Below are 108,150 nucleotides of genomic sequence, written 5' to 3' on the forward strand. Positions count from 1 at the left end.
GGTGCCGAGTATGCTACACAGATCCAAGGGCGCATCCCTAAACGGTAAGATAGTTCCCACTGACGACCGAGGTAACAGAATACTCCGATTAAGAAGTGGAATACTACTAACTGGTAAGGGCCACCGTTGTATAACCACTCATCAACAGAAGCTGCTTCCCAGATGGGGTAGAAGTGTAATCCAATTGCGTTAGAAGACGGGACAACTGCACCAGAGATGATGTTGTTTCCGTATAAGAGTGAACCTGCAACCGGTTCGCGGATTCCGTCGATGTCTACTGGAGGTGCAGCGACGAAGGCGATTAAGAAACAGGTGGTCGCGGTAAGCAGGGTGGGGATCATTAGTACACCGAACCAGCCGACATATAGACGGTTGTTGGTGCTTGTGATCCACTGGCAAAACTGCTCCCATGCTGACGCATTGCTGCGTTGTTGTAGGGTGGTGGTCATTGCTTTATGATTCCTATTACGTTTTCAAGGTTCGTTATGAATATGTACTTATCTTAGTCAGTTTCTATAGTTTTGTAAAGCTTTCTAACAATGTGTCTTCTTATGTAAATGATAAGCTTAACTTATGTATGTTTTTTGACCGTTTGACCATTGGTACAATTGAGCAGCCGAAATAAACACGGGTTACAGTGTCAAGGACTTTCAAAAGTCCTAATGGAGCAATTACAATGAGTTATAGAATTGATCGCCAAGCTTATGCCGAAACTTATGGGCCAACAGTAGGGGATAAAGTTCGTCTTGCTGATACAGAGCTTTTTATTGAAGTAGAACAAGACTTTACCACCTATGGGGATGAGGTGAAATTTGGCGGAGGTAAAGTTATTCGGGATGGAATGGGACAATCACCGATTTCTCGTAACGATGGGGCGGTAGATTTGGTGATTACAAATGCTCTCATTTTAGATTGGTGGGGCATTGTCAAAGCCGATGTGGGGATAAAAGACGGTAAAATTTTTAAAATCGGAAAAGCGGGTAATCCTTATATACAAGATAGAATCGATATTATTATTGGCCCTGCAACCGAAGTAGTCGCGGGTGAAGGAATGATTTTAACCGCAGGGGGGATCGATACTCATATTCATTTTATTTGCCCCCAACAAATTGAAACTGCGATCGCATCTGGTGTTACTACTATGATAGGGGGTGGAACAGGCCCCGCAACTGGAACCAATGCAACGACTTGTACCCCTGGCGAATGGAATATTTACAGAATGTTACAATCGGCTGATGCGTTCCCTGTGAATCTGGGTTTTTTGGGCAAAGGTAACAGCAGTCAAAGCGATGGACTAATTGAACAGATCAAAGCGGGGGCGATGGGTTTAAAATTACATGAAGATTGGGGAACGACACCTGCAACCATTGATACTTGTTTAAAGGTTGCCGATAAATATGATGTTCAAGTAGCAATACATACAGATACTTTGAATGAAGCGGGTTTTGTCGAAGCAACGATCGCAGCATTTAAAAATCGTGTCATTCATACCTATCATACCGAAGGTGCAGGCGGGGGTCACGCACCCGATATTATTCGAGTTTGTGGAGAAAGTAACGTTTTACCCTCTTCTACTAACCCAACACGTCCTTATACTTTAAATACCTTAGAAGAACACTTAGATATGTTGATGGTTTGCCATCATTTAGATCGCAGTATTCCTGAAGATGTGGCGTTTGCTGAATCTCGTATCCGTCGAGAAACGATCGCAGCCGAAGATATTCTACATGATTTAGGGGCTTTTAGTATGATTTCTTCAGACTCGCAGGCAATGGGAAGAGTTGGAGAAGTGATTATTCGTAGTTGGCAAACCGCGCATAAAATGAAAGTACAACGGGGTTCTTTAAACGGAGAAACTGGCGATAATGATAATCTACGAGCAAAACGTTACATTGCTAAATATACGATTAACCCTGCAATTACTCATGGAATTTCTGAGTATGTGGGTTCCATTGAAACAGGAAAATTAGCCGATTTATGTTTATGGCGGCCTGCTTTTTTTGGTGTTAAACCAGAATTAGTCATAAAAGGAGGTATGATTGCATGGTCACAAATGGGTGATGCTAATGCAAGTATTCCCACACCACAACCTGTTTATATGCGTCCGATGTTTGGTAGTTTTGGGGGTGCAATTGGTGCAACTTCTTTGACTTTTCTTTCTAAAGTTGCTCTTAAAGCTGATATTCCTGACAAATTAAATTTACAGAAAAAAGCCGTAGCCGTTTCTAATACTCGTAATATTAATAAAGCCAGTATGAAATTAAATAACGCTTTACCGAATATTGAAGTTAATCCTGAAACCTACGAAGTAAAAGCAGACGGAGAGTTATTAACCTGCGAACCTGCCACTATTTTACCGATGGCGCAACGATATTTCTTATTTTAATTTTAAGATTATTGTAGGGGTTTGGTTATTAATCCCTCGTTAAATCTTAGGATTATTGTAGGGGTTTGGTTGCCAAACCCTTTTATTTGTGGTAATCGTATTATTCAATCAAAAATTACCATTGCTATTATCGAGGTTTTCTTTCTAAAATTATGATAAATCTATTAGATTTGGAGACCAAAACCCTACAGAAAAATTATTATTAATTTCTTATATTAAACAAAAATATATTATGAGAAAAATCAAACTATCTTTAATAAATTTAATTATTATAAATTTTATAATTTTATTAATTAGTAGTATAATTAGACACAGACTATTTCAATCAAATGCACTCGATTTAGGGTGGTTTGATCAGGGCGTGTATTTAATAAGTCAAGGCAAAAATCCGATTATTTCTTTTGTGGATTATCATATTTTAGGTGATCATGCCGCTTTTATATTATATCCGATCGCTTTACTCTATAAAATTTATAATAGTGTTTATTGGTTATTAGCAATTCAAGCGTTAGCCCTTTCGCTAGGAGCTTTCCCTATTTATCAGCTTTCTTTACAAGCGGATTTAAAGCACAAAATAGCGATTACTTTATCAACGGCTTATTTACTCTATCCACTCATTTTCAATGTTAATCTTTTTGACTTTCATCCTGATGTAATTGCGGTTCCTGCTTTATTATGGGCAGTTTTAGCCGCTCGCTCTAATTCTATTATTGGCTTTCTTGTGGCAATTGTAATCGTTTTAAGTTGTAAAGCGATTTTTTCTTTAACGGTAGCTGCGATGGGAATATGGTTATTACTCTTTGAAAAAAAACGTTTATACGGCAGCATCGCTATTATTTTGGGTATCGCTTGGTTTATTTTATCCACTCAAGTCATTATTCCAATATTAACGGGAAATGATGCGGCTATAGAAATGGCAGATAGCCGTTATAGTTATTTAGGGAACTCAGTCGGCGAAATCATAAAAAATATTTTTCTCAAACCTAATTTAATTTTAGGCAAACTTTTTAGTTTAGCCAACTTAGAATATATTATTTTTCTATTTATTCCTGTAATTTGGGGACTTTCGCCGCGCTATTTATCACCTTTGATTGCAGCTATTCCAACTCTAGCATTAAATTTAATTACAGATTATTTACCGCAAAAAAACCTAACCAATCAATATTCTTTAACCATTATTCCCTTTTTATTTATAGCAGTAATCGCCACTGAAGCCGCAGGTAAAGGATGGTTAAAAAGACCCAAATATATAATACTTTGGTCACTGGTGGCATTTATCGCACTCGCAAAATATGGTTATTTTGGTTCAATTTATTTAAAAACATTAGATACTTGGCAAGCAACCCAAAAAGCAGTATCTTTAGTCAATACGTCTGGAGGTGTATTAACCAATTCTGCGATCGCACCTCACCTCACCCATCGCCCACTTGTTAAACTAGCCATACAAGGATCAGAAACATTAGACTTAAAACAGTTCGATCACATCTTACTGAATAAACGTCATCCAGGTTGGTCAAGTTCACCCGAACTCATTCAACAGTTTATCACTCGTCTTGAACAAATCCCAGAATTTAAACTAACTTATCAACAAGATGAGGTTTTTCTATACCAAAAATCCCTCAATATAACAAGAAAAAAATTCTAAAGAGTCTGTTAAGATTGATACTAAATAACGAGCCTTTATAAAACTAAAGATCAGCCATGACCCAAAACGGATATACTAAATCGATCGTTGTTGCTCCTTCTATTCTATCTGCTGATTTCAGTCGCTTGGGTGAAGAAATCCAAGCGGTAGATAAAGCTGGTGCAGACTGGATACACGTAGATGTAATGGATGGCCGCTTTGTTCCCAATATTACCATCGGCCCACTGATTGTAGAAGCTATTCGCCCTTATACCCAAAAACCATTAGATGTTCATTTAATGATTGTCGAACCCGAAAAGTACGTCGCTGATTTTGCGAAAGCGGGTGCTGATATTATTTCTGTACACGCGGAACATAATGCCTCACCCCATCTTCATCGTACTTTAGGTCAGATTCGTGAACTCGGAAAGCAAGCAGGTGTCGTTCTTAATCCTTCTACTCCCTTAGAATTGATCGAATATGTTTTGCCTATATGTGATCTCGTTCTCATTATGAGCGTTAACCCCGGTTTTGGTGGACAAAGTTTTATTCCTGAAATGGTTACCAAAATTCAAAAATTACGCCAAATGTGCGACGAAAGAGGTTTAGATCCTTGGATCGAAGTTGATGGAGGTTTAAAACCTGCTAATACTTGGCAAGTCACGGAAGCTGGTGCTAACGCCATTGTAGCGGGTTCTGCGGTCTTTAATGCCCCAGATTATGCGGCAGCAATTGAAGGTGTTCGCAATAGTAAACGTCCCCAATTAGTTACAGTGTAACTCTAAGAAATAGGGAATAGGCATCATCTGTAACCGATTTTCCCTATTTTAACAAAGGCGTTTATTATAGTAGAAATTCAATTCAACAGTAACAATGAAAAAAGATTTATTAACGCTTTTAGGATGTTCTAGCTCGATCGCACTAACTCTCTTGACGGTTCCTTCCGCTTATGCTAATAATGTACCCGTCCAAGAATACGTTTTTACTTCGGCAAATGAAGGTACGGAAATTCTTGCAGTAGAACACCCAACCGAAAATTTAATCGCTGATCAAGCTGATTTTGCTAATTGTAGTTGTCAGGATATTAATATGAGTGATGCCGAGGGAGAAAGAGCGATCGCTCTTTATGGCTGTGATTGTGCGGCTCATCGTTTACTTGTGCAAAATCTAAACAAAAATCAGAATCTGTAAAGATTATATTATATAAACTTTTAGATAATGCAGTTTGCATTATTTTTTTATATATTAAGCAAATTTGTAACATATGCTACAGTTTTATGTGTTATATATATTAGTGAGGGTAAAAAATATAAAACCATCATTCAGCAATCGGAGCATAAGATAATGAATACTGAACAACAAGCACGCGCACTATTACAACGTCATCACCAGATGATCAAAAACCGTCAACAGTCTATGTTAGAAAGAACAGCCGAAGAAATTGGCGTGGATGTTGATAGTAAATATCGCGGTACAATCCAAGGACAAACTCAATCTGATTTTAGTAAATCCTACGATCGCAGCAATGCTTCTTTAAGCTAGATCAATGGTTGTCAATGTGAATAATTTGTTAAAACTATCCATTAACCAGACATCAACAAGGGTATTCTTTTAATCTAGAAGCGTACCCATATTTTTTTGATTAAAAATTTTCAGTGAACCTTCTTAACCTTACAGGTGAACTAGCCGCATTAGGGGCAGCTTTTTTATGGGCTGCCTCTTCTATTGTGTATTCCCTACTCGGTCAGAAAATATCCCCTTTACAGTTAAATTGTCTTAAAGGTAGTATTGCGATCGTACTTATTATTTTTACCTTATTACTCACTCATCAAGAGTTTCCCGAATTCGCACTGATTCCAGCCATATTCCTCGGATTTAGTGGTGTAATCGGGATAGGATTAGGCGATACGGCTTATTTTGCTGCATTAAATCAATTAGGGGCAAGACGAACCCTTTTAGTCGAAACCTTAGCCCCTCCCATTTCGGCACTCATTGCTTTAGTGGCATTCCAAGAAACCTTAAAACCTTTAGCATGGTATGGTATTTTACTAACTTTAATCGGTGTTGCTTGGGTCATTACAGAACGCACACCTAGTATAACCGTCAGTTTAGCAAATCCAACACGAGGCATTATTTGGGGATTATTAGCGGCATTATCCCAAGCAGTCGGCGGAGTTTTGTCGCGTTTTGCCTTACTAGAGTCAGATATTACGCCACTTTGGAGTACACTTATTCGGATTAGTGCAGGAACCATGACCGCCTTAATCTTATTATTACTGAGTTCGAGAAAATCTGAGAATCATAAAATAATTTGGTCAAGACGACTGGCGGGAATTATTACATTAACTTCTTTTGGTAGTACTTATTTAGGAATTTTCTTGCAACAAACCTCATTAGAATTAATTCCTGTTGGTATTGCTCAGACGCTTTCGGGTACAAGTCCATTATTTGTTTTACCATTAGCTGCGGCAATGGGTGAAAAAATTAGCCTGAGAGCGATTTTGGGTGTATTGATAGCAATGGGAGGAATTAGCTTATTATTTCAGTAACACTCTAGCACCTGAAAACCGCTCTCAGATTAACCTAATCCCAACTACCATAAGTGGCATTAGGAAGTAAGAAGAAAGATTTATCGATTTGCTCTAACATTTGCCCTGCATTGATGGTGTTTTGTTTAATTTGAGGAAAATCTTCAATATTATCGCCCACATATAGCAAGATTTGATGAGGTTGCTGCCAAATGTTTTGAACGATGCTTTCTTTTTCTTTCCAGCAGTTTTCTGCTGTACCTTGTTCGACTAAACGACGACGGAGATCCTTACTGTTATGGGTTTCAGTAGATTGATCCTTTTCAGTTTTACCAAGAATACAAACTTTCTCAGGGGAAGCGTTTAAACCTAGTTTTTCTAGATTAGTACGAGTGATTTCAGCTTGTTGAGCAGTGCGATTTGTAATTGCAGCGATTTTGACACCACGAGATAAAGCTAAATTCCATAAAATATCTGCACCTGGAACTAATTCTGCTTCGGCATTTTCTACCCAAGTATCCCATAATTGTCGGTCAAAACCGGTTCGTAATAGCTCTTGAGCTATCTTATCATAACCACTATTATCAAGAATTGTCTCATCAATATCGACGACAATTACACATTTAGCTCTATTGTTGCTATTGCAATTTTGTTCTTTTATTAGTTCTTCCAAGCGTGCTGCTGCTCTTTCAAATACTGAGCGAGTAATGGTACGATACTCAAGAGAATTGTGTCTCCATCGATAGTCTGGAGAAAGTTTTAAAGCTGTCATGTCAATAGTGACACCTATGGGACAGTGATCGGACGGATGCTCGGATTCTGCTTCTTTGTATACTAATTGGAAAAACGATCGCTCTGAAACAGCCCTTGTCACACCTTTGTCTAATACAATATGATCGATATAATCTTTATAACGATTACAACTAGATAGCCGACCTTCTGTTATAGTTTCCAAATCTGCACCGATATCTGGCTCACTGTCATCAATTTCTTGCCAGAATTCGTCTCCTGGTATATTTAAACGACGATTTAAATCACCTGCAATAGCAAAACGTTCACCCTTTTTGACTCTTTCATCAATCCATTTTTCAAGAATTGGCAATTGGGTAGCGAGTTCTTTGCAACTACTATTATTAGACGGAGGATTTGAAAGAGAATCACTAAAACAACCTGATTTTAAATGAACTGCTAGTAAGTGAAGCGGTTGGGAATTACTTTTAACTATAATATACGCACCTCGCCGTAATCCTAAATTACTAAGATCTAAAGCTTCTAAATCTTTTTCCTTTTCAAAAACGATATCTTTACGGATGGCAAAACCAGCTAATTGAGTTGTTAAAGTATTATTTGGATTTTCTCGACATTTTCTCGGCTGAGATGAAGAAGGGCGCGAGGCGAGAACAATATTCCATTTAGAAGCTGGAAAAACACGATGAGCGGCGGCTTCATTTTCTACTTCTTGAAGGGTGATAATATCTACTTTTTTTTCATCAAGAAGACGATTAGCATAGCTTTGTAATAATTGATAATCAGCATTTTGTCGCGGACGGCAACCTTCTCCATTCTTTTCGGCAAGATGTTCTAAATTCCATGTTGCGATCGTGAGTTGTTTTAATTCTGTATTTGATTGACTTCTAGCGACAGACGTAGTAACTAAAGATAAGCCTATTAATGTACTTGTAATAATATTTCTCATTTATTTTTATTGATAAATTTAGATTAATTAACAACCTTCTAAAACTTGTATTTGTTTAGAATTAGTGATGTCTATTTCAAATAAATTTGATTTTATCGATTTTGGATTAACATCATTAATTATTATTGTTTTTCCCTTGATTGTAAGTGGGGTAGTCCCATTTTTTACTTGACCAAGTATTTTAGGCTCAAGCTTAAGATAATATGTGTTTCCCTGCTCATCATTTACATTTAACTGTAAAGTTTCAGCATTAATTTTAACAAAACTATCAACTTTTCCTACTATTCCTCCTTTGACTTGAGGAATTGGACATTGACAACCAAAAAGCTTGACAGGATTTTGAGTCAAATTCTTACATTGAACAATCTCCTCTGCTTTATTAGCAATTTTTCTAAACTCAGTCCAATTAGGTTCTTTTCCATCTCCATAGTTAGCTTCTTTTTTAAGCTCTAATGGTGCATTTTTCATAACATTAATAATCTGTTGCTGAATTTCAGGAGCTAAATCAGGAGAAAGATAGACACCCGAACCTGGAATATCAGAACTTTTGTGAATGATTTTGAATTTAGTTTCATCGACAAAAGAAGCTGCTCTTGCACTAACATCCACATTACCTTTAATAACTAAATTATCAAGCTCACGATCACGATAATCTTTAGTTATATTAAGCGTTTTCCCATAAAGTTGATAAATCGGCATATAAAAACTAGAAGCTGAACCAATACACCCCAAAGCAATTTTATGAGAAGAATTTAGCTCTTTTATAGAATTAATAGAACTATTTTTTTTAGTATATAAAGCTGCTTGATAATATTCAGGTTTATCAGGAAACATTCGAGCAACCCAAGTATAACCATTATCACTCGCTGCAATTGAGTTCATCGGTGAAAGAGTAAATACAACATCCCAATCTTTACTAGCTATTTTGTTTCTAGCATATTCATAACATCGATTAACTGATTCAATTTTTACATCTTTTACTGTGCTTTCTAATTGATTGCTTAAATATTCTTTAAACTTTTCATAGTATTTAGCATCTGTTAATATACCAATTGTTAAAGGAGTTTTATTTAAATCTTTGTAGCACTTTCCTAATGGATTTGTTAAAGTATAATGTCGAGTGTAGTTGGCATCTTCACAAGTTAAAAATTTTCCTTTGTTTGTTGTTAAAGCGATTCCTGCTATACATATGACTCCAATAATGCCTATTGGAATAATAAATACCTTTCTTTGATTTAATAATTTAATTAATCTACTCTTATTTAAAGGAGTAGGTTGATTATTAATTCTCTTCTGATCTACAAAATTTTTTAATTGAATTCGTAAGTTTTTTTGCTTATGACTTGCAAAAGTTGTTGTGTCGATAAAGTTGTATAATTCTGGAAAAAATAGCCATTCATGTCTTATATGGGAAAATAAAGCTTCTAATTCTTCATGCTCTAATCCATAAACATCAGTACAATCAAGTTTTTCATGCTTTTGATTTAATTGTTTACTAGCATTTTCGATTGTTATTAAATCTTTTTCACGTAAATCTTTTAATTTAATCATTATAATACCTCAATTTGCCAATAATCATTTTCTCTTAGTGGTTCCAGAAAAGAAGACGGTTGATTTTTTGAACCAAATACCAACAATGAGCGCATCGCTCTAGAACAAGCAATGTAAAAAAGCTGTCTTTGTTGTTTAAGTAATTCTTTCTGTTCATCTCTATGACTATTATTTATGTAATTTGGCAGTAGTCCTTCTGTTAAACCAACCACAACAACAAAAGGAAATTCTAGACCTTTTACTGATTCTAAACTTAATACTCTAATACAACTATTACTTGAATTATGATTTAGCTTGTCTTGATATTCAGATGCAAGACCGTAAAAACTTAGCTGTCTAGCTAAAAATTCTCCATATTGACGCTCAGGTGATAAAATAACTCCTGTATAAATAGGTAACTTAAATTTTTTTGAGCTTTGTTTGAAAAATACTTTAATTAATTTTGCTTGATTTAATAGATCATCTGTTAAAATAATTTTAGGTTTTTCACCTCTTAAATTAGAAAAACTAGCAGTTTCTACACTTGATATAATGCTAGGATACGCTTTTCCTATTTGTTCAGTATTACGAAAGCTTCTATTTAAAGTTCTTATTTCTCCTTTATACTCATTCTCATCTTGTAGAAAGTCCCACGCAAAAGGAAGCTTTTTTAAACTTTGCTCAGTATCTGCCGTTAAATAAAATTTATTTTTTGAAATAGCTAATTTCATTAAAATTTCTATTGCAACTGGCGAAAGATCCTGTGCTTCATCAATCACAATAGCATTAAAAACAGAAGTATTCTTTTTATTAATAATTTCTAAAGCTTTTTGTCTGATATGCTCAGTTGTAATATAACCCGATTTTCTTAAAATCTTTTTCCATTGTACATAAATTTCCCAAATCTGTTCCATAATCTGCTTTTCTGGTTTATATCCAAGACCAAAACGAGAAATTTGTAAATATTCATCACAGCTTTCTATTCCTCTAGATTCAATCACAATTAATATTTCATCAAGCAAATAATTCAAGCCAAGATTAATAATCTGATTTTTAATAGATGGTATAATAGTAATCTCATGAATGACTGATTTCAAGCAGAATAAACATATTTCTTCTGTTGCTAATTTATATCGTTCTCCATAAGATCGTCTATAAATTTCAGAAGCTAATTCATCAACTGTTTTTAAAGTTACTCCTTTAGCTTGTAAATCATCTCCAATTAAAGCTTTCAAAGGCTTGATATAATATTCAATTAAAGAGGGATTAATTGTTGTAAATAGTATCTTTTTATAGCCATCTTTAAGTAACTTTTTAGTTTGATAATAAGCTAAAATAGATTTTCCTGTTCCTGGCCCACCCTTTATTAAAAGTGGATAGTCATTCTTTTGATTTAGTATTTTCTCTTGTTCTTCACTAAGTTTAAGATAGAAATTTTTAATTTCTCCTTGAAGATATTTTCTTATATCATCTGATTCTTCTAAAACATATTCAGCTTTTTTATCAATTAGGTCTAATTCTTCTTCAATAGACTTTTCACGGGAAGGTAAACAGTCAATAATTATTTCTATCCATTTTGGTTCTATTGGTAGCTCAAGTAAATCATCTTCTTGATCAATAGATAATAATCGCTCATGATATTCTTTAGGTATTTCCCAATGTTCTAGCTGCTCTGACGTTAAGAAACTACTCTGAGTGGGTAAACTTTCGTCTTCATCGATCTTAATAACACATAAACTTTCTTCCTCAGCTATTGACATCAAGTTTTCTGACTTATATGTATCCTTATCTCTTTCAACAATCTTGAGCAGTTTAACCCATTGATTATCATACTTATAAAATAGGCGATAGCGGTGCGTGACATAGATACGCCATAGATCAATCCCTTTAATTTTTACGCTATGACCATTAGTAGGTTTTGGATTATTTTTTAATTTTTCAATGACATCAGGTAATTTGTCTCTTATTTTGTTGGGTAAAGTTAAACTACTGTTAAGAAAACTGTCTGTAATAGAAATAGACCAAGACGACATAAAGTTTATTGAGCAAATTTTGTTCTATATACAGAGTTCCCATTATTGTCTTATTTCTAACATTGGCTAGTTATACTAAATCCGTATAAATCGGACTCTTTTAATTAAGCGTAGGGGTTTGGTCTCCAAACCCTCTATTTTACTGGATTTGGTATTACAGTAAAGCTTGAATAGTTAGATATTCCAATCAATAATCACAGTACAATAACAAATTATTGAGCTTGTTCATAAGCGGCAACAATGCGCTGTACAAGGGGATGACGTACAACATCAGCTTGTGTGAAATAACAAAAAGAAAGCCCTTCAACTGATTTTAAAATACGTTGAGCAACGACTAAACCTGATTCTTGTTGGGGGGGTAAGTCCGTTTGTGTCACATCACCTGTAACCACCATTCGTGAACCATTACCCAAACGAGTGAGAACCATTTTTAATTGAGCCGGTGTGGTGTTTTGGGCTTCATCAACGATAATAAAAGAATTGCTCAGGGTACGTCCGCGCATATAAGCCAGTGGTGCGACTTCTATTTTACCGCGTTCCATCAAGTCTGGTATCTTAGCCGCGTCGATAAATTCATATAAAGCATCGTACAAGGGACGCAGAAAAGGATTAACTTTTTGCTGCAAGTCTCCTGGTAAAAAGCCGAGTTTTTCCCCTGCTTCTACCGCCGGACGAGTGAGGATAATGCGTTCTACTTGGTCACTTAATAAAGCTTGTACGGCTAAAACGGCGGCTAAAAAGGTTTTTCCTGTTCCTGCCGGCCCAATACAAAAGGTGATATCGTGGGTCTGAATGGCTTTGATATATTGTCGTTGACGAAAGGTTTTAGCGCGAATGACTTCGCCTCGTCGTGTTCTGGCGAGTACATTTTGCTGTAAGTCTTTGTATTCTTCTGATTTTCCCGTATCTATGGCATGAATGGCGGTTAAAATGTCGGGTTCTGAGATAGTTTTGGCTTCTTCCCAATATGGCGATAGGGAACGTACAATCTTTGTCGCACGTTCCACCGCTTTTTCTTGGCCATAAAGGATCAGTTCTTGTCCCCGCAATACTAGATTAGCTCCAGTTTGACGGGAGATATATTTTAGGTTTTCTTCTTTGTTGCCAGCTAATGCGATCGCACTATCATGACTGTTCAATAGAATGGTTTGAGAGGCTTCTGTCATCACTATTCTTCATATAAAGCCTAAAAAAAGCGATCGGCCAAACCATTTTATTTTCCTTGCGCTGCGACTTCAACCACTTTAGCAAATGCTTGAGGGTCTAAAACAGCGAGTTGGGCTAACATTTTCCGGTTTAGCTGAATATCGACTTTTTTCATTTGTCCGATTAATTGACTATAGCTCATCCCTTGTTGGCGAGATGCTGCATTAATACGGGTGATCCACAAACGGCGAAAATCTCTTTTACGTTTGCGTCGATCCCGATATGAGTTCCGCAGGGCTTTCATTACCTGTTGATTTGCTGTGCGGAATAGTTTAGAATGTGAACCTCTAAACCCTTTGGCTAGTTTGAGAATTTTTTTGCGACGTTTGCGAGCGACGTTACCGCGTTTTACTCTGGTCATGATTTTTGATTATTGTTTTTTTAGGGCGTAATTATTTATAAATAAGGCAGCATGAGACGTACTTCGTCTTCATCTTCTGGACTCACTAAGGCGATGTTTGACAAACGACGACGTTTGACTTCAGATGATTTGTGCTGTAATAAGTGGTTTTTGAAGGCTTTACGACGAAATATCTTTCCACTTCCTGTGGCTCGAAATCTTTTCGCGGCCGCCCTACGGGTTTTTAGCTTGGGCATAGATTCTTTACTAAAATAAAGACACAATCGCTTATTATATCATCAAACGTTTAATCAGCACAAGATATGTGTTGTAGTAAAGTGCGGGGCAATAGGCGATCGCTATAACTTTTTCGTTGTCTTCTCTTTGATTCCAGACTACTATAGACGAGGGCTCGCTCTTTTATCTCTAACTGTAGGATATCGGAGTACGAAAGATGTGGCTCAATTTAACTCACGGATGATTTACAAAGGAGACAATTCTCTATGAAACTAAAAATCGTAACTATTTTCGCCTCTTTTCTGGTTTTACTCAATCTTGTTGTCTGTGGCACTGCTCAAGCCCAAATTGCTCAGGTTTCGCCCGATAAACCTGACTTTACAACACTAACACCCGAAGAAAAAACCGATTTCTTTAGTAAAATTAAAAATCTCTTTAAGCCTTCACCAGATGATATTGCTGACAAAATGAAAATGAAGGAAAAATTTAAGCCTTCACCTGATGATATTGCTGAAAAAGTTAAAAACAGCATGAAAATGAAAGAAAAATTCAAACCCGCTCTTGATGATGCGGCTGAAGCAGTCGACGGAGCTAAAGCGAAGTTATCTCCAGATGATATCGCTGAAAAAATCAAAAACAGCATGAAAATGAAAGAAAAATTTAAGCCCTCTGCTGATGATATCGCTGAAAAAATCAAAGCTAAAGCCGCCGCCGCCGAAACAGCAGAATAATTTTTAACTCAACATTCTTTAAGGGTTTAATTACCCAATCATTTGTAGGGGCTTGGTCTCCAAATCCCTACAATTATTTAAAGAGTCAAATTAAACAAAAAAGTTAGCAGAAGTAGCCATATTGTCCAAAACATTGAACGGCTCATAACTAGCTAAAAGTGGGTCAGAACTCTGAGACATTAAATTAGTCGTACCAGCAACAATTGTACTACTATCATTGTCCTCAATATTCCATAAAGCCACATCCTGCCCCCCTAACGTTCCATTGGTTGGATTAATCAGTCGTAAAAAAGCGAATTCTGTCGGTTCAGCAAGTAGATCATCAATTGGAGATATCGAAACCGTTTTACTCTTTTCATCAGCAGCAAAAGTGACATTTGTCAAGCTAGAATCGGTAAAATCTTGACCAGCGATCGCGGTTCCATTAGAAATGTAAAATTGTACAGTAGAAGAATTAGCTAATGTTCCTGAACGACTAATTGTAACGGTTGTCGTATTGCCGCCTTCTGTACTGGTAAAGGAAGGTTTAGAGAACTGAATCGTTGTAGCCGCTACATCATCATTTTGAATTGTACCCTGTCCGATGGCATCAGCAAGAGTGGCATTTGTTGGAGAGGTGAGATTAACAACGAAGGTTTCATCAGGTTCTACAGTGGTATCACCAATAATGGGAACTGTCAAAGTTTTACTGGTTTGTCCTGGAGTAAAGGTCAAAGTACCAGATTTATTCGTTTGACACTCCAACCGATAAATCGGTTGGATTCTTGCTTCAACGAGTCTTCGGAAAGCCTGATATTGCTATCAAACCCCGACAGAACCTCTCCACAAGCATTTTGAATCACGGGCTGTCCGACCGCGATTAAACCACGATTTCTAATTACTTGGCTTGCTGCTGTGTCTCGATTAGTTGTATACCCACAAGAACAGGAATGGATTCGCTCATTCAAGCTTTTTTTACCTATATGAGTATTACAATTTGGACAAATTTGAGACGTATAATCTTTGTTAACTTTCAAGAAAAATACGTCTCGTTTCCAACACACATAAGACAAGATTTCAAAGAATTGACCAAAACCAGCATCTAAAGTATGTTTACCAAATAATCCTTTAGCCCAAGCTTTGAAATTAATATCTTCAACAAATATCATTCCAGCCGTGTCACAAAGACGATGTGCCAGCTTGTAGTGCCAGTCTTTTCGAGACGAGTGAATTTTTTGATGAAGTTTTGCTATTTTGCTTTGGAGCTTTAACCAATTGTTAGACCCTTTCTTTTTGTTTTTTAATCGTCTTTGTAGCAATTTAAGCTGACCAGATAAACGATTAAAAAACCGAGGTCTTTTGATTAATTCTCCATCGCTTGTAGCTAAGTAGAAATCTAACCCGATATCGACACCTAGCGGATGTCCATGTATTGGAACATTGGGAACATCGATAGCTAATTGATAGACCAATAAGACAAAGTAACCTGATGCTCTTTTTACGACTCTTATTTGTTTGAGCAAGAAGCCTTCAGGGGTTGGTCTAGACCGTCTAATTTTAACCTTTCCTATTTTGGGAAGATTGACCCAGTTATCCCCTACCCATTCATTTTTAACTGATGGATAGACAAAGCTTCTCATGCACTTTTTGAAGCGCGGAAATCCAAAGCTTCTTTCCCACATATTGACAAATGCTGCTTCTAACTGTCTTAGGGTTTGTTGCAACACTTGAGAATGTGGAAAGTTTAGTCCTGGATAAATCTTTTTAGCTTCTGTTAAAGACTTGCACTGAGAATTATAGGTTGGTCTAGGAGTCTCAGGACTTATAATGTATTCAGAGTGTATTGAGCAACAGTTAATCGGTGACTTACGACTATTAACCCAATCTTTTCTTTCTCGTAGCGCATAGTTATAAACTCTTCTGCACGCCTCAAGATATGTCTCAATTGTTTCTATTTGAGACTGATTGGGTTTTAATTTAAAGTCATGTGTCACTGTTATCATACCTCCTATTTTAACATATTTAATAAATAAGCTCACATTTATTAAGGCGATTCATCCACACGATTAAAATCGTGGGCTCATCGAAGCCACGTATCTGTAAGCTGATTACCTAAAGCGGTCGAAGGATTCGGAAATAGATTAGTATTAATTAAGCTTTTTCCTGCGCCATTTTTGACAAAACGGTCAAAGGTACTTGGAAAACCTGTATTCAATCCCCAATTTCCTGAACCATTATTGTAATTAAAGAAACTAAAAAAGCCTAAACCATGGCCAATTTCATGTAATACCACGCTGACAAAATCATATTTATTTCCAGGCGTATTAGCATCAGTCCCAAAATACCAGTTGTTAAAACTGCTACTAAAATTGGCTTCAATTTCTGGCGTACTAGGATCTAAATCAGTTCCAGCTAAAGAATTAGCTAATGCTGATGAATACCATGTTTTAGTCTGGGGAGCATTAGTAAAATTTCTCCAAAAGTCAGTCGGCCCCGCACTACCTAGTATCCCGGCTCCTAGAGGAGTAAAATTAGCAGTAAGGTTAATCTGTACTGGAGAATCAATTAAGCTTTCCCAAATATCTACAGCATATTGAAAGGCTGCTTGTGCTGCTGGCGTAAAACCATTGTAATTAACGTTAATAACTGTATTAGAAGTTTGGGGATTAGGAATACCAACTGCTAGATTGTGTAGATTTTGGGGTGCAGTTATACGAAATGGGTTAGGTCTGGGATCAGCTATTAAAAAGGCTTGTTGATAATTTCTGACTTTTAATGCTTGATTGACCTGAATTGTTTCGCTATTTTGATCTAAATTAGTCTGATTTGATAATGATACATCATTATCGCTAGAAAATTGAGTGATTTCTATTTCGATTTTTTCCTGATTAATTGATTTTTCTTGGCTTATTTGAAATACAGAAATAGTCTCTTTTTCTGGTTTATTTTCTAAAGTTTCACTCCCTTTACTCTTTAATCGAGATGCGGTCAATGATTCTTGTTCTTCACTTAAAGGCTCATTAAAACTAGATGAAAATAGATTTATTTTACTATTCGACATGAATAATGACCTCTTTTTTTTCTAGAGTTAAATAATTTGTTTTAGTTTTTCCAGAACTTTTCTTTTAACTGAATAATAACAGTTTTACTGGAGATAAACTGAACTAAGTAGGTAGTCAAAAACATAATTGTAGGCTGCACCGATGCCCACCAATACCTTAAGCCAAGAGTTATGCGGTCTTTTCATAGTAATGTCTAAGCACTTAATTTTAGTATTGGATAACCAATTAATTTTAAAATTATGATACTCTTTGATTTTAAAATATAAGAAAAATTTAATAATTTTTAAATATTTATTTATTGTTAGTAAATATGGAAATTTATTAAATATTTTTAAGTTTTTTTCATATTTAAGTTGTCAATATTTAATACCACATTCACCATGAAGTAGAGACGCTTTACAAGAGAAGCGTTTCTACTCAGGGAGATTGCATTCATTAAACAAAAAAGTTAGCGGAAGTAGCTATATTATCCAAAACATTTAACGGCTCATAACTGGCTAAAAGTGGCTCAGAACTTTGAGAGATGAGATTAGTCGTACCAGCAATATTTGTACTACTATCATTATCCCGAATATTCCATAAAGCAACATTCTGTGATCCTAACCTTCCGTTAGTCGGATATTTTAGCTGTAAGAAAGCGAATTCTGTCGGCTCGGCAAGTGTATCATTAATCGGAGAGAGAGAAATAGTTTTATTCTTTTCACCTGCATTAAAAGTCACAGTTGTCAAGCTAGTCGGGGTAAAATCTTGACCAGCGATCGCGGTTCCATTAGAAATATAATATTGTACAGTAGAAGGATCGGCTAATCTTCCTAAACGAGTTATTGTAACGGTTGTCGGACTACCCCCTTCTGTACTGGTAAAAGAAGGTCTAGAGAACTGAATCGTTGTATCATTATTGAAAATCGTGCCTTGTCCGGTTGCATCAGCAATAGTGGCATTTGTTGGAGAGGTAAGATTAACAAAGAAGGTTTCACTAGGTTCTACAGTTTTATCACCAATGATGGGAACGCTCACAGTTTTGCTGGTTTGTCCTGGGGTAAAGGTTAGAGTTCCGGATGTATTCGTGTAATCACTCCCGGCGAGCGCTGTACCATTAGCAGTTCCATACATCACTGTAATGTTAGAATTTGAAGCACCAGAAAGGGTCACGGTAAAAGTAGCATTTTTTGTCTCGATATTACCTTCGGTGATTCTGATATCGTTGATGCTGATGGAGGGTGTATTTATGATGGGTTGAGTTTGAATCCCTAATTGCCAACCACCGGCAATAATACCATCATCGCCTATTGTATCATCGACTACATACAATCTCCAAGTTCCATTAGGATTTGTATTATTGAATACTTCTAAATTTGCACTATATGGGCCAGCCGGTGCAGGAGCAGCAAAAGTATCTCCAGTTACAAAATCAGTAGGTTTATAGATTCCTGTACTAATTTGACCTAAGTCTGATAAGCTTGCTGCTGCTGTCTGGTTAAAAGTGAGGTTAACGCCGTTTATATCTCCTTCTCCTCCCGCGTCAGACATTAAGAGGGTTTTTTGTCCATTAGGTCCGACTAATAAAATATCGACATCATCTGGGAAACTATGACTCATATTTCTTAGAGTCACAGTAACTTTAGTAATGAGTCCTGTTAAACCTGACACATTAATACTAGAGGGATAAAGACTAGCGGCACCAACATCATTAATCGTAATTGAACTAAAATTACTAAAAATTGAGGGATCGTCATCAAGAATGGTATAAGTAGCCGTTGTCTGAGTTCCGAGTGTTGCGCCACCTGTTGGGGTTCCGAGTTGAATGTTAATGGTTTCATTAAACTCAACTAGGCTATCTTGAACAATGGGGATAGAAACCGTTTTAGAAGTTTCCCCATTAGCGAAACTAACTGTAATCGGGAAATTATTCGTATAATCAGTTCCTGGAGTGGCTGTACCTGCTGGGTTGCGTAATTGTACTGGAACGGTAATAGCACCAACGCTTCCACCGACTCGGTTAATCGTAATGGGTTGAACTAGAGTACCATTTTCGTTGACGCTGAATGTTGTAGAACTAAATTGTAAAGTACCTGAAGAAGTGGACAAAGCTAAAATAGTATTATCGCCACCAGGCAGATCGACCCGCTTAAAGTTTAGTCTAGTGTTAGTGAGGTTATCCTCTTCATTATCTCTATCATTAATGGTCACATCACCCGTTTTCAAAACATTGACGAATTCTGTCTGAGTTATTCTTGAAGAGAGAGTTAGATTTTCTAAAGAGTCGCTTACTTTACTCTCAAATCGACGGGATGCGGTCAATGATTCTTGTTTTTCACTTAAAGGCGCATTTAAACTATATGAAAAATAATTCTCTTGACTATTCGACATGAGTAATGACCTCTTTTTTTTATACTGTAAAATAATTTGTTTGATTTTGTGCAGAACTAAAATATGTCTGGCTTTAAGTAATTTAATTCAATCTAGTCAACTGAAATTTACTCACAGTTTAATTTTGTCTAAATTGAATAAGTTTTAGGATTCAAAAATAAAGATAAGCTTAAATTATGATACTATGATGGTTTGATTTTTGGCAAGAAAATTTATGAGACTTGTTAAATTTTAAATAGGCGATAATTGTGAGCAGCTATTTAAAGTGAGTATAAGATTTAACATTCTTATTAATAAATTTCAAATATTTTAAAGGTATAATTACCTTAATCTGACTCATTTTCTACTTTTTTGGCTATCTAGTAATTTTTTATTTATTTTCATGTTGTAAATTTGTTATTCAGCTTCTAATAAGCGAAAAACAGAGCGTCAAAAGAGTTAATATCATTTTTCAATCATTCATGCAAGAGATAAAAAGGTAGAGACGCGATATGGCACGTCTCTACACTTACAATTTTTTAAAGAGTCAAATTAAACAAAAAAGTTAGCCGAAGTAGCCATATTATCCCAAATATTTAACGGCTCATAACTCGCTAAAAGTGGGTCAGAACTTTGAGACATTAGACTAGCCGTACCTGCAACATTTGTACTACTATCATTGTCCAGAATATACCATAAAGCGACATCCTGCGCCCCTAACGTTCCACCCGTCAGACTTTTTAGCTGTAAGAAAGCTAATTCTTTTGGCTCGGCAAGTGTATCATTAATCGGAGAGAGGGAGACTGTTTTACTACTTTCGTTAGCATTAAAAGTGATTGTTGTCAAGCCAGAATTGGTAAAATCTTGACCAGCGATCGCACTTCCATTGGTCAGATAAAATTGTACAGTAGAAGAATTGGTTAATGCTCCTAAGCGAGTAATTGTAACTGTTGTTGGATTGCCGCCTTCTGTACCAGTATAGGAAAATTTAGAGAACTGAATCGTTGTATCATTATTGACGATCGTACCTTGTCCAGTTGCATCAGCAAGAGTGGCATTTGTTGGAGAAGTTAGATTAACCAAGAAGGTTTCATCAGGTTCTACAGTGGTATCACCAATAATGGGAACGGTAAAAGTTTGACTGGTTTGTCCTGGAATAAAAGTCAGAGTACCAGATGTATTCGTGTAATCACTTCCTGCGAGCGCTGTGCCATTGGCGGTTCCATAGTTAACAGTAACATTGGAATCTGTAGCACCAGAAAGCGTCACGGTAAAGGTAGCATTTTTTGTCCCGCTATTGCCTTCAATGATGCTGATGTCGTTGATACTGATAGCAGGTGTAGGTATTGTCGGTTGAGTCTGAATTGCTAATTGCCAGCCACCGGCGATCGATCCTGTATCCAGATTTGCATCATCGACAACATACAATTTCCAAATTCCATTAGCACCAGTGTTATTAAATACTCCTAAATTAGCATCATATGGGCCAGCCGGAGCAGGAGTCGCAAAAGTATCGCCAGAACCTATATCAGTCGGTTTATAGGTTTTTGAGGTAATTTGTCCTAAGTCTGGTAAGCTTGCTGCTGCTGTCTGGCTGAAGGTGAGGTTAACGCCGTTTAGATCACTACTTCCCCCCACATCAGACATTAAAATGGTTTTTTGTCCATTAGGTCCAACTAATAAAATATCGACATCATCTGGGTAAGTATGACTTATGTTGTTTAAGGTAACAGTGACTTTAGTAATGAGTCCTGTTAAACCTGAAACATTAATTTCGGAGGGATAGGGACTAGCGGCACTACTATCATTAATCGTGATCGAATTAGAATTACTAAAGATGGGAGTATCATCATCGATAATGAAATAAGTAGCCGTTGTCTGAGTTCCTAGTGTTGCGCCACCCGTTGGTGTTCCGAGTTTAATTCTAATGCTTTCATTCAGTTCTATTAGGCTGTCTTGTAAGATGGGGAGCGAAACCGTCTTAGAAGTTTCTCCATTGGCGAAGTTAACTGTAATGGGTAAAGTATTCGTATAATCAGTCCCCGGAGTGGCTGTACCTGCTGGGTTGTCTAATTGTACTGGGACACTAACGGCACCAACGCTTCCACCGACTCGGTTAATCGTAATGGATTTAATGATCGTACCATTTTCGTTGACGCTGAATGTCGCCGAACTAAATTCTAAAACACCAGAAGAATTAGCTAGAGCTAGGATAACATTACCTAATCCTGGCATATCGACCCGTTTAAAGTTTAGTCCAGTGTTGGTGACGTTATCATCTTCATTATCTCCATCATTGATGGTCACACCACCCGCTTTTAGGGCATAGACGAATTCTGATTGGGTTAATCTTCGTCCGAGGGTTTGAACGGCTAACTGCTGTGCTAGGACGGCAATTCCCGCAATGTGAGGGGATGCTTGACTTGTACCTGCGTATTCTACTGTTCCCGTTCCAGTTGCACCCGCCCCAGTAATCATCGCTCCTGGTGCAAAGATATCTGTTTGTGTGCTACTTCTTTGTGAGAAGCTAGTAATACGATCGGCACCAGTTGTATAGTCAGTTGCGCCGCTACCCCAGTAATAATCCCCGCCATTGTTTCCATCCCATACAGCCCCAACAGATAGGGAGTTAGGATCGGCTGCCGGATAAGAAACACCCTGAGCGCTACCATTTTCATAGAAGCTATTACCTGAAGCCGATACCACGATAACGCCTAGTGCGGCTAGTGCGGCTAGTTCGTCAGAGAGTCCATATAGTGTTTTCGCCGTGTTGTAGTTACCACTATCACCAAGGGACATATTGATACTAGCGATATTGTAAGTTGCGGCGTTGGCTACGACCCATTGTAAAGCTTGCTCAATATAGGAAAAATATCCAGATCCTGAATCTTCAAACACTTTGAGGGCAATAATATTAGCATTGGGAGCCATTCCTTTATAAGTTCCATCTTGGGAAGCGGCAATGCTAGTGACGTTTGAACCATGCCCATCAAAGTCTTGCGCGTTAGAGTCTCCATCAGCGAAATCGTATTGATAGACAATGCGATCGCTTATTCCATCATTATTCGTATCTGGACCAAAAAAGGGATGATTGCGGTTAATCCCAGTATCAAGAACCACTGTCGCAAAGCCATTACCATTGATTCCAGCAAAACGTGTATCAGCACGAAACTGATCGATTCTAATTAGTGGACCTGATTGATTAGTTTGTGGTTTCACCGTTCCATTGTTGATTTTAGGAATTTTGTCTAAGAAAATAGGAGCTTGAGAATTGGTTGTGGTCAGTAGGGGAAGTAACTGATTAATTAAGGCTTGTAGCGGTTTCCCTGAAGGGTCAGTTTTTCCTAAGTATTGGCTTCCTAAAGTATTGAGCAGATTGATATTGTTACTCAAGAGTGCATTTGTTACCGTTCCAAGTTCACTACCCTTAGAAGGAGTCGCGTCAGCCCCAGTAACAGCAATAGTGGATGTGTTGCTACTTCCTTCTAAATCATTTTTATTATCCAAAACCTCCGCTACTGGCTTCGTTTTTAATATTTGGTGAATCGGTGGCAATTCGCTATTTTTTGTGCTGAGTTGAAATACAGAAATAACCTCTTTTTCTTGTTGTTTTTCTAAAGAGTCATTCACTTTACACTCTAACCTTGATACGGTCAATGATTCTTGTCCTTCACTTAAAGGATCATTAAAACTATATGAAAAAAGATTCTCTTGACTATTCGACATGATTAATGACCTCTTTTTTTAGATTAAATTTCCTGTGGTTTCACAGTAAAATAAGTTGTTTGAATTTGTGCAAAACTTTACTTTAAATTAGTTAAAGCAATTTATAGCGGTCTAAAAATTAGGGTTAGGTTATATAGGAACAATCGAATTTCTTATCTCTAGTCAAATCAAATTTAGTAACAGTTAAAATTTGGCTCTACTGAACTAAATTAAGTCTTGATAAATTATTTAACTCTAGAATTATGATACTATTTAGTCTTCAGCTTGACCACAAATTTAATAATTATTATATATTTAATAGTTAAAACTTAATTTTTGCGATAAATATTAGATTTTTGTTCTAGAATATTTTGATTTTATAAGCTAATTTAATAAAATATTTAACATTACATTAAGAAATTTTAAATATTTCAAAGGACTGATACTAAATCCCTGTGAATCGTATATTTGTATCATATTCTACTTTTTTCGCAATATAGTAAATATGTATTGCTCAAACTTCCCTTTATTTCTATCTTATTTGGGACTGACATGAAAAGTTGAAAAAACTATCCTAAAAGTAAAGAGAGTTAGAAGAAAGGAAATCAAAAAATGTTAAACACCAACAACAAGAAAACCACTGCCGTACTCAGCTTATTACTGGGAACCCTAACCATTACTCCACTCTTATCTATAGCGCCCATCGTAGTCAAGAGCGCACAAGCACAACAATACAATCAATATGCACAAGCCGTTCTTCCTGTAGGAACTACTATTCCAGTGAGATACGAAAAAGAAAAAAGAATTCTCATGGCTAAAAATGAAACCATCCCTTTAACTCTTGAAGTAGCCCAAGATATTAGAGATCGTACAGGAAAAGTGGTGATCCCGACTGGCAGTAAAATCGCGGGAGAATTGCAACCATACGGACAAGGCGCTCGTTTTGTAGCGAAAAAGCTAACTTTTAAGCATGGCAATGATGTCTGGTTAAATGCCACATCTAATGTTGTCACTCGTACTGAAACCATCAAAAAAGGTGCAAACCCAACAGAAATTTTAGGGGGAACTGTAGCGGGTGCGGGTGCTGCTGCCATTATCTCAGGATTAACAGGCGATCGCAATATCAACGCACTAGAAGTCCTTAGTGGTGCAGCCATTGGGACGATTGCGGGTTGGGCTTTGCCTACAACCGGTGTCATCGGTGGCGGTTCTAAAGAAGTTCTAGCGATCGCACCTCGTCGAGATCTCACCCTAACACTGCGATCAAATTTGTATGTTGATAAATATGATTATCGATGATAACTAAAAAGGGTGTAGGGTCTCACCCTATACCCAAAAATCGGTTTTGACGGTAAATTAGAGAGTAATCAGCTTTTTGAGGTTTTAATGATGCCCCTTCCCGAAATTCCCCTCATTACCGAAAAACTCTTAGCCGCAAAAAAAGCAAAAGGTTTGAGTTTTGTTGACTTAGAACAAATTGTCGGACGAGATGAAGTCTGGTTAGCGGCTGTATTTTACCGTCAAGCGAGTGCTAGTGAAGAAGAAGCTAATAAAATTGTGACTGCATTGGGTTTAGATGCTTCTGTTATTAAAGAATTAATGAGTTATCCTGCTAAAGGTTTGGGTGACGTTGTTCCCACTGATCCGCTTATTTATCGTTTCTATGAAATTATGCAGGTTTATGGAATGCCTATTAAAGAAATCATACACGAGAAGTTTGGCGATGGGATTATGAGTGCGATCGATTTCACACTCGATATTGAAAAAGAAGAAGATCCTAAAGGCGATCGTGTTAAGGTCATTATGAATGGCAAGTTTTTACCCTATAAGAAGTGGTAAAGCAACTAATTTATATCAAGTATCTTCTCACTCATGCTGAATACGATAAGGATAATTGGAAAAATGACCCTTACTTTTAATTCAGAAAAATATCAAGAATTACTTCAGCAATATCAACCAAAACTCATTAAAACAGAAGAAGAAAACGAAAAAGCTCTCGCTTTGGTCGAAGAATTGATGCACCGTGTTAACCGTAGTTCTGAAGAGAATGCGCTATATGAACTGTTGATCACTTTAATAGAAAAATTTGAACAAAATTATTATTTACCAACAAAAAACACAAATTCTCATTCAATGCTATTATTTCTCATGGAAGAACAAGACATTAATCCAATAGATTTAATTAATGTTCTAGGCTCCTTAGAAATAGTTAATAAAATTCTTAATCTTCAGCAAGAAATGACTCGCACTCAAGCAAAAGCATTAGGAAAATTTTTTAACGTTGATCTACCGTGTGTTCACTTAAACACTGGTTTGACGCGAAGATCGCCAGATCCACCAGCCAGCCCCACACATTGTACAATTTCCGACAACCGTCATCGCGGCTTGAACAGTCACTAACCAAGATAAACTAAGATCATTATCGAAAAAATGCCAAGTACAAGCACACATGGCACTCACTAAAGCGGGTAACATCCCATAAGACAGTATACGCCAAGACCGATCGCCTGTCACTTCCCCATAAGTCCAGATGAACCACATTGCAGCCATCCATTCAATGACACTCGACACGTGTACCATCCAAGTTGGAATTGATAGAGCATTCATCGTTTTTCAATCCATTCTATGACTTGTTTACCCAAACTTACCTCATTTAAACGATCGATTTCTCTAACGCCCGTTGGACTGGTAACATTGACTTCAGTCAGATAACCCCCAATGACATCTAAACCGACAAAATATAAACCATCTTGTTTTAATTTTGGGGCAACAATTTGACAGATTTCTCGTTCTCGATCGGTAATTTCGACTTTTGCCACTCGTCCCCCAACTGCCATATTACCGCGAAATTCTTTTCCAGTTGGTATTCGGTTTACGGCTCCAATTGGCTCACCATTTAGTACTATAATGCGTTTGTCGCCCTCTTTAGCTGCTGTTAAATAGGACTGTACCATAACAGGTTCTTGTCCCCATTTCGTGCTAATTTCCACTAAAGAATTAAAATTGCGATCGCTTGGATCTAAAAATAATATTCCTTCTCCCGCTTTTCCTCCTAATGGTTTCATGACGGCGGCTTGTTGTTCATCGAGAAACTGGCGGATAATAGATTTATCTTGCGTAACAATGGTTTTTGGCATCACCTCCGTAAATTGCAAGGTGTACATTTTTTCATTTGCTTCTCTTAAACCGCTAGGAGAGTTTAGCACCAAGGTAGAAGACGGATCGATTAAATCTAAAATATAAGTCGCATAAAGATAAGAAATGTTTACGGGTGGATCTTTTCGCATCCAAACCACATCAAAATCATCAAGACACTGTAGAACACTTTCACCCACAGAATACCAATTTGGAACAGAAGTCCAGCGATCGCCTTCTAAAATAACTGGGGTTAAGTGAACTGGTTTTAGGGTTGCCCAAGCTTTCCCATCAATAACGCTGAGGTGTTGTATTTCGGTGATCCAGATTTCGTGTCCTTTGGCTTGGGACGCTTCCATTAAGGCTACACTTGTATCATGTCCTGGATCTAACTTGGCGATCGGATCGATTATATATGCTAATTTCATTTTTTAATATCTGTTTAGGATAAAAGCGGATCTAATTCACCTTGTCGATCTAAAGCATACAGGTCATCACAACCACCAATATGTTGATCATCAATAAAAATTTGGGGAACGCTTTTTCGTCCATTGGCTCTTTTTGCCATTTTAGCGCGGGCGGACTCATCTCCATCGATCGCATATTCTGTAAACTCAACCCCTTTTTTATTCAATAATGCTTTTGCTCGAATACAAAAAGGACAAGCACTCCAAGTATAGATCTCAACGTTCGCTGTCATTCTCTTTCCCAATGGTATGTTAAGTTATATTTACAATTCTAAACGAGATGGATATCTATAAGCAGCAAAACCGTTCTTTATTCCCTTTGATTCGTCTTTCTCAAGGACAGCTTAACCTATTAGAAACTTGTCCGGTTCAATTTCAGCGTATTTATTTTGAACAACTCAACACACCATCGAGTCCCTCTCAACAAGAAAAACAGACTTGGGGAAGTCAGTTTCATTTACTGATGCAACAACGAGAATTAGGACTACCGATCGATGAATTACTGAGTGATGATGATCAATTAAACCATTCTTTGTCGGCCTTGTTGCAAGTTGCCCCCGAACTTCAACAAAATAACCCTGATACTTGGCGTTCGGCTGAACATTGTCGTACACTCGAATTTCAAGGTTATTTATTTACGGTGATCTACGATCTAATTATTGCTAATTCAACTCAAGCTCATATTTTGGACTGGAAAACTTATCTACAACCAGAAAAACCAGCAAAACTAGCGAATAATTGGCAAACACGTTTATATTTGTATGTTCTTGCTGAAACTTCCAATTATTTACCCGAACAAATTTCGATGACTTACTGGTTTGTCAAATTGCCAACACAACCCCAAAAGATTATATTTAATTACGATCGTCATCAACACGAACAAACTCGACAAGATTTAATCCGTCTATTAACTCAACTTGATGAATGGATAAAAAACTATCTCGAAAAAAATATATCTTTTCCCCATCGAGAAGACTGTCTAGAAAAATGTCCTTATGCTGAAATACTCTTGGATACACAAGATGAGTCGAAAAATGATAATAATAGAGTTTTTTCAATTGATGAGATCGCAGAAATTAACCCGTTTCTATAAACTAGATTAAAACCTATGCGGCCGATAATGACATTAATGATCTTTCGACTGAGCTAGAATCTCAAAAGAACGCAACTAGCTTTTATATTTATGAAGAATTAGTAAAATGCGAAAATTGCAAAAAAATATTCAAAATTTTAATGACAAGTTGGGACAAGTCGGATGAGCATCAAATTTCTTGTCCAGTCTGTAACCATTTTCTCTACTCAACTAAACGTCATGTGATGAGTGTTTACATCGTGAAGAATTTATTACTACAATAATCGCTTTCTTCAGCTTTGGCACAAAAATTCCCCCCGAACACAGTTCGCTTCTTTCAAAGACGATCAAATAACTAAACAAACAGACGGCTTAATTTTACCTTATGCGTGAAAATCCTAAGAATTTTTGTTCAAATCACACCGTTTTTTTTTAAAATCGGTAGAATTATGGTAGTAGGTTTATCAGACTTAAAAACTGCTAAAACAATAGTTTACCAAGGAAGAGAACTAATAACTTTGAACACTGACACCATCATGATCGAACCAACTGCCAACATCCTCGATGAAGTACAACTTCCTCGTGAGGAACGTGTGATCCAGCTAAAAAATCTCATAGAAACCCTTCGTATTGCGGAGGAAATTGCCAGTAAAGGTTATTTAATTAGTAGTTCGGAACTAGCTGATCTAATGGATATTAATGCTAGTGCTGTTACCAGTCGCGGTGATCATTGGTCTTGGCGAAACTGGGTTGTCTCACGAGTTAGAAGAGAAGGAAATCAAATTCTGTGGCAACTAGAACGCATCGATTAATTAACCATAATGATGAAAGTTAAACAAGGGTTAAATAAAGTCATAAAAAAGACAAGTTAAAGTAACATCTTTCTAAAATTTGTCTAGCAAAAATTGTGACTAACCCTTAAACTTTCATTCAAGAATACACTCGGCCACGCCAAGCAGTCGGCCGTTGTAAAGCCGATAAAATGATTCTCAGAACGGCTAAAGGATCGGCTACTGGTGATAACCAAAAGAACAAAGAACTTACTTGCTTCGTTTTATCTTGAGCGTAAGATGGAGCGATCGCAAACAATAAACCCACTCGAATGAGTACTAAAAATAAATTTAAGCCTAAAGCGATCGTCAGTGTGGGAAAATGATCCCCCCGTAACCAATACCACCCTAAAGCTAAAGATAAAATAAGCGGTAAACCTTGAGTGAAGATCAATAAATAAAGATCACCCCATAACTGAGTCACAGAAGACGCATCTTTGAGATCGAGCGATCGGCCCCATTCTTTCCAAGTTTCTTGTAATCCCTCATACATTCGCACCCGTAACACTTTCGCCCCATCCAAAAAGCCCACCTTGTAGCCCAAACGCGCCGCATAACGAGCTAAAGTCACATCATCACAAAATGACTGTGCTGCACATTCATAACCTCCTAAAGCTTGTAGAACCGATCGACGAACCAAAAAACATTGACCATTTGCCATGACTCGTTCAGGAGAATGATCCTTTACACCCGCCGAGTCAAAACGATAGAGTAACGTCATCAGTAAAGCAGGTTGTAACCACCATTCCCCAGGATACTTGAGAATAAACTGGGGAGACAGGGATAATAAATCATAGCCTTCTTCTGTTGCGGTTTTGACGAGACTAGCCACCAAACCGGGTTGAGGTTGGGTATCAGCATCAATACCTAAGATCCACTCACTTTGAGCAGAACTCATTAAAAAACCATTATGCAACGCCCAGGGACGACCCACCCAATTAGAAGGTAAAGGATCATCGGTTTTTAGGCGAAAACGGGGATCAATGGCGGCTCTATTTTTAACTTTTTCTCTTGTACCATCTGTAGAGTGACTATCAACGACTAAAATTTCTCGCACTTCATAACTTTGTTGACTTAAAAGTGCTAAACACGGAGCGATCCGTTCCACTTCATTTAAAGTCGGTACAATTATACTAACTTTTCCTAATAAATCTCCTGTTGCTTTTATTGGAAGTAGAGGAGGGCGACGAAAAGGCCCTTTTAATAAACGAGACAACAAAATTAGAACAGCAGGAATTTGAACAAGTAACAATCCCAAACAAAATACAGCAACAAAAGTCATAAAATTTATTGATAGTAGGGGTTTGAGCGACAAACCCTTACTCTAATTGTTAATTTCTAGATTTTTCTTTGGGTTGGTTCACCTGTATTTCTACAGTGCGCCAAACCCTTTTTTTTTGAACCCGTTTTCGACTTTTTATTTAGTGCCGACAGGAACAGTGACAGGAGATAAAGCGGGTACTGGATCTGAAGATTCAGTGCCTAAAGCGAGTCTGTAGAGAACTAATATCGGAATGACTCCCGTTAGTAGTCCTAAGAAAATGGGAATATAGATCTGAGCCGCTAAACTCATCACCATCGCAAAGGCAAAATTTCCTAAATACATCACTAAAGGTAAACCGAGTTCAGTATTGGGTAATTTCATCGGTTTGAAACCCCAAAGCAATGTCGCTACCGTCATAAAAACGCATCCAGTACCAAACCATCCAGCAAAGTTTTGATAGGGCATTCCAAAAAAGGCTCCTGGTTGTTCCCAAACCCAAAACGGTAAGGTAGTTTGACTCATCGCCGGATCTAAGACAAAATCCCATGATGTCAGTAAAATCGCACCGATGACGATCGCAGTAGCTTTTTTAACCCATTCGGATACTTGCCAATTTGCTAAACCTGAGCGTGCAATGAGATAGGCACTAAAACCCAAATAAAACCAAGATAAAGGAATTGTAAAAGGAACCAGGCCAGCAATTTTGTAGCCTAAACCATCGAGGTAGCGATAATGACCAAAGGGAAAACCCGTACTGGTTCCCAATAATTCACTACCTAAAGATAGACCGATCGAAGGGAGCATAAAAGATAACATATGCCAAATTCCCAGAGTACGAAAGGCATACAGAGCAACGGCAGCCATCCCTAAGACCATGTATACAACACCTCCACCTACCATAGACCATCTAAAGGCGGATTTGCCAATTTCAGGCAGACTGGCGATAAAGTCAGGGTTTGGTAACACTAGCAGCAAACCGGCTAAACCAAACGCCATTGAGAGAATATGACCAATCAGTAAGCTTTTTTCTACAGTGAGTAGTTTATTCATTAATCTCTGATGATTCAAAACGCTAATTAGTTTATAGTTTACAAAGCTTTATTAAGAAAGATAAACCTAAGCCAGTTTTTTTCCGTAATTTTTTGACACAAAACCAGTAAGACAAATCCGACTTGTGATCAACCAACTGGTTTTAGGGACTCGAAAATAGTTAAGATAGTGGCAGTAAGGAAACTAAACTGCAACTCATGAGTGCAACTTCAGAACCGACTATTAAACTTTCGATTCGTCCGATCCAGTATCGGGACTTAGAAGTCATTGAAACTCTAGTCATCGAAAATAAGCAAGAAAACCCGAATTATTTATCAGTCGTTTTTAAAAATCAGTTGCAGCAGGTGCGTCGCTGGTTTGGCATCCTAAAAATTTTAAGTCTTTTCCCAAATCCTTTACGTCATCAATTTTGGGCTTATGTCGCCGAAGCGATAGACACTGATACAAATGAATCATCCGTACAGGGATTAATTCAAGTCTCACCCTTTAATAGTAGTCGCAGTACTTGGCGAGTTGAACAAGTCTTAGTGCATCCCCAACAGTCTTTGAGTGATCCCCAAGGTGTCGGATCTCAATTGTTACGTCATTGTTTTGAAAGCATCTGGGAAGCGAGAACTTGGATGATTGAAGTGAATATCCATCAAAAAGCGACCTTAGCTTTGTATCGACAACATGGATTTCAACCTCTCGCAGAAATGACGTATTGGTCATTATCGCCGCAATTATTAGAAGAATTAGCCCAAGGTGAACCAGATTTACCGAATTTATTACCCGTTAGTAATGCAGACGCTCAATTACTCTATCAATTAGATTGCGTCTCCATGCCACCTTTGTTACGTCAAGTTTACGATCGACATCTCCAAGATTTTAAATTAGGTCTACTCAATTCTTTTGGGCGAAAAGTACAAAGTTTGTATGGACATACGGAGATTACCAGAGGCTATGTTTTTGAACCGCAACGCAAAGCAGCGATCGGTCATTTTGAATTAACCTTGTGTAAAGATGGCTCACGTCCCCATCAAGCTAGATTAACCGTTCATCCGGCTTATACATGGCTGTATCCCAAGCTACTGGGCCAAATGGCGCAAATTACCCGAAAAATTTCCCCACAAGCCTTAGAATTAATCTCAGCAGATTATCAGCACGAACGACAAGAATATTTAGAACAACTCAAAGCCGAACGAGTCGAACACACTCTATTAATGTCGCGTTCTGTCTGGCACAAACTTAGAGAAACCAAACTCGAAAAACTACAATTTACCGAAGTTTTACAGAATTTACAAGCCGTCCCCAGAACCCCCATTCCGAGTCGAATGTCTGTGTTAAAGTGGCCGTTTAATCCAGCACAGAAAACACCGACTTTAGAACAACCGACAGAAACTAACTCACCTTCTGATGCTCTGAAAAATCAAAACAATAATTCATCAGATACCTCGGAAAACGGTCATCATGCCTGATAAGGCTCAAAGAAGTTTATTGTTATCAGAGCTTCGACAGCTAGGTATTAAACATAATCAGGATCAGATTCTTAAAATTGCAAAAAAACTTGATGGTACAATTATTTTTTTAGAAACTGGAACTTCTCTATCAGGATTACAACATATTTTAGAAAATCATGGATCTGATTTTCTGCGTCGAAGGATTCTAAGAGAGCAAATTCCTGATTTAATCATAGATGCTGTTGTTATCGGAAAAGCGATCGGCATTCAAGGAACTGGCAGAACAATTTATGAAATTATGTTTAATGGAGAATTTTAATATGTCTCAGTTACAGTAGCAAGTAATGGTTATATAGTTGGAGCAAATCCTACTCCTAAACGATTAATTAGTCTATTAACCTAGAGGAAATATTTATGTTAAAAAAAATTAAATTAATGCCCGATTATCAATGTTTTCCTCTTTGGGATATGGAAGAACCCGATAATATTGATCCTAAAGATTTACCGTTAAAAAAAGCTCTTATTGATGATTTGTATAAATGGGCGGAGTCATTTGATGCTGTTTTAAATTGGACTGATCCCACTTTATCAGGATTTAAAAATGAGCAAGATGCGGAAGCTTTTGAAACAGAAGGGATTCGTCTTTGGTTACTTTTGAGAGAACAATTAAAACCGAATTATGCAGTTTATTATAAAAGTTATAAACTGCACAAACTGATTAGTGATCCTAGTCAATTACAAGAAGCTTTGAGGATTTAATTTACTTCTCAATAATTGATTAAATTATAATGACTCTTAAAGCTCATATAGCGAACAAGAATACTAAGTATGATTAATGAATCAAAAAATAGATGATCAGTAAGACAATTATGACCACTATTAGAGTGTTGGGATATAATACCGTCAAAAACAAACTCATTCAATACAGAGCAAATCTTCCATTTTTTTAGGAGTTTATCCAAAATGTCAGAAGAAGAAATCAGAAATCTTGTTGCCTCAAATGCTAAGGCGATCGCAGCACTTACACAACTAGCTAACGAAATACTGCCTAGAGTTGATGAAATGCAAAGACAAATTGAGTCTATGCAGCGACAACATTTAGACGCATTAAGACGAACAAATGACCACAGTGCTGATATTCGTGAGTTAACCATTGAAAACCAACGGATTCTAAGATATTTAGAAAAAATCGTTAACCGTTCCGAATCGAATTAAGAATAGATTTTTGGTGGCCAGATACACGCCACCTTTTTTTTAACAACAAAAATTAACAAAATATATCAAATTGTCTCTAAATTGCTTAAAGTTACTTCCATTTGTCCCAATTATCGTTAAAAATAGAAGTATCAGGAAATGCAGTAGGATTACCACTTTCATCGAGAATGCGACGTAATTCTAATAATTTTTTCTCCTTAATAATTGGTTCAGAGTAAACTAATTGATAGGGTAAAATATTCTCTTTTTTAGCAAAAACAGCCGTTATTCCTGCTGCGGCCCCTGCTGACCATTCAAAGGAATGTACCCGATATGCGGCGGATGCAATATGACTGACTGCAATACTTTTTCCTGCTACTAATAAATTATCAATTTTTTGGGGAATAATCGCTCTTAAAGGAATTTGGAACGGATACGCATTACCAGCGCCTTGTCGTTCCCCTGCGCGTTCGGTGTTGCCTGGGGCTTCTGGGGGTGATAGGGTCATACAAGGATGAAAATCGATCGCATAATGTCCAATACCAATAGAATCAGGATAAATCGTTGATCGTTTGCGTTTTTGGACTTGTTCGGGTGATACAGTTCCTTCTAATACCTTAAACCCTTCTAAACCCGATAGAGTCGCCATTAACCGCCGATATTCATCTGGTGAAAGATTATTCTGATAAAACGCATCTTTATAATTTTGTCGTGAAATATCGATTTCTGAAATCATAAAGCCATCTTCGTAGGTAAAAGATGGTCGTCCGATAATACGTCGCCCTTCACGCATATAGGGATATTTCGATAAACCGTGAACAGTTCCCATCGGTGAGTCTAAACCAGTTAAATAACGATAGTTGGGTTCAGGTTTTTTCACCCCGTAACCTAGTTGAGAGTCAGTTGTCCCCGTCACTAACCAATAAAAGTACCCTATAGCGTGTTCTTCGCCTTTACGGAGTGTATCAGTTCTGAGACCTCCCATCCATCCACCGGGATCTAACTGTCCGGTTGCTTGCAGTTGTCCACGAGTATAGATTAAGTTATCTTGGGAGGTACCAGGACGATAATCATTGCCCCATGTCCAGTTCTGCATCGAGATATCTTTAACTACAGGTTTATCGTAAGTTATTCCACCAAAGGTTTCTTTTTCTCCCTCTTTTGGACTCCAAATACGACGATAGGTAAAAACGAGATTAAAATTGGCTAACCGAGGTAGTTCGTAACTGTAATATGGTTCGTGTTGAGCATAAAATGAAGGAACTAGATGAGTTTGGGGATCTTCGGTTGCTTCCATCGCAAAGGTATAAGTAAACCCTTGGGTACAATAGGGATCACCAGTTGTACTAGAGGATGATGGTTCTAAATAGCTGCGTGGATCAATTCCTAAGCGATAGGGAACATCGGCGAGGGCGATCAGTTCTCCAGTTTCAGTGGCTTCTATGACATACCAGTCGGCTAATTTTTGTTCTTTAGAAGGTTTGGGGACAAAACGGATAATATTCTTGTCGAAACGAGGCGAATTTTCATAACGATACGCATCTTCTATAATTTGGGATAAAGGTTCTGTATTGAGTGGTGGCGTTCCTTTTACGGGTTGATGTTGAATTGCTGTTACGCTAGTGATTTGTTGTCCGGTTCCTCTATTGGGTAAAGTTTCGATCGATAAATCTTTCACAACGGTAGACGGAAACCATTTGAGTTGACCTTTACCTTTTTTTGCGGCATCTTTTAACTGATCGAACAACAATTTATGACCATCTTCGGGCAAAAAACACGATTCACTCACCCAACAGTCTCCAGGGTTGAGTTTTCGATAATGTTTTTCAATACGTTCTCTAAATTCTAGATAACCTTGGGGGTAAAATAGTTTGTCTCGTTGGGTTTGTCGTTCGTCTAATGCTGAGGTTCCTTGTGAGGAAATTTGTCCCCCTACCCAGTCGGTGATCTCGGTTAAACAGACGGTTTTTCCTCTGAGTAATGCTTCATAGGTTGCGGCGGAACCTGATAGACCTCCACCCACTACCAAAATATCACACTCGACGGTCTGATCTGGGCTTCTGGGGGGTGTTGCGAGGGTTAAAGGCGAAAAAACTTGAAAAATGGTTAAACTGAGGGGTACAGAGGCAAAAAAACGAAACCAAGTTTTAATCAGCATTACAAAGATGAGTTTGAGATGTCCATATTTATTGGAGTATTTTTCGGGTGTATCTGTTCCCTTCACTTCTTTTATATATTTAATTAAAAGGTCATCATTGATTCAGGGAAATGATTGATGAGTACGGGAATCACGGGACAAGGTTTTTTATTTTGTAGCTGGGTACTTTGATCACTACGAAAGGTATTCCAACGAAAGGGCCCCATTTTAGCTGATGACATCCATAATAATCGTTTGGCTCTAGTCATGGCAACATACAATAACCGATATTCCTCGGCTTTTTTCAATAGTCCTGCTTCTGTCCATGCTTGCATCGGTTCGAGGATACGCGGCGATAAGTTTTGATACTGGGTATGCACTGCCGATCGCAATTGGGCGCGGGCGACTTCTGCTATGCCAAATTCTCCTAAAAACTTCGCGGCTACAGGTACTCTGAGACTCCCAGGTAAAATATCTTCGTGAAGAAATGGCATGAAAACATAATCCCAGTCTAGCCCTTTTGCTTTGTGCATGGTAATAATAGTCAGTTGTTTTTTTCGGGTATAAAGTTCTTCATTATCATCCTCTACCGCTTCAAATCGTTCTGAGGTGATGATTTCATTTAATGCGTTAATAGTTGATTTGAGTGAACTATTGCCGATGGTTTGTTGATAGATGCGACTGGCTAACTTTTGGGTGGTGGCGAGTTCTGATCCTGTATATTTTAGTTTCATTCCTAAATAGGGAATCAGTTGATAATGAGGTAATTCTAATCTGGCTTTGAGCAGTTCACAGCATAAATTTTTGGCGATTTCTATTTCTTTTTTCGGCTGATTTTCGAGTGGTGTCGGATATAAAAATTGTTCGGGATAGGTGGATAAAGCGTTTAAGTCTTGGGCGGAAATAAGCCCTCTTTTTTCGAGTACTTCTAGGGTAGATTTAAGATAGTCGGGAGAGTGGGGGCGATCTAAAAATTGTAGGAGTTTACAGATTTCTTCGGGAATTTGGGAAAATCGATCGCTTTCGCTAACTTCATACACTCTAATGCCATATTCTTTGGAAAAATGAGCGAATTTCTCGGCTAAAAAGCGTCCTTGGCGGTTTTCTCTGACTAAAATAGCTGCATTGTGATCTGGGTTATTGGTTAGTAATTCTATAACTCGTTTTTCAATGAGGCTAACGGTTTCATAAATATCTTCTGGTAGATGAATTTCTAATCCTTGTCCGACTGATTCAGGGTTAGCATCAGCTTGGGGGTCATTGCTGCTTACTGTCTGTATACTTTGTAACCGAAATGGTTTCTCGGTCTGATTATTTTTGCTATTCCAAATTTGATTAACCCAAGATAAAACATAATTAGCCGCTTCAATGATCATTTTACTACTACGTCCGGCTTGATTCATGGTGGCGAGTTTGTTTTGTTGTTTGCAGCGATCGCAAAACCAGTTAAAATAAACCGGATCTGCTGGAGTAAAAGTAGAATTAATCGCTTGATTGGGGTCGCCAACTCGAATTAAATTAGGTGATAGATCGGGATCATTAGGATCATTGGCTAAGATAGAAATGAGTTTCTCTTGCAATGGGCTAGAGTCTTGGGCTTCATCTTCAAAAACACCAAATACTGAGTTTTGCCAACGTTTACGGATTGCATCGTTTTCTAAAACCCGTAAAGCCGCTAAAATCATATCATCGTAGTCAATAAAATCACGCGATCGCATTAATCGTTCATATTGTTCATATAATCCAGCAGCAATGGCTAAAATCGAGTAAGAATCCGTTGCATATTCACTCATATCCCAGACTTGTTGCGGGGTGAGTCCTGAACTTTTTGCCTCTCTAACTACAGTATGGGCTAAATTGGGTAAAACTTCGGTTCTTAATACCGACTGACGGCGCAATTTTTCCGCTTCTTCTCCATCAAATTGTGATCCTTCTAGTAGGTTTTGGTAACGATAAGGCGACTGGATCATCCATTGTTCAACGGCAGCGCGGATGATACGATGACTAGGTGTGGGAATGACAATAGTAGCTGTTTCTAAATTCAGTTGGGATAAGTCGGGATGACGACTGGCTATATGTAAGGCTAAACCATGTAGGGTTTGAACCATAAAACCACTTTGGGGGAGTTGTAATTCTTTGAGTCGTTTTTTGATTTTCTCTTTGATACTCGATGCTGCCGAACGCGTATAGGTTACAATGACTAATTGTTTTTTACTATGCAGTTGATGACGTGCGATCGTCATTGCTGCTGCTACCGCCAAACTATGAGATTTTCCCGCCCCTGGTACCGCAGAGATCGCCATTCTTCCCCCTTCCCAGTCGGCTAAATTTTGTTGTCCTGGGCGCAAACTTTTTCGCCATTGTTGTAATATTTCGTCTTGTGAGAGAAGTTCGGTATTTGTTGTCATAGTGGGAGAAGAATTACCAGGGAACTAGATTTTTATTGTAGTTGACTTCGGCATTTTTATACAAATGTACTATTTTCCTGGGAGAACATTAATACCACCAGCCAGCCAGTGAATGAATTCCAGAGGGGCTATTCCCTGCAATTTTAGGGCATGAAGGGAGAACATTAATACCACCAGCCAGCCAGTGAATGAATTCACTGTCTCATAACTGAAGTCCATTAAAATGGACTGACATTCATTGAGATAGTCGGTTTTAACAAGGGGCTGTCTGGGCGACCTGCGCTCCCAGCTTGTAAGCCCCGCCGACTTTGGCTATCAGACAGGGATTTTAATCCCTGTGCTCTCGATGATGTAACTAAGGAACAAGCGTTGTATAAAAGCAAAATCCTGCTATCTTTTAGAAGAAATTCCATAAATTGAATCATGACAATAAGCAAAAAAATTCTGTTAGGGATGTTAATTTTTGTCCCATTGGCGATCGCTGCTGAATGGTTTAAGTTTCCTCCTGCGTTAATCTTTGTTTTTGCTGCATTGGGAATTGTGCCTTTAGCTGCTTTAATTGCAGAAGCGACGGAAGAAATAGCGGATGTAATAGGGCCAACATTTGGCGGTTTATTGAATGCAACTTTTGGTAACTTGACTGAAATGGTAGTATCGATCGTTGCTTTAAAATCTGGTTTAATTGAAGTCGTCAAAGCAAGTATTTTGGGTGCGATCATTGCTAATATGCTACTCGGTTTAGGATTAGCGACGTTTTTGGGGGGTTTAAAGTTTAAAGAGCAAGTTTTTGAGCCGAAAATTGCCCGTTTAAATGCTTCTGCTTTATTACTCGCCCTTTTAGTCTTACTGACTCCTAGTGCGATACAATTTACCTCTGTGGGTTTGACAGGCCCTGCAATTCAAGAATTTTCCTATGCTGCTTCGGTGTTTTTGCTCATTTTTTATATCTTTAATCTCATTTTCTCCGCGCAAAGTCCTTTTAATTCTGATGCAGCAGAAATTATCGAAGAAGTTCTCGAAAAGGAAAAGAAAGAATCTCATAACAAAGCAGATACTATCAAACAAGTTGCGACTTTACTCGGCTGTACAGTTGTATTAGTTTTTATTTCGGAAATTCTGGTCGGTAGTCTTGAAGAAACTGTTAAAATCTTCCATCTTACTGAACTCTTTACAGGGGTTATTCTGCTTCCTCTGTTTGGTGGGTTTGTGGAATATCTTACTTGTATTTCCTCAGCCCTGAAAAATCAGATGGAATTATCGGTATCTGTTGCTATTGGTTCAACGCTACAAATCGTCCTATTAGTAACACCGATACTGGTTTTAATCGCGCCTTTGTTTGGACAAAATTTATCTTTAGATTTTAACCTATTTGGTATGTTTGCAGCAGGAGCAACGGTTATCGTAACAAATTCAATTAGTTCTGATGGTCAATCTAATTGGTTAGAAGGGTTATTACTTCTCATTTTATACGCAGTTTTAGGAGTCGCTTTTTATCTACATCCCTAAATAATCCGAAATTCTTATACAATCTGGGTTTGGTGTATGCTTCATCCTATGATAACTGTAGTCTCCAAACCCTCATATAATAAATTGGCTCAATATCAATTTTGTCAATCAATATTTACAAACTTTAAAAAATTGACTACAATTTGTAACAAGCGAATCACCAAAACGCTTAATGCTTTGGTATCTCCCGATTGGATTTGCTTGAGTTCTCCTACAACAGCAGCCTCGGTTGATTACCGGGGTTTTTTTGAAAATGTGTATCTGTCCTTAACATCAATAATTTTTTGAGTTTGTCGATCAAACCCCTACATTTATGAAAAAACCTGATCTATTTGCTTAAATAACTGTTCTGGACGGGAATTCTCTAATATTACATCCGCTAATGCCTTTTTTTCTTCAATTGACCACTGATTTTGAATGCGTTTGATTGCTTGTTCTTGCGTTAGTTGATCTCGTTTCATTAAGCGTCTAATCTGTTCTTCAGGGGAACAGTAAACAACCCAAATTTCTGAGACTAAATCTGTCATTTTAGCTTCAAAGAGTAAGGGAATTACAAGGACGATCGCTTGTTCATTCAGTTCTTTTAGTTTAGCTTGAATCCGATTTCTCACATACGGATGTATCTGATTTTCTAGCCAAATTTTCTCGGCAGGATTATTAAATATAATTTCGCCTAATTTTTTACGATTCAAAGTTCCATCAGGAAATAATATATTATTACCGTATCTCAAACGAATTTCATCTAAAATAGGTGAACCAATCTCTACAGCTTGTTTCGCTAATAGATCCGCATCGATTATCGGTATGTGATAAGTTTGAGATAAATAATGAGAAACGGTTGTTTTTCCCGTGGCAATTCCTCCAGTTAATCCAATAATTCGACGAGATATCGCGGGTTTAAATTGTTTCGTTTCAATCATTCAACAAGGTTTAAAATAGATCTGGTAATCATTTTAAAGTTTAATATGCCATTAATTAAAGTTCAATCTTCTGTTAAATCTTCCTCGTCTGATGCGATAGATACCCTTTTAAAAACTCTGTCTAGTAAGTTAGCTAAACATATTGGAAAACCCGAATCTTATGTGATGACATCTTTTGAACCAGAAGTAAAGATGACTTTTGGGGGTACTTTTGAGCCAGTTTGCTATATTGAGATCAAAAATATTGGGCGAATGTCTCCAGATTTAACTAAAGCAATGAGTCAAGATTTTTGTCTGGTGATACAAGAATCTTTAGGAGTTCCTAAAAATCGTATTTACATTGAATTTGCTGATGCTGAACGAGCGATGTGGGGATGGAACGGCGGCACCTTTGCTTAAAATAATAACCCGACTCTGAGGACTTCTGCAACCGTCCAAGCTTGAGCAAATGCACCTCTAGGAGTCATGGGGGCATCTCCATCAAAGATTTCCCCTAAACTGCCCACACATCCCGATTGTAGATGATTGAGCATTGGTTCTAAAAAACTTTTGGCGATCGTCGGATTCTGATATACTTTGAGATGGGCTTGGATAAATGGACCCAGTAACCATCCCCAAACAGTCCCTTGATGATATGCACCGTCTCGCTCTCTAGGCGCACCGCCATATTGTCCTTTATACTGAGGAGCATCGGGAGAAAGCGATCGTAATCCATAGGATGTTAATAATTTTTGACCACAAGTATTGACAATTGCTTCGCGTTGTGCATAGCTCAGTAAAGGTGATAAGGTTTTCACATTCGGTAGAGAAACAGCAAAAATTTGATTAGGACGTAATGTACTATCATTTCCATCGGGACTGTCTAAAACATCGTAACAATAGCCCAGAGTCTCATTCCAAAAGCGATTAAAGCCAAAAGCGGTTTTTTGTGCCATTTGCAGGAAATATTCGGCGTTTTGTCCTATTTCTTCGGCAAAATAAGCCATAATTCCTAACGTATTATACCAAAGAACGCTGATTTCGATGGGTTTGCCGATGCGCGGAGTCACTACCCAAGTTCCGACTTTTGCATCCATCCACGTCAGTTGAACCCCGTCTACACCTGCATAAATTAACCCATCACTATCGAGATGAATATTGTAGCGCGTCCCTTTTTTGTGCCATTCGATGACTTCTACTAATGCTGGAAATAATTCTTGTAATAATTCTCGGTCTTGGGTAATTTGATAGTATGCGTGTATTGCTTCAAAATACCAAAGTGTGGCATCAACGGTATTATATGCAGGTGTTTCGCTACCATCGGGGAAGACATTCGGTAACATTCCTTGATCTAAATAATAAGCGAATGTCCGTAAAATCGTGCGGGCAATTTCGGGGCGATGGGTTGCAAGGGTTAAACCCGGTAGACTAATCATTGTATCGCGTCCCCAGTCGCTAAACCAAGGATAACCAGCGATGATGGTTTTGCCATCTGGTTCGTTGGGTAAAGGGCGATCGACAATAAATTGATCTGCTGCTAAAATGAGATGTTGTAGGGTTGTGGGTATATTTGTCGTCGAACTTTTATTGAGTAATTCTTGTTTGTAGTGATGACGTTTTAAATATGCAGTTTCACTATCTATGTTTGCATTGGGTTCGGTTGTCGCAACGAGGGTTACAGTTTGCTCAGGTTCTAATCTTATCTCAAAAGTTGCCCCATGCAGATGATCTTCTTTAGCATTTAAACCTCTATATCGTTCGACGGCTAAATCAAAACGGTAATACCAAGTATGATGAATAGAAATAGCTGCATCTTCACTAAATAAATAAAAAGGAATAGCGCTCGGATAAGCCGTAATTTTAACCCCTTGTTCAATTAATTTTAGATCCATTTTCCAATTGTAGCCAGTTGTCGTTTGATGATAATCTCGGTAGTTAACTAGGGCATTTAGGGTTAAATATATGGGTTTTGTGCTACGAAAGCTACGATATTGAATATAAGTCGTATTCTCGCCTTGTTGCATCCAAATACGTTTTTCTATGATGGCATCACCACAAGCAAACCGCCAAACTGGGATTGTTCCTTTTAAACAAAAGTTTTCAATATTAAGATATCCTTGAGGATGAATTAAACCATCAATCCATCGGTTGGCTGAGAGTTCATACTTTTTACCGTTATATTCGGCTATTTCTTCGAGTTTACTTAATAATAATGTTCGACCCAAAGGAGGTTTAAGGGCGGCAATTAATAAACCATGATAGCGACGAGTCAGAATTCCTGAAATTGTACCACAAGCAAAGCCCCCAATTCCATTTGTTACCAGCCATTCTCTTTGGGAGGCAATATTAAGATCATTACAGATATCTCGTCCTAAATACAGTGTCATTGTTCAAAATCAGAAAATTCTTTATTGTTTTATTTTCCTACAATCATTGACTAATCTCTGAAAAATATTGAAATTATACTGAGTTTTGGCTATTATTAATCCACATAGCCAGTGAATAAATATCACTGTCTGATAGCTAAAGTCCGTTAAAACGGACTGTAAAGACGCGTCATGACGCGTCTCTACGAGACAAGGATTTTAATCCTTGGCGTACAATTACTCGCTATATAATTTATTCCTTGATGATCTTAAACAAAACTCAGGTTAAGATAGTAAAGAAATGTAAAAATAGTGGCCTAAATAATCAGGGATGAAAAGCATTGTTTTAATCACTGGATTTGAAACCTTTAACACTGAATTATATCGTCAAGCCGCCGAACTAGCAATGTCGCGGTGTCTGGGTTTAGAAATCAAAGTGTATAGCGATCGTATTTTGACAACTGACCCCAAAATCGTCGAAAATGCTTTAGAAAATGCCGATGTTTTTTTTGCGAGTCTGATCTTTGATTATGACCAAGTAATGTGGTTACGTCAACGGGTACAAACAATTCCTATTCGCCTCATTTTTGAATCTGCTTTAGAATTAATGAGTTTAACACAATTGGGTAAATTTATCATTGGTGATAAACCGAAAGGAATGCCCAAACCGATACAATTTATTTTAAGTAAATTTTCGAGTGGAAAAGAAGAAGATAAATTAGCTGGTTACTTAAGTTTCCTCAAAACTGGGCCAAAACTTTTAAAACTTATTCCCGCGAAAAAAGTACAAGATTTACGCAACTGGTTAATTATTTATGGTTATTGGAATGCGGGAGGAACTGAAAATGTTGCCGCTATGTGTTGGACAATTGCTCAAAAATATTTAGATTTGTCGGTTGCTGATATTCCACCACCCATAGAAACACCAAATAAGGGTTTACTTCATCCTGATTTTTCTGGTTATTTTCTTTCTCCTCGTGATTATATAAATTGGTATCAAACTCGTAAAGATACTAAAGATAAACCTGTTATCGGTATTTTATTATACCGTAAACACGTTATTTCTAAACAGCCCTATATTAATCAACTGATTCGATACTTTGAAGCAGAAAACCTCATCCCCGTACCAATATTTATTAATGGTGTAGAAGGTCATGTTGTTGTTAGAGATTGGTTAACGACTACTTATGAAACTCAACAACGCAAAAATGGCAATATTGAAACACCTTCTTTATCAGATGAAGCAATAGAAATTAATGCTATTGTATCAACGATTGGCTTTCCTTTAGTAGGTGGACCTGCGGGTAGTATGGAAGCAGGAAGACAAGTAGAAGTGGCTAAAAGAATTCTCTCTGCTAAGAACATTCCTTATCTCATTGCAGCACCTTTATTAATACAAGATATTCACTCTTGGACAAGACAAGGAATTGGGGGTTTACAAAGTGTTGTTTTATATGCTTTACCAGAGTTAGACGGTGCAATAGATACGATTCCAATTGGTGGTTTAGTAGGGGAAAATATTTATTTAATTCCTGAGCGAGTTCAGCGTTTAATCGGTCGTTTAAAAAGTTGGATTAAATTAAAAAATACCTCACCTAATGAACGAAAAATTGCGATTATTTTATACGGATTTCCTCCAGGTTATGGTGCAACAGGAACCGCAGCATTATTAAATGTTCCTCGAAGTTTAGTTAAATTTTTACAAGCATTACAAAAAGAAGGATATACAGTAAATAATCTTCCCGATGATGGAGAAAAGATTATTACTCAGGTGAAAGAAGCGGACGAAAATACAATTGCAGAAGACAATAAAGTTAATGTACAAACACTCGAAAAATGGTTAGGTTATTTATTAACATCTCGCATCGAAAAACAATGGAAATCTTTAACGAATACGGGTATTAAAACCGTTGGTGAGGATTTTTATTTAGGGGGAATTCAACTCGGTAATATTTGGATTGGAGTACAACCACCGTTAGGTATTTCGGGTGATCCAATGCGCTTAATGTTTGAAAAAGATTTAACCCCACATCCACAATATGCAGCTTTTTATAAGTGGTTAGAAAATGAGTTTAAAGCGGATGCTGTAGTTCATTTTGGAATGCACGGGACAGTCGAATGGCTACCAGGTTCACCCCTCGGAAATACGGGGTATTCTTGGTCAGATATTTTATTAGGGAATCTTCCTAATTTATACATTTATGCGGCGAATAATCCATCTGAATCGATTTTAGCTAAACGTCGCGGATATGGTGTTTTAATTTCCCATAATGTACCTCCTTATGGACGTGCAGGTTTATACAAAGAATTAATGATTTTACGAGATTTAATTGCAGAATTTAGAGAAGATACTGATAAAAATTTAGCATTAAGAGATGTGATTTGCCAGAAAATTATTGATACTGGTATAGAGACAGATTGTCCATTTGATCAAGGACTAGAATTGAGTATAGAAAATGCTCGTTTGTTTAGCAAAAATGCACTAATTCAGTATTTTGTCAAGGTATATGAATATCTACAAATTGTCGAACAAAGATTGTTTTCATCGGGTTTACATACATTAGGAGAATCTCCAAACGATGAAGCTTTAAAATCTTATTTACAAGCTTATTTTAATGAAAGTATCTCTGAGAAAAATATTGATTATATTGTTGCTCGAAGAGAAGCAGAAATTATTAGTAAAAATGGTTTATCTGAAACTATACAAGAAGCTGTAAAAATTCGTGATTTATTAGAGCAAAATACCGATGAATTGACGAATCTTATTAGAGGTTTAAATGGCGAATATATTCCACCAGCACCAGGAGGAGATTTACTTAGAGATGGTATCGGAGTATTACCAACTGGGAGAAATATTCATGCTTTAGATCCTTATAGAATGCCTTCTCCTGCTGCTTATATTCGAGGGCAAGAAATCGCTAAAAAAGTGATTCAACAACATCAGATAGAAAAAGGAAATTATCCTGAGACAATAGCAGTTATGTTATGGGGTTTAGATATTATTAAAACGAAGGGAGAATCATTAGGTATTTTATTAGAATTAGTCGGTGCAGAACCCATAAAAGAAGGCACGGGAAGAATTGTTAGATATGAACTAAAACCATTAGAAAAGCTTGAACATCCTCGGATTGATATTTTAGCTAATCTTTCTGGTATTTTTCGAGATACTTTTACGAATATTATTGATTTATTAGATGATTTATTTTTACGCGCTGCTGAAATAGAGGAACCCGAAGAAATGAACTTTATTCGTAAACATTATCTTGCTTTGCAAAAACAGGGTATAGAAAATGCTTCGGCGAGACTTTTTTCTAATCCTGCGGGTGATTTTGGTTCTTTAGTTAATGATCAAATTGTCGATGGAAACTGGAATAATCAAGAAGAATTGGCTAATACTTGGGAAAAAAGAAATATGTTTAGTTATGGGAGAGATAAAGGAAAAGCTAGACCAGAAATTCTGAATCAATTATTACAAACCAGTGAAAGAATTGTTCAAGAAATAGACTCTGTTGAATACGGTTTAACTGATATTCAAGAATATTATGCTAATACAGGAGGTTTGAAATTAGCCGCAGAGAAACAAAGCGAAAAAAAAGTAACAGCTAGTTTTATTGAAAGTTTTTCTAAAGATACAACACCTCGTAAATTAGAAGACTTATTACGCTTAGAATATCGTACCAAATTATTAAACCCTAAATGGGCAGAATCAATGATTAATCAAGGTTCTGGAGGTGCATACGAAATATCTCAACGAATGACAGCTTTAATCGGTTGGGGAGGAACCGCAAATTTTACTGATGAATGGGTTTATAATCAAGCTGCGGATACCTATGCTTTAGACTCCCAAATGGCGGAAAAAATTAGAAAAGTAAACCCAGAAGCATTTCGCAATATTGTCGGAAGATTATTAGAAGCAAATGGGCGTGGTTTTTGGAATGCAGATGAGGAAAAACTTGAGCAGTTACAAGATTTATATAATTTAACGGATGAAGCAATAGAAGGTGTAGAATGATTTTGTTAGATTTTTGCTCGCTTAATAATGCCAGAGAATAAATTCTCTGTCTCTAACGCAAAAGTCGGTTAAAACCGACTCACCGTAAAAGTTTTAATCCGTTAAAACGGATTTTAGCTTTGAGCCGTAAAATTTATTTTACGGTGGTATATGCTAACATCATTAACTTGTTAACTGCAATTATTTCGTGATGTTATAACACAATAAACTTAAAACATTATAAAAATAACTTTTTATGACTCTTTGTCAAAACAAATTTGATATCATCTTTGTGCCTCAAGGTTCAGAATATCGCGCTGTTTGTCGGGTAATTAGGAAACAAAATAGTGATATTTCTATTGTATCGATTCCGATGGGTTATCGGGCTTCAAGTCTCTATTTTCAGCAATGGCTACAATCTTCAAATTTTATGGCTAAACCACCGCGTCAGGTAATATTAATGGGGTTAGCAGGAAGTTTATCACCTCAATATCGCGTCGGACAAATTGTTTTATATCAACAGTGTGGGAAATTAGAAAATAATCAGGTAACTTGGCGAGATTGTAATTATTTACCTGTTTTAGAAAAAGCCAATTTGGTTAAAGGATGGACAAGCGATCGCATTATTTGTTCTACAATAGAAAAGCAGCATCTTTATCAGACATATGGTGTTGAAGTCGTCGATATGGAAGGATTTTCTATCTTAGAAGCATTGCAACCGATGGGAATAAACGTAGCTATTTTACGCGTAATCAGTGATGATGCTCAACACAATTTACCCAATTTAGAAGGAACGATTAGTCTTGATGGCCAACTTCAACCGATTCCTTTAGCTGTTAAAATGTTACAACAACCGATCGCATCTTTAAAATTAATTCAAGGCTCTTTAGTCGGATTAAAAGTATTAGAACAAGTTGCTAGAGAAATTTGTTGATGAGCAGTATCTTTATATCATGCTCTACAATGGTCAGAAGTAAGCTAGTTTACCTATTAATCTAAATTGATTATGTCAGTTTTGGCAGCGATCGCAGTTTTAGCCCTTCTTATAGTTGTACACGAACTCGGACACTTTTTAGCCGCTCGTCTCCAAGGAATTCGTGTTAATCGTTTTTCCATTGGTTTTGGCCCTGTTTTAGCCAAATATCAAGGAAAAGAAACCGAATACGCCGTGCGTGCTTTTCCTTTGGGGGGATATGTCGGATTTCCTGATGATGATGAAGATAGTCCTATTCCACCCGATGACCCAGATTTACTCCGCAATCGTCCGATTTTAGATCGTACAATTGTCATTAGTGCGGGTGTCATCGCTAATTTAATTTTTGCTTATTTTCTCTTGGTCAGTCAAGTGGCTACCGTCGGCTATCCTGATATTCAGTATAAACCAGGTGTCATAGTTCCCCAAGTGATGGCAAAAGATTTATCGGTTGCTGCTATTGCAGGGATCAAAGAAGGTGATATTGTATTATCGGTCAATAATCAAACTCTTGGTGCATCACAAGACGCTTTAATTAACCTCAGAGGCACGATTCAAAATTCACCCGAAAAACCGCTAAATTTGACAATTAAACGGGGTGAAGAGTCTTTAAACCTTACAGTAACGCCCGAACGCGGTGCAGATGGTAAAGGTAAAATTGGGGTCGTTTTATCACCCAATGGAGAACAAATTCGTCGCAAAGCTGATAATGTACTAAAAGCATTTGTACTAGGCGCAGATGAATTTCAACGCATCGCGGTTTTAACGGTTAAAGGTTTTTGGCAACTGGTGAGCAATTTTCAAGAAAACGCCCAACAAGTCGCCGGTCCCGTTAAGATAGTAGAATATGGTGCAGCGATCGCTCGTAATGATATTTCTAATCTAATTCAATTTGCGGCTCTTATTAGCATTAACCTAGCCATCTTAAATATCCTACCCTTACCTGCTTTAGATGGCGGTCAATTAGCATTTTTATTAATTGAGGGGATAATTGGTAAACCGTTACCGATGAAACTTCAAGAAGGAATTATGCAAACTGGGTTATTTCTTCTCTTGGGTTTAGGGGTTTTTCTCATCGTGCGAGATACTGTCAACCTAGCCGTTTTTCAAGGACTTTTTCAATAGATGAGTCTAACTCGAAAATGGGCTAGTAAAAAACAACGGGCGTTAGAAATTTTACTCATTCTAAAGCGTCTTTATCCCGATGCTACGTGTAGTCTAACCTATGAAACTCCCGTACAATTACTTGTCGCCACGATTCTTTCTGCCCAGTGTACTGACGAACGGGTTAATAAAGTCACTCCGGCTTTATTTGCCCGTTTTCCTGATGCGAAATCTTTAGCGAGCGCCGATAGAGAAGAAATAGAAATACTAATCCGTTCTACTGGATTTTATCGCAACAAAGCCAAAAATATCCAAGGGGCTTGTCAAAAAATTATCACTGAATTTGCGGGAGAAGTTCCACAGCAAATGGAACAATTACTTACACTTCCCGGTGTTGCCCGAAAAACGGCTAATGTTGTTTCAGCCCATGCTTACGGTAACATACAAGGGGTGACGGTAGATACTCATGTCAAGCGTCTCAGTGGAAGATTAGGTTTAACCGAAGAAACAGACCCCGTTAAAATAGAACGAGATTTAATGCGTATATTACCCCAAAATGACTGGGAAAATTATTCAATTAGTATTATTTTTCATGGTCGGGCAGTTTGTAAAGCGAGAAACCCAGACTGTGTAGTGTGTGAATTATCTCATTTATGTCCCTCTGCTATGCTACCAACATTGGATACCGTCAGGGATTAATGGAAGTTAGTATATTAGTCCGTCAGGGATTAAAATCCCTGTCTCGTAGAGACGCGCCATGGCGCGTCTCTACAGTCGGTTGAAACCGACTAATTTTCAGGTATAAGAGTCCGTTTTAAAGGACTTTAGCTTTGAGCGATGAAAGTTATTTCATGGTGGACTAAAAACTTAACAATTTCCCTGAGACGGATTTGAGCATAAAAAAACCTGAACAATAAGATTGGAAAAATCTGTATTTTTAGATACTTTTTTCTAGCTTTTTCATAGATTGTTAGGATATACTGACATAAGTCAAAGTTTTTTGTATCTTTTATAGCAAACTTGACCCCGTATCAATAAATTTTTTTTCATCCTGTTTTTAGATGATGGGTTGTTTGATGAATGTTAAATTACAAAAAAGTTCGGTTGAAATGGGAAAGTTATTGTTTTAAGATCATCGGAAGATGGCGATCGTGTCCTATAACGTGTCCAATTAATAGACCTCATCACAGATATGTTTTTTGGAGTTGGGTCGGTAGTTTCTTGGCAATAGCAGCGACATCTTATCTTTCTCTAAAAACGAATTCGCCTTTACTGATGGCTCCTTTTGGTGCTACAAGTGTATTAATCTTTGGTGTACCTGAAAGCCCTTTAGCGCAACCTCGTAATTTAATCGGTGGTAATCTTTTAGCGGCTCTAGTTAGCCTAACTATATTACATCTTTTCGGTTCTTCTCCTTGGACAATAGGACTGGCTGTCTCTACTGCGATAGGAATGATGCAGCTTACAGGAACTTTACATCCACCTTCGGGAGCCGTTGCGTTAGTCGTAATGATGACGAAACCTAACTGGCACTTTTTAGTAACTCCTACCTTAGAAGGCTCTTTAATTATGTTATCCTGCGCTGTAGTTTTCAATAATTTGGCGGAGGATAGAACTTATCCCAAACATTGGTTGTAACGCATTTTATCTTTAATAACAAAACCCGATTTTATTACTCTGGGTTTTCGCCACCAACACTAATATCAGTATTATAAATCTGAGCATTAGTAAGATTGAGTCTGTCTAAAGATGCCCCAGTTACATCGGTATCGTAGAGCATCGCTTGAGTTAAATTCACTTGATGTAGAGTAGTATTATTGAGGCTGGCATTTGTTAATAAAGCTTTGCTGAGATTTGCACCCGTAAGATTCGCCCCTGTTAAATCTGCCCCTTCTAGATTAGAATTTGTCAGGTTAGCCCCTTCTAGATTAGCATTTCTTAAATCAGCACCGATTAAATGTGCGCCTCTCAAATCTGCTCCCCGTAAGTCACAGTTGGCACATTCACCCGTTTTGATGAGTTGGTTAAACTGGGTTTGATTTTCGGCGGCGGCTGGATTAATAGCCATCCAGGGTGTTATAAGTGCGAAACTAAATAATATAGCTCGTAACATATTGTTTTCCTCCGTGTAAGTTCTGCTGATTAAGGCTTGATACTAATCATCTTATAACTTTTGCGAATTGTTAAAATCATACGATTGGTTGAACCTTTTGTGGAGCGAATTTCAACCCTTTGAACGAGAAAGACGCACTACTTTTAGCACGTCTTGTCTATTTTGTCTAGAGTATAAATCATAAAATGCGATCGTTTTAGTCCTTAGTCCAGCGACAAATCAGTTTACCCGTTTCGTCTTTTACCCATTGAGCAATAAGACGCTTTTCTGCTGGTATTGATTTGGGTAAGCTTTGATAGACTTCTTGTACAATGCGTGAGTCGAGCAGATTGATGATGGGTTGGGTAATAACGAGCAGCATGGATTCATTCCCCGTTTACATAGCTTTAACGTTTGCTTGATGTTTTCTTAACCTTATATTAACCAATATAGACTAGAAAATTATGTATCCTATTAAACGATCGCTAAAAATCAGACCTTAGATGTATTAAAGGGAGGGTTTGGCGACCAAACCCCTACAGTTCTTTTATTTAGAAGATTTTTGTTTTTGACGGCGTAAAACTTCAGCAACGCCCCAAAGCCCAATCATTGCCACACCTGGAACAAAACTCGGTTCAGGAACGCCTAATGTTTGAGCAGCAAGATTACCGATTAACTGATGAGCGGCTGTTGTTGGATGAAGGTCATCCCAAAATAAATATTCATTAGGATTACTACAAAGTGTCTGGGCTACACGGTCAAAACAATTATCAGTTACATTTGTAAAATTGTAATTAGCTGGATTAGCCAAAATAGTATCAAATAAAGTATTAACATCCAAGATTGAAATATCTACATCTGGGGATAAAGGTAAATTATCCAAGGTTTGGGACAGTAAAGTGTTATGCGCTTGAGTTAAATTATTTAATCTGTTTGCATCAGAAGTCATATTAGTTCGAGGAATTTCACCCAAGTCAGGAAGGTTAACAACTAAAATATTTTTTGCCCCTGCATTAGCTAAAGCGCCGACGACAGAAGCTAAATTATTAACAGTCGTTGTTGGCTCTGTGTATGGTACAAAAATTTGGCTATCTGTGGGAAGATAATCATTAGCCCCCGCCCAAACGGTATAAAGTGCGTTGGGGTCGGCTGTTAGACTATTGGTTGTAAGAAAGTCAAGATAGCCAAAAACTTCTTGTTGTAGTCCTGGAAACTGGGGAACATCTAAAGTATTAGCCATTCCAGTTGTTGCACCAGCAAAAGCAAAATTTGTACCATTACTCGTACTTGGTTGAATCGATAAATTCAGCTTATCTGCTAAATATTCGACCCAAACTGGCCCATTAGAAACACGACCATTAAAATAGGGAGAAGGTGGCTGACCCGTGAGATTAAAAAGATTACCCGTATCCGTCAGACTATCCCCAAAAGCGTAAAGTCCTGAAAAGCTTGATGCTTGGGCTTGGATGGGTAATAAAATAGAAAGAGTGAGGAAACCGGCTGTAACGATTTTTTTATTCATAAAATGAGTTTTTTGTCAATAATAGAAAATCATACTATTATCGTTTATTTTAAGGAATTAAAGAGTGAATTCAAAATTTTTTTTAAAATGAACCCATATATTTTAAACATAAATGTAGAGACGTGCCATGGCGCGTCTCTACGTTAAATATAAAGATCAATTAAACAGCGACAGCATGAGGCTTATTAAGCTGTACACGAGTGAGATAACTTTGTAGTTCTTCGCCTTCAATCACTTCTTGACTTAGGATTTTTTGGGCAATTTCTTCGAGTAACTCTCGGTTTTGACCAAGGATAGCTAAAGCTTGTTGATGTCCTCCCTCGACAATATCTTTAACTTCTGCATCGATCGCTTTTGCGGTATCATCACTTACCATACGACGAGGATTCATACCATCCCCAAGGAAGTTATTTTGTTGTCCCTTTTCATAGGCTAAGGGGCCGAGAACCTTGCTCATCCCGTAGGTTGTAACCATACGTTCCGCTAAATCTGTCGCCCGTTGTAGGTCATTCGCTGCACCTGTAGTAATTGTACCAAAGACAACTTCTTCGGCTGCGCGTCCACCTAAAAGAGTTGCAATTTGATCGCGTAATTCGATATCATCCATCAGAAAACGGTCTTCAGTGGGCATTTGTAGGGTATAACCTAAAGCTGCCATCCCACGAGGCACAATGGAAATCTTAGCCACTTTACCACCACCTGGCATGGCTGCACCGACGAGGGCGTGACCCACTTCATGATAAGCGACAATTTTCTTTTCTTTATCGGAAAGTACACGGCTTTTCTTCTCTAGTCCAGCGACAACGCGTTCGATGGCTTCATTAAAATCAGCTTGGGTGACGGTGGTTCGTTGATTTCGTGCCGCAAGTAAAGCCGCTTCATTGACTAAATTCGCTAAATCTGCACCCGCAAAACCAGAAGTACGAGTCGCAATTTCTTTTAAATCAACTTCTGAAGCTAATTTAACTTTATTTGCGTAGATTTCGAGGATTTTCAAGCGTCCGCCTAAATCTGGACGGTCTACTAAAACCTGTCTATCAAAGCGTCCAGGACGTAATAACGCGGGGTCTAAAGATTCTGGGCGGTTGGTAGCAGCCAAAACGATAACGGTTGCATCACCCGCACTAAACCCATCCATTTCGGTGAGTAACTGGTTAAGGGTTTGTTCCCGTTCGTCATTGCCTCCCATAAAGTTACCAGAGGCACGTGATTTACCAATAGCATCTAATTCATCGATGAAAATTATACAAGGGGCTTTCTTTTTCGCTTGTTCAAATAAATCTCGAACTCTCGCGGCACCTGCACCCACGAATAATTCGACAAACTCTGAACCCGAAATACTAAAGAATGCCACGCCAGCTTCACCAGCAACAGCTTTAGCAAGAAGGGTTTTACCAGTTCCTGGAGGCCCGACAAGAAGAACCCCTTTAGGAATTTTGGCTCCAATTTGTGTATAACGTTGCGGAGATTTGAGAAATTCAACAATTTCTTCTAGTTCGACTTTAGCTTCTTCGACACCTGCAACATCAGCAAAGGTGATTTTTGTTGAATCGCCTTCTACATATACCTTAGCCTTACTTTTCGTAATGGATAAAGCACCCGCCGGACCACCTGCACCACCAGAACGACCTAAGAAAAATTGCCAAATTGCGATAAAAATGAGGGGAGGAATGACCCAACTCAGAACACTCGACACCCAGCCATTTTTCGGGGGTGGGGCTGCAGCAAATTCAATTCCTTTAGCTTCTAAACGTTTGGGTAATTCTAAATCAAAGATAGGAGTCGTACCAAAGATTTGGCCAAGTTCTCCTTCTGGGGTTTTAACTTGATAGCGAATTTCATTTTGTCCAACGGAAACTCTAGCGACATTTCCGTCTTCTACTTGGTCAATAAATAAACTATAAGGAACTCTTTGAATCTGAGGTCCGAATAGTTGTGGGGCAAATAGGTTCACCAAAAGAAATAAACTCGCTACGGTCAGTAAAATATTACCGATAAGACGAGACTGTGATGGCGGTCTTTTTATACTCATTGCAAGAAAGTATTATTAAATTTGTGCAGCTTTGATACTGATCATTGTAGGCTGACTTCGTTCCCTCTCATTGGTTCGCTTATGATGGATGTTACTCCCTTGAGGTTCGGAAATTATCCCAAGACAGATAAAGTATCCCAAGCTACCAAACAAAAACAGAAAATTTTTTTGAAAAAAGCGAATGGGGATCAAAATCCTGTATCATAAAATACCAAAATTCTTACAAATCTTAATAGAGTTAAGTTATACACCTACTTTTACAAGAAAGTAAGTTTTAGAGTGTAGAAGGATTATTTGCCCAGTGATTATGAATCAATCCCATTGCCTCGGTAAAGTGTATTTAGTGGGCGCAGGGCCCGGAGATCCAGGACTATTGACCCTAAAGGGAAAAGTATTACTTGAACACGCTGACGTTGTTGTATATGATGCTTTGGTCAGCCCTCCCATTCTCGAAATGATTAACCCCCAAGCCGAAAAAATCCACGGGGGAAAGCGTCGGGGTCGTCATTCAATGACTCAAGCAGAAATTACTCAGTTATTAATCGAAAAAGCGCAAAATAACGCTGTAGTCGTTCGTCTTAAAGGGGGAGACCCTTTTGTGTTCGGACGCGGCGGAGAAGAGGTAGAAGGCGTGATTGAAGCGGGAATTGAAGTGGAGGTGATACCTGGTATTACTTCGGGTGTCGCGGTTCCAGCTTATGCAGGTATTCCTCTAACCCATCGCAGTTGTAGTTCTTCGGTAACATTTGTCACAGGACACGAATCAGCCGGAAAATATCGACCTCAAGTGAATTGGAATGCGATCGCACATGGCTCCGAAACGATTGTAATCTATATGGGGATTCATAATTTAACTTATATTGTTGAACAATTGGTTCTAGCGGGACGCAGTTTAGAAACCCCTATCGCTTTGATTCGCTGGGGAACAACACCCCAACAAGAAGAGTTAATTGGGACTTTGGCTACTATTATCAGACAGGTTGAAGAGACCGGGTTTGAAGCACCTGCGATCGCTGTTATTGGTGGTGTCGTCGGTTTACAGTATGCCCTCAGTCAACCGCTTAAATTTGCTTAATTTTCCCTCTTTTTCGCTAAATAAGGATATCTAACCTTTGTTACTAAAAACGGGTTAAATATCCTTTATTTTTATGACTTGATAAGCCTATAATTTGGTATAAAAACACACAAACAGTAGAGCAAGCAAGGATTTTTTATATATGTATACAATATCATCTCATGCTTGGCCCGATCGTTAGTGTAAGTCTTTTTTTAAGGATTGAGTTATATTTAGTAGTTTGACATACTGTAATAGATAACCGCTTTTTAAGACCTTATTTAACCTAATTAGAAGTCAATACCTATTTAGTATAATAAAGTTAAATTAAGCTTACAATATTATGGAAATCGGTAATGTCAAAATAGTAACTCAAATCCATGAGAGTTCTAACTCGATTATTTATCGAGGAATTTGGCAAGAAAACCAACAAAGCGTTATTTTAAAAGTTTTAAGGCTAGATTATCCGACTCCTGCCCAATTACACCGCTATCAACAAGAATATTCTTTTACTCATTCTTTAAACATTGATGGTGTAATTAAATCCTATGCTATACAATCCTATCAAAGAACACAAGTTATTATTTTTGAAGATTTTGGCGCAACATCTCTAAAACAGTTATTTCAAGAACAATCATTATCTGTAGAAGAATGGTTATGGTTTGGAATTAAACTAAGTGATATTTTAGGACGCATTCACAGCGAAAATATTATTCATAAAGATATTAATCCTGCTAATATTGTTTTTAATCCTGAGACAAAACAGCTTAAAATTATTGATTTTGGGATTTCGACACAACTCAATCGAGAATATCCTACTTTACAAAATCCTAACTTATTAGAAGGAACATTAGCTTATATGTCTCCTGAACAAACGGGAAGGATGAACCGTTCTTTAGATTATCGTACTGATTTTTATTCTTTGGGTATTACTTTTTATGAATTATTAACTGGGCAATTACCTTTTAATAATAGTGAGCCTTTAGATTTAGTGCATTGTCATTTAGCTAAATCTCCCATTTCACCCCATGAAATTAAATCTGATATTCCTGAAATAATTTCCCAAATTATTCTCAAAATGATGGCGAAAAACTCAGAGGAACGTTATCAAAGTGCCTGGGGAATCAAAGCAGATTTAGAAAAATGTTATCAACAATTACAATCTAAAAAAATCATTAGCAATTTTGTTTTAGGACAACAAGATATTTCCGAAACCTTTCAAATTCCACAAAAACTCTATGGTAGAGAATTAGAAATCCAATCATTATTAACACATTTTGAGCAAGTCAGTCAAGGTCAAAGAAAAATAATGTTAGTTGCGGGCTATTCAGGTATTGGAAAATCAGCTTTAGTGCAAGAAATTTATAAACCCATTACTCGTCAAAAAGGTTATTTTATTTCGGGTAAATTTGCTGATGTAGGCACACGAAGCGCACAACTTCAGCTTAATATTCCCTATGCGTCACTTATTCAAGCTTTTTCCGAATTAATTCGCCAAATCTTAACAGAAACCGAAGCACAAGTTAATCAATGGAAACAAAAATTATTAGACGTTTTAGGAATAAATGGACAAATCATTGTTGAAGTTATTCCCGAAGTAGAATTAATTTTAGGGAAACAACCAAATGTACCTAATTTACCTCCAACAGAAGCACAAAATAGATTTAATTTAGTCTTACAAAATTTTCTTGCTGTTTTTGCAAAAAAAGAACATCCTCTGGTGATATTTTTGGACGATTTACAGTGGGCGGATCAAGCTACATTAAAATTAATTAAAAGTTTGATGACTCAATCAACTATTCAATCATTATTTTTAATTGGGACTTATCGAAATAATGAAGTTAAAAAAGGACATCCCTTAAAATTATTACAAGAAGAATTACAAAAAGAGGGGATTAATATTCCTCATCTTTTATTACAACCTTTAAAAATTGATGTAATTAAAGCTATTTTGGTAGATACTTTTAATATTAATTTAACTAAAACACAAGAGATAGCAGAACTTATTTTACAAAAAACTCAAGGTAATCCATTTTTCATTAATGAATTTTTGAAATTTTTATATACAGATAAATTAATTAATTTTAACTCACAATTAGGTCGTTGGGTTTGGAATATCGAGCAAATAAAAACAGTTCCTATTGCTAATAATGTAGTTGAATTAATCGCAGATAAAATTCAAAAGTTATCGGAATCTACACAAAAAGTAATTAGAATAGCGTCTTGTATTGGTCATCGATTTGATTTTAATACACTTTTGATTGTGGCTCAAAAAACACCACAAGAAATTAATCAAGCTCTTTTGGATACTATTCAAGAAGGTTTAATTATTCCCATAGGAAATGAATATAAATATTTGACAATAGAAAGCCAAAATGATTATACAAAAGTTTTTTATAGATTTATACATGATCGTGTACAACAAGCTGCTTACTCTTTACTTTCTTTAAAACAAAAACAAGATATACATTTAGAAATTGGACAATTATTACTTCATTATTTTTCTCCTGAAGAACAAGAAGAGAGAATTTTTGAGATTGTTAATCAACTTAATTTTAGTCTACCTTTAATAACTAGCCAAAAAAAACGAAATGAATTAGCAGAATTAAACTTAATAGCTGGGAAAAAAGCGAAGATTTCAGCCGCTTATGATGCTTCTTTTAAATATTTAAAACAAGGTTTGGAATTATTGTCTACAGAACGTTGGCAAAAACAATATAGCTTAACACTTGAACTTTATTTAGAAGCAGCAGAAACCGCCTACTTATGCGTCAATTTTGCTGAAACAGAAAGATTAGTTTTGATAATTATTAAAAATGCCAATAATTTGTTAGATAAAGTGAAAGCTTATGAAATTGAACTAGCTTCTTATATTTACCATCATAAATATATTGAGGCGATTGAAATTGGTTTATCTGTATTAAAATTGTTGGGTGTAAATATTCCTAAACATCCCAATCAAATTGCTCTTTTATTCACACTTCTAAAAATTCGTTTTAGCTTATTGGGTAAAAAAATCGATGACTTAGTGAATTTACCCTCAATGACAAATCTAAAAGCCCAAGCAATTATTAGAATTATTATTGTAATTGCGCCATCTATTTATATGGCTAATCCGAGTTTACTTTTTATTGCGATCGTGCTAGGAATTCAATTATCTTTAAAATATGGCAATTCAAAAGAGTCAGCTTATCTTTACTCAATTTATGGACTGATTTGCTGTGGTAAACTGAATGATATTGAGACAGGTTATAAGTTTGGCAATCTGGCTTTAGAATTATTAAAAAAAAGAAATATAAAATTTTTAGAGTCGAAAATAGTTTTATCTATTGAGATGGGTATTAAATTTTGGAAAGAAGATCTAAAAAATACTTTATCGTCTTTAAAAGAAAACTATCAATTAGCCATGCAAATTGGTGACTTAGAATACTCAGGTTATTCCGCTTCCGTATTTTCCAATCATGTTTTATTTAGTTTGTCTAATTTAAGTTTAGCCGAACAAGAAATGAACTTATTTAGCCAATCTCTCCAAAATCTCAAACAAGAAAGAAATGTCAATTTTGTTAATCTAACCAGACAAGTCGCTTTAAATTTCATAGGACAAGCAGAAAATCCGTGTTTAATTGTCGGACAAGCTTATAATGAATATGAATTATTGCCCTTGGAATTAGAAATAAGCGATCGCAATAAACTATTACAGATTTATACTCATAAACTCATCTTAAATTATTTCTTTGGAAACTATCAAACTGCCTTAGAAAACTCCGATATTGCGGTACAATATATCGATGGTGGAGTCGGTACATTAACCATTCCGACTTATTATCTTTATGATGCGTTATGTAGACTGGCAATTTATCCAACATCCAATCTAGCCCAAAAACAATCTATTCAACAAAAAATCAAAAAAATACAGCAACAGTTCAACTACTGGAGTCAACACGCACCGATGAACTTTGCTAATAAATTTTATCTCATTGAAGCCGAAAAAAATCGCATCTTCAATCAACCACAAAAAGCCATTGATTGTTATGAAAAATCCCTAGATTTAGCGCAAAAACATGACTATCTTGCCGAAGAAGCATTAGGATATGAACTAGCGGCTAAATTCTATATATCTCAACACAAAGAAAGATTAGCCAGAAACTATATGCAAGAAGCCCGATACTGCTACACTAAATGGGGAGCATTAGCCAAAGTCAAACACTTAGAAAAAAACTATCCTCAGCTATTAACACTCGAAGCAGAAAATCAAATTTCTGCAACCCTAACCAGTCAAGAAACACATCAACTGCTTGACTTAGCAACCGTCATGCAAGCACATCAAGCGATCGCAGAAGAGTTAGTATTAGATAAACTATTAATGAACCTAATGCAAATCCTCATTACCAATGTTGGGGCGCAAAAAGGATACTTAATATTAGACAATCAAGGTAACTTATCAATAGAAGCACAAGGCAACGCAGAACAGGAACAATATACGGTCTTACAATCTCTTCCATTAATAGGCTATATTCCCATTTCTGTAATTAATTATGTCATGCGGACTCGTAATAGTCTAATTTTAGATAATGCTTCCGAAGATGGGAACTTTTCCTCAGATTTATACATACAAACCCATCAACTCAAATCCATTCTTTGTACACCTCTCATCACCCAAGGACAACTCAAAGGCATCATCTATTTAGAGAATAATCTTATTTGTGGTGCATTTACACTCCCACGATTAAAATTAATTCAACTCCTTTCAGGACAAGCGGCTATTGCTATTGAAAACGCGCAACTCTATAATCAATTAGAACAGAAAGTCATTGAACGAACTCAAGAACTCACAAAAACCCTCGAAACCCTCAAAACAACCCAACAAGAACTAATTCAATCTGAAAAACTAGCCGCATTAGGACAATTGATTGCAGGTATTGCTCATGAGATTAACACACCACTGGGCGTAATTAATTCCTCTATTGGTAACATTCGCTATTTTTTTAGTCAAAACCTAAAACCCTTTCTTGATTTTTGGGAAACCTTAACCCCCCAAAATCAGTCAGATTTACTCGCATTAATCGAAAAAGTTAGCCAACCGACTAACCCACTTTCTACCAGAGAACAACGTCAACTCAAAAAAACATTAATCACTGAACTAGAACAACAACAAATTAAAAACGCGCCAAATTTAGCTAAAATCTTAATTAACATCGGCATTCATGAGCAACTAAACCCTTGGTTACCTTTACTTCACACAACCGAAGGGGAAAAACTTTTAAAAACGGCTGCCGAATTTGCCAACATACAAACCAGTATAAACAATATTGCCACAGCCACAGAACGAGCCTCTAAAGTTGTCTTTGCCCTAAAAACTTATGCTCGCTATGATCAAGGTGGCGAAAAAGTTCAATCAGATATTATCCAAAGCATCGAAACCGTTTTAATTCTCTATCAAAACCTTCTCAAACAAGGAATAGAAGTTATCACCCAATACCCCGAAAAAACACCGTTAATATGGTGCTATCCTGATGAAATCAATCAAGTTTGGACTAATTTGATATATAATGCTCTACAAGCGATGGAATTTAAAGGAATACTGAGCATTAAAGTTCAAACTCAAACTCAAACTCATCAGTTATTTGTCAGTATCACCGATAGTGGTAAAGGTATCCCAACAGAAACGTTACCCTATATCTTTGATCCCTTTTTTACCACCAAACCCGCAGGCGAAGGAAGTGGGTTAGGATTACATATCGTGCGACAAATTATCGAAAAACATCAAGGTAATATTGAAGTAACATCTTTAGTGGGTCAAACAACCTTCACCGTTGCCTTACCAATAGGATAAATGAGTCAACTGGTTATTATCTGTGTAGACGACGAAAAAAGTATTCTAGATAGCCTCCAAATTGAGCTAGAAGCCGCTTTAGGAGACAAATACCTCATCGAACTCGCTCAAAGCGCACAAGAAGCCGAAGAAGTCATTTTAGAGTTAGTCGCCGAGCATTACGAGATTGCCCTAATCATTGCAGATTACATCATGCCAGGCATCAAAGGAGATGAATTATTAATCCGCATTCATGAGCAGTATCCAAAAACGGTTAAGATCATGCTAACGGGACAAGCGGATATTACAGCGATCGCAAATGTCATCAACAAAGCCAACCTTTATCGCTACCTAACAAAACCCTGGCAAGCCGAAGATTTAATTTTAACCGTTAAAGAAGGCATTTATCGCTACTGTCAAGCACAACAACAAGCAACCCTCATCGCCGAACTCCACGAAAGCAAAAATCAGTTAAAACAATTCTTAGAAGCGGTTCCTATTGGCATTTTTATCACCGATGCTCAAGGAAAACCATACTATCTTAATCATATGGGACAGTCCATTACTAATACTGATGTACCGCCAGATATTACCCTAGAAAGATTACTCGAAAATTATCAAGCTTATTTAGCAGGTAGCGAGCAAATTTATCCTCTCGAAAAAACCCCCATTTGGAAAGCCCTACACGGCGAAAGCATCACCATCGACGACATGGAATTAAGAACAAATGATCGCATTATTCCCGTTGAAGCCAGAGGAACCCCAATTTATGATCAAGACGGTAAAATAATTCATGCGATCGTTGCTTTTCAGGATATCTCAGAACGCAAACAAGCCCAAAAAGTTTTATCTGACTATAACCGTACCCTAGAAATCCAAATTTCAGAACGCACCGAAGCCCTACAAGAAGCCCTCAGAACCGCCGAAACCGCTAATAAAGCCAAAAGTGCCTTCTTAGCCCATATGAGTCATGAACTGAGAACCCCCCTTAATGCTATCTTAGGCTTTGCCCAACTCATGGAGCGAGAAACTAGCTTAACATCCCGACAACAAGAATTTCTCGCCACCATCAACCGTAGTGGGGAACATCTTCTTAATTTAATCAACGATGTATTAGAAATGTCGAAAATTGAAGCCGGGCGAACTATAGTACATCCGGTCGCCTTTGATTTACATCGGCTATTACAAACCTTACAGGAAATGTTTCAAATTCGCGCTCAAGCCAAACAAATCTTTTTACAATTTCAGATTGCTACAGATTTACCCCAATATATCATTACCGATGAAGGAAAACTTCGCCAAGTTCTAATTAATCTTCTTAGTAATGCCGTAAAATTTACCCAAAAAGGCGAAATCATCTTACGAGTTATTTGGGGAAAACCAAAAACAACCGAAAAAGACATTAAACTATTTTTTGAGATTGAAGATACAGGGGTTGGTATCTCATCAGAAGAAATGAAAAACTTATTTCAACCTTTTGTACAAACAAAAAGCGGCATTCACGCCAAAGAAGGAACCGGGTTAGGATTAGCCATTAGTCGTCAATTTGTGCAATTAATGGGAGGAAATATCCGAATTAACAGCATCTTCGGCAAAGGATCAAGTTTTCGCTTTGATGTGACAGCAAAATTAGCCGATGCTTCAATGATTATGATTCCCTCAGCACAACGAGTCTTACAAATTGCACCCGAACAACCACAATATCGCATTTTAATCGTAGATGATCAACTCGAAAATTGCAATTTAATTGCTCAACTTTTAGATAGTGTTGGTTTTGAAACTCGTACCGCTTGTAACGGTGAAATCGCTCTTACAATTTGGCAAACTTGGCAACCGGCTTTAATTTGGATGGATATGCGAATGCCTGTACTTGATGGTTATGAAGCGACGCGACGCATCCGACAATTAGAATCACAATCTCATACTTTTATTATTGCGCTAACCGCCAGCACTTTTGATGAACAACAAAGCGAATGTCTTGCTATTGGTTGCGATGATTTTGTCGGAAAACCCTTTCGAGAGCAAGATATTTTTGACAAAATGAATCAATATTTAGGAGTTCGTTATATCTATGCAGAACCGACGACATCTGTTTTATCTTTAACCTCTCATTGTCAACTCAAAGGAGAAACTTTAAAAGCATCAGATTTAGCCATAATGCCGATAATTTGGCGAGAACAATTACATCAAGCAGCAACCCGTGTTAATGCTAAATTATTAAATCAACTCATTCAACAAATTCCCCAAGAAAATAATAATCTAGCCGAGGCTTTAACTGAATTAACTAGACAATTTCGTTTTGATCTCATCGTTGAGTTAACCCAGTCTAAAAATGAATGAAACTAATTTAACTAAAGGCAATATTTTAATCGTTGATGATACACCCGATAATCTACGTTTACTCTCGACAATGTTAGTTGAACAAGGTTACGAGGTGCGAAGCGTGATTAATGGTGCAATGGCAATTATGGGGGCAAAAGCTGAACCGCCCGACTTAATTTTATTAGATATTAATATGCCAAAAATGAACGGTTACGAAGTTTGTCAACATCTAAAAGCGGATAACCAAACTCAGGAAATACCGATTATTTTTATTAGTGCTTTAGAAGATGTTTTTGATAAATTACAAGCTTTTTCAGTGGGTGGTGTCGATTATATTACAAAACCTTTTCAAGTCGAAGAAGTTTTAGCACGTATTGAAACACATCTCACAATTTGTCGTCTACAAAAACAATTAAAAGAGCAAAATAAACAATTAAAAAATGAAATTGACCAACGCACAAAAGCAGAAGAAAAGTTTGCCTGTATTTTTAGAACGAGTCCAAATCCGATAGCAATTGTTGGGTTAGAAAAAGGAGAAATATTAGAAGCTAATCCCAGCTTTTTAAAACTAAGTGGATTTACTGAGCAAGAAGTAATAGGTCACACCGCAAATGAGATTTGGATCGGTAAAGATAAAGAAGCGATCGCCACCGCTATTCAACAGTTACCCCAAACTGGAATTATCTATAATAGAGAATTTGAACTTAGAACCAAAACAGGAGAATTAAAAATCGTTCTATTTTCTTTAGAATTAATCGAGCTATCAGGTCAATTATGTGCTTTACTCATAGCCAATGATATTACTGAAAGAAAACGCCTAGAAAATGAATTTATCTCCCTAGTAAGTCATGAATTAAGAACCCCGCTAACCTCCCTCATGGGTTCATTAGACCTGCTAGAATCAGGACAATTAGGTCAATTGAGTAATTCAGGTATAAAAGTTTTAAATATTGCTATTAATAATACAGAAAGATTGATTAGATTAATCAATAACATCCTAGATTTAGAAAGAATGAAATCGGGTAAAATAACCATAGACAAACATTACTGTAATAGTGCTGATTTGATGCAACAAGCAACCGAAACCCTGCAAGTCATGGCGGATCAATCACAAATTCAAATCATCACACAACCCGTAGATATAGAAATAGTAGCCGATAGCGATCGCCTTTTACAAACTTTTACCAACTTACTGAATAATGCGATTAAATTTTCCGAGCCGATGACGCAGATTTTGTTTAGTACAGAAATAATAAATAAACAGATTCTTTTTGTAATTAAAGACCAAGGTAGAGGGATACCAGCAGATAAAACAGAAATCATCTTTGAGCGGTTTCAACAAGTTGATGCGTCAGACTCGCGTACCAAAGGTGGCACAGGTTTAGGTTTAGCCATTTGTCGTCAAATTATTGAACAACACAACGGTAAAATCTGGGTAGAAAGCACACTGGGTAAAGGCAGTAGTTTTTTTATTCTCTTACCACTGTAAAATAAATCCACAAAAATAGCAAAATTTTCGGGAATCCCTAGCAAAATATTTGTTGTCTTATCAGAACGGGCAATCTTAACCCGAAATACGCGAATATTAGGCATGAGGAGGCTAACTATGAATCAATTACCCAACAAAACAGCTATTAAAAATCCTAATCCTTTAGAGACGACTCCTAAAAAATGGTGGAATCTTCCAGTTTGGGGGAAAGGGAGTATCCTAGAATACTTATTCGCTGGTGGAAAAGCTTCGGTTTCAGAAACAGCCATCATGCTACACAACAGAGAAATGATGGATGCTCTATTTTTTGCTAAAACGGCCGAAAGCATCGATAGTGAGAAATTTAATAGCAAAGAATTTATCCTTTTTCTCAAAATTAAATATTGTTTAGCGCGTGGAATTGAAGAATACGAAGGACTTGCAGATAGTGTAAAACTCCTACAAGCGGCTATTGAAGCCAAAAATAGTTATATCACACTCGACCAAACTGAACTCCGTTTTCGTAGTTCCAAACAACAGGAATTTTACCAATTTGTCGAAAAGTTATTAGACAATTATGAAGATCAAGACTTATTTCGCACTCAGATTCAAGAAAAACTAAACGAAGTTTTACCATCAATAAAAACAGAAGAAGGAAAAATTGCTCTACAAGCCTATGTAAAGGAACTAAATAAACTCTCAGAATATGAATTAGGATTAAAACTACTCGCTTTATTCAAATCCTATCAACTAGCCGATTATTCGATTTTAAAAACAATTTCAGATATGGTGAGTACTTTGCGGGAAAAAGATACCATTGATTTTAAAGGTTTAATAGCCTTAGTCATGAGCAAATATGAGGTTTTTCAAAAACTCAAAAAAATTATCGGAGTTTCCGACAAACAAAACAACCCAGATACATATGCTCGTATGGTTCAATACATCGCACTTTCTTATAGACATAAATTATCATACGCTAAATTTGCCGAACTTCTTCAAGTTATCAGACAATGGATTAAGCCTTATTTTGCAATTATCGCCATTCGCCAAGATAATCCACCAGAGCAATATATTCAACCTAAATCATTTAAACAAGAAATTCCAGGAGAAAAAACCTACGAAAAATATAAAATATCATTGACTGATCAAAAAACAGGCCGCATTTATATTGATTTGGGCGAAGAAAACAATTAGATACAGAAGCCCGAAAATTACTGACTCAGTTTTCGGGTACAATGCAAGATAAGTAAAACCTTACCATCAGCAATTGAGAATGCAAGTACAGCAAGTAACCCAAGATAACCTAGTGCTTCGTCAAGAGGTCTTAGGTTCTCGTCGTTTTAGTAACTATTGGTGGGCGACCATTGTTTCTCTTGGTGGCCTTGGCTTTTTACTCGCCGGACTTTCTAGCTACTTAAAGGTAAATCTACTGCTGGTTAGCGATACGTCAAAACTTCAGTTTATCCCCCAGGGAGTCGCTCTCCTATTTTATGGCGTAGCAGGTACTCTACTAGCCCTTTATTTGTGGTTATGTATTTATTGGAATCTTGGGGGAGGCTACAACGAGTTTAATAAAAAAACGGGTTTAATTAAAATTTTCCGTTGGGGTTATCCGGGTAAAAATCGTAAGATCGATTTAGACTACAAAATAGAAGATGTCCAAGCAATTCGGGCCGAAATTAAAGAAGGAATTAACCCCAAGCGAGAACTTTACCTACGAGTTAAACCTCGCCGCGATATTCCCCTAACCCGTGTTGGACAACCTTTATCTCTATCAAAACTCGAAAATATTGGCGCAGAACTCGCTCGATTTTTAGAGACTCCTTTAGAAGGTTTGTAAATCTTTACAAAAAGCAATCATGGGAAAATCTATCCGACATTGGTTTACTGTTGTGCTATGTTTTGTAGTTCTAAACACTGTATTAATCACAGGGTGTTCACCTGAAAAGACAGCCACCACTACAACCAATAACAACTCAACTACTCTAGCTCAAGCTAATAATTTAAGTATGGATAATTATGTACCTCGTCTCAATGGCACTGCTGTTGTTGAAATGACGATCAAAGGTTCCCCAGTTTTAATCGAAGTCGATGGGAACAATGCCCCTGTTACGGCGGGAAATTTCGTAGATTTAGTAGAACGCGGCGTTTATAATGGACTAACCTTTCATCGCGTTGTTACATCTCCCGAACCCTTTGTCGCCCAAGGTGGAGATCCTAGGGGAAATGGTACCGGTGGTTTTGTCGATCCTGCCACGAAAAAAGAACGCCAAGTCCCTTTAGAAATAAAACTTAATGGACAAGATCAACCATTATATGGTAAAGCAGTAGGACGACAAGCAGGCTTTTCCGCCCCTTCAGTGGTATTAGAACATAAACGAGGTGCGATCGCTATGGCACGTTCTCAGATGCCCAATTCTGCCTCTTCTCAGTTCTATTTCGCCCTTTCTGATCTAGATTTTCTTGATGGTGACTATGCCGTTTTTGGTCATGTGACGAAAGGCATGGAAACCGTAGACAAAATCAGAGAAGGCGATAAAATTGATTCTGCTAAAGTTATTTCTGGTGCAGAGAATTTGAAAAAGTAGATAAATATAATTTATTTTGTCCTTTTTCAACCTCACCCCCAACCCCTCTCCTACGAGGAGAAGGGCTTAAAACCCTTATTCCTAATAGTTCCCTCTCCAAGATAAAAAGTATTCCTAATAGTTCCCTCTCCTTTTAGGAGAGGGTTAGGGTGAGGTGGAGAGGGTTAGGGGGCGGTTAGTTGGTTAGAGTGAGGTTTCCCCTACACAAAACATTCCGAAGTCCAACTACCATGTAAACCGTAAGGGATATGATGTTTTAAATGAATCCTTGCAATAGGTTTTTCATTAAGATTTTTCCCATCCAAAATAACCACATCCGATCGATGATGAGAACCATCATAAACCAGCGTTATGATCCATCCGTCATCTTCTGCGGTTGCATTGGGTTTCGGAATAAAAACAGGTTCACTAACATAACCATGTTTCGCAAAAGAATGTAACTGACGTTCTCCAGTTTGCCAGTCAATTTTTAAGATCGCTTGTAAAGGTGCATTCCCCGTTGGATGATGTGCCGCACCAATATAAAGATAACGATAATTTCTCCCCACTTGATCAGGATGAATCGCCGGAAATTCACAACACCGAGATTCTAATAATTCGCGTTCTACGATTTTAGTCTCTAAATTAACACTAAATCGCCACAATTTTCCTGGATCTAACTTATCAAAATCAACATCTTTGTAACTAATATCGGGATCAACTTGTGGTAAAGAATCATAACAAATTGAATCAATACAAACCTTATTATCTACTTCAAAAGCATTGGCATGATGGAACACAAAACCCGATGGTGTTTCGATAATAATCGGTTTTGCATCAGGTTCTTGACGCGATATCATAATAATTCGCGTCGGTTGATTGGGTTGATACTGCACACATTCACCCGCACCTTTTAAACCGAATAAAAAGGGAAAAGGATTAAATCCGACTGGGTTCTGAAAAAAGATACAATAATGAGGCGTAATTGCAAAATCATGAATAAAGGAAAATCCAGGTATTGCATGAGCATGACGGCGTAATAGTTTACCTTGTAGATTAAACTCAAAAATCGTAATCTTGCTCGAAAGACCCGATTTAAGGGCAAAATTAACGAAACAGGGTTTACCGCCATCCATTTCGCAACTCGGATCGATCCAAGGATGGGCCGAAAAAGCATCACCCGGTTTTAATAATCCATCTAAATAATCTAAACCGATCGTTTCTAGTGTAGCGGGATCTAAACGATAAGGTTCCGCCGCTTCCCAGAGTGCTAATAGTTTATCACCCCAGTAAATAACATTCGTATTCGCAATATTTTTTAAACGCAAATCAAAGGCATTATTCAACAAACCACCTGGTTTTTGTGTGCCGAAAACACCACGATATAAAATTTGTCCTGATGCTTGTTCTTGTACATACGCCTCAGTACGCACAAAACGGTTACGAAAATGGACTTTACCCTCTTTAAAACTAATGGCGCTAATCATGCCATCCCCATCAAAAGGATGACGGATCGATGTACCATGAATATCTAATAAACCAGGGCCATTTCTAAACAGCGTTCCCCGTAAATCATGGGGGATCTCGCCTTCGATGTCATCTACCCAGTAATCATACTCATTGGGTTGAGACTGATATCCTTTTTTCCATTCTGTGCGATCGTAGGATTTTTCGGTTGTTGGGTTAGAAAGTAAATTTGATGTCATGATGCTTAATAAATATAAAAAATCCAACTTCTACTTAAAATAACGAATCCGTCATAATTTAGCTTTGGCGGGATTGTTCGGATTTTTCGCCAATAAAACCCGGTACTAATTCGGGAATAAAAGGGGTTTCCATCATTGAACCTGTAACATGATGTTCGATGAGTTCTGTTGGCGGTAATGACGCTTTTTGACTGTTTTCGAGTTGTTGTGGATCACCAGCCGGAAGCCAACCAATCAGGGGTAAAGGTAATAAAGTAGAGACATTAGTAATAATGACTAATAACCAAAGACGATCGAAATTCGTTTCTGTGACACCTAACCAATGGGTAAGTAACGCCCCTAATTCTTGGGAAAGTAAACCCGAAAGATTCCAAGTTGACATCAGCAGGGCAAATAATGACGCTTCGATCCCCGGTGGACATAATCGCGCCGAAAGGACTAAAACAGGTAGAAAGGCAATTTGTCCCATGACGGTTAAAATCAGGCTATCACCCAAACTAAACCAATGATCATCAATTCCCAAACTGCGGTTAGTATGAGTCACCAGTAATAAAGTCGTCATTCCCAAAATAGCCGAAATCACCGTACTCCAACCTAAAATCAGTCGAAATGAAATGGTTTTGAGGAAACGTTGATAAACCCAAATCCCAATTAATGAAGCAAAGCTAGTCACTAAGCGTACTCGCCCTAAAAATTCGGGTTCAAATCCAAGCTCATTTGTAGTAAAAAAGAAAAATGCAGAATCGGCGCTCGGTGTCGCTTGCCATAGGAAAATAAAGATCATGGGCAAGAGAATTGATTTTTGGGTAATCGCTCGCCATAATTGACGAATTTGTTGATTAATCGTTATTTTATCTGATGATTCCGTCTCATCAGTCGTCCTAGAAGTAATTTTAGTCTCAACAATTAACCACGCTAAACCGCAGACAACTAGAGGGAAAATAGCAGTAATAGCGAAAACCGTGCGAGTCGTAAAATGCGCCAATAATAACCCACTCAGATAGGCAGTAATTAACCCTCCTAGGGCTGATACACCCCATGTTAAGGATTGTAAAGAACCAGCTTGACCTAATGATTCTTTTCTAGCGCGTTCGACGACAATTGAATCAACAATGACATCACTAACAGCTACTGAAAGAGAAGAAATAAGAATAGCGGCGGTTGCTTGCAAAGTATTGTGTACAATAGTTGCTAGGGCTATCCAAGCAGTAGAACCTAAAATCCCCGAAAGAATTAGATAAGAGCGTCTTCGATAACCAAAAATGGGGAAACCATCGGATAAAAAGCCAAATACAGGCTTAATGACCCAAGGAATCGCCGCAACGCCCACTAATGCCCCCATTTGGGCTGGACTTAACCCAAGCTCATCTTTTAAGAAAAAACTAACCGCAAGTCGGGCTAAACCTAAAATACCTTGAACAAAATACACGCCCAGAATGGCTGTGAGTTCGGGAGTCGGTTTATTACCAAACAGAAAATCTTTTTTTATGGCTTGTTTTATTTGAGCAGTACCTATAGCAGATAAGGCCATGAAATTATATTAATTTTTATTACTTTTACCATCATAGCCTTAAACAAAAAGTAACACCAAATCCTCTAACAATACCTACCCTCAAACTGCGCCATCAAATAAACTCACCCAAAAACGCTGCATACCCGTTGTACCCGTACAGAACAATAATTGATTGAGCAAAATTAAAGAGAGTTCATTAAGCTCATCTTCGGAAGCTAAATAAATAGAAACCTTAGCGCGACGCGGGTTCATTCGACTCCGAAAATTAGCGCGAAATCGTTCTAAATAATCCGATAATAAGAAATTAGTATCAACAGGTAAACCTTTATCACGCATTTGTTGTTCGGCAATGAGTAACTGTCGAATTTGTAGGCTTAACTGTTTTGCCCGATAACTCGCTAGAATAACTAATGCTTTGGCTTGATCTAAAGTCAGAATATCTCGATTGTACGATCGCCGCCAAGAATTCGTACAGCGTAATCGCCAAAAAACAATTCTATTTTTGATAATTTCATCTAAACCTAACTCCCTTGCTGTTGTAAACATCCCTTCAACTGCATTAATTTCGAGAGATTCGATCGTCAGTAAAATTAGATCAATCTGTTGCTGTAGACGTATTGCAGTGCGTTGTCCCAAAATGGGGATATCTGGTAAAAGATCTAGAATTGCAGGTTTAGCGATCGCTGTGGTATGGTTATCAGACATTAGGCTAGTCGAAGTCATGCTTAAATTAGGCTTAAAAATATAAATTACTATTTCTTTAAAGAAATTTGATTGATTATTCAACAACAGGCAATTATTCTAATTGTATTGTATAGATCAAGCAGTCTCTCTATTCATCTAACTCTAGAATTGCAGTAATGGATTTAAAAACACTTATTCGTAATATTCCCGATTTTCCTAAACCCGGTATCATGTTCCGCGATATTACTACCTTACTCAACAATGCCGAAGGTTTACGGTATACGATCGATAGTCTGACAGAAAAATGTCTTGAATTAGACTTAAAACCAGATCATATCGTCGGAATGGAATCTAGAGGCTTTTTATTTGGTGTTCCTTTAGCATATCAACTCAATGTAGGTTTTATCCCCGTTCGTAAACCAGGAAAGTTACCGGCAGCAGTTCATACGATCAAGTATGATCTTGAGTATGGCACAGACAAACTCGAAATACATCAAGATGCTGTCGCTGCTCATCACAAAGTACTTATTGTTGATGATTTAATTGCCACTGGAGGAACCGCAAAAGCAACCGCAGATTTATTACAGAAAATTGGTTGTGAAGTTCTAGGATTTGCTTTTATCATCGAATTAGTAGACTTAAAAGGACGACGACAACTCCCTGATTTACCCATAATTTCTCTCGTTCAGTATTAAGTCTTTTTTCTTCATGACTTCTAGCAACACATCAGATAGTAATACTTCCGAACAACTCGGCGATCGCTTTTCTGGTTTACAATCTTTATTAACCAGCGAAACGGTTTTATACATCATTAAACGAGTTTTACAAGGTCTTCTCACTCTTTTACTCGCTTCTGCTCTCAGTTTTGCCATTATTCAGCTTGCACCCGGCAGTTATTTGGATACATTATCACAAAATCCCAAGATTTCTCAAGAAACCGTCGAAGAACTTAAAAAACAATTTGGACTCGATCAACCGCCTCTAGTACAATATTGGCGTTGGTTAGTTCAAGTGGTGACTCGTTTTAACTTTGGCACCAGTTTTGTTTATTTTCGTCCAGTTTCGTCCTTATTGCTCGAACGTGTACCCGCAACTCTCCTGTTAGCCATTTCTTCATTTATCTTAACTTGGGCGATCGCAATTCCGTTAGGCATTCTCAGCGCAGTCAAACAAAATCAACTCATTGATAAAATACTTAGAGTACTTAGTTATTTAGGTCAAGGTTTTCCGAGTTTTATCACAGCACTCGCTTTATTAGTCCTTGCTCAAATCCTATCGCCTTTATTCCCCGTTGGCGATATGACGAGTATTAATCATTATGAACTTTCTCCAGTAGGTAAAATTTTAGATATTGCTTGGCATATGATTTTACCAACGATCGCGCTCAGTATTACAAGTTTTGCTGGTTTACAACGGTTGATGAGAGGACAATTATTAGATGTTCTAAGACAAGATTATATTCAAACCGCCAGAGCAAAAGGTTTAAGTGAAGATAAAGTAATCTATGTTCATGCTTTACGCAACGCCATTAACCCTCTAATTACACTTTTGGGGTTTGAATTTGCGGGTTTACTGAGTGGTTCATTTATAGCAGAATTTTTCTTCAATTGGCCAGGTTTAGGACGATTAATTTTACAAGCTGTCATCGCTCAAGATTTATATTTAGTTATGGGGAGTCTGATGATGGGCGCTGCAATGTTGATTATCGGAAATTTACTCGCTGATTTATTGCTAAAAGTCGTTGACCCCAGAATTAAACTAGAAGACTTAAAATAGTCGATGCTGCCATGTTTTCTGAAACTTATTATGCCATTCGATCGCGCCATGATGGACAATATTTAGTGGCTCGTATTCCTAACCCCGACAATACACAATCTAATTATCTTTTAGTGTTTCGAGAAAATTTTGATGCCTTGACATATTTGAATAAATATGCTAAGGATTTGGCACAACAATTTTCCCTTGAATCACTTTCGACAACTCAACTCAAAGGTGTTTTACAAAGATGGGGGTTTAAAGGAATTGGGCTCGTAGAAGAACCTCTCGAACCCAAAATCCAATTTTTAGTGTATGAATGATAGATGGACGTGTAGGGATTTGGTTCCCTTTCAACAAGGGGAAAGGATTTGGTTTCCAAACCCTAAATTTTTCTAATGCTCTTTCTCTACTTCTGCAACCATTAATAAAGTTTTCAAGACAGAATCAGGATTCAAACTCATAGAATCAATCCCCAATTCAACGAGAAATTTAGCAAATTCGGGATAATCGCTTGGTGCTTGACCACAAATACCAATCTTACGCCCTTTTGCTTTAGCTGTTTCAATCGCCATTCTAACCATACGTTTTACCCCTTCATCTCGCTCATCAAATAGATGGGAAACTAAAGCAGAATCTCGATCAATACCTAATGTTAACTGAGTTAGATCATTAGAACCAATGGAAAAACCGTCGAAGATTTCAGCAAAGCGATCGGCTAAAATAACATTACTGGGCAATTCACACATCACATAAACTTGTAAGCCATTTTCACCCTGTTTTAGTCCATGTTTAGCCATTTCTGCAAGCACTCGTTTACCTTCAGAGGGAGTGCGACAAAACGGAATCATCGGAATAACATTCGTTAACCCCATTTCATCCCGAACTATTTTCATCCCTTTACACTCAAGTGCGAATGCTTCTTGATAAGCTGGATCATAATAACGCGCTGCACCACGCCATCCTAACATCGGGTTTTCTTCTTCGGGTTCAAACTGACGACCTCCTAAAAGATTGGCATACTCGTTAGACTTAAAGTCAGACATTCGCACAATGACCGGTTTGGGATAAAATGCGGCCGCAATCATCGAAATACCCCGCGCTAGTTTATCGATGAAAAATTGTGGTTTATCCTCGTAATGCTTCGTAATTTCGGCGATTTCTGCTTGTATAGACTTGTCTTTTAATTGATCAAATTTTAGCAACGCCATCGGGTGAATTTGGATATGATTAGCGATAATAAACTCTAATCGGGCTAAACCTACGCCATCTGACGGAAAACTCGCAAAAGAAAAAGCTTGCTCAGGGTTGCCAACGTTCATTAAAATTTGAGTTCGTGTCCGAGGTAAGTTATCTAAAGCAGTTTCCTTAATCTCGAATGATAACAACCCCTCATATACTTTTCCTTCCTCCCCTTCACAACAAGATACCGTCAATTCTTGACCAGTGCGAAGAAGTTCTGTAGCTTGGTTACTACCTACGATCGCAGGAAGTCCCATCTCACGCGCTATGATTGCTGCATGGCAATTACAGACAATAACTGGCGTATATTTACTGGTGAAAACGACATAATTATGATGGTTGGCTACAGTGATATTGTATACGTCTGCTGGTGTTTCATCCTCGACTAAGATCACTCGCTGCATCCGCGTATCACCCGCTAAAAGTTCCTCGTGTTGACCTGTTTTTTGTAACAACTTATCGGAAATCAAATAATTATTGAGCTTTCTGTGTTTAAATTGTCCAAGTACATCATCACCGAGTAGCTGATTTGCTGCAAAGAAACGAGTTTGTATCGTTCTGGGTGTAATCGTTCCTTTAACGCGCTGAGTTCGTTTTAAGATTTCTTCTACTTGTTCGACTAGCTGCACATTGTAGATGTTTCTGTTGCGGGTGACTTGAGGAACTGTGTTAATTTTGAGGCAAGCAACGATAATCGCTTGTAAAAGATGTTCTTCACTAACATAAATATTAATGCGATTCTTGGAGTAACAACCATCTCCATCAATGACACCCGCTAGGAAATGATAAGAAACTTCTGGAGGACTATTGAGTAAAGTTCTTACAATATTTTGCTCTTGCTCGTGTAAAGCATAAGCAATTTGTTTAGAATGAAGTCGATAGGCTGTGGCTTCTCCTACGACTAACTGTCCTCGAATATAGCCTGAAGATGGTTTTTTGGGATAAGGAACGAAAGATTTACCATAAAGCGAGGTCATGTTGTCATTCATCGTAGCAATGAAAGCTTGCTTTTCTGGTACATCTTTTTGGATAAACTGAACTTCTCCACGCGTGCGACTTAGATAAATCGAACCATCTGTTAATAGTCCACCCAATAAGTAAGCTAATTGATGTTTTTGATGTGTACTTTGGCTTAATTCTGGTATATGCTGGGCAATTACGACCATTTCTCGCTCAATCAGCATATCTTGAATTTCAGTTTTTACATATTCACCCCTTTTAATATTAATCATTTTGTGGTCACGAGTCAGATGCAGGGTGTTATCAACTATTGTCCCTGTTTGCGAGACACTGACACCGATTAAGTTAGACTGTCTTTTCATCGAATCGATAATCGGTTTCCACTCAATTTTATGAGTTTTAGTATTTAATGAAAGCGTTGATAGACCCTCGTGACCTTCTGTATAAATTTGTTGTAAGGTCATAAAACCTTGATTAGTCAGAATTTTAGTATCGCCCGCAAAACAGGTTCTACCCCCAGAGTCCGTAATAACCGCGCTGGCCTGTTTCATGATGGGTTCCCAGTCGGGGTCTGTGCGTTTGGTGACTAAAACCTCTCCTGGTTGGAATTGATCAATTTGTGAGGGTTCTAGGATAACTCGTGCTTTTCCTTGTCCAATGGCAGCCCCAACACTACGACCTGTGGCTAAAACTTTGCTACGTTGTTTAAGTTGATAGATCCGCAGAACATTGGTTGCTTTATTTGATTGTACGGTTTCGGGACGCGCTTGTACGATGTATAGGTCGCCTGTGAGTCCGTCTTTTGCCCATTCGATATCCATCGGGCTGTAGGTTCCTCTCACGTTTGAGTAATGATCTTCGATTTGAATCGCCCAACGTGCTAGGGTTAATATCTCTTCATCATTTAAACAGAATTTATCTCGATCGCTCCGACGGACTTCTACATTCTTCGTTAGTTTGGTTCCACCCGTGTCATAAACCATTTTCAGGGCTTTACTACCAAGACGTTTTTCTAAGATGGGTTTATAGCCTTCTTTTAAGGTTGGTTTAAAAACAAAGTATTCATCTGGGTTGACATTACCTTGTACGACGTTTTCGCCTAACCCATAAGCGGCGGTAATGAGGGCTGCGTTTTTAAATCCTGTTTCAGTATCAATGGAGAACATTACCCCAGAAGTCGCTAAGTCGGAACGTATCATCTTTTGTACACCGACGGAAATGGCAACCGAAAAATGATCGAAGTGATTATGATGACGATAGCTTATAGCGCGATCGGTAAATAGAGAAGCAAAGCATTTATGACACGCTTCTAAAACGCCTCTAATTCCCTGTACATTAAGATAAGTTTCCTGTTGTCCCGCAAAACTCGCATCCGGTAAATCTTCGGCTGTCGCGCTCGATCTTACGGCTACATCGACACATTTTTCGATATATTTTGTCTCGGTATTTTCGCAGTTTAAATCCCCACAACCATAGCGATCGCCTAATACTCCATAAGCATAAGCAATTGATTTTGTCAAGTCATCTGGAAAAGGTGTATTTAAAATTAATGTTCTTGCCTGTTGGCCTCTTTCTTGTAAATTTTTAACATCATTTACATCTAAATCTTGAAAAAGTTTTCGTAATTTATCTTCTAAACCAGCCGATTCGATAAAGTAATGATAAGCATGAGCAGTTGTCGCAAAACCCGTGGGTACATTAATTCCTTTGGGTGTTAATTGTTGAATCATTTCGCCAAGTGAGGAATTTTTCCCCCCCACTAAATCAACATCTTTACTATTAACTTCTTCAAACCAAAGAATTAATGCATTTTCTCTAGAGGCTAGAGTCGTAGGTTCAAATGAGGAGATGACCATAAGAATTTAAACTCCTAGGCTTTAATTTCTCTAGTCTAACGAGTTTTTTTAGTAATGATCCCCAGTTTTTTAATATTTATTTACATCAATTATTAATTCTGCCATCTGGCATCGTAGCACCTCGTAAATTTACGCCAGTTAGGTTAGCACTCATTAATTCTGCGCGAGTCAAATTTGCATTTCTTAGATCAGCCCCCGTTAAATTGGCTCTAGCAAAAAACACTTCTACTAATTCCGCTTCTGTAAAATTAGCTCCCGATAAATTAGCTCGACTGAGATCGGCATGATTCATTCTAGCCATACTAAAATTAGCTTGACTTAAATTGGCTCTACTAAGCATAACATGTGTCATAATCGCACTTTGGAAATTCACTCCCATAACTTCGGCGTGCATCATTTTAGCGCGAACTAAGTTAGCCCCAGAAAAATTAGCACCGACTAATTTAGCTCCCATTAAATTAGCATCAGTTAATAAAGCTCCTTTAAGATTTGCATGACTTAAATCTGCTTTTCGTAAATCGCAATCTCTCAGATTCACTTCTTTTAAATTAGCTCCACTTAAATTAGCCCTTGTTAAATCAACTCCTTTCATATTTGCGCCTTGTAAATCGGCTTTATATAAATTAGCCGCCTGTAAATTAGTGTTATAACTTTTCTTTTCTTGACGCATATTTGTCGCTCGTAAACAAGCACCTGTTAAATTCGCTCCACTGAGGTCGGCTCCTCGCAAATCAGCACCCGCTAAGTTAGCATCTAATAAAATTGCTAAAGTAATATCTGTTTCTCTTAAATTAGCTCCCTGCAATAAAACACCATGTAAATTAGCACTTCGTAAATCTGCTCCACTTAAATCGGATTGATTTAAACTTGCACCGCTTAAATTCGCACCCGCTAAATTAGCTTGCGATAAGTTGGCTCGATTTAGATAAGCAAATAGTAAGTTTGCGCTATGTAAATCAGCTTCATTTAAGGATATCCCAATTAAATCGGCACCAACTAAGTTAATCCCGGCTAATTTTAATCCACTAAAAATCGTTTCACCAGACGCATATCTCTCGATCAGTTCATTGGGTTTCATTCGGGATATATCCTCATAAAATACGTTGTAAAGCTTGAACAATAATTCCCGCAGTTTGCACATTAGTATCGGGATCGTTGAGCATTTTTGCTGCTGCATAAAGTCGAGATTCAATCTCTTTTAAGGTGCGATCTTTTTGAATTAATTGCTCTAGCAAATCATCTAATGTCATACTTCCAAGTGTTGACCAATCTTGTCCGCTTTGATCCCAAGGATGAAAAAGTACAGAATATAAAATAATTTTAGCTCTTAGAGGGTTTGTATATTGCATAATATCTAAGCGCAATTCAAAAGGATCATAATCTCGACTTTTAGACGCTGTAACTGTTACAGGAGGCGTTACTGGTAGTACAATATTCACTTCTGTTTTTAAATCTTGAAAGTCAATGATTGATGTTTCTACTGATTTTTGTGATGGATTTAGCTCCTGTTTAACATGAATAATTTGAGTATCATAAACTTGAGCTTCGTCGATATTGACTGTTTTTTGATGCCCATTAGCTAAATTTACTTGAACATACAGGCTGTCCATTTGTCTAATAATTAAATCAGCAATGGCTACATATAATGTTTTTTTATTAATATTTTCTGCAATGCGATATAAACTCTCTTTTAATTTATTTTTAGTTGTATTACTTTGGCGCAATTCCCAAATTAAATTTTTTAGTCCATAACTATCAATAATGGCTGAGTTATTTTCCCATTTATTTTTAGTGGTGGCAAAAATCAACTTTTTCAATCGTTCAACTTCTTGATGATTTGCTAAATAATTGGTAATTTTTTCTAAAATAATTTGTTCTTCACTCAGTTCTTGTTCAATCTCTAATTCTGTATTAGGATTTGTATCAAATTCTGATGGAACAAATTCGGTTTTATGAATCGATGGCGACGGGGTATTATATAGTTTACCAACTTCATCAATAATAACTTTAGCGACGACCGCATAAACTTTGGGACGATTCAATGTTTTAACCAGTTTATAAACGGAAAAAGTTAATTGATCACTAGATGGCCTTAAATCAATTAATTCTTGTAGTAATTCTTCTGTAGATACACGATTAACAATATTTGGATCATTTTCCCAATATTTTTTACAAAGGCAAAAAATAAGTTTTTTAATCCGAAGAGTCTCTTCATGAGTATCTAGATATTGAACGACTTCATCGAAGACGTTTGCTGACAGTTGCATAGTAACCTCAAAGAAGCAGTGAGCGATAGTCTCTTCCTCTATATGAAGAGTACCCATTTATCGCTTAAGATTAACTGCTTTGGTCAGGTAATTTGATCAAGAGGTGGGTTTTTCTGGTATGGGACGGCCTTTGGTTTCAGGAAGAGCGGGTAATGGTTGATAGGGCATCGGTATATACTGAACTGAAGGGCGACCGCCTTGAGGTTGGGGGTATAATTCCATTAAATCGTAGATTGATTTTGGTAGTCCTACGGTGATGGGAAGTCCTAAACTGGTTGCTTCTTCGACGGTAATTGGGCAATCATGGGTAATTTGTCCAGTCGTCAGTTTATCGATAATGGTTTCGACGTTGTGGGGCGCGATTTTAGGTTGAGGGATGTCATCGAGTAAGAGTGTTCTGACAAATCTCTGTACTTGTGCAACTGCTTTTTTGGCTAAATCTGCCATCATGAGGGTTTGATCATCGATTTTATCAATGGATTTGCGATCGACGACGGAAAGAATACTTGCTGCTGCCATGTTACCTAATTGGGGGTCAACTGGTCCTAAAACGGCGTTGGCATCCATAACGATTTCGTCTGAAGCGAGCGCTAACATGGTTCCACCACTCATGGCGTAATGTGGAATAAAAACGGTTACTTTAGCTGGATGTCGAATTAATGCCCTGGCGATTTGTTCAGTGGCGAGAACTAATCCCCCTGGTGTATGTAAGATTAAATCAATAGGAATATTGGGCGGTGTGAAACGGATGGCGCGTAAAACCTGTTCGGAATCTTCGATAGAAATATAGCGTGATAAAGGTATTCCCAGAAGACTAATTGATTCTTGACGGTGAATGAGCAGAATAACTCGGCTAAGTCTTGTTTGTTCAAAGGTTTGTAGGGTGCGAATACGTTGGAATTCTACCCGACGACGCTGCACAATGGGTTGAATTGCTGAAAAAAGAAAGAATATTCCGATGATTTCACCAAGACCAAATGTCATAATCTTTTTTTGTAAAAATTGTGGATTTTAAGACCAATTTTATTTTTAACACGAGAAAATAGGGGAAAAGCTCACTCTAAAGATTCATCTTTTTCCCCTACGTTTAATGAACTATCCACTACAAAACTGTTTAGGCTTCTTTGCCGTTTCCATTACCGTTACTATGTCCATTACCGTTGGCTGAACGAGGTTGAATTACGCCATAGCCTCCATGATTTCGACTGTAAATCACATTAATTTCGTGGCTATCTCGGTTTAAGAACATATAAAAATCATGATCGACTAATTGAAGTTGTACTAATGCTTCTTCGATGGACATCGGCGGCATGGCAAAATATTTCATTCTGATGACTTCTTGTGGAAGTTCAGGGCTTCGTGTGCCAATTAAATCGGGTTGGGTTGCTACTTCTTCTGTTCCTATCTCACCTGCATGAAGTAGTACATGATTTTTCTTATCTTGATGACGTTCTTTATATTTACGAAGTTGTCGAGCAATTTTATCAGACACTAAATCGATACTTGCATACAAATTTTCACTACCTTCTTGCGCTCTAATGACGGTTCCGTTTGCATATACGGTGACTTCTGCTTTATGTCTATCAGCAATTCGCGCATTTCTTTCTACTGATAAATGTACATCTACTTTGGTGGTTATTGCTTGAAAATGTTTAACCGCTTTTTCTAGTTTCTCCTCTACATAATCATGAATCGCCTCAGTAACAGTAATATTGTTGCCCTGAATTAAAAGCTTCATAATTGATGGCTCCATCTTTAATCTATTTTTCAGTTAGGTGGAAAAGCTTGATTGATCCGTAAGAGTGATTAATTTTCACTGTCTTTTTAGGTTATACAATCAATATAGTATTAACCCAATGTTTACCCTTAAATCTGATAACTTGTTTTTCGTTCTTGCCTCAAATGTATGTAAAACAGCTAATTGCAAAAGGGGATCGAGCATAGATCAATGAGCAACTATGATTCAATCAACATTTTGTAGTAGTGGATAACGGAGATAATTTGAGGTTAGATGATCATTTTTACTCTATTTCTGATTTTTTGAGTTTTTTCGCCTAGAAGGATGTAGATGCCTCTCTTCTCTTTTTAGTTTTATTCTAAACCATTTTGCAATATTTGTCTCTAAATTAATTGGGATATCTAGATTAAGGGATTGCAACAAATGAGTGATCCTCCAAATGGATTCGATATTTTTAGATTAGCATTATGTTGTCTGGATAACATCGCTTTTTACGGTCTTTTTATTTTCCTTTGCATCCTTTTACATTCGTTAACAATATTCATCAGTTAGAATTATAGTTTTAAGACAATCTTGTTGTATTTTGTGTAAATTTACTCAATGAAAGCCTTTTCTTCCCAAAGACAATGCTTAGTGAAAATAGAGGGCTTAGTCCCTTATACTAAAACATGGTCAGAACAGCGATCGCTTGTTGCTCAACGATTGGCTGATCCAACTTTAGATGACATCCTGCTTTTACTCGAACACTTTCCAGTTTACACACTCGGCACAGGCGCAAATCTTAAGTTTCTTAAATTTGATCCCACTCACACGACAAAGGAAATCTACCGCGTTGAAAGAGGGGGCGAGGTGACTTATCATTGTCCTGGGCAGTTGGTTGGTTATCCAATCCTTAATCTACGTTACTATCAACAAGATTTACACTGGTATCTACGACAACTCGAAGAAGTGATTATTCAATTGCTCAAGGGATATCATTTAGATGGACACAGAATTACTGGTTTGACGGGTGTCTGGGTTGAAGGGTACAAAGTTGCAGCCATTGGAATTAAAGTAACTCGCTGGATCACAATGCACGGTTTTTCGATTAATGTTTGTCCAGATTTAACGGGGTTTGCTTCGATTATTCCCTGTGGGATAGAAGATAAACCCGTCGGTAGTCTCATTCAGTTTCTCCCCCATCTCACTTTAGAGGAAGTTCGTGAAGATTTGTTAAGGTGTTTTGCTCAGGTGTTTGAGGTAAATTTATTAAAGATTGGCGAAAGCTTCCCAGTCTAAAACATCTTCTAAAATGGCTTGATAACCTTGTGTGTTAGGATGTAGTCCATCATCACTCAGTTGCGATCGTCCCCAATCTTTCCCTCTAGCCATCCACAGTTCAAATAAATCTAGATAAGGAATATTTTTCTCTAAACAGGCTTTTTTCGCGGCTTCTTTATAACGATATTGGTCAAAATGATTATAGTATAAGCAATTCATAAAAGGCATTTTGCTTTCATCGACGGGAATCATACCGACAAAAAGCACTGGACAGAGTTCTTGTGCTAAAATTAAGAGTTTACTTATTTGTAAGATGTAGGTTTCAAAATCCGTAAACGACTTACCATTACAACGACTCAATCTTGCTGAGTCATTTAAACCCACTGAAAGAATAATTAAGTCAGGGACTTTGTTTTTTAGTTCTCCACGCAGACGAAATTCTTGTTCGAGTCTCTCTGATACTTGAATAACGCGATCGCCTCTTATCCCCAAATTATATAGGGTATGATCTGCGCTTTCTCTTCCCATCCACTGACGGCGTAAACGTTCGATCCATCCTCCCCCCTGGGGATCTCCGTAACCGTATACTAAACTATCTCCTAATGCAACAATTTTGAGAGGTTGTTTTTGAAAAGATCGATGAGTAAGCTGATTGGGAGTCGCCAAGGTTTGCATAAAATGATCACCATTCACCATTTTCTTAACAATAATACATAAAAATATTTCTAAACATTTCTAAATATTTCTAAATATTTTTCGTGGGAATCATTATATTACATTGGCCGCTTTGATGGAAATATCTGTATCTGTGAACAAATCATCCGTCAAACCGTCTTTGAAGTGAGCTACAATACAGGTCTACTCCATTAACCAACCCTTGCGTCTATGCAAAAAAGACATACTTTTGATTCATCTCACATTATGTATCGTGCTGACGAGTTAATGAAAGCCGCGTCAAATCGATATCGTATTACAGTACAAGTGGCTAACCGTGCGAAACGCCGTCGTTACGAAGAAGTAGATGGTATTGATGATCCGATGATGAAACCAGCAATCCGCGCTATTATTGAAATGTCCGATGAATTGACACAACCCGAAATTATTGGCGACTAGGTTAATGAAGAAAAGCAAATTGGTCAAACGTTTTTGGCCATTCTTCAAAAGATTTATGGGGGTGGCTCTTGGGTTATCCCTATCGTTTTGGACAGGACATTTAACCCACGCACAATCGCTTCGTCCTGAATATGTCGCAAATATCGTTTATCAACGTCTTCCTGAGATTCCGAAAGAAAATCAATACATCCGTCAATCAACGAAGGAAGTCGATCCAGATAATACGCTGATTAGTCGCCTGATTCGCTACAATCAGGATGTACAAAAGCGTCCTGTACGTTATCGTCTGGATTGGAAATTAGCCTTTGCCGATTATTTGGGGGCAAATGAGCCCGTTAAAGAGGAACGATATCCAGGCAGAAATACTTTAACAGTTAATCCATACAAAAAAGATTTAGAAGTGATTCGGAGTCTTAACCGTCGTCAACGGAATGAATTAGTAAATATTATAGCTAGTGTTTATAATCCTCCAGCGTCTCAGTCTGAAACCCCGCAACCGACACCTCAATCATCTCCTCAACCAACTCCGCAACCGTCTCCTCCTACAGCACCCCAAAAACCAACTTTTTCTCAACCTGGTGACTCTCAGTTATTAAAACCGTAGAAATGCAACAACGTCTACTCAAACAAGGGGAACAATGGCGTATTGGCTGGAATCCTAACACAGATGTGTATAAGGGGTTAGTGGGGACAAAAGATTGGGCGATCGAATTGACAGAAGTTGAGTTTCTTGATTTTTGTCGTTTATTTTCTCAACTTGCCCAAACGATGGAATATATGTCACAAGAATTGATGGATCAAGAAAAAATCGCCTGTGAAGCGGAAAGTCAGCTAATTTGGCTAGAAGTAGAAGGCTTTCCTTATGCTTATTCTCTGAGACTCTTGCTTAATGAGGGTCGTCGATGCGAAGGATATTGGTCAGAAGAAGCAACAAAAGAATTATTACAAGCGGTTCAAACAATTTTTGTTTTTTAGTTGCTTTTTTCCCCCTCTTTAGGTTATAGTTATAAATCGTTGACATCGGGGCGTAGCGCAGCTTGGTAGCGCACTACTTTGGGGTAGTAGGGGTCGTGAGTTCGAATCTCGCCGCTCCGATTTTAAAACAATAGCTCACAAAGCAGGTTTGGTAAGATTACCAACGGTTTTGGAACCTCGGATGAGTGCTAAAAATTCATTTGAGGTTGAGTCATTTTTGAGCAGTTTGGTTATGAGCGTAATTAATCGAATAGTCGAGGTATTTAAACTACCTCAACTTACTGTTTTTATCTAATGTCCTGTAAAGAACTTCAAACACAGAATTTAGAGTGCTGTCATCACTTTGAGCAATTCTGACGATAAATCAAGATTAAAAGGTGATTGCTTTTTAAATAAAACACCAGCTAAAAAATAGATCTTTTGAGAGTAGAAAGCTTTACCTTCTTTTTGCAATTCTTCGATCCGTTGTCTGACTTTGGGTTCAGAACTATAATAACCAAATTGTAGAGGCGAAATCATAAAATCAACAACTTCATAGCCTTGAGCTTGTGCGTATTCAATGGTTTCTATCGGGTTAGAATAAGCTGAAATCATTAACAAAACATTCTCACAACCCATTGAAAGTAATTGCATTGTAATTCCTGCTCCATCTACTCCACCATGTAAAGCAGGCATACAAATATCATTATCAATGGCTGGCAGATAAGGCGGATTAGCGATTAAATAAGTTGCGTTTGACTGCTCGAAACCTTCAAAAAAACATTGATTGTGAACGGTATATTTACCACTAAGATTGTATTGCTTAATCCTACTTTGAGCTAATTTACAAGCTACTGGATTTAACTCATATCCATGAATCATCCCCGTAAAATGGGATTTTAATAAACTGCTAATTACAGGACTTCCATCACCTGCCCCAAACTCAATTACTTCTTCTTGTTCAAAACATTGATTGAGTACCATTTTTTCAATGCAATGAGCATAAAATTGAGATTCTTCTGGACAGAAAAATACTTCGTTAGGGGAATAAGAGACGGTATCGGCAGCTACAGCGATTTGTGATTTTAGTAACATAGGATTAAGTAAGAAAAAAGCGGTAAGAAATAAATAGTGAAAGATTAATACTGAATGTCTGAACGGATTTCGGCATTTTTAATAAGCTGCATCACGACGGAACCCGCGCGATCGCCCATTAATTTCTCTTGGTCATAGCCTAGAAGCAGTTCCCAAGCTTGATCCGGGTAGTGTTCAGCTAAAGGTAGGGCGACATTATGTAACATCCATTGTCCATGACGCTCGTCTTCGCGTATATGGAGTTCCCAGTAACCCATTGCTTGATCCGACAGGTTCAACCGTTGCGCGGCTGCCATATAGTCTTTGTATGCCGAGGGGCCATAGATTTCAAAATAAGTAAAACCGCCGTTATAGCGAAGAAAATTCCGCTTTCTTTGGGTTAATAGGAAATTATGGTTAATCGATGCTAAAACTTCCCAAGGAACAAGATCTAAGTAATTTTCTGGTTCGGGATTGAGTCCCAATTCTTCCATCATCTGAGCGAAAAATGTCGAATGTTTCCGAGTGAGACGACCATTTCCGTACTCCTCAATTAGTACACGTATGAGCGTTGCTTGTACTTCGTTACTTGCTCCACCCAAAATGTGACACAGACGGCTAGACTCAACTAAACCATCGAGTGAGACGATCGCAATCAAATGACGATAACCCGCTAATGTCATTTCTTCTCGGATATATCGCTTATTTTCCGATAGAGGTGGGTTTAAATCAGCATCACCACGTTGAATTAAAGCTTGTCTAACATCCTGCTTTTTCAGAGATTCTACATCGATTTGGGCTAATTCCCAAGCTTGCCAAACGTCCTCGATGCGATCGCGTACCCATTGCAAATAAGTTGAGCGTTCATTTGTATATTGATTTAAGTCGCTATACCAAAAAAAGTTTAGGCGATTAATACGATAAAGTGTGCGGTGCAAAAAGAGATTTGCTGCATCTGAGCGAGATGATTTTTCTGTGTAAGCGACTGTTAATGCAGAACTAAGCGCAGCCTCAAAACATTGATTTAAGTCGGGTTGACTCAATAGCTGCTGATCTAAATTTTCAGTGGTTAGCAGCTTAATAAATTGCTGTTCTGCTTCTGCATAGTTAGGCGTTTGAAAATCAACTGATGTATTCCTAAATATATTTTTGGGTAAGGGCTTAAAATACCGCGTTTCCATCATGTAAGAGTTGTATAAACATTGCTTTAGATATATGTTAAATACAATGAAACAATTAAAACCTCTTGCCAAAGTCGTAAATCAAGATCCTCAATAAAGCAGAGATTTTCTGTGATTTCTGTGTTAATGTGCCTTCCTAAGACAGTAAACAGCAAACAGTCGTCTAAAAGAGCGATCGCCACTTTACTGATTAATTTTTGTCTCCCAATCTTCTAAATTTTTCTTTCCTGTGCGAACATAAGGGGATATAGAAATTAACCAAATAAAAAATGAATTGAATAAGGATACTGGAAAACGTAAAGGTCTAACAATATCTAAAAACAAAACAACTCGAATTTCGTCGGTATCATTCCAAACCTCATGAGGAAAAGTATCATCAAACATCATACTTTTACCTTCTTCCCAATGTTGAATATCGTTTCCGACTCTAATACGACATTTTTCTTGATTTTCTGGAACTTTTAAAGCAAGAAGATAACGGAGTACGCCTTTATGGGGTCCTCGATGATTAGGAATATGTTTATGAGGCAGTAGAATAGAAAAGAATGCCGTTTTCATTCCTGGAATTTGTTCGATTAAACGGGTTGTTTCGGGACAGCGATCGCAGTTTTTTTCGGCTTTTAGTCCGTAGGCATAAAAAAAGTAAGTTTTCCAGCGATCATCATTTGTAACGTCGTATTGATCGGGTGAAACATCCTGAAAATTGGGTACAGTTTCTAATTTAGTAAGTATTTGATCGATTTCTTGGCGAATAATTTTCCAATTTGATTCTAACTCGGTTGTCCACGAGAACAGTTTAGGATCAAAAAAGGTTTTATCTCCAATAATAGAATTTTGAGCATATAAAAATTCTAGCCGTCTCACAACGTTTTCGCCTTGAGCAATCACAAACTGTCGTTGTTTGGCGTTCAATTCCGAGAAAAATTTACGAATGGTCATAATTATTCAATAAAACCCCAAAGATCACCTAATTTTACTTGAGCAAGACCTTCTTTAAAAGTACCTGCTTCATTAAATTGGGGATTGACTACATATTGTCCTGTACGATCAATAAATCCCCATCGATCCCCTAGTTTAACTCCTGCTAATCCTTCACTAAAAGAACTTACTTTATTAAACTGTGGATTGATGACAAAACGTCCTTTTTTGTCTATGAATCCCCATTTGTCGCCTAATTTTACGCCAGCTAATCCTTCTTTATAAGATTCTGCTTCATTAAATTGAGGGTTAATAATATATCTTCCTATTTTATCGATATATCCCCAACGATCTTCTATTTTAACTCTAGCGAGTCCACTACTAAAAGAATCTGCTTCGTTAAATTGTGGATTGACAACAAATCTCCCAGTTGTATCAATAAATCCCCATTTTCCCTCAACTCTAACTTTAGCAATTCCTTCTCTAAAAGATTCAGCTTCTTGAAATTGAGGATTAATCACAAATTGTCCTGATGTATCGATATATCCCCAACGATCATTTACTTTAACTTTAGCAAGTCCACCACTAAAGGATTCTGCTTCATTAAACTGAGGATTAATCACAAATTGTCCTTCTCTATCAATAAATCCCCAACGATCTTGTACTTTAACTTTAGCAAGTCCACTACTAAAAGAACCTGCTTCTTTAAACTGAGGATTGATGATAAACTGTCCATCTTTATCGATAAATCCCCAAAGATTTTCGGTTTTTACTGATGCTAATCCTTCCCCAAAACTATTGGCTTTTTGAAATTGTGGATTGACGGCAAATTGTCCATCTTTATCGATAAATCCCCAGCGATCTTGTAATCTGACTCGTGCTAATCCTTCTCGAAAAGTATCTGCTTCTTGAAACTGTGGATTGACAATATAGTTTATTCCTGAAACTGCTTGACGATTCGTTCTATTTCTTTGAGCTATTATTTCATTATTATTATTTTTAGTTAAAATTTCTGTTGCATAGCTATTTTTTTTTAAATCTAGAATAAATAGCGGTATAACAGTCATCATTGTTAGGGATATAAAAGTTAGTGTTTGATTAGCTTTTAACATAAACTTGAATTTTCTATTTAATTAGTATAATAACAAATTTTAGAATTTTCTTCTATTTTCCAGAGAGCCAGATAAATTTCATTAGATACCATCAGTTTCGGTTGATAAATTGACTTTAGCTGTATTTGTTTATTTTCATATTTTATTTTATCTTGTAAATTTATTGATGGATTAAATACAAAAATATTGTTACATTTTCCAAGTAATTGTGATAAATCAGGATTAGAGATAACTTGAACTGTTGTTGTTTCATTGAGTGAATAACTCAGGGAAATTAAGTCTATTGTCTGAGAAGGTTCAGTTAGCAAAATAGGATTTTGTGCTTGATTGATTAAAGATGCGATCGCAGGGTTATAAACATTACGGGTTTTCTGGTATCTTGGAGATTTGTTCCAAAGATAAATACAAGAGCAAAGACCAATTACGACTAATATTATAAAACTTTTTTGCCAAAATTTTTGTTGTTTAAGATAAAGTTTATTAGCGAATAGATAAGCGACTGATAACTGAATACCGATATAAATTGGAATCATGTATCGAATGGCTGTAGAACCTTGTCCCCCAGTCACTAAATCATAGGTTCTTAAAATAATAATGGGAGTGAAAATCTGAATCAAAATAAATAGCCAAATTGCTCTATAAGATGTTTTATAAAGAAAATAAAAAGAATATATAATTAAAATCAGCAAAGTAAAATCGATGATGGCTCTGGTAATAATAATCGGATCTAAAGCTAAATAAATAGGAGTTTCAATAAAAATAATAAATGTACTATAAAGCCAAATTAAAGCGACTGCTAAAATTCCTATTTTTACTCTCATCCAAGTTGTATTATCTTGGATACGTTGCAAATTATTAAATACAATCCATAACCAAGGAAGAAAAGCTAAGAATCCTAAACTTATGGACAATAAAAATCTTTGCAGTTTTTGATTAAACTGATTTTTTTCTAAAGCTAAAACATAAATGCTTTGTCCCAAAATAAATAAAATAGATAACAAGGAAGTATAAAGACTAATAATGATTGTAAACAGATAAAATATCCAGTTTATATATTGATTTAAACGTAAAGCTTGTAAAAGTGCAATACTAGATAATAATAGAGTAACAATCCATAAACTGTAAGGACGCGCTTCTTGAGCATAAGACACATAAAAAGGAGAAATAGAAACGAGTGAAATAGTAATCCAACCTACTAAAGATGAGCTAAATAATTCTTGACATAACCAATAAAAACAAGGTATAGCGATTAAACTGAGAATAACCGATAAACTTCTAATTTCTGCTGGCGAACTGCCAAAAAGCTGCACCCAAAATCTTGTAATAATAAAATATAATGGAGCGTGTTCTGGACTTTTGATTAAAGCGTGTATAGTATCTTGAAATGTTTTTTCGGGATGCAAGCTTTGATAGTATTGTAAGTCTTTAATATTCATTAATCCTTTTGTGGATACTTCGGCGATTATTTCTTGTTTGGTATATCCAGAAATACGCGCTGATGTTAAAACTTCATCTACCCAGTAAATTTTATTTCCTAGATTAGCACAACGAAAAATAATTCCGACAATAAGTATAAAAATAAAAAATATTAACCAAGGTGTAGAAGTTTTTGGAATAAATTGACTTTGCCCATTTTTCATAGATTAAATTGTGTCCGCTTTTTTGACGCAGATAAAATCAGGAACAAGATTAAGTTAAATATTTATTTGGAATTGACTGAACTATTTGGCGAAATTTGGAGCGATTTTACTAACAAAAGATTATAAGGTTTTTCCGTCAAAACATCAGCATAAGATTGTTGTAAATATGGACGATACTGCTCATCTTGTGCAATGTAAACTTTAAAAAAGGCTAAATTTAAAGCACTCAAATAAGTTTGGGTTAATTGTAAAAGTTTGTCAACTGGTAATTTTCGAGCTATTAATTGATTCATTATGCTTAAACCGATGCGGGTATGAGGGAGTTTTTCAGCAAGGGAAAAGTATTTATCAGGAGTTGTTAACCAGCTAAATGCCGGAGTTTGTTCTATAAGCAAAGGTGTAATTAAATCTTCATCAGTTGCTTGCCAAAAAATCGGTATATCTATTTGACTAATTCCTGCTTTCCCATAAAGACTTTTACCAAAAGGGACAAAAACATAAGCAGCTTTGATTCGATTATCTTTTAATAAATAAGTTTTACGAGGAAGTTCTAAAGCACGACATTGATGTACGATCGATATATTAATAATGCTTTTGTCTTCTGAACAATCTTGATCTAATTGATTGAAATTAATTGTAGCACCCGCTAAAGCTAGAGCAGTTGTACCCCCAAAAGAATAGCCAAAAATTCCGATTTGTTTAAGATTCAACTGATTTGAAGATAATTTCTCTAATTCATCGAGAACAAAAGTAATATCTAAAGGACGATCAATATATTCTGTTGCATCAAAAGATTCTTTGTAATAGCCTTCATAAAAGTCTTTTTGTCGTTGGGCGTTACTTCTTGGATGATCGGGAATGACGACAGCAAACCCATGTGAGGTGAGATGATGCGCTAATTGCTCAAAGCGATCGCGCCTTGCTCCCAAACCATTAGAAATAATAATAACAGGGAGTTGAGATTGTGTGGTTTTCGGTAAATATAAATCAACAATAATCTTGCGATTTCGCTTAGAATCAAAAAAAGTCTGTGTTTGTTTAACAGTATGTAACTGTCCCAATTGTCGTAAGTCTAGTTGATAAGATGGGGAATAAAACGCCGTTTGGGTAGCTTGGGAATGAATAAACGACGGTTGTTTAGAAGAATCAATAATCGGTTTAACATTGTTATTTGTGGCACTCATTAAACTAAGCTGTTTAACAAATACACTCGTACTTAAAGCTAAATTTTTCGCTTCTTGAATACGCTCTTTACCTTTTCTTACATCGATTTGAACATCAGTCGGAAACTTTTGTAAAACATTAAGAACCGTCAATCCTTTTGAATCTGCTGCTGCTTGAACGATCGCTGCTCGTATTCCATAATAACCGCTACGACCACCAGGCAACTGTATAACTTCACCGACAAAACTAAGTACACGGTGTCCCGAATAAGTATGACTCAATCGAGATAGCATAATTGAACTAATTGGGTAAGGAGTGTCCAAAAATGCGCTCAATTGCTTTTTTTGTTGAGGTGTCAAACGATTGATGAAAAATGCGACATCTGGTTTGACTTTCCCTTCTTTTGCAAACGTTTCTAATGATTGTACTGAAACAGGAAAATTAAAAGGGCCATAAATCAAATCGACTTTGTTTGCCGCATAAACTGGTATATTTGTCAAGATATTGGTCAGGATTCCGGCGGCTATAGCGTAGGGTTTGAAGATTGCTTTCATTGCTCACTAATCTAACTCTATTGATCAAGAATCAGCGATCGGGTTTGCTTACCTATTCTTTTTGATCTCCGTCCTATAATTTAAAATAGCGATCGTTCAATTGACAAGCCAAAGCGAGATTCTTTTTTCCATGTTTCAACGGGCTAAACTTTTTGGGGTTAAAACACTCTGTATTTCAGGAGGAATTTGTATTCTAGCTTACGTTGGCTTGATTCTTTCACTCCGTCTGTGGCAAACTCGTTTAATGTTTTTTCCTTCAAACGTGTTGAGAAATACACCTTCTGATATGGCACTCCATTACGAAGATGTTTGGATTCCAGTAGAACGAGAAAAAATAAATGCTTGGTGGGTTCCATCTACTCAACCTAAAAGTCCTGTCTTTCTATATCTACACGGCAACGGCAGCAATTTAGGAGATTTACCCGAAAAAATTTTTCTGTTTCATCAGTTAGGAATATCCGTACTGGTTATTGATTATCGGGGATATGGACTAAGTAAGGGTGCTTTCCCCAGTGAAAAGAGCGTCTATCAAGATGCCCAAGCTGCATGGAACTATCTTACACTACAGCGTCGAATTCCTCCCAAAGATATCTTTTTGTATGGTTTTTCTCTTGGAGGTGCGATCGCCATCGAACTTGCTTACCGACATCCAGAGGTTGCGGGGGTGATCCTCCAAGGATCTTATACGTCGATGCGAAAAATGGCTAATTATACCATTCCTTATCTTTGGTTGCCTTTTGACTGGATTTTGACGCAGCAGTTTAATTCCATCGATAAAGTGCGATCGCTAAAAGTTCCCTTTTTATTCATACACGGCACAAAAGATCGAGTTGTACCCTTCCTTATGAGTCAAGAACTCTACAACGCTGCATCACAACCAAAAACCTTGTTACTTATTCCCGACGCTGGACATAATGACTTAGTTACCGTCGGTGGGCAAAAATATTTACAAGTGATTCAAGATTTTCTACAAAAAAACCGATAAAAACGCAATGGAGCCAATTTTTACAAATTTTTGCGAACCTTGGCTACAGTCTGATCAAAATATTGATTGATTAAAGGAAAAGCTAAACTATGGATTTTCGCCAAAATACTCATTTCTGAGCCTGGAGTAATCATAAAAGAATTGCGTTTAATTCCTTTAATAATTTCTTGTCCTACTGCTTCGGCTGTCCATGTTTTAGCCGTTGCTGTAATGGCTTTTGTTTCGGGAGGTTTTGTCTTATTTTCTTGTTCGAGTTGGGGTGTATCCGTATCAGGAGGATAAACCAAAGATAGATTAATTCCTAATAGTTTTAGTTCTCCTCGTAATGATTCAGCTAACCCACGAATCGCAAATTTACTAGAACTATAAGCACTATAACCATAAATTCCCATTAATCCCGCACCAGAAGATAACATGACAATATGACCTTTTTTGCGTTTTTCCATTACAGGTAATACGGCTTTAATACAATAAAGTGTTCCGAAATAATTCACCGCCATTGTTTGTTCAAAAACATCAATAGAAAGGTTTTGGAAATAATCAGGATGTGCGATACCAGCAGAAGTGATTAAAATATCAGGTGGGCTAATTTGTTCAATTGCTGTAAAAATTGCTGATTCTATAGATAAGCGATCGCTCACATCAGCCGCTAAAGCTAAAACTTTTTGTTCTGGTGAGATACAGACTGATTTTATTTCCTGTTTTGCCGCTTCTAATTTATTAATATCTCGACTAATTATTGTGATATTATTTCCAAGTGATGCTAATAATTTAGCCGTTGCTTTTCCAATGCCACTTGAGCCACCTGTGATGATTGAATGTTGTTTTTTAATCATAAAAGTTACCAAATTTTAATTATTAAAATAGAGTTTTTTTGACAATTTCACTAAATAAAGGTATGATCAATAAAATATAAAAAATAAAGAATTTTTGAACAGTATACTACAAGATAAAGAGAATTTTTGATGAATCAACCTTTTAACAGAGGTAAGTTATTTACTGGCTTACTGTCTGCAATGACTCTAGCCACTTTAATGATCTCTAATGATGTGAGCGCTGCATTGGGACAACTCACAAGTCAAAAACAAGTCGGTGTAAGAGAAGGACAAGTTGTCGTCGCAGGAACAAAAGGACAATATACGGGAAAAATGATCGTAAGATCTACTAAGGCGATCGCATGGGCAGTTTTAACCGATTATGATAATTATGAAAAATTTTTGCCCGATGTAGAAGAAAGTAGAGTCATCGAAAACAATGGTAATAATAAGGTTTTTGAACAGATCAAAGTGATTCAAGCTGCTATTTTTACCCGAAAATCGCCCATCCGGATCGCCGTCAGCGAAACCTATCCTAATAAGATTAGTTTTAAGATGACATCTGGTGAAATACAATCTTTACAAGGATCTTGGACGATTCAACCGCTTTCCGTAGCTTCAGAAGATCAACCGATCCAACTTTTGATTACTCATCAAGTGACTGTTGATCCTGGGAATAAGTCGTGGCGAGGTATTTTTTATGGTATTTATGAAGATAGTTTAGAAGACACCTTACAAGCCATCAAAACAGAGATAAATCGACGTTCATCAATGATGAAGTAAGTTTATCACCTTGGGTCTCCTTTTTTGAGCTTGGGACACTCCTGTGCAACAATAATAAGGTTGTTTCACATGAGATCGGGGCTGTTGTGCTTTCAGACGTAATAGAAAAGAGGGAAGTTATGAAAGTTGGTGATCGCGTCCGTGTTAGTACCTCTGTCGTGGTTTACCACCATCCGCAACACAAAAAAGAACCATTTGATATAATCGGTATGGAAGGAACGATCATTAGTATTATTACTGAATGGGAAGGCCGACCAGTTAGTGCTAATATGCCAGTGGTTGTTGAGTTTAGTCCAAAGTTTAAAGGGCATTTTCGTGACTCGGAACTCGAAGTCATCGCTACTTAAACCCCTTCAGTTAATTTTTAAAATCAAGATGATTGGGTTGACCTTCGATTCTCTTTTCAGTTTTTTTAGAAAATAGGCTTCTCAGGTGGGGTCAATTTTTGATACCGTACTATGAGAGAGATCACCATCAAAAAAGCGGATCATACAAAAGGAGAACTATAAAAATGTCTATTATCTTTCAAATCGCGCTAACGGCTTTGGTTTTGTTTTCTTTTCTCATGGTTGTTGGGGTTCCGGTTGCTTATGCTTCCCCCCAAAACTGGGATCAAGCTAAACCTTTACTTTATTTAGGATCTGGTGTTTGGGCAGCCTTAGTTATTCTAGTCGGCGTTCTCAACTTTTTTGTCATCTAAAAAAAGAAATTACAGTAATCAGTACTCGGTAAACTGATTACTGAGACTACTGATTACTGTTTACTGTTTACGATTTTTAGACTATGACTGTTTTTGAGGGAACGTTTCAAGATTCATCTTCTTTTCGTTTTGCGATCGTTATTGGTCGTTTTAATGATTTAGTCACGGATAAGCTGTTATCGGGGTGTCAAGACTGTTTAAAGCGTCATGGTGTTGATGTTGATCCCAATGGCACACAAGTTGATTATGTTTGGGTCCCTGGAAGCTTTGAAGTACCGATGATGGCTCGTCAGTTAGCTTTAACCCATCGTTATGATGCAATTATTTGTTTAGGGGCGATTATTAAAGGACAAACTCCCCATTTTGATTTTGTTTCGGCTGAAGCAGCTAAAGGTATTGCGGCAGCAGGCTGGCAAACTGGAATTCCTGTTATTTTCGGCATTTTAACCACCGATACGATGCAACAAGCCCTCGAACGCGCTGGAATTAAGAGTAATTTGGGTTGGAATTATGCCCTTAATGCCCTAGAAATGGCGAGTTTAATGCGTCAGGTGGGCAGAAATATCGTTAACCCCTCTGAGGAAACAATTTCGGTTTTACCCGTTTCCGCAAGAGAACAGTTAAACCCCGCCGAACTTAAAGAAACTGAAAATTAGAAATTTGGGGTTGACAAAAGCTAAAAAATTTGAGATTATTATAAAGGTCTCAAATCTGCGGGCATAGCTCAGTGGTAGAGCGTCACCTTGCCAAGGTGAATGTCGCGCGTTCGAATCGCGTTGCCCGCTTAAAAAAAGTTTAAACTAGAAATTAAGTGGACTAGATCTTAAGGCTCTACTAAAAAACCACCTATTGATTACACATCATATACTAGATAGTACGGCGTTTAATTAACCTACTTTAATCAGATCTTGTGCGACCACAAAAGTTTCAAAAAATAGATTTAAACCAAGATTATCCTTGCCCTTGTCGTCGGCGAGGACATTTAATCCCGATTATTTTGACAGAAGCGTTAGGCTGTCAACGGTGTCAACAAATCTTCGTCGTTCAGGATAATGGTCATGTCATAGAACAACTGTCCTCAACTTATCCTTATAAGCGTTCATGGCGTTGGACTGGACATCGTTGGTTAGTCGCCAATCCTCGATTAGGAGAAGGCTACTTACCCGTTATACTAGGCATTATTTTACTTTTACTCATTGTATGGCTTCCTTTAGTTCTCAATGCACCATCTAGTGTGGGAATGATTCTCTGGGCAATTTTAGCGATGCTATTAATTATCTTGCCCGCTTTGATTTTTTGGTTAGCCTATCGGCGTTAAATATTTGTCTATGAGTGCAGAAATTGTATTTGATCCGATCCTGACTGTTGTTAAACATAGCTATCAAGCGTTTCTCGATCTAGAAAATCATACGGGAGTCGAACGCAGTCGGGCAGTAAAAGCAATGGCTAAAGGGATTCAAAAGGCTTTTGATGAGATATTAGAAGCTAATACCCTAGACTTAGAAACCAGTCGAGAAATGGCGGTATCTGAACAGATTCTCCGATGGCTTAAACTCACACCATTACGTCTTGAGGTAGCCGTTGAAGTCTTAGAACAACTCGCCGAGGCGGCTGATCCGATTCTACAAGTAACCAATGCTTCCTATCAACTCAATCCATCCCAAACCTATTGCCAAAGAATGCCTTTAGGGGTGGTTGCTTTGATTTACGAGGCTTTCCCCGAACTTGGAGCGATCGCTGCTGGATTCACGCTTAAAACGGGAAATAGTCTTATTTTAAGAGGGTGTGGCACATCGAGTCATTCCAGTGTTGTCATTGCGAGAATTTTGCACACTGCTTTAGAAGATTCGGGACTTCCTGTCAATTGTGTACAACTCATTGAAACGGATGATACTGATGGAATTGATCGATTAGTCAATAAAGATCAATATATTAATTTAGTTATTCCTTATGGTCGTCCAGGTTTAATTAGTCGAGTGAGTCAACTTGCCACAGTTCCCGTTTTAAGATCAGCAATGGGCAATTGTTATTTATATTGGTCACCCAGTGGAGATTTAGAATTAACTCGTCATGTAATTATCGATAGTCATACAAGTGTACCAGATCCAGTTAATAGTATCGAAAAAGTTTTAATTAGTTCTAAGCATAATCCGTCGTTGTTGGGCAGATTATTTAATAATTTAAAAGAAAAAGGATTTATTTTAAAAGGGGATATAGATTTAGTGGCAAATTTTCCAGATTATTTGATCCCCACCCCCGAAACCGAATGGAATAAACCCTATTTAGATAAAGTCATCGCGTTTAAAATTGTCGAAGATTTATCAAATGCGATCGCTTGGATTAATAGTCATAGTAGTGGTCATGCAGACTGTATTATTACCGAATCCTATCGAGAAAGCCGACAATTTGCTATGAATAGTGATAGTGCTTTAGTTTATATTAATTCCTCGCCGCGTTTTTCTCGTAATCCAAAACAGGGAGAATCGGTCTTTTTAGGCGTTTCTAATCAAAAAGGTCAACGCCGAGGTTTAATTAGTTTAGAGACGTTTACGACGCTTAAACAAGTGGTTCAGGGCTAATCTGAGTTGATGTCATCAAATGCGGCTATTAATTCATCACTCATCTCGAAGTTAGAAGTAACCGTCTGTACATCATCTAAAGATTCTAGAATATCAATGAGTTTGAGTAGCGATCGAGCTTGTTCAAGATCATGCACTTCCATCATTGTACTCGGAATCCAACGTAATTCGATTTCTTGTACAGCAAATCCTTTTTTTTGTAATGTTTGTTGTAAATAATCTAAATTCATGACTTCTGTAAAAACTTCTACCCCTTTTCCGTCTTCATCCTCAAAAAATTCGTAAGTATCTGCACCCCCTTCTAAAGATGCTTCTAAGAGAATATCTTCTTCTATTTCTCCAGCTAAAAAAACAACACCTTTTTGATTAAACATCCAACTCACACAACCCGTTTCACCCAAATTACCGCCATTTTTACTAAAAGCAACCCTTAAATCGGCGGCTGTTCGGTTACGATTATTAGTTAAAGCTTGAATAATAATTGCTACACCACCTAACCCATAGCCTTCGTAGCGAATTTCTTCTAGAATCGTACCATCATTGTATGTTCCTGAACCAATAGCGATCGCACGTTCAATATTATCATTAGGAATTCCTGCTGCTTTCGCTTTATCGATGGCGGTTCTCAGTTGAAAATTACCATTTGGGTCAGGTATCCCGTTACGGGCTGCTACAATAATAGCGCGGGATAATTGGGTAAAAGTTTTTCCTCTTTTTTGATCAATTCTAGCTTTTTGGCGTTTAATATTTGCCCACTTACTATGTCCGGCCATCGAGAATATGTGAATTGTAACGTTTTTTCTTAGATTACTACAAACAGGGAACCGAGGACAAATCTAATCTTTGTAATAGATTGGTTTCTTTATCTAGAAAAATCATCTATAGCTGATTTAATGCCAGAAATAAGTCAAGAAATTTGGTCAGAACGCTTCCAGAATTTTTCTTGACAATACACATAATCTTTTTCTATTCTAATTCCTCCTAATTGCCTAGCGATCATAAAAAATTCTTGTCTTTCTTCTTCCGTTAAATAATCATCATTTTTTCGCCCACTACGATGACGGTTATCACCTTGTATCACTAACTCTCGTTTTCTTTGAATTGCTAAATCCGAAAGTTCAATCATTCTTTGATAAAGTTGTTGACGTTGTTCCATAAAGCTACAATTGTTTGAGCTAAAGTTCAATTGAAAAAATCTCGCCATCTTGACCTAGAGTAGCTATAGGTAAGATCGGACTAATTATTCTGATAAAAAATAGACCTATTTCTTCATCATATCTATAATCTATTAGTAATGCCAAAGTTTCTAAGGCATTCAAAATTAGATATTGTTCTTCTGTTGGCTCCATCATTGATAATATTTTATATTAAAACTAAAAGGGTTTGGTTTCCCTACCCCTACGAAACTATACGACTTCGACTTCGACTGCTATTGCTTCGTCATCATCATCATCAAAATCATCGAAATCATCGACTTCCTGATAAAATACATCCTCATTTTGTAAAATAACTTCAGCTTCTTTTTTATTAAAACTGAGTGCATCTTTTACACAGTCAATAACAACGGTATCTCCTTCAACAAAAGCTTGTTCAAGAATTTTGGTTGCTAGAGGATTTTCTAATTCTCGTTGAATGGCTCGTTTTAAAGGACGTGCGCCATAAGTCGGATCATAACCCACATTGACGATATAATTTTGTGCAGCATTCGTTAATTCTAGGCTAATTTTCTGCTCAGATAATAACTTTTGGATGCGCTGTAATTGTAAGTGAACAATATACCGTAATTCTTCCCGTTTTAAAGTGTGGAAAATAATTAAATCATCAATACGGTTGACGAATTCAGGGCGAAAATGATTTCGTAAAGCATCTAAGACACGTTTCTGCATTTCCTCATAGTCATTATCATCACCCGATACATTGAGAATATGTTCACTCCCGATATTACTCGTCATGACAATAATCGTATTCCGAAAATCGATCGCCCTTCCCTGTGAGTCGGTAATCCGTCCATCGTCAAGTACTTGTAATAAAATGTTAAAAACATCTCGATGGGCTTTTTCTACTTCATCCAATAACACGACCGAATAAGGACGACGGCGCACTGCTTCGGAAAGTTGTCCACCTTCTTCGTATCCCACATACCCCGGAGGCGCACCAATCAGACGAGAAACGGCGTGTTTCTCCATATATTCAGACATATCTATGCGTACCATTGCATCTTCACTATCGAAAAGCATGGCCGCTAAAGCGCGGGCTAATTCGGTTTTTCCTACGCCTGTGGGACCCATAAACAAGAAAGAACCGATGGGACGCGAAGGATCTTTCATCCCTGCCCTAGCACGTCTAATAGCCGCCGCTACCGCCGCTACAGCCTCTTTTTGTCCGACAACGCGCTCACCCAGATGAGACTCTAATTGTAGGAGTTTTTGCCGTTCGGTTTCTAAAAGACGGTTGAGGGGTACACCTGTCCAACGGGCGACGATTTCAGCGATATCAGATTCGGTGACTTGTTCCCGTAATAGGGTTGCACCTCTAGATTGAATTTCAATAAGTTTGGTTTCTTTAACTTCGATTTCTCGTTGCAGGGCTTCGAGTTTCCCGTATTTTAATTGTGCAGCTTTATTTAGATCGTAAGCGCGTTCTGCTTGTTCGACTTGTAAGCGCAGTTGTTCTTCTTCTTCTTTGAGGGTGTTTATTTCCTCTAACATTTGCTTTTCCGCTTGCCATTGTGAAGAAAATTCTTTCTGTTTAACTTCTAAGTCGGTTATTTCCTGTTGAATGCGATCGAGACGTTCTTTAGATGCGCGATCGACGACTAACATTCCTGGCCGTTTTTCCTCGCCTTCTAAGGAGAATTTTTCCATCTGTAATTGCATCAGACGACGATCAATCGATTCTAGTTCAGCCGGTTTAGATGTGATCTCCATCTTTAGTTTAGCGGCTGCTTCGTCTACAAGATCGATCGCCTTATCGGGTAAAAAGCGATCGGTAATATAACGATGGGATAAATTCGCGGCCGCAACTAACGCAGAATCAGTAATTTTGACCCCGTGATGGACTTCGTATCGTTCCTTGAGACCCCGTAGAATAGAAATCGTATCCTCGACACTGGGTTCTTTGACGTATACTTGCTGAAAACGTCTTTCTAGGGCTGGATCTTTTTCGATGTGTTTGCGATATTCATCTAAAGTGGTTGCCCCAATACAGCGTAATTCGCCCCGTGCTAACATGGGTTTGAGGAGATTTCCCGCATCCATTGAGCCACCTTCACGAGATCCCGCACCGACGACGGTATGAATTTCATCAATAAATAAAACAATTTGTCCGTCTGAGTTGGTGACTTCTTTCATGACGGATCTCAGTCTTTCTTCAAACTCACCTCTATATTTTGCCCCTGCAATGAGACTACCCATATCCAGAGAAATTAATTGACGGTTTTTGAGAGATTCGGGAACATCACCATTAAGGATACGTTGGGCTAATCCTTCGGCGATCGCTGTTTTTCCGACTCCAGGTTCACCAATTAATACAGGATTATTCTTAGATCTTCTCGATAAAACCTGAACAACACGGCGTATCTCTTCATCTCTTCCTGTTACTGGATCTAGCTTTCCTTCACGAGCTAATTCTGTTAAATCCCGACCATATTTAGCCAAAGCTTCGTATTTATCTTCTTGGTTCGGTTCTGTAACTTTTTGTGTACCGCGAATGGATTTGATCTGAACTTCTAAATCTTGTGGATCTAAATTAAAAGAACGTAAACAGCGTCTTCCGATGCGTTCATCTTCGGCAAAACCGACTAAAAGATGTTCAACTGAAATAAATTTATCTTGCCAACTATTGCGAGATGCTTCAGCGCGATCTAACATAACATCAAGTCCACGACCGAGATAAAGCTGATCGACATTGAGGACTTTCGGTTGTCTTTGGGCAAAAGTTTCTAATTGCTGAATGAGGCGAGGAACTTCTATATTAGCTCGATTGAGGATTCGTAGAGCTAACCCGTTTTCTTGTTCGAGTAGGGCAATGACGACGTGTTCAACTTCTAAGGTCTGATTTTTCAAACGACGAGCGACTTCTTGAGACTTGACAACAGCATCCCAAGCTTGTTCGGTAAATTTACTAGAGTCAGTTGGCTGCATTAAAAGTTTTGAAAAATATTATATCAGTCTAGATATCTATTGTAGTCTGGGGATGAGGTCTCTCTCCAAAAATCGTGAAAGTAAATTCATTCATCAATATCACCAGGGATTAAAATCCCTGTCTCAAAGCTTAAGTAGGTTAAAACCTACTTCAAACAAAGCTTTCAGTCTATTAAAATCGACTTTAGCACTGCGAGACAGAGAATTTATTAAAGTATCGGTATTTATGTACTATTCATTACCGAAATATTTCTTCATTTTCCATAAGAGTTGTATCAGAACCCGTATCTAGAATAGCCTGGCAATTTAAAACGATCGCTGATGAGTTAGGGGTTTAGATTTGAATAGGTAAAATAGGTATAGCTGGAATTTCGGTCGATATAAAGGTGTAGCGATAAGTTCCCACTGATAATGTTATTCTGAAATGATTAAAGGTTCAACTTTTTTAATTAAAACAATTTAATTTTTTTTAGTTTGTTTAACTCGTTCTAATAAAGTTTGATAATTGAAATCCATATCTAAGACTTGATTATTTTCAAAAAGTACCCACTGATTAGAATAATCTTTAATTAATTGTGGACGCTGTTGCTCAAATTCTGATTGTTTACTAATATAGGTTCGCTCGGCGGCTGTCATGCTAGATCGTAATGTAGAACTTTGGCTTTGTAATAATCTATCTTCAGTGGTAGTCATTCTTTGTTCCAAAACTTTCTCTACTTTGATAAAAATTATAACATTATTCATTAAAAAAAGAGGCCGAAGCCTCCCAAAAATAAACTAAATTTCAACTTGAGATTTAGCAATCATAGTAAAGGGCAAACTCATAAGGATGAGGACGTAAACGCATTGGGTTAACTTCGACATCGAGTTTATAATTGATCCAAGATTGAATAAAATCTTCAGTGAAAACGCCACCATCAGTTAAGAAAGCATGATCTTTTTGTAATGCTTCTAAAGCTGCTTCTAAAGATCCAGGAGTTGAGGGAATTTTGCTTAATTCTTCAGGAGAAAGATCGTAGATATCTACGTCTAAAGGTTCACCTGGATCAAGTTCATTTTTGATCCCATCGAGTCCCGCACAAACCATCGCAGCAAAGGCGAGATAGGGGTTACAAGTGGCATCAGGACAACGAAACTCTAAACGTTTTGCTTTGGGGTTGGTTCCAGTTAGGGGAATACGAATTGATGCAGAACGGTTTCCTTGGGAGTAAGCAAGGTTTACAGGGGCTTCAAAACCTGGTACGAGACGTTTATAGGAGTTGGTTGTCGGGTTGGTAATAGCCAGCAGTGAGGGCGCGTGTTTGATCAGTCCACCAATGAAGTTTAAAGCCAGTTTGCTAAGATTAGCATAGCCATCACCCCAAAATAAAGGATTACCTTCTTTCCAGATGGACATATGGGTGTGCATCCCCGAACCGTTGTCATTAAACAAGGGTTTGGGCATGAAGGTGACAGTTTTACCGTATTTTTTCGCAACGTTTTTGATACAGTATTTGTAGGTCATTAGAGAGTCAGCCGCATTGACGAGGGTCTGATATTTGATCCCTAATTCCATTTGTCCACCGGTTGCGACTTCGTGGTGATGTTTTTCAATAGGAACGCCACATCTACCCATCGTTAAGAGCATTTCACTACGAATATCTTGTGCTGTATCGGTGGGCGCAACTGGGAAATATCCTTCTTTATAGCGGGGTTTATAACCTAAGTTTCCGCCTTCTTCTTTCTTGCCTGTATTCCAGCGACCTTCAACACTATCTACATGGTAGTATCCTTCGTTTTCCTTTTGGTCGAAGCGAACATCGTCAAACATGAAAAATTCGGCTTCAGGCCCAACAAAAACGTTATCACCAATACCACTGGTTTTGACATATTCGACGGCTTTGGCTGCGATCGTACGCGGATCTCGATTGTACCATTCCCCTGTACGCGGCTCTTTGATGCTACAAATCATACTCAGGGTTTTATCTTTGTAGAAAGGATCGATCCATGCCGTAGCGGGATCGGGTACCATTGCCATATCAGATTCGTTAATTGCTTTCCAACCCCTAATACTCGAACCATCAAAAGCAACACCTTCATCAAAAGAACTTGCATCAATTAAATCGGTATAAAAGGTACAATGTTGCCAAATTCCAGGTGTATCGATAAACTTTAAGTCAATTAGCTCAATATTTTCGTCTTTGATGTACTTTAAGACTTCATCGGGCGTTTGAAACATGAAGAATTCCTCTTTAGGTCAGGTCTTATTTTTAGCTGTCTCAAATTCTTGATCGTAGGGAGTGAGTTGACGGAATTTTGTATTATTCGATACAGAAATCTGGAATTTTTGGAAAAATGTGATTAATTATACATTTTGCTGAAAAAATGAGTCATCCGCAGTGATTATGTAACAGAATGTATCAAAAAGCGAACGAATTATAAAGGAAAAGAGAGACTTCTTTCAACTTGGGGAAAAGCGGTTCAACCCTATGGGATTATAGATAAAAGACACTTACAATTAGGCTTATAGTAAGCTAAATTATTGAAAAACTGTTGTTGGGAGAAAACTTTAATGAGAGACGCTGTAACCAGTTTAATCAAAAACTACGATATTACTGGACGTTATCTAGATCGTGATGCAATGGATACCCTGAAATCTTATTTTCAGTCTGGTACTGCTCGTATCGCCGCCGCAGCCGTGATTAATGCAAATTCCCCGACGATCGTTAGACAAGCTGGACTTCAATTATTTGAAGAAGTACCAGAATTGATCCGCCCCGGTGGTAATGCTTATACAACCCGTCGTTATTCGGCTTGTCTACGGGATATGGACTATTATCTCCGTTATGCGAGTTATGCTCTCGTTGCGGGTGATAATAATGTTCTCGATGAACGGGTACTACAAGGTTTACGGGAAACCTATAACTCTTTATGTGTTCCCATCGGGCCGACAGTACGCGGTATCCAAATTATGAAAGAGATGGTTAAAAATATGGTTGCTGAAACGGGTGTTTCTGATACCTCTTTTATTGATGAACCTTTTGATCACATGACTCGTGAATTTAGCGACATCTCTGTTTAATTTTGTGTGATGGTTGTAGAGACGTGCCATAGCGCGTCTTTACATATCGCGTCTTTATTTGCTCCCGTCTTTACGGCATTCCTCATTTTAAAATCGTACTATCTCCTCTTGTTTATTTTGGTTCAATTGTACTATAATGGAAACAGATATCAGGAAGGAGATAAAACCATGTCTGGGATAGGTTCCAAAGTCCGTAGCCGTGATCTGGTCATCGAACAGACTGTACTAATAGAAGCTGCCGAAAATTTAATAAGTGCTTGGGATTTACCAGAAACGATCGATACTATACAATTAGCCTCTCTTTTGAATCACCACTTAGAGCAATGGCTAGAGGATTTTTGTGAGCATCCCGATTTTTTCCTTAAAGAGAATTCTAAATTTAAAAGGGCTGTAGCATCTCTAGCAGAAGAATCAGAATTAGATTCCGATCTTTCGATTTTAGCCGCCTAAAAACCAAAAAGGTAGGCATGACACCTACCCTTGTAAATTTTATAGCTTAATTTAAGTTTAGCTTTGTTTTTTCTTAAGAGCAGAAGAGCCAAAAGCAGCAACAGCGAGTAAACCTAGCATGGTAGTAGGTTCGGGAGTCGTGGGAGGGATACCAGGACCCGACGTTCCAATTACATCAATGGTTACATCGCCTGCGGTTGGAGGATCTATAGTAACGCTGAAAGACGTTACGGCGGTTTCATCTAGACCCGCGAAATCATCAAAATCAAAGACTAAGGGACCAACTGGGGGAGGAACCGTACCGAAAGGGCCTAGAGTTTTAGGAATTCCGTTGAGGGTTACTGTGACGTTTGTACCAGCTAAGTCGGCCGAAACCAGACCGAGCATAATGCTATCTGCACCACCCATCGTAAAATCTGTTGCAGCAAAAGTGCCGTAGTTAATAGTTGTAATACCATTAGTACCAGTACCAGTAGCAAAAGAGAGGAAACCACCCGCAACATCTACCTGAGCATTTATAGGAAAAGGTGAACTTGGAGGACTTTTTACGCCACTAACACTGATTGTTCGGTTAACACTACCTAAAAGTTGAGAAGTGATTCCGACAGTATTGGGTGTAGTTGCTTGGTTTACAGTTTGAAAATCGGTCAACGGGTCAACGGTTTTGATTAGGGCTGCTTCGGCTACTCCAGCGACTAAAGGAACTATAGTCGTTGCTATAGCCACTGATGCCAATGCTTTTAATGTTTTCATGTTTTTTGGACGCTCACTTACATCAATTTAAGTTTTTTAAAGCTAGTTTGCTGTAAAATCAGCTTGTAGGCAATCTGCTAATAGAATAACTTTGTCTTTCTAAAAAAGCAATATCTTTACTAAACATATTTGTTTTTCATTATATAAGCCTTGTGTTTTGGGAACCCTGACAAATTTTTGTATAAAAGAAGACAATTGCTCGTCTTGGCTAGAATTTGTACAGAAAAAAGCAAAAAAATTATTGTTTCAGGTCTGTTATTGAGGTGCTACTGTGATAAATATAAAGTTTTTGTGAAATAAAAGACAATTAAATTTAATTTTATCATTCCTTTACATTTGCCAGAATACCTCTTATTTAAGTCTATTTTTTAAAAGATTTTTATTTAAAATAACAATAAATTTAGGTTTAATTTTTTATTAAAAAACAAAATAATTTAGTTGAAATAATTTAAAAAATAACGACAATTGACCAACCGAGTTGCTTTAATGAAAAGACAACGCCCTCTGTTACTCTTTGAAAATGCCAAAATAAGAGGATAGACGATCGCAAAATAGTTATTTTGTTCTCAAAAAAAAACTTAGGACTTGTTAGCCTCTTGTATTCTTCTCTTGACGCGAATTTCAGCAATACGCTTTTCATATTTTTGATTGAGCTTTAAAGTTAGCTTTGCCAATGCTTCCGCCTTCCGTTCAGTTTCTTTTGCTAGTTCCAAGAGTTCTTTAAAATTAGCTAATTCTTGCTCGCTCATTAATAGCTTAGTCATTTTTCATTACTCCAAACGTTTTTTAAGTCTGTTAGCATTTATTATCGCCAAATAACAATAAATTTTTTCTGACTAAATTAAGTTCTGTAATTGCATCTTGTTGAGTTTCATCTAAAGCTTGATTAGGTCGCTCGACTAGATTAGCAATTTCAGGGGTAATAGACTTGACACTCCCGCCGTCAAGCTTGCGCTATGACGGGGGATTCTTGGTTCAATGAGGTGCCTTGCCCAGACAGGATAGCTCCAGCCAAAGTAGAGGACTCCTCTCCCCAAGCGTTTTGGCTATCGAGTAGCCAAGTTCCGCAGTGTCCCGACGT

Annotated in this window: 93 protein-coding genes, 2 tRNA genes and 2 pseudogenes; 49 read left to right on the plus strand and 48 right to left on the minus strand. The window is 37.5% G+C overall.

The genetic code is table 11. The annotated features are described in order from the left end of the window. On the minus strand, positions 1-449 hold a 449-nt coding region (locus C7H19_RS15500; RefSeq protein WP_483860659.1), incomplete at its 3' end, for a photosynthetic reaction center family protein. 227 nt (positions 450-676) lie between these two features. On the opposite strand from C7H19_RS15500, the gene ureC reads away from it, so the two are divergent. From ureC to C7H19_RS15530, 6 genes are all read left to right on the plus strand, one after another. Then, a complete protein-coding gene (gene ureC, locus C7H19_RS15505) occupies positions 677-2,386 on the plus strand; it encodes an urease subunit alpha (protein WP_106457819.1) in 1,710 nt (569 codons plus the stop codon). A 232-nt stretch (positions 2,387-2,618) separates the two neighbouring features. Continuing rightward, positions 2,619-4,031: a DUF2079 domain-containing protein gene (locus C7H19_RS15510; protein ID WP_106457820.1), complete on the plus strand. Its 1,413-nt coding sequence runs from the start codon at positions 2,619-2,621 to the stop codon at positions 4,029-4,031. 56 nt (positions 4,032-4,087) lie between these two features. After that, positions 4,088-4,789 (plus strand): ribulose-phosphate 3-epimerase, encoded by a 702-nt coding sequence (gene rpe / locus C7H19_RS15515; RefSeq protein ID WP_106457822.1) that lies wholly within the window; start codon positions 4,088-4,090, stop codon positions 4,787-4,789. Positions 4,790-4,883: 94 nt separating this feature from the next. Further along, positions 4,884-5,201: a hypothetical protein gene (locus tag C7H19_RS15520; RefSeq protein WP_106457824.1), complete on the plus strand. Its 318-nt coding sequence runs from the start codon at positions 4,884-4,886 to the stop codon at positions 5,199-5,201. A gap of 153 nt (positions 5,202-5,354) precedes the next feature. Continuing rightward, positions 5,355-5,552: a glutamine synthetase inactivation factor IF7A gene (gene gifA, locus C7H19_RS15525; RefSeq protein WP_106457826.1), complete on the plus strand. Its 198-nt coding sequence runs from the start codon at positions 5,355-5,357 to the stop codon at positions 5,550-5,552. A gap of 113 nt (positions 5,553-5,665) precedes the next feature. Next, entirely contained in the window at positions 5,666-6,559 is an 894-nt protein-coding gene (locus tag C7H19_RS15530; protein ID WP_106457828.1) for a DMT family transporter, read from the plus strand. Positions 6,560-6,593: 34 nt separating this feature from the next. Here the strand turns inward: C7H19_RS15530 and C7H19_RS15535 are convergent, their stop codons facing one another. From C7H19_RS15535 to rpmI, 6 genes are all read right to left on the minus strand, one after another. Beyond that, positions 6,594-8,234: an HAD family acid phosphatase gene (locus C7H19_RS15535; RefSeq protein ID WP_106457830.1), complete on the minus strand. Its 1,641-nt coding sequence runs from the start codon at positions 8,232-8,234 to the stop codon at positions 6,594-6,596. 27 nt (positions 8,235-8,261) lie between these two features. Next, positions 8,262-9,785 carry a phosphate/phosphite/phosphonate ABC transporter substrate-binding protein gene (locus C7H19_RS15540; RefSeq protein ID WP_106457831.1) on the minus strand — a complete coding sequence of 508 codons (1,524 nt, stop codon included), beginning with the start codon at positions 9,783-9,785 and terminating at the stop codon, positions 8,262-8,264. After that, a complete protein-coding gene (locus C7H19_RS15545; RefSeq protein WP_106457833.1) occupies positions 9,785-11,797 on the minus strand; it encodes a 3'-5' exonuclease in 2,013 nt (670 codons plus the stop codon). Before C7H19_RS15545 ends, C7H19_RS15540 begins: the two co-directional genes overlap by 1 nt. Positions 11,798-12,009: 212 nt before the next feature. Further along, a complete protein-coding gene (locus tag C7H19_RS15550) occupies positions 12,010-12,963 on the minus strand; it encodes a PhoH family protein (RefSeq protein WP_106457835.1) in 954 nt (317 codons plus the stop codon). 47 nt (positions 12,964-13,010) lie between these two features. Then, positions 13,011-13,364, minus strand: coding sequence for a 50S ribosomal protein L20 (gene rplT, locus C7H19_RS15555; RefSeq protein WP_106457836.1), 354 nt, complete (start codon positions 13,362-13,364; stop codon positions 13,011-13,013). 35 nt (positions 13,365-13,399) lie between these two features. After that, entirely contained in the window at positions 13,400-13,600 is a 201-nt protein-coding gene (gene rpmI / locus C7H19_RS15560; RefSeq protein ID WP_106457838.1) for a 50S ribosomal protein L35, read from the minus strand. A 246-nt stretch (positions 13,601-13,846) separates the two neighbouring features. Between rpmI and C7H19_RS15565 the strand changes: the two genes are divergently transcribed. Beyond that, positions 13,847-14,311, plus strand: coding sequence for a hypothetical protein (locus C7H19_RS15565; RefSeq protein WP_106457840.1), 465 nt, complete (start codon positions 13,847-13,849; stop codon positions 14,309-14,311). 90 nt (positions 14,312-14,401) lie between these two features. Here the strand turns inward: C7H19_RS15565 and C7H19_RS15570 are convergent, their stop codons facing one another. The 5 genes from C7H19_RS15570 to C7H19_RS15590 form a co-directional block, all read right to left on the minus strand. Next, the gene (locus C7H19_RS15570) at positions 14,402-15,025 is read right to left on the minus strand and encodes a Calx-beta domain-containing protein (RefSeq protein WP_219907663.1); all 624 of its coding nucleotides are present in this window, start codon (positions 15,023-15,025) and stop codon (positions 14,402-14,404) included. Continuing rightward, entirely contained in the window at positions 15,022-16,293 is a 1,272-nt protein-coding gene (locus tag C7H19_RS15575; RefSeq protein WP_106457843.1) for an RNA-guided endonuclease InsQ/TnpB family protein, read from the minus strand. Before C7H19_RS15575 ends, C7H19_RS15570 begins: the two co-directional genes overlap by 4 nt. 77 nt (positions 16,294-16,370) lie before the next feature. Next, the gene (locus tag C7H19_RS15580; RefSeq protein WP_106457845.1) at positions 16,371-17,351 is read right to left on the minus strand and encodes a hypothetical protein; all 981 of its coding nucleotides are present in this window, start codon (positions 17,349-17,351) and stop codon (positions 16,371-16,373) included. A gap of 436 nt (positions 17,352-17,787) precedes the next feature. Continuing rightward, the gene (locus C7H19_RS15585; RefSeq protein WP_106457846.1) at positions 17,788-19,722 is read right to left on the minus strand and encodes a Calx-beta domain-containing protein; all 1,935 of its coding nucleotides are present in this window, start codon (positions 19,720-19,722) and stop codon (positions 17,788-17,790) included. Positions 19,723-20,253: 531 nt separating this feature from the next. Then, on the minus strand, positions 20,254-23,427 hold the full coding sequence (locus C7H19_RS15590) for a Calx-beta domain-containing protein (protein WP_106457848.1): 3,174 nt from the start codon (positions 23,425-23,427) through the stop codon (positions 20,254-20,256). Between the two features lie 591 nt (positions 23,428-24,018). Here C7H19_RS15590 and C7H19_RS15595 point away from each other — a divergent pair. From C7H19_RS15595 to C7H19_RS15610, 4 genes and pseudogenes are all read left to right on the plus strand, one after another. Further along, positions 24,019-24,705: a hypothetical protein gene (locus C7H19_RS15595; RefSeq protein ID WP_106457850.1), complete on the plus strand. Its 687-nt coding sequence runs from the start codon at positions 24,019-24,021 to the stop codon at positions 24,703-24,705. 90 nt (positions 24,706-24,795) lie between these two features. Continuing rightward, entirely contained in the window at positions 24,796-25,245 is a 450-nt protein-coding gene (gene cynS / locus C7H19_RS15600; RefSeq protein ID WP_106457852.1) for a cyanase, read from the plus strand. Next, positions 25,245-25,325 (plus strand): annotated as a pseudogene (locus C7H19_RS15605) (type II toxin-antitoxin system HigB family toxin); the annotation flags it as partial. The gene cynS and the pseudogene C7H19_RS15605, both read left to right, overlap by 1 nt. Continuing rightward, positions 25,309-25,692, plus strand: a pseudogene (locus C7H19_RS15610) (helix-turn-helix domain-containing protein); the annotation flags it as partial. The pseudogenes C7H19_RS15605 and C7H19_RS15610, both read left to right, overlap by 17 nt. A gap of 15 nt (positions 25,693-25,707) precedes the next feature. Here the strand turns inward: C7H19_RS15610 and C7H19_RS15615 are convergent. Genes C7H19_RS15615 through grxC form a run of 3 tightly spaced genes read right to left on the minus strand, consistent with a single transcriptional unit; the run spans position 25,708 to position 27,241 of the window. Next, positions 25,708-26,013, minus strand: coding sequence for a DUF2499 domain-containing protein (locus C7H19_RS15615; RefSeq protein WP_106457854.1), 306 nt, complete (start codon positions 26,011-26,013; stop codon positions 25,708-25,710). Further along, positions 26,010-26,969 (minus strand): glutathione synthase, encoded by a 960-nt coding sequence (gene gshB, locus C7H19_RS15620; RefSeq protein ID WP_106457856.1) that lies wholly within the window; start codon positions 26,967-26,969, stop codon positions 26,010-26,012. The genes C7H19_RS15615 and gshB overlap by 4 nt, the downstream gene beginning before the upstream one ends. A 14-nt stretch (positions 26,970-26,983) precedes the next feature. After that, positions 26,984-27,241 carry a glutaredoxin 3 gene (gene grxC / locus C7H19_RS15625; RefSeq protein WP_106457858.1) on the minus strand — a complete coding sequence of 86 codons (258 nt, stop codon included), beginning with the start codon at positions 27,239-27,241 and terminating at the stop codon, positions 26,984-26,986. A gap of 47 nt (positions 27,242-27,288) precedes the next feature. Here grxC and C7H19_RS15630 point away from each other — a divergent pair, with 47 nt between their 5' ends. Continuing rightward, positions 27,289-28,101, plus strand: a complete 813-nt coding sequence (locus C7H19_RS15630) for a PD-(D/E)XK nuclease family protein (RefSeq protein WP_106457860.1) — start codon at positions 27,289-27,291, stop codon at positions 28,099-28,101. 515 nt (positions 28,102-28,616) lie between these two features. Next, positions 28,617-28,892: a hypothetical protein gene (locus C7H19_RS15635; protein ID WP_106457922.1), complete on the plus strand. Its 276-nt coding sequence runs from the start codon at positions 28,617-28,619 to the stop codon at positions 28,890-28,892. 118 nt (positions 28,893-29,010) lie between these two features. Here C7H19_RS15635 and cruG read toward each other — a convergent pair whose 3' ends face one another. Both cruG and cruF read right to left on the minus strand, forming a co-directional pair. After that, entirely contained in the window at positions 29,011-30,192 is a 1,182-nt protein-coding gene (gene cruG, locus C7H19_RS15640; RefSeq protein ID WP_106457862.1) for a 2'-O-glycosyltransferase CruG, read from the minus strand. Between the two features lie 135 nt (positions 30,193-30,327). Continuing rightward, a complete protein-coding gene (gene cruF, locus C7H19_RS15645) occupies positions 30,328-31,224 on the minus strand; it encodes a gamma-carotene 1'-hydroxylase CruF (protein WP_106457863.1) in 897 nt (298 codons plus the stop codon). Between the two features lie 197 nt (positions 31,225-31,421). Between cruF and C7H19_RS15650 the strand changes: the two genes are divergently transcribed. The 4 genes from C7H19_RS15650 to C7H19_RS15665 all read left to right on the plus strand — a co-directional run bounded on the left by C7H19_RS15650 (position 31,422) and on the right by C7H19_RS15665 (position 33,878). Beyond that, complete coding sequence (locus C7H19_RS15650; RefSeq protein ID WP_106457864.1) at positions 31,422-32,681, plus strand: GNAT family N-acetyltransferase; 1,260 nt, start codon at positions 31,422-31,424, stop codon at positions 32,679-32,681. After that, a complete protein-coding gene (locus tag C7H19_RS15655) occupies positions 32,674-32,982 on the plus strand; it encodes a hypothetical protein (RefSeq protein ID WP_245927563.1) in 309 nt (102 codons plus the stop codon). The genes C7H19_RS15650 and C7H19_RS15655 overlap by 8 nt, the downstream gene beginning before the upstream one ends. A gap of 95 nt (positions 32,983-33,077) precedes the next feature. Continuing rightward, a complete protein-coding gene (locus tag C7H19_RS15660) occupies positions 33,078-33,422 on the plus strand; it encodes a hypothetical protein (protein ID WP_106457865.1) in 345 nt (114 codons plus the stop codon). Between the two features lie 204 nt (positions 33,423-33,626). Further along, a complete protein-coding gene (locus C7H19_RS15665) occupies positions 33,627-33,878 on the plus strand; it encodes a hypothetical protein (protein ID WP_106457866.1) in 252 nt (83 codons plus the stop codon). 91 nt (positions 33,879-33,969) lie between these two features. On the opposite strand, the gene C7H19_RS15670 is transcribed toward C7H19_RS15665, so the two are convergent. Together C7H19_RS15670 and C7H19_RS15675 are read right to left on the minus strand one after the other, a co-directional pair. Then, on the minus strand, positions 33,970-36,015 hold the full coding sequence (locus C7H19_RS15670; RefSeq protein WP_106457923.1) for an FAD-dependent oxidoreductase: 2,046 nt from the start codon (positions 36,013-36,015) through the stop codon (positions 33,970-33,972). Positions 36,016-36,098: 83 nt separating this feature from the next. Continuing rightward, the gene (locus tag C7H19_RS15675) at positions 36,099-38,402 is read right to left on the minus strand and encodes an ATP-dependent helicase (protein ID WP_106457867.1); all 2,304 of its coding nucleotides are present in this window, start codon (positions 38,400-38,402) and stop codon (positions 36,099-36,101) included. A 423-nt stretch (positions 38,403-38,825) separates the two neighbouring features. Between C7H19_RS15675 and cax the strand changes: the two genes are divergently transcribed. After that, complete coding sequence (cax, locus tag C7H19_RS15680; protein ID WP_106457868.1) at positions 38,826-39,908, plus strand: calcium/proton exchanger; 1,083 nt, start codon at positions 38,826-38,828, stop codon at positions 39,906-39,908. A 311-nt stretch (positions 39,909-40,219) separates the two neighbouring features. Here the strand turns inward: cax and coaE are convergent, their stop codons facing one another. Continuing rightward, positions 40,220-40,798: a dephospho-CoA kinase gene (coaE, locus tag C7H19_RS15685; protein ID WP_106457924.1), complete on the minus strand. Its 579-nt coding sequence runs from the start codon at positions 40,796-40,798 to the stop codon at positions 40,220-40,222. Positions 40,799-40,873: 75 nt separating this feature from the next. On the opposite strand from coaE, the gene C7H19_RS15690 reads away from it, so the two are divergent. Continuing rightward, positions 40,874-41,227, plus strand: a complete 354-nt coding sequence (locus tag C7H19_RS15690; RefSeq protein ID WP_106457869.1) for a phenylpyruvate tautomerase MIF-related protein — start codon at positions 40,874-40,876, stop codon at positions 41,225-41,227. Here the strand turns inward: C7H19_RS15690 and C7H19_RS15695 are convergent. Then, positions 41,224-43,194 carry an amylo-alpha-1,6-glucosidase gene (locus tag C7H19_RS15695; RefSeq protein ID WP_106457870.1) on the minus strand — a complete coding sequence of 657 codons (1,971 nt, stop codon included), beginning with the start codon at positions 43,192-43,194 and terminating at the stop codon, positions 41,224-41,226. The two genes, C7H19_RS15690 and C7H19_RS15695, sit on opposite strands and share 4 nt — an antisense overlap. A 310-nt stretch (positions 43,195-43,504) precedes the next feature. Here C7H19_RS15695 and bchH point away from each other — a divergent pair, with 310 nt between their 5' ends. The 5 genes from bchH (at position 43,505) to C7H19_RS15720 (ending at position 50,879) form a co-directional block, all read left to right on the plus strand. Further along, a complete protein-coding gene (bchH, locus tag C7H19_RS15700) occupies positions 43,505-47,185 on the plus strand; it encodes a magnesium chelatase subunit H (protein WP_106457871.1) in 3,681 nt (1,226 codons plus the stop codon). Positions 47,186-47,420: 235 nt separating this feature from the next. Beyond that, positions 47,421-48,098, plus strand: a complete 678-nt coding sequence (locus C7H19_RS15705; RefSeq protein WP_106457872.1) for a phosphorylase family protein — start codon at positions 47,421-47,423, stop codon at positions 48,096-48,098. A gap of 72 nt (positions 48,099-48,170) precedes the next feature. Further along, entirely contained in the window at positions 48,171-49,262 is a 1,092-nt protein-coding gene (rseP, locus tag C7H19_RS15710) for an RIP metalloprotease RseP (RefSeq protein WP_106457873.1), read from the plus strand. Further along, positions 49,263-49,940, plus strand: coding sequence for an endonuclease III (nth, locus tag C7H19_RS15715; protein ID WP_106457874.1), 678 nt, complete (start codon positions 49,263-49,265; stop codon positions 49,938-49,940). A 381-nt stretch (positions 49,941-50,321) separates the two neighbouring features. Next, positions 50,322-50,879 (plus strand): HPP family protein, encoded by a 558-nt coding sequence (locus C7H19_RS15720; protein ID WP_106457875.1) that lies wholly within the window; start codon positions 50,322-50,324, stop codon positions 50,877-50,879. Positions 50,880-50,913: 34 nt separating this feature from the next. Here C7H19_RS15720 and C7H19_RS15725 read toward each other — a convergent pair whose 3' ends face one another. The 4 genes from C7H19_RS15725 to ftsH4 all read right to left on the minus strand — a co-directional run bounded on the left by C7H19_RS15725 (position 50,914) and on the right by ftsH4 (position 54,887). Then, entirely contained in the window at positions 50,914-51,354 is a 441-nt protein-coding gene (locus C7H19_RS15725; protein ID WP_106457876.1) for a pentapeptide repeat-containing protein, read from the minus strand. 196 nt (positions 51,355-51,550) lie between these two features. Further along, positions 51,551-51,715, minus strand: coding sequence for a hypothetical protein (locus tag C7H19_RS25760; RefSeq protein ID WP_181280635.1), 165 nt, complete (start codon positions 51,713-51,715; stop codon positions 51,551-51,553). A gap of 165 nt (positions 51,716-51,880) precedes the next feature. Further along, positions 51,881-52,855, minus strand: a complete 975-nt coding sequence (locus tag C7H19_RS15730) for an SGNH/GDSL hydrolase family protein (protein ID WP_106457877.1) — start codon at positions 52,853-52,855, stop codon at positions 51,881-51,883. 160 nt (positions 52,856-53,015) lie between these two features. Further along, positions 53,016-54,887 (minus strand): ATP-dependent zinc metalloprotease FtsH4, encoded by a 1,872-nt coding sequence (gene ftsH4 / locus C7H19_RS15735; RefSeq protein WP_106457878.1) that lies wholly within the window; start codon positions 54,885-54,887, stop codon positions 53,016-53,018. 307 nt (positions 54,888-55,194) lie between these two features. On the opposite strand from ftsH4, the gene cobA reads away from it, so the two are divergent. The 7 genes from cobA to C7H19_RS15770 all read left to right on the plus strand — a co-directional run bounded on the left by cobA (position 55,195) and on the right by C7H19_RS15770 (position 68,131). Continuing rightward, complete coding sequence (cobA, locus tag C7H19_RS15740) at positions 55,195-55,962, plus strand: uroporphyrinogen-III C-methyltransferase (protein WP_106457879.1); 768 nt, start codon at positions 55,195-55,197, stop codon at positions 55,960-55,962. A gap of 322 nt (positions 55,963-56,284) precedes the next feature. Next, complete coding sequence (locus C7H19_RS15745) at positions 56,285-61,774, plus strand: trifunctional serine/threonine-protein kinase/ATP-binding protein/sensor histidine kinase (RefSeq protein WP_106457880.1); 5,490 nt, start codon at positions 56,285-56,287, stop codon at positions 61,772-61,774. Next, positions 61,775-64,093 (plus strand): response regulator, encoded by a 2,319-nt coding sequence (locus C7H19_RS15750; protein WP_106457881.1) that lies wholly within the window; start codon positions 61,775-61,777, stop codon positions 64,091-64,093. Next, positions 64,086-65,564, plus strand: a complete 1,479-nt coding sequence (locus C7H19_RS15755; RefSeq protein WP_106457882.1) for an ATP-binding response regulator — start codon at positions 64,086-64,088, stop codon at positions 65,562-65,564. Before C7H19_RS15750 ends, C7H19_RS15755 begins: the two co-directional genes overlap by 8 nt. A gap of 117 nt (positions 65,565-65,681) precedes the next feature. After that, a complete protein-coding gene (locus C7H19_RS15760; RefSeq protein WP_106457883.1) occupies positions 65,682-66,737 on the plus strand; it encodes a hypothetical protein in 1,056 nt (351 codons plus the stop codon). 79 nt (positions 66,738-66,816) lie between these two features. Beyond that, the gene (locus tag C7H19_RS15765) at positions 66,817-67,383 is read left to right on the plus strand and encodes a photosystem I assembly protein Ycf4 (RefSeq protein WP_106457884.1); all 567 of its coding nucleotides are present in this window, start codon (positions 66,817-66,819) and stop codon (positions 67,381-67,383) included. Between the two features lie 19 nt (positions 67,384-67,402). After that, a complete protein-coding gene (locus tag C7H19_RS15770; RefSeq protein ID WP_106457885.1) occupies positions 67,403-68,131 on the plus strand; it encodes a peptidylprolyl isomerase in 729 nt (242 codons plus the stop codon). 200 nt (positions 68,132-68,331) lie between these two features. Here C7H19_RS15770 and C7H19_RS15775 read toward each other — a convergent pair whose 3' ends face one another. From C7H19_RS15775 to C7H19_RS15785, 3 genes are all read right to left on the minus strand, one after another. After that, positions 68,332-69,816: a carotenoid oxygenase family protein gene (locus tag C7H19_RS15775; protein ID WP_106457886.1), complete on the minus strand. Its 1,485-nt coding sequence runs from the start codon at positions 69,814-69,816 to the stop codon at positions 68,332-68,334. A gap of 58 nt (positions 69,817-69,874) precedes the next feature. Beyond that, positions 69,875-71,347 carry a folate/biopterin family MFS transporter gene (locus tag C7H19_RS15780; RefSeq protein WP_106457887.1) on the minus strand — a complete coding sequence of 491 codons (1,473 nt, stop codon included), beginning with the start codon at positions 71,345-71,347 and terminating at the stop codon, positions 69,875-69,877. A gap of 81 nt (positions 71,348-71,428) precedes the next feature. After that, the gene (locus C7H19_RS15785; protein WP_181280636.1) at positions 71,429-72,052 is read right to left on the minus strand and encodes a DUF3038 domain-containing protein; all 624 of its coding nucleotides are present in this window, start codon (positions 72,050-72,052) and stop codon (positions 71,429-71,431) included. 137 nt (positions 72,053-72,189) lie between these two features. Here C7H19_RS15785 and C7H19_RS15790 point away from each other — a divergent pair, with 137 nt between their 5' ends. From C7H19_RS15790 to C7H19_RS15800, 3 genes are read left to right on the plus strand one after another with little or no spacing between them, the layout of a single operon-like run. Further along, positions 72,190-72,708, plus strand: coding sequence for an adenine phosphoribosyltransferase (locus C7H19_RS15790; protein WP_106457888.1), 519 nt, complete (start codon positions 72,190-72,192; stop codon positions 72,706-72,708). A gap of 13 nt (positions 72,709-72,721) precedes the next feature. Next, positions 72,722-73,789 (plus strand): ABC transporter permease, encoded by a 1,068-nt coding sequence (locus tag C7H19_RS15795; RefSeq protein ID WP_106457889.1) that lies wholly within the window; start codon positions 72,722-72,724, stop codon positions 73,787-73,789. Between the two features lie 11 nt (positions 73,790-73,800). Then, positions 73,801-74,091 carry a hypothetical protein gene (locus tag C7H19_RS15800; protein WP_106457890.1) on the plus strand — a complete coding sequence of 97 codons (291 nt, stop codon included), beginning with the start codon at positions 73,801-73,803 and terminating at the stop codon, positions 74,089-74,091. Between the two features lie 72 nt (positions 74,092-74,163). Here the strand turns inward: C7H19_RS15800 and ppsA are convergent, their stop codons facing one another. The 5 genes from ppsA to hpf form a co-directional block, all read right to left on the minus strand. After that, entirely contained in the window at positions 74,164-77,826 is a 3,663-nt protein-coding gene (gene ppsA, locus C7H19_RS15805; protein WP_106457891.1) for a phosphoenolpyruvate synthase, read from the minus strand. Positions 77,827-77,911: 85 nt separating this feature from the next. Further along, the gene (locus C7H19_RS15810; protein ID WP_106457892.1) at positions 77,912-78,904 is read right to left on the minus strand and encodes a pentapeptide repeat-containing protein; all 993 of its coding nucleotides are present in this window, start codon (positions 78,902-78,904) and stop codon (positions 77,912-77,914) included. A gap of 13 nt (positions 78,905-78,917) precedes the next feature. Next, complete coding sequence (locus C7H19_RS15815) at positions 78,918-80,093, minus strand: hypothetical protein (RefSeq protein WP_106457893.1); 1,176 nt, start codon at positions 80,091-80,093, stop codon at positions 78,918-78,920. A 96-nt stretch (positions 80,094-80,189) separates the two neighbouring features. Further along, positions 80,190-81,077 (minus strand): SDH family Clp fold serine proteinase, encoded by an 888-nt coding sequence (locus C7H19_RS15820; RefSeq protein ID WP_106457894.1) that lies wholly within the window; start codon positions 81,075-81,077, stop codon positions 80,190-80,192. 130 nt (positions 81,078-81,207) lie between these two features. Further along, a complete protein-coding gene (gene hpf / locus C7H19_RS15825; protein ID WP_106457926.1) occupies positions 81,208-81,831 on the minus strand; it encodes a ribosome hibernation-promoting factor, HPF/YfiA family in 624 nt (207 codons plus the stop codon). 600 nt (positions 81,832-82,431) lie between these two features. Here hpf and lipB point away from each other — a divergent pair. Further along, on the plus strand, positions 82,432-83,109 hold the full coding sequence (gene lipB / locus C7H19_RS15830; protein WP_106457895.1) for a lipoyl(octanoyl) transferase LipB: 678 nt from the start codon (positions 82,432-82,434) through the stop codon (positions 83,107-83,109). On the opposite strand, the gene C7H19_RS15835 is transcribed toward lipB, so the two are convergent. After that, a complete protein-coding gene (locus C7H19_RS15835; RefSeq protein WP_106457927.1) occupies positions 83,080-83,766 on the minus strand; it encodes a GDSL-type esterase/lipase family protein in 687 nt (228 codons plus the stop codon). The two genes, lipB and C7H19_RS15835, sit on opposite strands and share 30 nt — an antisense overlap. Positions 83,767-83,976: 210 nt before the next feature. Here C7H19_RS15835 and C7H19_RS15840 point away from each other — a divergent pair, with 210 nt between their 5' ends. The 4 genes from C7H19_RS15840 (at position 83,977) to C7H19_RS15855 (ending at position 85,299) form a co-directional block, all read left to right on the plus strand. Then, on the plus strand, positions 83,977-84,204 hold the full coding sequence (locus C7H19_RS15840; RefSeq protein WP_106457896.1) for a DNA-directed RNA polymerase subunit omega: 228 nt from the start codon (positions 83,977-83,979) through the stop codon (positions 84,202-84,204). 4 nt (positions 84,205-84,208) lie between these two features. Then, positions 84,209-84,808, plus strand: a complete 600-nt coding sequence (locus C7H19_RS15845) for a hypothetical protein (RefSeq protein WP_146136535.1) — start codon at positions 84,209-84,211, stop codon at positions 84,806-84,808. Positions 84,809-84,810: 2 nt separating this feature from the next. Beyond that, positions 84,811-85,179 carry a DUF1818 family protein gene (locus C7H19_RS15850; RefSeq protein WP_106457898.1) on the plus strand — a complete coding sequence of 123 codons (369 nt, stop codon included), beginning with the start codon at positions 84,811-84,813 and terminating at the stop codon, positions 85,177-85,179. Positions 85,180-85,225: 46 nt separating this feature from the next. Continuing rightward, positions 85,226-85,299 (plus strand) — tRNA-Pro (locus C7H19_RS15855). A 204-nt stretch (positions 85,300-85,503) separates the two neighbouring features. Here C7H19_RS15855 and C7H19_RS15860 read toward each other — a convergent pair. The 6 genes from C7H19_RS15860 to C7H19_RS15885 all read right to left on the minus strand — a co-directional run bounded on the left by C7H19_RS15860 (position 85,504) and on the right by C7H19_RS15885 (position 92,801). Beyond that, positions 85,504-86,253, minus strand: coding sequence for a class I SAM-dependent methyltransferase (locus tag C7H19_RS15860; protein WP_106457899.1), 750 nt, complete (start codon positions 86,251-86,253; stop codon positions 85,504-85,506). 44 nt (positions 86,254-86,297) lie between these two features. Further along, positions 86,298-87,416, minus strand: a complete 1,119-nt coding sequence (locus C7H19_RS15865) for an iron-containing redox enzyme family protein (protein ID WP_219907662.1) — start codon at positions 87,414-87,416, stop codon at positions 86,298-86,300. A 180-nt stretch (positions 87,417-87,596) separates the two neighbouring features. Continuing rightward, positions 87,597-88,352, minus strand: a complete 756-nt coding sequence (locus C7H19_RS15870; protein WP_106457901.1) for an aspartyl/asparaginyl beta-hydroxylase domain-containing protein — start codon at positions 88,350-88,352, stop codon at positions 87,597-87,599. Between the two features lie 2 nt (positions 88,353-88,354). Continuing rightward, a complete protein-coding gene (locus C7H19_RS15875; protein ID WP_106457902.1) occupies positions 88,355-89,443 on the minus strand; it encodes a WG repeat-containing protein in 1,089 nt (362 codons plus the stop codon). Between the two features lie 17 nt (positions 89,444-89,460). Next, positions 89,461-91,083 (minus strand): glycosyltransferase family 39 protein, encoded by a 1,623-nt coding sequence (locus C7H19_RS15880; protein ID WP_106457903.1) that lies wholly within the window; start codon positions 91,081-91,083, stop codon positions 89,461-89,463. A 62-nt stretch (positions 91,084-91,145) separates the two neighbouring features. After that, positions 91,146-92,801, minus strand: a complete 1,656-nt coding sequence (locus C7H19_RS15885; protein WP_106457904.1) for an alpha/beta hydrolase — start codon at positions 92,799-92,801, stop codon at positions 91,146-91,148. A gap of 130 nt (positions 92,802-92,931) precedes the next feature. On the opposite strand from C7H19_RS15885, the gene C7H19_RS15890 reads away from it, so the two are divergent. Beyond that, complete coding sequence (locus tag C7H19_RS15890; RefSeq protein ID WP_106457905.1) at positions 92,932-93,786, plus strand: alpha/beta hydrolase; 855 nt, start codon at positions 92,932-92,934, stop codon at positions 93,784-93,786. Between the two features lie 20 nt (positions 93,787-93,806). Here C7H19_RS15890 and C7H19_RS15895 read toward each other — a convergent pair whose 3' ends face one another. Continuing rightward, positions 93,807-94,622 (minus strand): SDR family oxidoreductase, encoded by an 816-nt coding sequence (locus C7H19_RS15895; RefSeq protein WP_106457906.1) that lies wholly within the window; start codon positions 94,620-94,622, stop codon positions 93,807-93,809. A gap of 129 nt (positions 94,623-94,751) precedes the next feature. On the opposite strand from C7H19_RS15895, the gene C7H19_RS15900 reads away from it, so the two are divergent. The 7 genes from C7H19_RS15900 to C7H19_RS15930 all read left to right on the plus strand — a co-directional run bounded on the left by C7H19_RS15900 (position 94,752) and on the right by C7H19_RS15930 (position 98,663). After that, positions 94,752-95,384 carry an SRPBCC family protein gene (locus C7H19_RS15900; protein ID WP_106457907.1) on the plus strand — a complete coding sequence of 211 codons (633 nt, stop codon included), beginning with the start codon at positions 94,752-94,754 and terminating at the stop codon, positions 95,382-95,384. Between the two features lie 119 nt (positions 95,385-95,503). Further along, a complete protein-coding gene (locus C7H19_RS15905) occupies positions 95,504-95,731 on the plus strand; it encodes a ferredoxin-thioredoxin reductase variable chain (protein ID WP_106457908.1) in 228 nt (75 codons plus the stop codon). A 164-nt stretch (positions 95,732-95,895) separates the two neighbouring features. Further along, a complete protein-coding gene (gene psbZ, locus C7H19_RS15910) occupies positions 95,896-96,084 on the plus strand; it encodes a photosystem II reaction center protein PsbZ (protein WP_106457909.1) in 189 nt (62 codons plus the stop codon). A gap of 83 nt (positions 96,085-96,167) precedes the next feature. Beyond that, positions 96,168-96,740, plus strand: coding sequence for a 6,7-dimethyl-8-ribityllumazine synthase (gene ribH / locus C7H19_RS15915; RefSeq protein WP_106457910.1), 573 nt, complete (start codon positions 96,168-96,170; stop codon positions 96,738-96,740). Between the two features lie 57 nt (positions 96,741-96,797). Continuing rightward, positions 96,798-96,869: transfer RNA gene (locus tag C7H19_RS15920), tRNA-Gly, on the plus strand. Between the two features lie 125 nt (positions 96,870-96,994). Then, positions 96,995-97,402: a hypothetical protein gene (locus C7H19_RS15925; protein WP_106457911.1), complete on the plus strand. Its 408-nt coding sequence runs from the start codon at positions 96,995-96,997 to the stop codon at positions 97,400-97,402. A gap of 10 nt (positions 97,403-97,412) precedes the next feature. Further along, the gene (locus C7H19_RS15930; protein WP_106457912.1) at positions 97,413-98,663 is read left to right on the plus strand and encodes a glutamate-5-semialdehyde dehydrogenase; all 1,251 of its coding nucleotides are present in this window, start codon (positions 97,413-97,415) and stop codon (positions 98,661-98,663) included. Here C7H19_RS15930 and C7H19_RS15935 read toward each other — a convergent pair. The 5 genes from C7H19_RS15935 to glnA all read right to left on the minus strand — a co-directional run bounded on the left by C7H19_RS15935 (position 98,660) and on the right by glnA (position 105,023). Further along, the gene (locus C7H19_RS15935) at positions 98,660-99,436 is read right to left on the minus strand and encodes a YebC/PmpR family DNA-binding transcriptional regulator (RefSeq protein ID WP_106457913.1); all 777 of its coding nucleotides are present in this window, start codon (positions 99,434-99,436) and stop codon (positions 98,660-98,662) included. The genes C7H19_RS15930 and C7H19_RS15935 overlap by 4 nt on opposite strands. Positions 99,437-99,570: 134 nt before the next feature. Beyond that, positions 99,571-99,819 carry a hypothetical protein gene (locus C7H19_RS15940; protein WP_106457914.1) on the minus strand — a complete coding sequence of 83 codons (249 nt, stop codon included), beginning with the start codon at positions 99,817-99,819 and terminating at the stop codon, positions 99,571-99,573. 250 nt (positions 99,820-100,069) lie between these two features. Next, positions 100,070-102,805, minus strand: a complete 2,736-nt coding sequence (gene clpB / locus C7H19_RS15945) for an ATP-dependent chaperone ClpB (RefSeq protein WP_106457915.1) — start codon at positions 102,803-102,805, stop codon at positions 100,070-100,072. Between the two features lie 459 nt (positions 102,806-103,264). Then, positions 103,265-103,498 (minus strand): hypothetical protein, encoded by a 234-nt coding sequence (locus tag C7H19_RS15950; protein WP_146136536.1) that lies wholly within the window; start codon positions 103,496-103,498, stop codon positions 103,265-103,267. Positions 103,499-103,601: 103 nt separating this feature from the next. Next, positions 103,602-105,023 (minus strand): type I glutamate--ammonia ligase, encoded by a 1,422-nt coding sequence (gene glnA, locus C7H19_RS15955; RefSeq protein ID WP_106457917.1) that lies wholly within the window; start codon positions 105,021-105,023, stop codon positions 103,602-103,604. A gap of 333 nt (positions 105,024-105,356) precedes the next feature. Between glnA and apcB the strand changes: the two genes are divergently transcribed. Then, entirely contained in the window at positions 105,357-105,866 is a 510-nt protein-coding gene (gene apcB / locus C7H19_RS15960; RefSeq protein ID WP_106457918.1) for an allophycocyanin subunit beta, read from the plus strand. Between the two features lie 168 nt (positions 105,867-106,034). Continuing rightward, positions 106,035-106,316 carry a hypothetical protein gene (locus tag C7H19_RS15965; protein ID WP_106457919.1) on the plus strand — a complete coding sequence of 94 codons (282 nt, stop codon included), beginning with the start codon at positions 106,035-106,037 and terminating at the stop codon, positions 106,314-106,316. 57 nt (positions 106,317-106,373) lie between these two features. On the opposite strand, the gene C7H19_RS15970 is transcribed toward C7H19_RS15965, so the two are convergent. Both C7H19_RS15970 and C7H19_RS15975 read right to left on the minus strand, forming a co-directional pair. After that, positions 106,374-107,069: a PEP-CTERM sorting domain-containing protein gene (locus tag C7H19_RS15970; protein WP_106457920.1), complete on the minus strand. Its 696-nt coding sequence runs from the start codon at positions 107,067-107,069 to the stop codon at positions 106,374-106,376. Between the two features lie 578 nt (positions 107,070-107,647). Continuing rightward, the gene (locus C7H19_RS15975; RefSeq protein ID WP_106457921.1) at positions 107,648-107,833 is read right to left on the minus strand and encodes a hypothetical protein; all 186 of its coding nucleotides are present in this window, start codon (positions 107,831-107,833) and stop codon (positions 107,648-107,650) included. Between the last annotated feature and the right edge of the window lie 317 nt (positions 107,834-108,150).

Origin of the sequence: Aphanothece hegewaldii CCALA 016 (assembly GCF_003007785.1) — a bacterium.
Lineage (GTDB): Bacteria > Cyanobacteriota > Cyanobacteriia > Cyanobacteriales > Microcystaceae > Chroococcus > Chroococcus hegewaldii.

Bases quoted from the DNA above. Each gene is read 5' to 3' on its own strand.
- C7H19_RS15790 (WP_106457888.1), top strand. From the start codon at position 72,190: ATGGATTTAAAAACACTTATTCGTAATATTCCCGATTTTCCTAAACCC.
- C7H19_RS15965 (WP_106457919.1), top strand. From the start codon at position 106,035: ATGTCTGGGATAGGTTCCAAAGTCCGTAGCCGTGATCTGGTCATCGAA.
- C7H19_RS15885 (WP_106457904.1), bottom strand. From the start codon at position 92,801: ATGAAAGCAATCTTCAAACCCTACGCTATAGCCGCCGGAATCCTGACC.
- C7H19_RS15575 (WP_106457843.1), bottom strand. From the start codon at position 16,293: ATGATAACAGTGACACATGACTTTAAATTAAAACCCAATCAGTCTCAA.
- C7H19_RS15730 (WP_106457877.1), bottom strand. From the start codon at position 52,855: ATGAATAAAAAAATCGTTACAGCCGGTTTCCTCACTCTTTCTATTTTA.
- C7H19_RS15675 (WP_106457867.1), bottom strand. From the start codon at position 38,402: ATGACAACAAATACCGAACTTCTCTCACAAGACGAAATATTACAACAA.
- apcB (WP_106457918.1), top strand. From the start codon at position 105,357: ATGAGAGACGCTGTAACCAGTTTAATCAAAAACTACGATATTACTGGA.
- C7H19_RS15580 (WP_106457845.1), bottom strand. From the start codon at position 17,351: ATGTCGAATAGTAAAATAAATCTATTTTCATCTAGTTTTAATGAGCCT.
- C7H19_RS15695 (WP_106457870.1), bottom strand. From the start codon at position 43,194: ATGACACTGTATTTAGGACGAGATATCTGTAATGATCTTAATATTGCC.
- C7H19_RS15870 (WP_106457901.1), bottom strand. From the start codon at position 88,352: ATGACCATTCGTAAATTTTTCTCGGAATTGAACGCCAAACAACGACAG.
- C7H19_RS15835 (WP_106457927.1), bottom strand. From the start codon at position 83,766: ATGCAAACCTTGGCGACTCCCAATCAGCTTACTCATCGATCTTTTCAA.
- C7H19_RS15845 (WP_146136535.1), top strand. From the start codon at position 84,209: ATGAAGAAAAGCAAATTGGTCAAACGTTTTTGGCCATTCTTCAAAAGA.
- C7H19_RS15820 (WP_106457894.1), bottom strand. From the start codon at position 81,077: ATGACATTTGGTCTTGGTGAAATCATCGGAATATTCTTTCTTTTTTCA.
- ppsA (WP_106457891.1), bottom strand. From the start codon at position 77,826: ATGGTCATCTCCTCATTTGAACCTACGACTCTAGCCTCTAGAGAAAAT.
- C7H19_RS15760 (WP_106457883.1), top strand. From the start codon at position 65,682: ATGAATCAATTACCCAACAAAACAGCTATTAAAAATCCTAATCCTTTA.
- C7H19_RS15890 (WP_106457905.1), top strand. From the start codon at position 92,932: ATGTTTCAACGGGCTAAACTTTTTGGGGTTAAAACACTCTGTATTTCA.
- cax (WP_106457868.1), top strand. From the start codon at position 38,826: ATGACAATAAGCAAAAAAATTCTGTTAGGGATGTTAATTTTTGTCCCA.
- ftsH4 (WP_106457878.1), bottom strand. From the start codon at position 54,887: ATGAGTATAAAAAGACCGCCATCACAGTCTCGTCTTATCGGTAATATT.
- C7H19_RS15745 (WP_106457880.1), top strand. From the start codon at position 56,285: ATGGAAATCGGTAATGTCAAAATAGTAACTCAAATCCATGAGAGTTCT.
- gifA (WP_106457826.1), top strand. From the start codon at position 5,355: ATGAATACTGAACAACAAGCACGCGCACTATTACAACGTCATCACCAG.
- C7H19_RS15810 (WP_106457892.1), bottom strand. From the start codon at position 78,904: ATGAAACCCAATGAACTGATCGAGAGATATGCGTCTGGTGAAACGATT.
- C7H19_RS25760 (WP_181280635.1), bottom strand. From the start codon at position 51,715: ATGCTGCTCGTTATTACCCAACCCATCATCAATCTGCTCGACTCACGC.
- ureC (WP_106457819.1), top strand. From the start codon at position 677: ATGAGTTATAGAATTGATCGCCAAGCTTATGCCGAAACTTATGGGCCA.
- cynS (WP_106457852.1), top strand. From the start codon at position 24,796: ATGCCCCTTCCCGAAATTCCCCTCATTACCGAAAAACTCTTAGCCGCA.
- C7H19_RS15765 (WP_106457884.1), top strand. From the start codon at position 66,817: ATGCAAGTACAGCAAGTAACCCAAGATAACCTAGTGCTTCGTCAAGAG.
- C7H19_RS15540 (WP_106457831.1), bottom strand. From the start codon at position 9,785: ATGATTAAATTAAAAGATTTACGTGAAAAAGATTTAATAACAATCGAA.
- C7H19_RS15660 (WP_106457865.1), top strand. From the start codon at position 33,078: ATGTTAAAAAAAATTAAATTAATGCCCGATTATCAATGTTTTCCTCTT.
- C7H19_RS15940 (WP_106457914.1), bottom strand. From the start codon at position 99,819: ATGGAACAACGTCAACAACTTTATCAAAGAATGATTGAACTTTCGGAT.
- C7H19_RS15755 (WP_106457882.1), top strand. From the start codon at position 64,086: ATGAATGAAACTAATTTAACTAAAGGCAATATTTTAATCGTTGATGAT.
- C7H19_RS15725 (WP_106457876.1), bottom strand. From the start codon at position 51,354: ATGTTACGAGCTATATTATTTAGTTTCGCACTTATAACACCCTGGATG.
- rpmI (WP_106457838.1), bottom strand. From the start codon at position 13,600: ATGCCCAAGCTAAAAACCCGTAGGGCGGCCGCGAAAAGATTTCGAGCC.
- glnA (WP_106457917.1), bottom strand. From the start codon at position 105,023: ATGTTTCAAACGCCCGATGAAGTCTTAAAGTACATCAAAGACGAAAAT.
- rseP (WP_106457873.1), top strand. From the start codon at position 48,171: ATGTCAGTTTTGGCAGCGATCGCAGTTTTAGCCCTTCTTATAGTTGTA.
- clpB (WP_106457915.1), bottom strand. From the start codon at position 102,805: ATGCAGCCAACTGACTCTAGTAAATTTACCGAACAAGCTTGGGATGCT.
- C7H19_RS15895 (WP_106457906.1), bottom strand. From the start codon at position 94,622: ATGATTAAAAAACAACATTCAATCATCACAGGTGGCTCAAGTGGCATT.
- C7H19_RS15775 (WP_106457886.1), bottom strand. From the start codon at position 69,816: ATGACATCAAATTTACTTTCTAACCCAACAACCGAAAAATCCTACGAT.
- C7H19_RS15545 (WP_106457833.1), bottom strand. From the start codon at position 11,797: ATGTCGTCTTGGTCTATTTCTATTACAGACAGTTTTCTTAACAGTAGT.
- C7H19_RS15750 (WP_106457881.1), top strand. From the start codon at position 61,775: ATGAGTCAACTGGTTATTATCTGTGTAGACGACGAAAAAAGTATTCTA.
- C7H19_RS15840 (WP_106457896.1), top strand. From the start codon at position 83,977: ATGCAAAAAAGACATACTTTTGATTCATCTCACATTATGTATCGTGCT.
- C7H19_RS15780 (WP_106457887.1), bottom strand. From the start codon at position 71,347: ATGGCCTTATCTGCTATAGGTACTGCTCAAATAAAACAAGCCATAAAA.
- C7H19_RS15800 (WP_106457890.1), top strand. From the start codon at position 73,801: ATGTTTTCTGAAACTTATTATGCCATTCGATCGCGCCATGATGGACAA.
- C7H19_RS15795 (WP_106457889.1), top strand. From the start codon at position 72,722: ATGACTTCTAGCAACACATCAGATAGTAATACTTCCGAACAACTCGGC.
- C7H19_RS15880 (WP_106457903.1), bottom strand. From the start codon at position 91,083: ATGAAAAATGGGCAAAGTCAATTTATTCCAAAAACTTCTACACCTTGG.
- psbZ (WP_106457909.1), top strand. From the start codon at position 95,896: ATGTCTATTATCTTTCAAATCGCGCTAACGGCTTTGGTTTTGTTTTCT.
- C7H19_RS15595 (WP_106457850.1), top strand. From the start codon at position 24,019: ATGTTAAACACCAACAACAAGAAAACCACTGCCGTACTCAGCTTATTA.
- C7H19_RS15635 (WP_106457922.1), top strand. From the start codon at position 28,617: ATGATCGAACCAACTGCCAACATCCTCGATGAAGTACAACTTCCTCGT.
- C7H19_RS15665 (WP_106457866.1), top strand. From the start codon at position 33,627: ATGTCAGAAGAAGAAATCAGAAATCTTGTTGCCTCAAATGCTAAGGCG.
- C7H19_RS15970 (WP_106457920.1), bottom strand. From the start codon at position 107,069: ATGAAAACATTAAAAGCATTGGCATCAGTGGCTATAGCAACGACTATA.
- cobA (WP_106457879.1), top strand. From the start codon at position 55,195: ATGAATCAATCCCATTGCCTCGGTAAAGTGTATTTAGTGGGCGCAGGG.
- C7H19_RS15655 (WP_245927563.1), top strand. From the start codon at position 32,674: ATGCCTGATAAGGCTCAAAGAAGTTTATTGTTATCAGAGCTTCGACAG.
- C7H19_RS15975 (WP_106457921.1), bottom strand. From the start codon at position 107,833: ATGACTAAGCTATTAATGAGCGAGCAAGAATTAGCTAATTTTAAAGAA.
- ribH (WP_106457910.1), top strand. From the start codon at position 96,168: ATGACTGTTTTTGAGGGAACGTTTCAAGATTCATCTTCTTTTCGTTTT.
- grxC (WP_106457858.1), bottom strand. From the start codon at position 27,241: ATGACAGCGAACGTTGAGATCTATACTTGGAGTGCTTGTCCTTTTTGT.
- C7H19_RS15815 (WP_106457893.1), bottom strand. From the start codon at position 80,093: ATGCAACTGTCAGCAAACGTCTTCGATGAAGTCGTTCAATATCTAGAT.
- C7H19_RS15770 (WP_106457885.1), top strand. From the start codon at position 67,403: ATGGGAAAATCTATCCGACATTGGTTTACTGTTGTGCTATGTTTTGTA.
- rpe (WP_106457822.1), top strand. From the start codon at position 4,088: ATGACCCAAAACGGATATACTAAATCGATCGTTGTTGCTCCTTCTATT.
- C7H19_RS15720 (WP_106457875.1), top strand. From the start codon at position 50,322: ATGTTAAATTACAAAAAAGTTCGGTTGAAATGGGAAAGTTATTGTTTT.
- nth (WP_106457874.1), top strand. From the start codon at position 49,263: ATGAGTCTAACTCGAAAATGGGCTAGTAAAAAACAACGGGCGTTAGAA.
- C7H19_RS15860 (WP_106457899.1), bottom strand. From the start codon at position 86,253: ATGTTACTAAAATCACAAATCGCTGTAGCTGCCGATACCGTCTCTTAT.
- C7H19_RS15900 (WP_106457907.1), top strand. From the start codon at position 94,752: ATGAATCAACCTTTTAACAGAGGTAAGTTATTTACTGGCTTACTGTCT.
- C7H19_RS15785 (WP_181280636.1), bottom strand. From the start codon at position 72,052: ATGACTTCGACTAGCCTAATGTCTGATAACCATACCACAGCGATCGCT.
- C7H19_RS15535 (WP_106457830.1), bottom strand. From the start codon at position 8,234: ATGAGAAATATTATTACAAGTACATTAATAGGCTTATCTTTAGTTACT.
- C7H19_RS15585 (WP_106457846.1), bottom strand. From the start codon at position 19,722: ATGTCGAATAGTCAAGAGAATTATTTTTCATATAGTTTAAATGCGCCT.
- cruF (WP_106457863.1), bottom strand. From the start codon at position 31,224: ATGAATAAACTACTCACTGTAGAAAAAAGCTTACTGATTGGTCATATT.
- gshB (WP_106457856.1), bottom strand. From the start codon at position 26,969: ATGAAATTAGCATATATAATCGATCCGATCGCCAAGTTAGATCCAGGA.
- C7H19_RS15630 (WP_106457860.1), top strand. From the start codon at position 27,289: ATGGATATCTATAAGCAGCAAAACCGTTCTTTATTCCCTTTGATTCGT.
- C7H19_RS15520 (WP_106457824.1), top strand. From the start codon at position 4,884: ATGAAAAAAGATTTATTAACGCTTTTAGGATGTTCTAGCTCGATCGCA.
- C7H19_RS15905 (WP_106457908.1), top strand. From the start codon at position 95,504: ATGAAAGTTGGTGATCGCGTCCGTGTTAGTACCTCTGTCGTGGTTTAC.
- lipB (WP_106457895.1), top strand. From the start codon at position 82,432: ATGAAAGCCTTTTCTTCCCAAAGACAATGCTTAGTGAAAATAGAGGGC.
- C7H19_RS15930 (WP_106457912.1), top strand. From the start codon at position 97,413: ATGAGTGCAGAAATTGTATTTGATCCGATCCTGACTGTTGTTAAACAT.
- C7H19_RS15935 (WP_106457913.1), bottom strand. From the start codon at position 99,436: ATGGCCGGACATAGTAAGTGGGCAAATATTAAACGCCAAAAAGCTAGA.
- rplT (WP_106457836.1), bottom strand. From the start codon at position 13,364: ATGACCAGAGTAAAACGCGGTAACGTCGCTCGCAAACGTCGCAAAAAA.
- hpf (WP_106457926.1), bottom strand. From the start codon at position 81,831: ATGAAGCTTTTAATTCAGGGCAACAATATTACTGTTACTGAGGCGATT.
- C7H19_RS15690 (WP_106457869.1), top strand. From the start codon at position 40,874: ATGCCATTAATTAAAGTTCAATCTTCTGTTAAATCTTCCTCGTCTGAT.
- C7H19_RS15550 (WP_106457835.1), bottom strand. From the start codon at position 12,963: ATGACAGAAGCCTCTCAAACCATTCTATTGAACAGTCATGATAGTGCG.
- C7H19_RS15510 (WP_106457820.1), top strand. From the start codon at position 2,619: ATGAGAAAAATCAAACTATCTTTAATAAATTTAATTATTATAAATTTT.
- C7H19_RS15565 (WP_106457840.1), top strand. From the start codon at position 13,847: ATGAAACTAAAAATCGTAACTATTTTCGCCTCTTTTCTGGTTTTACTC.
- C7H19_RS15650 (WP_106457864.1), top strand. From the start codon at position 31,422: ATGAGTGCAACTTCAGAACCGACTATTAAACTTTCGATTCGTCCGATC.
- C7H19_RS15865 (WP_219907662.1), bottom strand. From the start codon at position 87,416: ATGATGGAAACGCGGTATTTTAAGCCCTTACCCAAAAATATATTTAGG.
- C7H19_RS15705 (WP_106457872.1), top strand. From the start codon at position 47,421: ATGACTCTTTGTCAAAACAAATTTGATATCATCTTTGTGCCTCAAGGT.
- bchH (WP_106457871.1), top strand. From the start codon at position 43,505: ATGAAAAGCATTGTTTTAATCACTGGATTTGAAACCTTTAACACTGAA.
- C7H19_RS15850 (WP_106457898.1), top strand. From the start codon at position 84,811: ATGCAACAACGTCTACTCAAACAAGGGGAACAATGGCGTATTGGCTGG.
- C7H19_RS15615 (WP_106457854.1), bottom strand. From the start codon at position 26,013: ATGAATGCTCTATCAATTCCAACTTGGATGGTACACGTGTCGAGTGTC.
- C7H19_RS15670 (WP_106457923.1), bottom strand. From the start codon at position 36,015: ATGCTGATTAAAACTTGGTTTCGTTTTTTTGCCTCTGTACCCCTCAGT.
- C7H19_RS15875 (WP_106457902.1), bottom strand. From the start codon at position 89,443: ATGTTAAAAGCTAATCAAACACTAACTTTTATATCCCTAACAATGATG.
- cruG (WP_106457862.1), bottom strand. From the start codon at position 30,192: ATGACTTTTGTTGCTGTATTTTGTTTGGGATTGTTACTTGTTCAAATT.
- C7H19_RS15590 (WP_106457848.1), bottom strand. From the start codon at position 23,427: ATGTCGAATAGTCAAGAGAATCTTTTTTCATATAGTTTTAATGATCCT.
- C7H19_RS15950 (WP_146136536.1), bottom strand. From the start codon at position 103,498: ATGACTACCACTGAAGATAGATTATTACAAAGCCAAAGTTCTACATTA.